The organism is Nocardia albiluteola (assembly GCF_018860155.1).
Taxonomy (GTDB): Bacteria; Actinomycetota; Actinomycetes; order Mycobacteriales; family Mycobacteriaceae; genus Nocardia; species Nocardia albiluteola.
Genome location: NZ_JAHKNI010000014.1, coordinates 112,235 through 225,365, shown reverse-complemented (window position 1 = coordinate 225,365; position 113,131 = coordinate 112,235). Strand labels below are relative to the sequence as shown.

Below are 113,131 nucleotides of genomic sequence, written 5' to 3'. Positions count from 1 at the left end.
CGCCGGTGAACGTCGGCCAGGACTCTGACGGCAAGGATGTCTCGCTGAGCCCGAACCAGCGCCTGATCGTGTCGCTGCGAGCCAATCCGAGCACCGGATTCGGTTGGCAGCTCCAGCAACTCGACCAGAACATCGTGAAGCAGACCGGCGATGCGGACTACCGCGGCGACGCGAACGAGGGGCAGCTCGTCGGCGTGGGCGGAGCGTCGGTGTGGACGTTCACCGCCGCCGCCCCTGGCACGACCACTCTGATGCTGACCTACCAGCGTTCCTGGGAGCCGGGTATCCAACCGGCCCAGCGTTTCTCGCTGACGGTGCACGTCGTGTAGGCCTCGCTCGTCGCCTAACCCGGTAGCAGGGTGTTCGCCGGACGCGCGGATAGGCTGGAGCGCGAGTGGCGGCGATGAGTTGGAGGGTGCCTTGTCCAGACCTGTAGGCGACGCGCACGAAACCGGGCCGGCGCCGGTCGGCATCGTGTCCGGGGGCCTCGACGCCGGATTCGTTGCGCGGCACGCGGAGCTGGCGCTCGGGTACGGCGGCGGCGGTGATCCGGACGATCCGGCGCTGGTACAGGCGATGCAGCTGGTGCTGCACATTCCGAAAAACGATCCGCCCCGGCGCAGCGCCCTGCTGGCCGCGGCGGCCGCCGCGGCGGTCGCGCTGTGCCTGGATCCGCGGGTCGGTGCGGACGGGGAGTGGGAGCAGCGGTACTTGACGTGGAAGCGCTCGCGCATCCGGAAGGTGGCGCGGCGGGCACGGGGCGCGCAGTGGCTGGCGGCGAACGAGGTGGACGGCGTGACGATCGAGGTCGACGGAGCCCAGGCGCGGGCACTGGTTCCCGGACCGGTCGGCGACATCGACCCACGCGTCCGCAAACTGCAGATCGGCGGCACCGACATCGAGCCGGACGAGCCGGGCCCGATCGATCCGGAACTTCCTGTGCTGTGGGTGGATTCGGAACTGGGCATGACCGTCGGCAAGGCCGCGGCACAGGTCGGTCATGCGAGCATGCTGCTGGCCGGCGCGCTGCCGGTGGAACAGGCATTCGCGTGGAGCGCCCACGGATACCGCTGCGCGGTGCGCGAGGCCGGGCCGCGCTGGCCCGAGCTGTCCCGCCTGGTCGGCCGGGGCGCGGCGACCGCGGTCCGCGACGCCGGATTCACCGAGGTGGCGCCCGGGTCGATGACGGTGATCGGGGTACCGCCCGCCGGCTGGGGTGATCCGGCCTGAGCGTGCGTTTTCCGGCTCGGCGGGGCGGCAGATCGGCGGTCGTCCGATCAGGGGGGCACTCGCCCATCTGAGCCGGGCGCTCGTCGCGGCGGTCGCTGTGCGGCACTATCGGTGCACGAGTCCGCGGGAGGTGCCACGGATATGACCACGCTGTGGATAGTGCTCGGCGTCTGGGTGGTGTGCTCGGTGCCCATTGCGCTGATACTGGCCCGGCTGTTCCGCAGGCCGCGCCCCGGGCGTCGGGGGCGTGTCGGGTCGTCGGGGCCGGGCTTGCCGGGCGGGGGTGCCCATCCGGTCGGACCACCGGATTCCGAACCCGGAAGTGTCGAATCTCACCAGCTGGATGACGAATTCCCGCCCCGCAGAAAGCGCGGCGGGATATGACACTAACCGTGCATTCGGACCATGTTGGGAAGGATCCGGGCGCGTGGTCCAAGATGGAGCCCGTGCCGCAACCGGATCCCGATTTACTCATCGACTTCAACCAGGTGACCGTCCGGCGTTCGGGCCATACTCTGGTAGGTCCGCTCACCTGGCAGGTGGAGCTCGACGAACGCTGGGTCGTGCTCGGCCCCAACGGAGCCGGGAAGACTTCCCTGCTTCGCATGGCCGCCGCCGACCTGCATCCGACCTCGGGCACCGCCCACCTGCTGGGCGAAAGGCTGGGCCGGACCGATATCAACGAACTGCGCCCCCGCATCGGCATGTCCTCGGCCGCGGTGGCCGCCCGGGTGCCGCTCGATGAGAAGGTCAGCGATCTGGTCGTGTCCGCGGGCTACGCCGTAATAGGCCGCTGGCGCGAGGAATACGACGACATCGACACCGACCGGGCCATCGACATGCTCGAAACCCTGGGTGCGGAACACCTCTCGGACCGCGCCTACGGCACGCTGTCCGAGGGGGAGCGCAAGCGGGTGCTTATCGCGCGGGCGTTGATGACCGATCCGGAGCTGCTGCTGCTCGACGAGCCGGGCGCCGGCCTGGATCTGGGCGGTCGCGAGGAACTGGTGGAAAAGCTCGGTGATCTCGCGTCGGATCCCGATGCACCGGCGACGGTGCTGGTCACCCATCACGTCGAGGAGATCCCGCCAGGCTTCACGCACGGCCTGCTGCTGAACGAGGGCACCGTCATCGCGCAGGGCCTGCTCGAAGAGGTACTCACCTCGGAGAATCTGAGCAAGGCGTTCCGCCAGTCGATAACGCTGGACCGCATCGAGGGCCGCTACTTCGCCCGCCGCAGCCGCCGCCTCGGCCGCCACCGGAGCAAGTAGGAACCGCGCGACGCGGCGTGCGTCCCCCGAACCGCGGCCGCTGAGTGGATGCCCGGCGGATGCGCCGAGCGGGCCCGCGTTAGGGTGCGAAGAGTGAGGGAGTCGCCGAGGTGCACTCCGTGCCACGCCCCTCGCGCGGAGCGTTGCGAGGTGGAGCCGTGAGTGAGGCCGTGGTGGAGTCCGATACCGAACCCGTGCCGCTCAAGGATGCCTCGACGGTGATGCTGGTGCGCGACGGCGCCTCGGGGCCGGAGGTGTTCCTGCAGCGACGGGTCAAGGCGATGGCGTTCGCGGCGGGGATGACCGTCTTCCCGGGCGGCGGCGTAGACGCCAGCGATGCGGAGGCCCGAATCGCCTGGGCCGGACCGGATCCCGCCTGGTGGGGGGAGAAGTTCCGGATCGATGCCGCGCGGGCGCAGGCGCTGGTGTGCGCCGCGGTGCGCGAGACGTTCGAGGAATGCGGGGTGCTGCTGGCGGGCCCGACGGCCGATTCGGTCGTCTCCGACACCGCCGTCTACGGCCGGGCGCGGGCGCAGCTCGAGCGCCGCGAGCTGTCCCTCGGTCGGTTCCTGGCCCGCGAGAACCTGGTGCTGCGTGCGGATCTGCTGCGGCCCTGGGCCAATTGGATCACCCCGACCGTGGAGACGCGCCGCTACGACACCCGCTTCTTCGTCGCGGTGCTCCCGCAGGGGCAGCGCGCGGACGGCGCCACCTCCGAGGCCCATCAGGTCCTCTGGAGCACCCCGGCCGCGGCCATCGAGCGCTGGAAGGCCGGAACCGACGTCCTGCTCCCGCCTACCTGGTCGCAGCTGGTCGCCCTCGGCGAATTCGCCTCCACCGCGGACATTCTGGCCGCCACCCCGGAATTCGAGCCGATCGAGCCGGTGCTGGAGACCGTCGGGGACAAGCCGCGCCTGCGGTTCCCCGGCAACGACCGCTACTTCGCGGACTTCCCGGCGGGTTCGCGCATGCGCGGCTCGCAGCGACCGGAGTAGGCGGCGGGAACGGCCCGTCCCATGGCACCCATCCGGACCTGAACCGTGCGCCCAGTAGGCTCGTGCCCCGTGGCCGAATTCGTGACCGTGGACCGACCCGAGCCGGGGATTGCCGTCTTGCGCTTCGCGCGCCCGCCGATGAATCTGATCGATCTGCAGGTGGCGCGGGAGCTGGCGGCCGCGGCCGAGGAGATCGGCGCGGAGGCCGGGGTGCGGGCGGTGGTCCTGTACGGCGACGAACGGGTGTTCTCGGCCGGTGACGAGATGGCGGAGCTGGCCCGGCTCGCGCCGGAACAGGCCGCGGCGATGGCGGCCGATCTGCAAGCCGCACTGGGCTGCCTGTCCAGGCTGCCGCAGCCGACGGTCGCGGCCATCGCCGGGTATGCGCTCGGAGCCGGGCTGGAGCTGGCGCTGGGTGCGGATCGGCGCATCATCGGCGACAACGTCAAGCTCGGGCTGCCGCAGATCCGGGCGGGCCTGATCCCGCTGTCCGGCGTCCGCCGCCTGAGCCTGCTGATCGGTCCGGGAAATGCCAAGGACCTGGTGTACACCGGGCGGTTCGTGGAGGCGAAGGAGGCCGCGGCCCTGCGCCTGGTCGACGAGGTGGTCCCGCCCGACGACGTGTACGTGGCCGCGCTGGCCTGGGCCCGGCAGTTCACCGCCGGCCCGGCCCGCGCGCTGGCCGCCGCGAAGCGCGTTTTCGAGGCCGGGACGCACGGCCACGACCGGGCCCGCGGCGAGTGGGCGGAGCTGTTCGAGACCGAAGATCGCAGCATAGGAACAGGTTCTTATTTGGCGGCCGGTCCGGGGTCCGCGGAATTCGTGGGCCGCTGATGGGGCCGGTTCGGACTCTCGAGTAACCTCTTCCACCATGACCGCAAGTCCACAGGACCCAGCGCCGAACCCGCACGCCACCGAGGCGCAGGTCCAGGCCGCGCTCTCCGACAACAAGCTCGCCCAGGTGCTCTATCACGACTGGGAAGCCGAGACCTACGACGACAAGTGGTCGATCTCGTACGACGAACGTTGCATCGCCTACGCCCGCGGCCGCTTCGACGCCGTGGTGCCCGACGCGCCGCTGCCCTACGATCGCGCGCTCGAGCTCGGCTGCGGCACCGGATTCTTCCTGCTGAACCTGATGCAGTCCGGGATCGCGAAGTCCGGTTCGGTGACGGATCTGTCGCCGGGCATGGTCAAGGTCGCCACCCGCAACGGCCTGAACCTCGGCCTGGATGTCGACGGCCGCGTCGCCGACGCCGAGACCATCCCGTACGACGACGACACGTTCGATCTGGTCGTGGGTCACGCGGTGCTGCACCACATTCCCGATGTGGAGCTGGCCCTGAAGGAATGCCTGCGGGTGCTCAAGCCGGGCGGGCGTTTCGTCTTCGCCGGTGAGCCGACCACCGTCGGCAACTTCTACGCCCGCAAGCTGGGCCAGATCACCTGGAAGGTGACGACCGAGGTCACGAAGCTGCCGTTCCTGTCCGGCTGGCGGCGCCCGCAGGAGGAGCTGGACGAGTCCTCGCGTGCGGCGGCCCTCGAGGCCGTGGTGGACCTGCACACCTTCGATCCCACGGACCTGGAGGCCATCGCGAGCCGCGCGGGCGCGGTCGAGGTGCACGCGGAGACCGAGGAGTTCGCCGCGGCGCTGTGGGGCTGGCCGGTGCGGACCTTCGAGGCCGCGGTCCCGGCCGAGAAGCTCACCTGGCGCTACCGCACGGCCCAGTACAAGGCCTGGCTGGGCCTGAGCAAGCTGGACGAGAAGGTGCTGCGCCACATCGTGCCGCGGCAGTTCTTCTACAACGCCATGATCACCGGCGTGAAGCCCGGCGCCTCGGGCAAGTAGGCGCGGCGGGCGATATCCCTTGGGCTACACCTTCACTCGCGAGGATGTCGCCTACCTCGGCAGCGCGGCCGGTCGGGCCGCGCTGATCGAGACCGGTGCCCTCGCCCTCACCCCATCCTCGCTCCTCGAGGATCTGACGCGCCTGCGCCGCAACCGATACGCGGATCGTGCCGCGGCGCTGGTGGAGACGGTGCGCCTGCGGCGGCGGGCGGCGGCGAAGCTGGACGACGCCGGGGAATGGCTGTTCACCGACGACGCATTGCAGCAGGCGACGCCGAGTGTCGTTGCGCGGCACCGGGCTCGGCGGCTCGCCGGGCGCACGGTGCACGACGTAACCTGCTCGATCGGCGCGGAACTCGCCGCGCTCGGGCGCGTCTGTCCCGCCGTCGTCGGGAGCGATCTGGACGGAATCCGGCTCGCCATGGCCGCGCACAATCTCGGCTCTCGCACGCGAAATGTGGTGTTGGTCAAGGCGGATGCCCTGGTGCCGTGCAGCACCGCGGAGGTGGTGATCGCCGATCCGGCCCGTCGTGCGGACGGTCGCCGCACTCACGATCCCGCGAAACTGCAACCGCCGTTGCCGGATCTGCTGGCGGCGTATCGTGGCCGCGATCTCGCCGTGAAGTGCGCTCCCGGACTGGATTTCGATCGTCTCGGTGATATGGGCTGGGACGGTGAGGCCGAGGTGGTCTCGCTGGACGGGTCCGTGCGCGAGGCGTGCCTGTGGTCGCGGGGGCTGGCCGAGCCGGGCGTGACCCGGCGTGCCACGGTGCTGCGGTCGGATGGGGGTTCGCTGTCCTTGACGGACGCCGAGCCGGATGACATCCCGGACCGGGCACCCGGCGCATGGATCATCGACCCGGACGGCGCGATCGTGCGCGCGGGTCTGGTGCGGCACTACGCCGCGAAATACGGCCTGTGGCAACTGGATCCCCGCATCGCATACCTGACGGGCGATGCCGTGCCCGAGGGGGTACGGGGATTCCGCGTGCTGGATCGCATGGACTTCAAGGAGAAGCCGTTGCGCGCCGAACTCCACCGGCGCGATTGCGGCCCGCTGGAAATCCTCACCCGCGGAGTCGATCTCGACCCGGACGCCTTGCGCAGCCGCCTCAAACCCCGGGGCACGATCCCGCACACCCTGGTGGTCACTCGAATCGGATCGGCCCCCACCGTATTTCTCTGCGCAACTCCGCCGGTTCGGTGATCTCCGGGACGCGCTACTTGTCCGGCTTGAAGACGTAGATCTCGCCGACGCGGGTGGTGATCACCACCTGGCCCTTTGCGCCGACGGAGGTGCCGGTCGTCGTGCCCTGCGCGCCGGGCAGTACCGCCGAGGCGATGGTGCTGCCGGTGGTGGTGTCGAAGGTGACCAGGTGCAGCGCGCCGCCGATCGGGGACACCGTGTAACCGGTCCCGCCCGCGGTCTGCACCGGCTGCCCGCTCAACTGCAGGTCCTTACGCTCCCAGGCGATCTCGGCACCCGTGCCCTTGTCGCGCAGGGCCATCAGGTGGCCGCCGTTGCCGCCGGGGATCAGCAGGCCGTCCTGCTCGGAGATCGCCCCCTGCGGCGAGAAGCCCAGGGGCTGGACCCATTTCGTATGGCCGTTCGACGCATCGACAGCAAGCAGGCGTCCGCTGTTGTCGCCCACATAAACGGTCTTGCCGTCCGAGGAGAGCGCGGGGCTGGTGGCGCTGCCGTTGGTCAGCATGTCGGCGCTCCACAGCTGCCGAATCTGCTTGTCCGCGTAGCGCAGTGCCACCAGCGAGGCGACGGGGGAGCCGGGCCGCCACGCGGTGGCGTAGAAGTTGCCGCTCGGATCGATGGCCGAGACGTTGGCGACCGCGCACTGCGGCCCGCCGGTCGCGCAGTCCTGCAGGCCCTGGCCGTCCGCGGGGCGCGGGAGGTCCGGGTGCGCAAGGGGATCGGGCCAGCCCAGCAGCTGGAACGTCGCGGCCATGCGGTCGCCGGTCTGCCGGTTCAGCACGTCGATCTGACCGGACTGGGTCACCGTCAGCACGTGGCTGTCACCGGTGAACTGCACCGAGATCGGCACGCCGGCAACGGGTGTGCGCCAGCGCGGCTGGCCGAGTGCATTGATCGAGTTCATGCTGCCGTCGTCGCCGACGTAGACGTTGGTGGCGCCGTCGATCGCCGAGGCGGAGTAGATCGCGCTGGGACCCATCGGATCACAGAACCGCTTACGCCCGGTCGGCATCTGGAAGCTGAACAGGGCTCCGCCCGCGGGAGTGGGGGCGATGCAGTCGGTGTCGAGGTCCGTGGTCACGAACATTTGCCCGTCGGGGCCGACGGTGGTGGCCGTGGCGGCGGGCCCGCCGATCGGCCGCGTCCAGTTCAACGTCAGGTGCCGGGATCCGGTGACCGGACTGGCTGCGCTGTTGCGGGCGTCGTGGTAGGTGGTCGGCCAGCCCTTGCCGGGGCCCACCGTAATATTGTCGAGCGTGGTGCCGCCGCATCCGCTCAGCGTCAGCACACCCACCACCCCCAGGGCCGCGGCGGCACGAATCGCCGGGCGACGCACCGCGGACCGCGGCGACGCCTGCGTGTTCCGGAGGTCGTGCGCGGGTCGCCGGATGCTGGTACGCACCTGACCGTTCTCCCCTCTGCTCGTACGGGCCTGCACGAGACTAGCCGCCCGGACCGACCGACGGCGTGCCGCCTCACTGTCTCGTCTCCAATCGGGCCGATTTCCGCGCGCGCAACTACGCCTCGCTGGCGCTCGGCTCCGTCGCGCGTAAGGCGGCTGTGCCTATGGTTCGCTTCGCTCACGGCCTCGCTGGCGCTCGGCTCCGTCGCGCGTAAGGCGGCTGTGCCTATGGTTCGCTTCGCTCACGGCCTCGCTGGCGCTCGGCTCCGTCGCGCGTAAGGCGGCTGTGCCTATGGTTCGCTCCGCTCACGTCGAGGGCAGGGGAGGTGGCGGGATCGGGCGAAAGTACCCTGGTACCTCGACGACGACACCGCGGGCCGAGACGGACGCCTGATGGACGCGAGGAGCACTTCGTGACGAGCATGTGGGGCGCACCGTTGCGCGCGCGATGGCGGGGTGCGCGGCGCCGGGATCCGGAGCAGGCGCGCTTCCTGACGGTCGCCTCGCTGCGCTGGGTGCTCGCCAACCGGGCCTACACGCCGTGGTACCTGGTGCGGTACTACCGGCTGCTCAAGTTCCGCCTGGCCAATCCGCATATCGTGCTGCGCGGCATGGTCTTTCTGGGCCGTCGCGTCGAGGTCCACGCCACCCCCGAGCTGGGCCGCATGGAGATCGGGCGCTGGGTGCACATCGGCGACGGCAATGCGATCCGCTGCCACGAGGGTTCGCTGCGCATCGGCGACAAGGTGGTCTTCGGCAAGGACAACGTCGTCAACACGTACCTCGACATCGAGATCGGCGCCTCGACGCTGGTCGCGGACTGGTGCTACATCTGCGACTTCGATCACAAGATGGACGACGTCACCATGCCGATCAAGGATCAGGGCATCGTGAAGAGCCCGGTCCGCATCGGCCCGGACACCTGGATCGCGGCCAAGGTCACCGTGCTGCGCGGCACCCGGGTCGGACGCGGATGCGTGCTCGGTGCCCACGCCGTCGTCAAGGGCGACGTTCCCGACTACGGCATTGCCGTCGGCGCCCCGGCGAAGGTTGTCAAGAACCGCAAGGACGCGTGGGAGGCGGCCGCGGAGGCGCGGGAGGCGCGGGCCGCGGCCCTGGCGGATATCGAACGCAAGAAGTCCAACGGGGTCGGGGCGTCCCACGGCGGATAGGCGTACCTCCGCATTCGCTCCGGCCATGCGCGGTGTCGGACGGCTTCGCCGACGGCGCCCATTAGGCGGCGTCGCCGCGGGGCCGGGTGCGCGCTCGGCCGATCTGTCGGTAGGGCGGAGTACCTTCGACCGCATGAGCCCGCGGAGTGGGAAGCCCAGAGGAGATAGCGGCAGCGCGTCCCGTGTCGATGGGGAGCATCGATATGTGGCACTGTTGCGCGGGATCATGCCGAGCAACCCGAACATGCGTGGTGAGAAGCTGCGGGGCGTGTTCAGCGGGCTCGGGTTCAGCGATGTCGGGTCGGCGCTGGCCAGCGGCAATATCGTGTTCGGCAGTGCGGAAACCGACTGTGCCGCACTGGAGTCGGAGATCCAGCAGGCGTTGAATGCCGAACTGGGTATCGCGGGCGGCACCATCATTCGCAGCAAGCAGCAGCTGCAGGCACTGGTCGATTCGGATCCGTTCCCGGGGCTTACGCACTCCCGTGAGACGTATTTGATGGTCAGCTTTCTCAAGAGCGCCGACAATGTCGGCCGCAAGCAACCGCCACCCGAGCTGGCCGAACTGGTGCGAATCGTCCGGTACGACCAGCCCGCGCGCGCCGTGCTCGCGATCATGGACAACAGTTCGCCGAGTACTCCGGCCCACATGGCATGGCTGGAGAAGGCGTACAGCAAGGACATCACCACCCGCACCTGGTTGACGGTGCACAAGATCCTCGCCAAGCTGTAGCGTTGGCGGTGCCCTCCGGCGATCCGCGGATCGAGGGGCTCACATCGGGAATGCCGGATCATCCGATGGGTAGCAGTAACCCAGCCATAGCGTCGACATGCACACCGAGAGAGTTCGTCTCGGGGGACCGCAATCGAAATAGATTGCAGCACACGAATTTTCGATAGACGTCTCACTCGGTATGTCCTCGTCGAGCCGTCTCGCGATCGGTGCGCCGTGCGCCGGATCGCCGAGGCGGGCTCGTTCGCTCGGGCGATGCTGTAGTGGGCCGTCGTTCATCGGCGAGCTAGGGGGAAAGTATGAGGACATTCAGAACACGGCTGGCCGTGGTCGTTGCGCTCGCGACTGTCGTGGTCGCGGGGCCGGCGGTGACCAGTCCGGGCGTGCTCGGCCGGGCAGCCGGGCAACCGCAGCCGGATTCGCCGTCACTTGTGGCTGCGCCCAAGAAGATTCATCGTGATGCGCACGGATCGGTCCGGCAGGTGGTCCCCGATCGCCCGGTGCCTCGGCCCGGTGGGGCGGGTGGTTCCGGCCGACCTGGTGGATCAGGGCACTCCGGCGATTCCGCTGGTTCCGGCAATCCGGATGGTTCGGGCGGTCCCGGCGGTCAGGCTAGCCCGGGTGGTGCGAATCGCCGGGGAGGTCCGGATGGTTCGGGCGTTGCGAATGGTCCGGGGGGTGCGAATCGCCCGGGAGGTGCGAATGGTCCAGGGGGCGCGAATGATTCGGGAGGCGCTGGCGGTCCGGCAAGGGTAGGGGGTGCGGGCGGCCCGGGAGACCTCGACGGCGTGGAAGATGCGGCTGGCCCGGGCGGTCTGAGTGGTGCTGCCGCAGCGCACGCGGCGGATATCAAACGAATCTTCGGCGCCGCGGATCGCGCGGATCTGGTGGTGCAGAAGACGTCTCGGCGCGGCCGAGGGGCGACCGTCCGGCTCGCGCAATCGATCGATTCGGTCCCCGTCTACGGTGCGGGGGTCGCACTGGCGTTGCGGGCCGACGGCTCGCTACTCTCCGCAACCGGCGCCTTGGCGGAGCGGACCGCCGGTAGATATCCCTCCGGGGCGACGACTCCCACCGCGCCCGCCCGCACGACAGCGGTAACCAAGGCTGCCGAACTCGCTGGAGTCGCCGCGGAGGCGGTACGGGTGCGGGCGGCTTCAGCGGCCTGGTACGACCCTGAACTGTCCGGCAGCGGTGCGGACAAGGCCGCGGTGGCGGCGTTCCGATTCGATATCGCGGCGGGTGCCGGCGGCTGGCGAGTGTTCGTCGCGGCGGGTTCACCCGGTGTCGTGCTGGACGCATGGCAGTCCGAGGAGAACCTGGCCCGAGTCATCTGCGACGCGAACCGTCAGCGGGGCGAGGACCGGATCGAAATTCCCTGTGGCGCAGAGGGATCGTATCCGGTCGTCCGTGCCGAAGGTGCACCCCGCGTTGCCCGGAACGACGATGCGAACAAGGTCTACGACTGGATCGGCGACACCGAGAACTTCTACTCCCACAACACCGACCTGGGCAGCCTCACCGATCTGATCGGCATCGACGCCCACGACGGCCACGGCAAGGCGCTGCGTGCCACCGTGCGGGTCTGCCTGGACTCCTGCCCGTACGCCAACGCCTTCTGGTCCGACACCGAGGGTTTCGTGATGGGCACCGAGGTGTTGAGCCCCGACGTCGTGGCCCACGAGCTCACCCACGGCGTCACGGCGAAGACCAGCAACCTGGACTACGTCAACGAGTCCGGCGCCATCAACGAATCCCTGTCCGACATCTTCGGCGAATTCACCGAACTGTCCTCCCACACCAAGCATGCCGCGAAGGACCGCTGGAAGATCGGCAACGGCACCCGCCTCGGCGTCATCCGCGACATGAAGTCCCCCACGAAAACCGCCGACCCGCAACCGGATACCTACCAGGGCCCGGGCTGGTCCCCGGCTACCTACTCCGACCGCAACCGCGTCCCCGACCGCGGCGGCGTCCACATCAACAGTGGCGTAGGCAACAAACTCGCCTACCTGATCACCGACGGCGACACCTTCAACGGCCAGACGATGAAGGGCCTCGGCCTGCAGAAGGCGGCAGCCCTCTACTGGACGGTCGAAACCGAGCTGTATACCAGCGCCGACTACCCCGCCCTGGCCACCACCCTCCTCACGGCCTGCCATGAGGCCGTGGACGACAAGTCCGCCGGTTTCGCCGATTCCGACTGCGACCAGGTCCGCAAGGCCATCACCGCCGTCCACATCCCGATCTCGCAGGACCGGGCCTGAGCGCCAACCAGCTTGTTATCGTTCCTCACTATTGAAAGGACCCATCAGTGGCAACCGCATCGCTCGAGAGCAGGGTGACCCACTTGGAGCGCAGTCAGATCGACACCGCCGACCGAATCGACAAGCTTGCGAAAACGGTCGAAGACAACCACGTCAAGCTGATGGACCACATCGGTGCGGTGGTGCACGGAAGTATCAACAAACTGTCGAGCGACGTCGCGGAGGTCAAGGGCGACCTGGCGCAGGTCAAGGTCGACGTGGCGCAGGTCAAGGTCGACGTGGCGCAGGTCAAGGGCGACCTGGCGCAGGTCAAGGACGACGTGGCGCAGGTCAAGGTCGACCTGGCGGAGGTCAAGGTCGACGTGGCGCAGTTCAAGGACGACGTGGCGCAGGAGTTCCGTGCGGTGCATGAGAGGTTCACCGCGGTCGACGAAAGGTTCACCGCGGTCGACGAGAGGTTCACTGCGGTTGATCAGAGGTTCGATGCAGTCGACGAGAGGTTCGCTGCGGTTGATCAGAGGTTCGATGCGGTCGACAAGAGGTTCGACGCGGTCGACAAGAGGTTCGCTGCGGTTGATCAGAGGTTCGATGCAGTCGACAAGAAGTTCGACACGGTCAACTCCATACTCCAGGGGCAAGACGCGATCCTGAAGTCTCAGACGCAGATGCTGACGGCGATCCTCGAGCGGCTCCCGTTGAAGGGGTAAGGCGCAGGTGAGCCCCCGTGGATGCCGGGGGCTCACGCTCGCCCGGCGTCCCACCCGGACAAGCACCCGGCCCCTGTCCGGGTTCAGTGGCCGAGGCCCGTACCGCGCCACGCCGGACATCCAGCTAGGCGTATCCCCACTCGACGCGGTAGCATCGCCCACGCCCGCGTGTACTGCGGTCGGGGGCGGTAGCTCAGTCGGTTAGAGCCGCGGACTCATAATCCGCTGGTCGTGGGTTCGAGCCCCACCCGCCCCACCCAGGTCAGAGAGTCGTGATCCGGCGCAGTCCGGCCCGCCGCCGCAGGCGTTGAAACTCGTCGCTGTACCACTCCGGCCGGACCGGAGTCCCGTCCTCGTGTACCGCGATCAGCCGATCGTCCGACCACGGGATCCCGAGTGCCAGGCATTCGGACATCTGCCGTGCCTTCAAGGCGCGCAACGCCTCCGCGAGGTCAGGTGGGGCTGCCAACCCCGACAGCAAAAGTCGTTGCGGCCACTATCAGTTCGATGCCGAGGTACTCAGCGTGCGCCGTTGATCAGTGTCCTCACGATCATGAAGATGGCGGCTATGGCGAAGCAGGCGAGTCCGACGACCCATACCGTGAACATCTGCCGCATCGGTATCAGCTTGCCTACCCACCCTGCGTCCAGGTCCGCAATGTCCTGCTGCTTCGCGAAGGCGTGGCCATGTGCGCCCAGGGTTCCCGCACCGAGTTCGTCCTGTTCGAAACGCTCCAGCCAGAGTGCATCCTTGCGTCCGGCGAGGCGATGGCTTGCCATGAGCATGATCGAGATGGTCGAAACGATCAGCGCGAGAAGCGATGAAGCGATCCGCGCAACGGGGTCGTTGCCCGCTCCCATCGCGATGCTGAACAAGAAGGCCTGCGCGGTCAAGCTGAGGGCAGGCACCTGCCAGAGCAGATTTTCGTATTGGAGGTGTCGGTTCGCCACGGCCTCGTAGAGCATCGTCAATTCGAGCGAACGCCACGAAGATGACTCGTCCACGCCAGGTACTGTTGCACAGCCGTGCAGGCCCCGTGGAGGTTTGTCGCTTCCGACACGCCTTCGCGTTTTCGCACGGATCGCGGCTGCCCAGGATCAATCGGGCTCCGCACGCCGTTTGCCGATCAGCCCGGCGCGGGTCAGGAGGAGGCCGCTGACCACGAGCACCCAAGCCGGAAAGGCCAACGTCACCCATCGGCTCAGGTCACTGATGATCAGCAGTGCCAAAGCCGTCAAATAGCTGAGGCCGACGAGCCAGCGGGGCATCAACCTGGTCTTCAGCCAGATCGTGGCGAGCGAGATCATGAACACCGCGGCCATGCGCAGCGCATAGGTCTGGCTCGCCGAAATCAGCACCATCCTGCCGAAGCGGATCACCTCGGCGCGGGCGGCCGGGTCGGCGGCGCCGGTGTTGCCGGCCACCAGACCGGCGGCAACAGCGGTGGCGACGAACATCATCGCCAGGAACAGCAGCCCGCTGCCCAAGAATACCGACAGGAAGAACCGGTCTTCGTAGCGCCCGAATCCGTCGCGCACAACGCCGATGAACCACAGGAAGCTGATGCCGGCGAAGGGCATCAGCACCGTCGCCGTGGTGATCGCGCCGTGCCGGCTCTGCAGCCACTGCGTCGAATCCTCAACGTGTTCAGGCATTGTGATTCGGATCAAGACCAGCGTGGTACCGAGCAAAACCGCAAAGAGCACTCCGGCCAGTGCCGCGGCGCGCGGCGTTGACAATTCACGCAGGGGCGGCGCAGTCTTGATGTGTTCTGACGGAGTCGGCATGCGGCCATCCTTCCAAAGTCGGGTGCCTGCCGCCGGAATTTCCGTGCATATCGCGATTCGTACAGTGCGGCCGGGCAGCGTCACAAATCGACAACAAGTTCTCGACGATGTCCTCACTCGACGGACGGAATCGGATTCTGGCGCCACAGGCCGTGTCCGAGACGGTTCGATAGTTGACTTACTGCAATGGCGAAAGCAGGTGATCACAACATGTCGACCGCCGATCAAGACTGGAGCAAACCAGCGGCGATGGCGATTCCCCAGGAGGGCTACTTCGAGCTGCAGCGGGGCAGATACGGCCCGATCTATCCACGAACTCCGGCCTGCTATGGGTTCTCGATCATCGCCAAGGTGAAACCGGGCCGGGAGGAGGCCGTCCGTGCATACGGCAAGCAGATCGAAGACGCGGTAGCGGCCAGCCCGGATGTGCTGGCGCCGCTGCGGTTGCATTATCTGCGGTGGGTCTTGTTCGACGTCGGTTCGGGCCTGCATTTCCAATATCAAGGCATCTTCGACACGGATTTCGACAAGTATACCGAGGATGCCGTCATGCTGTTCACGCAGACCGGAATAACCACCGTTTTCACGAATCTCGAGGGATTCCCCGAGGACTGGAAGGAAAACCCGGAAGCCTTCGTGAAATTCGTTCGCGAACACCAGTTCCCGAGTTTCCTCGAGTATGGCGAGTACCCGTACGTCACAGCTGACGAGATCAAGAAGGCGCTACGGTTGAAGGCCGCGTTCTCCGACATGCTCGATCAGATGCAGTGACCGTCGGCATGCTCGAGCTCGACGATATTCAGCACATCCTGCTGACCCGCACGCCGGCGCTGACCGGCCGCTACGAGTTCCTGTCCTTCGACGACCCCGCCGGGGGCCGGGCCTGGTTGACTCCGCTGCTGGATCGGGTGCAGTCGGTCGCGGACGTGCGCACGACGATCGATAGCTCTACACGTTGGGTCACACTGGCCTTCACCTGGAACGGACTGCGGGCGCTCGGCGTGCCGGAGCCGGCGCTTGCCACCTTCCCCGACGAGTTCCGGGAGGGCATGGCCGCCCGGGCAGACATCCTGGGCGACACCGGCGCCAATCATCCCGACAACTGGGTGGGCGGGCTGGCCGGTGACGATCTGCACGCCATCGCAATCCTGTTCGCGCGCACCGAGGCCGACCGACAGCGAAGCACGGCCGAACACGAAAAACTGGTGTCCGGCTGTACCGGTGTGCGCGTGTTGTCGTTCCTGGATTTGAACGCAACACCGCCGTTCAATTACGCCCACGACCACTTCGGGTTCCGAGACCGGTTGTCCCAGCCCGTGATCGAAGGATCCGGGGAAGAGCCGACCCCAGGCTCGGGCGCGCCGCTGCAACCCGGGGAATTCATCCTGGGCTACCCCGACGAGCACGGGCCGCCTCACGGGCTGCCGCAGCCGGAGGCCCTGTCCCGCAACGGCAGTTACATGGCCTACCGGCGACTGCAGGAACATGTCGGCGCATTCCGGAACTTCCTGCGCGAAAACGCCGACACCCCGCAAGGGCAGGAACTACTCGCCGCCAAACTCATGGGCCGGTGGCGCAGCGGCGCGCCGCTGGTGCTGTCCCCGGACCATGACGATCCCGAACTGGGCGCAGACCCCTTACGCAACAACGACTTCAACTACAAACAAATGGATCCGCACGGTTATGCGGTACCGCTGGGCGCGCATGCGCGGCGACTCAATCCGCGCGACACCGCGGTGAACATGAACCGGCGCAGGATGATTCGCCGTGGCGCCACCTATGGGCCGGCGCTGGCGCCGGAAGCATCCGACGACGGCGCGGACCGGGGAATAGCCGCGTTCATCATCTGTGCCGACCTGGTCCGCCAGTTCGAGTTCGCCCAGAACGTCTGGATCAACGACAAGACCTTTCACGAACTCGGCAACGAGCACGACCCCATCTGCGGCACCCAGGACGGCGCCCTGGAGTTCACGGTCCCGAAACGGCCGATCCGCAAGGTATATAAGGGCCTGCCCGCCTTCACCAGCCTCAAAGGCGGCGCGTACTTCTTCCTGCCCGGTATCCGCGCCCTGCGCTACCTGACCACGCTCGACAGCGAGAGGTGACCTCATGAGCAGCCTGTCAGCGGCACGCACCTACAACCAGAGCCACATCCCGCGCACCGCCGACGGACGGCGGCGGATCAGCATCTACTGGGCGTGGAGTTACCCGTGGGAAGCCCAACGCGATCCCGCCGAAATCTACAACCGCTTCTCCACGATGACCGAAGTTCGCAACGTCGCATGGCCGGGCTACGAAACCACCGAATACGACGCCGCGCATTTCCTGCAGGGCATCGCCGGCACGCTCGAACTGTTCCACCGCTCGACACTCGGTTTCCAACAGTTGGCCGGAGAGGTCACCGGTCATCCCGTCGCGGTATTCCAGCGCATCGACCAGGCCGGCTACACCTTGCCCATCGACGAGCGGATTCTGGCCGACACCGACACGCTGATGGTGTTCGGGCTCGACCACCTCGTCTCCGAACAAGAGGCCGCACCCGAGGAAATCGACGCCCTCCGCGAGTGGCTGCACCGCGAGGGCACCTGCCTGCTGCTCGCGCCTCACCACGACGTCGGCTTCACCGACGACAATGCGCAGCGACAAATCGAATACCTGCATCACGGCGACCCGCTGGTGCCCCGGCAGCAACGATTCGGCCAGTACACCCGCTCGCTGATGAACGCGCTCGACGTGCCGGTGCACAACACCTGGGGCCTACGCCCGGCGGTCGTCGACGGCACCACCGAGATCGCCCCCGTCACCGCATACCGCGACCTGGACAGCCCCCGGCTCCTGGACAGCGTCACCACATTCAACTTCCACCCCCACCTGCCGCACTACGAACTCACCGCACCGGAAAGCGACTCGCTGCGGGTGCTGGCCCGCCAGCGCGTCGACCCCGCCCGCCCCCACCCCTTCACCGCGGCCGGGAATACCGAATTCAACGCGCTGATCTGGATGCCACCCACCGGCCCCCGTGCCGGCGACATCCTGCTCATCGACTCGACGAACTTCACCACACTCTTCGGCGGAACCGACAGCCTGAAAAATCTCTGGCACAACCTCGCCACCATGAAATGAAAAGCGAAGCCGCGGAACACTAGCTGTACTTCGACCACCAGGCGGGCCAGCAGTACCTGCCTGCACTGCCTGCACTCGGAAAAACGGGACTGTCGGAAGGACGGCTCTGTCTCACTTTCGGTGGTTCGGTGGTGTTGAGTGGCACGATGTCCGTGTGTGTGTGAGGTGAATGTGCCTGCTGCCGTGGTGTTTTCGGGGTTGCTGCCGCTGGTGATGGAGGACGTGGTCGACGAGGGTAGGCAGGTTGTGGTGTGGGCGCGGACGCCCGACGATCCAGCCCCGTGTCCGGGCTGCGGCGCCGAGTTCGCGCGAGTGCACAGCTATCACTGGCGGACGGTAGCTGACGTTCCACTCGACGAGCGTCCGGTAACGGTGAACGTAAAGTGCTGCGGCAGCCTGTCGTTGGGCAGCAGCTCTTCCGCGAGATCAAGGCGCTCGGCTACACCGGCGGGCCGAGTCTGCTCTACCGCTACGTCAACGAAGGCCGGAGAGAACGTGATTGCTGCACAGGCGGTGGTTTGGGGTGGCGAATAGTCACTTCCCGTTGGACGCGAAGCGTTCGAGGCAGTGGGCGGGTTCGATGCGCGCTACTTCCTGCTACTTCGAGGAAACCAAGATGGCGCTCGACGTGCACCGTGCTGGATGGCAGCGGTTCTACTGTGACTACCACAAGGGATCACCGTGGATCGTGTTCGCGCCGCTGGTGGCGGCCGGACTGAAAGTTCGTGGTTTGCCGGCGTTGACGCTCTTGCGTTGAATGTGGTTGCGGCTCAGGCCAACAGCTCGATGCTCATGCGTCGGCGGTGACGGCTCCGAATGCTGAGCGGTGTTGCCGCACGAAGTTTCGGAAGGTCAGCGGGGGGCGGCCGCTGGCCGCTGCGAGGGCCGAGGGGTCGATGTCCTTGCGCAAGATCGTGGTGTTGTCCTCGCACATCTTTGCCTGGGTGGTGATGTGCTGGATCATGGCTTGGTTGGGCAGGCCCCCGGAGTGGGCCAGCAGCTGGCGGCGCCAATCGTTCGCGGTGATGTACTGATAGCGGACTTCGCGCCCGGTTTCCTCGCTGATGATGTCGGCGATCTGATGCTGGGAGAGCAGCTCATGGCCCGGCGGGTAGATGATTGGGCTGTTGGCGTGGTGTTGCGGGTCGAGCAGGGCGGTCGCGCACAGATCGCCGGCGTCGGCGGCGCTGATCCAGGCCGGGCGGGCATCGCCGAAGCAGTTGGCGAATACGCCGGTCTCTCTGATCGCGTCGGAGTGCAACAGCAGGACATTCTCGTAGAAAAACGCGCAACCTCGCACCGAGGTGAAATTCACCCCGAGCTGGAGCAACAGCTCATCGGCGAGGGCATGTTCTCGGGCGATTCCGCTCGCGGCGTTATGGTCGGCCGCGCCGTTCCCCATCATCACGACATGCGGCGAGGAGCCTAGCTCGCGGATCACCGACGCCACATTCGCCAGCGCGTCCACGATGCCAGCCGCTACCGGATACGCGACATACACCGAACCGGCTCCATCCAGCGCGGGGAGCAAAGTCCGGCGGTCGTGCAGGTCGCCGACCAAGGTTTGCGCCCCGGATTCGCGCAGCCGCTGGGCGCGGTCGTCGTCGGAGCGCACCAACGCCCGCACTAGCCGCCTCGCCGTTTGCAGCCGCTCGACTACCCGGGCTCCGGTGCCGCCATGGCGGCCCGTCGCTCCGATGACCAGCACCGTTTCCTGATCGCTTGTCGACGCAGTCACGCTGGCACCCTCCTCCCTGAATCTGATTTCAAGACTCAGGGTACTGCGGCTGGGTAGCATTGTCAAACTCTGCTACTATTGGCTCATGACCAGGAGTTCTGTTGATCTCGACGAGGCCGGGCCGGCCAGCTTTGAGGAGCTGCGGGTGCGGGACTGCTCGATCAAGCGCACCCTGGACATCATCGGGGAGAAGTGGACGCTGCTGGTGCTCCGCGAGGCGTTTTACGGCGCGCGCCGCTTCGAGCAGTTCCTCGCCAACGTCGGTTGCGCGCGGACCCTGCTGAGCGAACGACTCGCCACGCTCGTCGAGCACGGCGTGCTGCAACGCGAGCCATATCGCGAAGCCGGACAGCGTGAACGCCATCAATACCTGCTCACCGAGAAAGGTCATGACTTGTTCGCGGCCTTGGTCGTATTGATGCAGTGGGGGGACCGATGGGAAGCCGGTCCGCAGGGAGGGCCCGTAGTGGTCAGGCACCGCGAGTGCGGCCAGCCGGTGCACGTGGAGCTGCGCTGCGCGCACGACCATCGCGTGTTCGAGGTCGAGGAAACCGAATCCGGGCCCAGGCCCGGCTTGACTGATCTGCCCAACAGCCAACCGTCCGAGCGATAATGAAGATCAGCGGCGCCTGCGCTGTGCGATGACATTGCTCATCGGCCCGCGCTGACAACTCGGGACTGTTCCCCTGGTTGTTCCCAGCCGTGGCACCCCGGGACGAGCAGTTAAGCTCGCCGAATGTCGTTGAACCCGATCATGTTGGGCCTGCGGTTTCTGCTCGAGCTCGCTGCAGTCGCCTCGTTCGGGATCCTCGGGTGGCGGGAGTTCGATGCGCCATGGCGGTATCTGCTGGTACTGATCTTGCCGATTGTGGTGGCTACGGTGTGGGGGACGTTCGCGGTGCCGGGGGACCCGAGCCGGAACGGGCAAGCAACGATCGCAGTACCCGGTGCAGTGCGACTCATGATCGAGATCGCTGTGCTGGGGGGCGGAGTGGTGGCTTTGTGGGCTGCCGGACTGTCGACGGCGGCGCTGCTGTCCGCCGTCTCGCTCGTGATTTACCAGGCCCTCGCCTACGACCGGGTGGGCTGGCTGCTCGGCCGCTGAACCACCAAAATCGATGATGATCGCCGCCGCACCCGTTCGGGCTGCCGATTGACCTTCACCGCCGCAGCGCCGAGTGGGAAAATTCCATGCCGTCTACCGCACCATTTACGCCATCGCAGTTGGCACACCCATGCCCTGCCGGCCAACCTCAGAACTTGACTGTCAGCGGGTACCGTCGACCTCCTGCTACCGGGGCGAGCGCAGCGTGCGCACGAATTGCGCGACGGCAGTGCCGATTTCGTCGGGGGTGTCCTCCTGGACGAAGTGCAGTCCGCTGACGGTGGTCTCGGTGAGGTTCGGCCACGAGCGGATGAGGTCGCGGATGCGGCCCTGGACGATGGCCCCTGGTTCGGCGTTGACGAAGAGTTTGGGCACATCGCTTTCGGCCAACCAGTTGCGGTAGTCGTTGACCACCGATGTGACGTCGGCGGGCTCGCCGTCGATGGGGATGTTGCGCGGCCAGGACAATGTCGGCCGGCGCGACTCACCCGGGTTGACGAACGGCTGCCGGTAGTGGTCCATTTCTTCGTCGCTGAGCCGGCGCGCCATCCCTGCGGGCAGAACTTCTTCGATGAAGATGTTCTGCTCCAGCACCATGGTCTCGCCCTTCGGTGATCGAAAGCGCCTGAACATGCCGCGGAGATCCGATGGGAACTCCGACCAGCTGATTGGGGTGACGCTGGCTTCCATGAACGCGATGCCCTGTATGCGGTCACGATGCTGGTTGGCCCAATCGAAGCCGAGCACTGAACCCCAATCGTGCAGCACGAGTGTCACGTTGTCGCCGAGATCCAGTGCATCCCAGAGCGCGAACAGGTAGTCGCGCTGTTCGGCATAGTTGTAGCGGTCCGGACCCGACGGGTGTAGTTTGTCCGACTTGCCCATACCGATCATGTCGGCGGCGACGAGACGGCCCAGTCCTTCCAAGTGTGGCATCACGTTGCGCCACAGGTAGGACGACGTGGGGTTGCCGTGCGCAAAGACGATGGCATCGCCGTCGCCCTCGTCGACGTAGGCCATCCGGTTTCCGTTGACCTCGCGATAATGCAGTTGCCCGTAAGGTTTTGCCCCGACCATGGGTATCTCCTCATTTGCTTTTTGTGGACGTGGGGCGGCTCATTACGTTCGTCGTGACGGCAACGAGCTACTTCATCAGCTCGCGTGTCTGGTCAGATGGCGGTAAAGCCGCCGTCCACCGTCACGGTCGCACCGGTGAGGTAGCTCGCTTGCGGCGACGCCAGGAAAACAATCGCTTCGGCGATCTCGGCTGGGTCCGCGGTCCGGCCCAACGGCGTCGCGGAGCCCAGCTGTTCCAGCCCGTCGCCGAACGTGCCGGCGGCGCCGTCGGTGCGGGTGGGCCCGGGCGCGACGGTGTTGACGCGAATCCCGTTGGCGCCGAACGCCGCCGCCCAGGACCGGGTGAAGGATTCGAGTGCCGCCTTGGCGGCCGCGGTGACCGGCGCGAAGGGGACGCCGACTGACGCGCCCATCGAGGAGATGTTGACGATGGCACCCGATCCCCGGGCGATCATCCCTGGCAGTAGCGCCGCGGTCAGAAAGAACGGTGCACGCACGTCGACGTCGAACATCGTGTCGAACGAGTCGACATCCTGCTCCAGTGTCGGAGCGGCCGTGAGCGAGGCCGCGTTGTTGACCAGCACGTCCACGTCACCGGCCTGTTCGGCCAGGCGTCGAACGGATCTGATGTCCTTCAGGTCGGCGGCGATGAACTCGGCACGTCCACCCTCTGCCTCGATCGCCGCGACGGTCTGCGCGCCTCGTTCGGTGTCGCGCCCGGTGATGACCACGCTGGCGCCGCGGCGGGCGAACAGTTTGGCGGCTTCCTGTCCTATTCCGGCGGTCGCGCCGGTCACCAGCACCCGTTGGTCCGGTAGTTCCATTACGCGCTCCTCGGTTGAGTCCGCTTTCCAGACTCAGGGTAGTGCGAGCTGAGTAGTATTGTCAAACTCTGCTAGTGGGCCGGGCCAGTGGGGAGACCGATGGGAAGCTCGCCCCCAGGGAGGCCCGGTGGCGGTCAGCCGCCGCGACTGCGGCGAGCCGGTGCACGTGGAGGTGCGGTGCGCGCGCGGGTATCGCGTCGACCGCAAGTCGTGGACGATCGTGTCGAATCCGGTCGGCGACAGCTGGGCTGTCTTCGCCACCCACGGCGGCAGCCCGCACCATCCGGCGCGGTATCGCAATCTGATGGCGAACCCGCGGACCACCGTTGAGGCGGGCGCGGAAACGGTACCGGCCGTAGCCCGGCTCGCCGAAGGCGCGGAGCGCGAACGGATCTGGGCGCAACAGATAGCGCTCGTCCCGAAGTTCGCCGAGTTCGAGGCGGCCGCGGGCAGGCGCATCCCGGTCGTTGTGCTGCAACGAGTTCAGGGGAACGAAGCGCACACATAGCCGGGAGTCAGCAGTGGCGGGCACGGCCTCGAGCCTGTGCCCGCTCATCGGCATCAGCGCGCGTTCTGGAAAGTTGCGGTGGCTCCGCGTGGACTTGGGCCAACGCATGAGCTACCTGTCAAACCCGCCTACTCGCCCACGGCGAACTCGTGCAGCGCGGCCTGGGTGATGGTGCGGGCGGTGCGTTGGAGGCTGGCGATTGCCTGGTCGGTATTCAGGCCGCACAGGTCGGTAAGGGAGAACAGGGCGTCGGCGCTGACGACGGCCGCCAGGTCCTGTTTGAGCTGGATCAGACGCGCTGCGGCCGCCGGGGTGTCGGCGGGGAGCACCGGGTCGAGGGCCTCGTCGATGAGCCCGAAGCGGAAGCCCGGACGTTCGCGCGCCCGGGGCGGATTGACGACGGTGGCGGCGATGACGGCGCGGACCGAGCCCTGGTAGGCGACGACGCGCCGAAGGAGGAATTCCGTGGCGAACTCGAGGCGCGCCAGCGGATCGGTGTTCCCGACGACCGGCTCGAGGGCCTCGGCGGGTGTGGGCCAGGTCCCGGTGAGGGCGGTGTTGATCAGTTCCACGAGTTCGGAGAAGTGGCGGTAGGCGGTCGCGTCGGAAACCCCGGCCTTCTCGGCCACTTCCGGCATCGTCACCGCCGAGCCCGAGGCCATCAGCTCGCGGCAGGCATCGATGAGCGCCGCACGCGTGCGGCGCTTCTGTTCGGTGCGGGTCACCCTCTCGCCCTTGGTCATCGCGGGCCGTCCTCCTCGTCGGTGGTGCTGGTCGCTCGATTCTGCACCAGCCCGAATGTGCGAGTGTCAGCGCAACCCATCTTACGCGACTTCACTTGCGTGAGTGAACTCGCGCGAGTAGGTTCTTGCTTACCGCAACACGAGGAGTGACACATGGCAGAGGTATCGGTCGTCGGACCCGACGGTGGCGAATCGATCGGCATCGGGACCACCCGGGTGCGGATCCTCGAGGACGGCAGCAACACCGAGCACCGGCTCGGGATGGCGGAGATCATCGTGGCGCCGCACACCGACGGGCCGCCGCAGCACCGCCACGCGCGGCACGACGAAGGCTTCTACGTCGTGTCCGGAACGGTCACGTTCACCGTCGGCACGGAAAAGCACGAGGCGCCGCCCGGGACGCTGATCATGGTCCCGCCGGGCGCGCCGCACACCTTCGCCAACCTGACCGACGGCACCGCAGTCATGTTGAACACCTTCACTCCGGATCTGTACGTGCAGTACTTCCGCGACCTGCGGGACATGATCGCGGCCGGCGGTCAGCCCACCCCGGAGGCGATCGTCGGGGTGATGCGCAACTACGCGACCGAACCCGCCACCGAACACGCCTGATTCCCACAATCGACCGGAGTGCCTTCATGACGACCACCCATTCCGTCCGCCTCGACGACGGCGATTCCGTAGAACTCACCGTGATCACCTACGGCTCGGGCCGGCCAGTGCTGCTGCTGCACGGCGGCGCGGGCCCGCAGTCGGTCACCACCTTCGCCGAGAAGCTGGCCGCCGCAGCGCAAGTCGAGGTCCTGGTGCCGGTCCACCCAGGCTTCGACGGCACCGCCCGCCCGGAGGGGCTCACCACGATCGCCGGGCTGGCCCGTCTCTACGCGGCCCTGCTGGACAAGCTGGAGCTCCACGGCGTCACGGTCGTCGGCAACTCGATCGGCGGCTGGATCGCGGCCGAACTCGCCCTGCTCGCCGCTCCCGGCGTCGCGGGCGTCGTCCTGGTCGACGCCGCGGGCCTCGACCTCCCGCAGGCCCCGATCGCCAACTTCTTCGGTCTCACCCTGGATCAGGTCGCCGACCTGAGCTACGCGAACCCGGACGCTTTCCGCATCGACCCCGCGCAACTGCCGCCCGAGCGCCAGGCGATGATGGCCGCCAACCGCGAAACGCTGCGCGTCTACGGCGGCACGACGATGACCGACCCGTCGTTGCTGGGACGCCTGCCCGATGCGACCACCCGGGCCCTGGTGGTGTGGGGTGCGGCGGACCGCATCGTGCCGCCCGAGCACGGCGTCGCCTACGACGAGGCACTGCCGAACTCGCGCTATGTGCTCATCGAGACCGCGGGTCACCTGCCGCAGCTCGAGACCCCGCAGCAGCTGCAGGATCTCCTCGTAGAGTTCACAACGTCCGTGAACGCCGAAAACGCTTAATTAGCACCACTTTTCAGAAAGTGCATCGCTGGCATCTAGGTACCTCGACCGCCGCGATCACGGTGCCTCATCCGCCCACCACAAAAGCCGTCGAACCGACGGCTGGTAGTCGTGGCCAAGTATCCGGGGCCGAACGAGCCCGAGTGATTCGAATTGCTGCTCGACCCGGACGTGCGGGATCGGATGGATAGCGCAGGCTCATCGTGTTCGCCGGTACTGCGCCGTGATGTCGTGCGAAGATGTGAATCGCCGCCCCGATGCATACGCATCGGGGCGGCGAATTCCGGTGTGCGACTGTGCAATCAGGCGATCAGGGGTGCACCGACCGGGAGCTGTATCTTGCCGCCGATACCCTTGGCTACTCCGGCGGCCGAGGCGTACCAGGCGGTCAGGGCGGTGATCACCCCGATGTAGCCGCCGAGCTTGACCCAACCGGAGCTGGTCGCGAAATTCCCTGCGAACAGCACGATCTCGGTCAGTTCCAGGGTGAGGAAGACCGCGAAGACCGCCATGTTCACCTGCAGGGCCAGGACCATCATGTAGGTGTTGAAGATCGCGAAGGCCAGCAGGATCCAGCCGAGGTCGTGCGAGGCCTGCGCCGCGGTGGCGTGCGGCGCGACGAGCCGCGCCCACAGGCCCAAGCCGATCCAGAAGCCGCCGTAGGTGGAGAACGCGGTCGCGCCGAAGACGTTCTTGTTCTTGAATTCCCACATGCCCGCGAGTAGCTGGCACAGGCCGCCGTAGGCGAAGGCGTAGCCCACCCAGGCGTCGCCCGACGCGGCCGTGGCCCAGCCGGCGTTGACCGCCGATAGCAGGAATGTGGTCAGGGCAAAGGCGCCCAGACCCAGCGGTCCTGGATCGGCGATCGAGGGAGTGGACGGAGCAGTGCGATCATCAACGCTCATGATGCATCCTCTGGAAAGGTGGCTCGCTTGGCCGGCGCCACGCCGGGCGCAAACAATCCGCGGTGCAACGCCCCTGTCAGGGTAACGCCGCCCCGTTCCCGAAGAGACCGGTTTGCCCGTTCCGGATCGGTCCGTCAGGCGGGTCCGGAAGTGGTTGGCGGGGAGGGGAATGCATAGGCCTCGACCTCGGCCAGGTAGCGCGCCCGGCGCGGCTCGTCGTGCTCCAGGAAGGCGGCGTTGAAGGAGTTGCGCGCGAGATCGCGCAGCTGTTCCTCGTTCAGCGCGAGCACCTTTCGCACCGCGTCGAAATTGTCCCCGGCGTATCCGCCGAAGTAGGCGGGGTCGTCGGAGTTGACGGTGCACATCAGACCCGCATCCAGCATCGCCGGGAGCGGATGGCGGTCCAGGGTGTCCACGGTACGCAGCCGCACGTTCGACAGCGGGCACAGCGTCAGCGGAATTCGCTCGCGCACAAGGCGTTCGACCAGCGCGGGATCCTCCATGCAGCGCAGCCCGTGGTCGATGCGCTGCACGCCCAGCACGTCCAGCGCCTCGGTGATGTAGGCGGGCGGGCCCTCCTCGCCCGCGTGCGCGACGCGGTGCAGCCCGAGCTCGGCGGCGGCCGCGTAGACCTCGCGGAACTTCGCCGGGGGATGCCCGACCTCCGCCGAATCAAGGCCCACCCCGGCGATCCGGTCCAGGTACGGCTCGGCGCTGCGCAGCGTCTGCATCGCCGACTCGGCGGATTCATCGCGCAGGAAACACAGAATGAGCTGAGTGGACACCCCGTGGGTGCGTTCGCTGTCGCCCAGCACCCGCCACAGGCCCTCGACCACCGTGCCCAGTGCCACTCCGCGCGAGGTGTGGGCCTGCGGATCGAAGAAGATCTCCGCGTGCCGCACTCCCTGCGCCGCGGCCCGGGTGAGATATGCCGCGGCCAGATCGGCGAAGTCCTGTTCGGTGCGCAGCACCGCCATCAGCTCGTAGTACAGGTTCAGGAACGACTGCAGATCCTCGAACGCATACGCCGCGCGCAGTTCCGCGGCGTTCGCATACGGCAGGTCGATGCCGTTGCGGGCGGCCAGGGCGAAGGCCAGCTCCGGTTCGAGGGTGCCTTCGATGTGGAGGTGGAGTTCGGCTTTGGGGACGGGCATCGGCGTATTCTACGTTCCACATATCCGCAGGTCCGCGTTACCCCACAGCCGAATCCGCGGCGGGCATCGGCGGGAGGATGAAGCGCAGTTCGCCGCGCCGGGCGACCGAGAGCTTGCGATACACCCGGGTCAGGTGCTGCTCGACCGTGCTGGGGGTGATGTGCAGGGCATCGGCGATCTCCCGATTGCGTCGCCCGAGCGCGGCCAGGTCGGCGACGCGGCGTTCGGCCGGGCTCAGGGTTTCCACGCCGCTGGGCGTCAGGCGGACCTGCGGTTCGGTCGGCGGACCGTCCGTCGTCGCGGGCGGTTGCACCGGTCGTATCAGCGCACCGTGGCTTTTCGTCGGCGCGCTCGTGGGCGTGCCCGGCGCAGTGGCGGGGTCCGGTGTGGTGCGGAGTGCGACCCGGCCGGGTGCGTCCGATCCGCAGGCCACGGCCAGTCGCGTGGCCTCCCGCAGCAGCGGCCTGGCCTTCTCCGCATCGCCGACCGAGCGATGCGCACGGCCCAATTCGGCCAGGGCGGTGGCCAATTCGAGTCGATCGTGGCCGGACCGGGCCACCGCCACCGCATGCCGCAGCAGCGACAACCGGCGGTGCGGGTCGCCGGTGGCGGCGAGCAGCCGCAGCGACGCCGCGCCGCTGTGATGCCGATCGGGCCCGCCGATCAGCTTCAGATGCATGGTCGCGAAGGCCTGCGCGCGCCGCGGCTCCCCGGCCTCGACGTAGGCCGCGGCCATGTCGTTGCGCCAGGGCATCAGCCACGCGAAGTCCATGTCCCACTGGTGCGTCAGCTCGCCGCAGCGGCGGAAATAGCGCAGCGCCACCTGCGGCTGTCCGGTCGCCAGGCAGTGGTGGCCGTAGGACTGCAGATACGGTAGGGCGAAACGGGATTCGAACATCGCCCGCGGCACCGGGCGGCAGAGCTGCGCGCTCGCCTCGGTATGCCTGCCCTGCGCGGTGAGCGCCCGCACCAGCACCGCGATCGGCCGCCCGGCCCAGACCCCGAGATGCTCGGCCGGAACGAGATTCAATGCCTGCACCGCGCTGTCGATCGCGCCGGTGAGATTTCCCTTGCGCAGCAGGGTCTCCGCCCGGACCGCCGCGAAGATCGAGCGCCAGGTGGGCGCGCGCCGGGCCTGCGCCTCGGCCAGCAGCGAGGCACACCAGGCCTCCGCGGTATCGAGCCGATCCAGGTGGATGAGACAGTCCACCGCCGCCACCAGCGCCTCGACCGTGGCCGAATCGAGGCGGTGGGCGGTCAGGATGCGCTGTGCCAGCGCGCCGATTTCGGCGGGCGGATGCTGCACCGACAGCGCGGTCAGCAGCCCGGCGACGGACAGCTCGGGAGTCGCCGGGGTCTGTTCGCCGGGCTGCTCGAGGGCGTGCGGGCCGGATCGGAGATGCCGCGCGAACAGCGCCCGGTGCCGGTCGACGTGCGCGGGATGGGTGTATCGCAGCCAGGTGCAGAGGAATTCGACCCGCGCGGTCGCCGCGGGCGGCCCGGGTGGCTCCTGGGCCAGGCGCGCCAGCGCGTGGTCGGCATGCTGGACGTGCCCGTGCCACAGCATCTGCAGGGTCGTCGCGGGGAGTTCGGCGTGCGGTAGCCGCCCGCTGTAGAGGGCCGCCCGGAGTCTGGCGAAACTCCTGGTCCGGGTGGAGGGGGCGATCCGCCATTCGACCGCGACCTGCCTGGAGGCGATCGCCGCGCGGTCGTCCGCGCGGCGGCTGGCGCGATAGGCGAGCTCGAGCCGCTCTGCCGCGCAGTCGAGTTCGTCCCGTGTCAGCGCCTCCGCCGCGGCATCCAGCAGCACCTGCGTGGCCCACGCGCCGCGTGCCTCCCCCGCCCGGGCGAGGTGCGCGGCCACCGTCGAGGCCGGAAATCCGTTCCGGTGCAGCAGTTCCGCCGCGCGGGCGTGGAGCTCGCGCAGCTCGGCGGCGGACAGGTCGCGCAGCACGTGGGCCGCGAGCGCGGGATGGGTGAATCGTTCCTGCTCGATCAGCCCGGCCGCGCTGAGCTGCCCCAGCGCGCCGCGCATTTCGTCGGGATCCGCCCCGGACAGCTGCGCCGCCAGGTCGACGGTGCTGGCGGCATCCAGCACCGCGACCGCGCGCGCCGCACGCAGCCGCGCGGGATCGGTGCCGCGGAGCAGGGTGGCCAGGCTCGCCGCGTGCTGGTCGGACTCGTCGGATCGTCGGGTCCGCACGGGACGGGGTCCGCGCGGATCGGCGACGATCGGTGTCCGGTCTCGGTCCCGAGCGACCGATCGCTGCATATTCGGTATCCCTTCGTCGAACTGGCGTGCCCGACTGAGGGGACGACGCGCCCAGCGGCGCGTGGGTGGGGGAGCGGCATCGTTGCAGCGGGGCGCGACCAGGACGCCCGGGAATTCAGCCGGTGCACTACGGTATCGGCGGTCAGAAGGCGGCAATGCCGAGCCCGCGTGTGAATTATGCTACACGTCAACGTGTTTGGTATGCATATCGGCGCCCACGCCGACCAGGTCGGCCGATTGCCGCCAATACGCCAGGCACGCCGCGGAGCTGTCGTCGGCGGCCAGGAACACGATGCTGCGGGCCGTGTCGAGCCGGCCGGCGGCCGATGCGCCGAGGTAGGCGTGGATCGGCGCGGCGGTGTGGGGATCCCCGGCGGCCGGATCGATCCCGGACACCGCGGTTGCGGGCAGGCCGAGCCGCCGCGCCAGCTGTTCGGGGAAACCGGGCAGCGGTGCGGGCGCGAGCAGCAGGGCCCGTCCGGTGCTGAAATCGCAGGGGCTCAGGCCCTCCTCGGCGAGACAGGCCCGTACGACGCGTACCGCGGACGCTAGCGGATCGCCGTGGCCGGTGCGCACCGTCAGCGCCGAGCGGCCCGCCGCACCCGCCGCGTCCAGGTCGGCCCAGGCGGTCGGCTGCACCGGTCCGAGCTCCTCGGTGGTGTGCAGGCGGCCGAATCCGCCCGCATCGGAGGAATACCGCACCAGCAGCGCGGCCCCGCCGGTGCTGTAGGGGAAGCCCGCGACGGCCCGCTCGGTGGAGGGGTGGGTATCGCCCGCGACGACCAGCGCGTACTCGAATTCGCCGGGGCCCAGGAAGGTCTGCGCGACCATGAGCGCGTGCACGCATCCGGTGGCACCGTTCATGAGATCGAAGGAGAACGCGGGAATCCGCCCGGTGCTGTACTCCAGCCCGATCCCGAGCCGCTTCTGAATCAGCGCGGCGACGGCCGGTTCGGAGATGTTGCTGTCCCGGAAGACCCCGGCGTTGATCACCAGCCCGACCTGGTTCGGCGACACCCCGGCGCGCTCCAGGCAGGCGCTGCCCGCGCGCGCGGCCAGCTCGAAGTAGCTGCCCGTGTCGGCGTCGGTGCAGACCGCCGCGGAAACGATGGCCGTTTGTCCGGCAGTGCTCATCTCAGGCCTCCAGACGGGAGATGGTGGCGGCGAGGTGCCCGGACACGATTCCGGAGGCCTCCGGAATGAGCAGCACCTTCGATCCGCGCGGAATCCGTTGCTGGGCAAGGTGTTCGTGCAGCACGAGAAAGTGCGAGGTGGAGGCGGTATTGCCGAATTCGTGCATGACGTTGAGCGCCTGCGGCATCGGGGTACCGAAGTGCTGTTCGGACAGGCGGCTGATGTGCTCGATGGCCGGGCCGCTGAACTGGTGGTGGATCCAGTAGTCGTATTTCTCGCTCTCCCAGGTGCGTCCGGTCTCGGCGAAGAAGTCCGACATCCGCGTCAGGCCCTGGGAGTAGCGCTTCTCGCTGGCCAGTTCACGGTTGTCGGTGTACATCGCGATGCCCTTGGACTTGTCGCTGGGCATGCCGAGGCAGAATTCGGCGCCGTAGGCGGTCGTGGTCAGCTCGATGTAGTGGATCTCGTCGTTGTCGTCGCCGCGATCGTCGACCACCACCGCGACGGCCGCGTCGCCCACGGTCAGGGCGGCGAACTGTGGATCGTAGGGCTGGCTGATCTCGCGCATCGCGGTGTCGGAGATGGGGGTGATCTGCTCGCCGCTGACCACCAGGCCGTTGCGCACCACCCCCGCCTTGATCATGCGGTCCAGCACCAGCACTCCGGTCATCATGCCGGCGCAGGCGTTGGACAGGTCGAAGGCCAGGGCCCGGGTGGCGCCGATCGCGTTGCGCAGCATGAGGGCGAATGCCGGTGCGTAACAGAACAGATCGGGTCCGCGGAAGCGGGTGATGGATACCGAGATCACCACGTCGATGTCGTCCGCGGAGTAGTCGGAATGCTCCAGGCAGTCCTGCATCGCCCGCACCGCCAGCTCGAACGACGATTCGTAATCGTCGGGGTCGGAATTGTGCACGCGCCGGTTCTTGATTCCGGTGATTCGCTCCAGATCCAGGGATCTGGGCACCGCCAGACCGGCGATCAATTCGTCGGTGGAGCGGACGGTGCTGGGTGTGTACGCACCGAGTGATTCGAAACGTGTACGCATGGCCCCCTACTCTCTGGATCGTTTTCGGAGTGTGGTCGAATTCTGGTGCGGCGAGTAAATTCGGCAGAAAGATATATTCGATGCCGGCGCCGTCGTTATCCAGTAGCCCCAGTGCCGACTCGGACAATACCAGGCGCCCGGCGGTTGCGCGTCGCTGCGGACGACGCTCCGCGGCCGGTCAATCGTCCTCGAGGCGGCCGGATTTCGCGGCCGCAGGGCCTTGATCAGCTGGGACTACCCCCTTTCGGGTATCGCTCGAACAAATGAATAGGGGGGTGGATAGGGGGTGATCGCCGACATTGTTTGGTACCGCTCGACACGTATATATATCTGCCGAATGGAGGCGTTTCGCGCTATCGGTGGCGGAGGCTTCGGACGGGTGGTACCGTCGCCTTCAACCGATTCTCATGTATTCGCACCCATCCGCAGGGGGAAGCGTGTGCAGTATTTCGTCTCGATCTCTCTCGTGTTCATGAAATCCACTTCCCGGGCCGGGGTGAAAAAGGCCGGAGAGGCATTATGACTGCCACCGTTTACTGGCGAGCGCTCGATCGGTTTCGCGGAATTGTTGCCGAATATCCCGATCGGGAGGCGGTGATCTTTCCCGCCGGCGGCGGGACCGGGCCCGTGCCGGAGTACGACCAGCTCACCTACGCCGAACTCGACGACTGGTCCGATGCCATCGCCGAAAGACTCACCGCCGCAGGGGTTGCGCGCGGGACGCGGACCATCGTGCTGGTGACCCCGGGGCCCGAGCTGTACGCCGTGCTGTACGGATTGTTCAAAATCGGGGCGGTACCGGTCCTGATCGATCCGGGCATGGGATTGCGGAAGATGTTGCGCTGCCTGGCCGCCGCCGATGCGGAGGCGTTCATCGGAGTGCCCGAGGCGCAGGCGGTGCGGATCATATTCGCCCCCTACTTCCGTCGCGTCCGTCTGTCCGTGACGGTCGGCAGCCGCTGGTTCTGGCGGGGGCCCACGCTCGCGAGCTGGGGCCGCAAACCCGTTGCCGCGGTACCGGTTCGCGATCCCGCGCCCGACGCGGACCCGCTGCTCATCGCCTACACCACCGGCAGTACCGGCCCGGCCAAGGCCGTGGTGCTCACCCACGGCAACATCAGCGCGATGATCGACCAGGTGGATGCGGCGCGCGAGCGCATCGCGCCGGGTACCTCGCTGATCACCGCGCCCGTCGCGGGAATCCTGGAGCTGCTGCTCGGATCCCGGTGCGTGCTGCCGCCGCTGATTCCCTCGCGGGTCGGCGCCACCGATCCGGCGCATGTGGTGGACGCGGTCGATCGATTCGAGGTCCGCACTCTGTTCGCCTCACCCGCGGTACTGATACCGCTGCTCGAGCATCTGCGCGAGCGCGGCACATCGCTGCCGACCCTGCGGAGCATCTATTCCGGCGGTGCGCCCGTACCGGATTGGTGCATCGTGGGCCTGCGGCAGGTGCTGCGCGAGGACGTGCGCGTGTATGCCGGATACGGTGCGACGGAGGCGTTGCCGATGTCGACAATCGAATCGCGCGAACTGCTCGGCGGACTGGTCGAGCGCGCGCAGGGCGGTGCGGGGGTCTGCGTGGGGCGTCCGGCGCAGGACGTCCGGGCGCGCATCGTCCCGATCACCGACGGTCCGCTGCCCACCTGGGCCGATGTGCAAGCGCACGAGGATGTTCCGGGCGCGGCGGATCCCGCCGGCGATCCCGGCATCGGGGAGTTGGTCGTCGCGGGGCCGAACGTCAGCGTGCGGTACTTCTGGCCGGAATCGGCCAATGCGGTGGGCAAGATCGTCGACGGCGATACGGTCTGGCATCGCACCGGCGACCTGGCGTGGATCGACGAGCAGGACCGGATCTGGTTCTGCGGCCGCAAGAGCCAGCGCGTGATCACCGGTGACGGAACGATCTTCACGGTTCGGGTCGAGCAGGTGTTCAACGTCGTGCCCGGGGTGAAGCGCACCGCGCTGGTCGGTGTCGGCCCGCGCGGCCGGCAGCGGCCGGTACTGTGCGTGGAACTCGCCCCGGACGCCGACCGGGCGGCGGTAAACACCGCCCTACGCCTGCGCAGGGCCGAATTCGCAGTCGCCGCACCGGTTTCGGAGTTCCTCTACCACCCCGGCTTCCCGGTCGACATCCGGCACAACGCCAAGATCGGCCGCGAGAAGCTGGCGGTCTGGGCCGAAAGGCGGACACGGTGAAAACCACGGCTCTGCGGGCAGTTCCGATCCTGGGCTGGCTCTACCTGCTGGCCGGACTCGTCGCCGCGCTGCTGGGCCGGGCCCCGGCCAGCCGGGCGTTGCGCGCGGTCTGGTGGGCCGACGCCCTGCTCAGCACCGTCGGACACGCCGCCCAGATACCCATCGCGCTGGCCGCGGACGAACTTGCCAGCCGCTCAACACCTCCTCGCTGGCGCTCGTCGGCGTTGCGCGGGCGCGCCGTGCCGATGGTTCGCTCGCAAGCTCGCTCACGCGTCCGTACCGCGGTCATGACCCAGATCTTCGGATTGACCTGGTGGCGAACCGGTTCCGGTAGCGAGCCGGAATTCGGGAGCACCGCGCACCTGGACGGAGCGCTGTGATGCGCGCGCTGGTCACCGGGGCCTCCGGTTTCCTGGGCGGTGCGCTGGTGCGCCGGTTGGTCCGCGAGCAACGCGGTGAGGTCGCGATTCTGGTGCGGCGCAACAGCAATCTCGCCGATCTGCGCGAGGTGATCGACGACGTGCGGGTGGTCACCGGGGACCTCGCCGACGCGGCATCGCTGGAGCGGGCCGCGGCGGGGGTGGACGTCGTATTCCACAGTGCCGCACGGGTCGACGAGCGCGGGAGCCGGAATCGGTTCTGGGCCGAGAACGTCTCGGCCACCGAGCGGCTGCTGAACGCGGCCCGCAGTAGTGGGGCATCGCGTTTCGTGTTCATCTCGAGCCCCAGCGCGCTGATGGACCGCGACGGCGGCGATCAGGTCGACATCGACGAGTCGACGCCCTTCCCGCGGCGCTACCTCAACCACTACTGCGAGACCAAGGCCGCCGCCGAGCGCCTCGTGCTGGCGGCGAATGCGCCCGGATTCACCACCTGCGCGCTGCGGCCGCGGGCGATCTGGGGTGTGGGGGATCGGTCCGGGCCCATCGTGCGGCTGCTGGGCCGGGCGGCCGCGGGATCGCTCCCGGACCTGTCGCTCGGCCGCGACGTGTACGCCTCGCTGTGCCACGTCGAGAACATCGTGCAGGCCTGCATCCTGGCCGCCGACTCGCCGAACGTGGGCGGGCGGCCGTATTTCATCGCCGACGCAGAGCGGACGAGCGTCTGGGAATTCCTCGGGCAGGTCATCGCCGAGCTGGGCTACGCGCCGCCGGGCCCCGCCCTCGATCGGCGGCTGGTGGAGGCGCTCGTCGCCGTCATCGAAACCCTCCGGCGCATACCGTATCTCGCCGAACACTGGTCGCCCCCGCTGTCGCGCTACACCGTCGCGGTGATGACCCTCACCGGGACCTACGACACGGGGGCGGCCACAAGAGATTTCGGCTACGCACCGATCGTGGACCGCCAAACCGGAATGACTGCGCTGCTCGACTGGATGCGTGCCCGCAGCGCGCGTCCGGAGACGCGGCACTGAGCTCTGGGAACCGTTCGCCGAGCCTCCGCGGGATGAGTGTCGGGTGCGCGCTGCGCGCCGGACGGCGTTCCGAGGCCGGACAGGGGGCGCCCGGCGGTGGGAACCGCTCGCTGAGGTCTCCGGAAACGGCGCACCGACCGGCGTAAAGGCGACGATACCGCGACTTGTGTTACGCGGAGTACCGATTACCATGGACGGCAACCCCTCCCGAGGAGGGCAGCTGAATTCGCGTTGCCCTCCTTCGGGACGGCGGTGCAGCCGTAATGGCATGCAGAACGCACTCAACGAGGAGAGCGCCCGATGCCGGTATTCGATTTCCATGGTGTGCCTGTCGCATACGACCAGGCCGGGTCGGGCGACCCGATTCTGTTCCTGCACAACATCGGCGGAGATCGAACCATCTGGTCGGCACAGTTCCGGGCGCTGCGGTCCACCCACAGCGTCTTCGCGATGGATCTGTTCGGCTTCGGGGAGTCCGGCATCCCGGATTCGGGGTACACCGTCGCCAACTATCTGCGGCTGGTCTCCGAATTCGTCGCCGATCGCGGGCTGCGCGATATCACCCTGGTGGGGCACTGTTTCGGCAGCGCGCTGTCGCTGCTGTACGCGCGGGAGAATCCGCAGCGGGTCCGTTCGCTGGTGCTGAGCAGCCCGCTGACCGCGGCGACCCTGCGCCCGACCTCGACCGGCTGGGCCGCCCGCGCGGCGGGCCGGCTGCCGATGGACGCCCTGGCCGGCGCCGTCCGGTTGCCCGGTGTGGCCGCCGGGCTGGTGGTGCGCCAGCAGCTCGGCCCGCGCGGTCGCGAGATGGGCGCCGAGCCGTTCTCCGGGCTCGCGCGCCGGTGGTCGGATCGGCGCCGGCTGCTTCCGGCCGCGGCCCTGGCCCGTGACCTGCCACGCCTGGCCGAGCTGGACGACTTCCGTCCCGGGCCCGCATTCCCGCCGATCGTGACCATCTGGGGCGCGGACAACCGGATCCTGTCCCCGCGGGCCGGCGCTCGCCTCAACGCCACCCTCGCGCCCGTACGAGCCATCACCCTGCCCGGCTGCGGGCATCTGGTGATGCTGGAGGCTCCCGAAACCGTCACCGCGGCAATATCTTCTGCCACCAGTTCCGCGTTGGCGGGTTGAGTCGGCCCGCTCCGTCCGGCCGCCTCGAAATCGTCGACATCACCTCCGGATGGCGATGCCCTGTGTCACAGTATGGATTCGATCGATTGTCAAGATCAACATCCGGCACTACCGTGGCTAACGTCTAGCATTCGCCCCGGTAGGCTGATCGAGGAGGCGGAGATGCGCGCTCGCGCGGCGGTGGCAGGAATGTTCGCGGTGGGCGCATGCCTCCTGGCGACGCCCGCGTGGGCGGATCCGGTGCCGAACGCGGCGCCCATCGGCAACGTGCTCCCCGGTGTTCCGGACCGGACGTCGATCTCCTTCCGGGCGGACGCGCTCGGCTTGGAGTGGGGAACACCGAACGAGAACGAATCGCGCACCGGCCTGTCGATGGTGAAGCTGTACATCGTCGACTACGCGCTGCGGCACGGCGACGGCTCCGGCCAGGACCGGCAGCTGGCCGAGCGGATGATCCGGTACTCGGACGACTCCGCGGCGAGCGCCCTGGCGGCCAGGTATCCCAACGCGATCGACGCCGCCGCCGGCGAATACGGCCTGCCCGCAACCCATTCCGGCGAGTCCTGGGGTAGCTCCTACACCAGTGTCGCGGACATCACCAAGTTCCTCGACGCGAAGGTCCGGACCGATCCGAACTCGCCCATCCTGGCCTGGATGCGCGAGGCCGCTCCGGTCGCCGCGGACGGCACCCAGCAGAACTGGGGCACCTCGCGCCTGCCCGGGGTGAACGGAAGTAAATGGGGCTGGTCGGATTTCGGCCCGCAGGACGTCGCCTCGGCCTCCATCGGCCCCGGCTTCACGGTCGCGGCCCACACCCACGGCAGCCCGGACGACCAGACCGCCGACGTGCTCGGCGCGCTGACCGGAACGATCCTCGGTGTGCATCCGCCGTTCCCTGTGCCATCGACGGGATCCGCCCGCCGCTGAACGCCTTTCGGCCCAACGGCCCTCTTGCGGAAACCCTTCTCGTACATAGGTTCTCGCATCGACGCAGCCGCCCCGCGAGATCAGATGCGCGCACCTTTGGCCCGGTTACAGGACCGGCACAGCACCTGGAGGTTTCCCGGGCTCGTTGCCCCGCCGCGGCTGAGCGGGATGATGTGATCGAATTCCAGGTAGTGGGTGGCGCCGCATTCGATGCAGGCGCCGCCGTCCCGCCGCCACACCTGCGCCTTGATCTCCGGCGGAATCGCGCGGCTGTCGCGGCGGCCCGGGGCCAGGGTGAGCCGCTTCGCCACGCGCAGCGCGCCCTCCAGCGCGGCCGCCGCCAGATCCGGATCGTCGACCTCGAATTCGGCGCCGCCGCGCGCCGAGGTGGCCGCGATCGCGACCGAGTGGTCCGTCGCGGACACCGAAACGATGCGCGACCAAGGCATTTCCACACCGGCCTCGGGACCTACGAAGCGCAGCTTCTTGTTCGAGCAGATCAGCCGCCCGTCGGTGCGTCGCTCGCCACGTGCCAGGACTCGGATGCGGGTCGCGGCGATGTCGAGGTGCACCCGCTCCTCGGGATCCAGATGGAGTCCCTCGATGCGGACGGTGGGTAGCTCGCCCGCACGCAGCCGGGACAGGACGCGGCCGCGTTGCATGCGCCGCCGCAGCTCCTCCACCAGGGGACCGGACAGCGCCAGCGCCGCGACCCCCGCCTCGAAGTCCGCGACATCGTCGCCGGTGATCTCGCCATCGGCGAAGGCCGCGAGCCGTTCGATGTACGCCAGCCCCGGCCCGCGCAGGGCCGCTCGACCATCCTCGGCCCGAATGTGCCGGTGGCGCAGCGTGGTCCACAGCTCGTCCCAGTCCTCGCCGCGCGGCCCGGTGCCGGTCAGCACGCGCCACGCTCGGGCGCGCCAATCGCTCAGGTACTCCTGGATCTCGGCCGCGCAGGCCCGGCACGGCGCGGGTGCGCCCAGCACCCGCCACCCGCGCCTGCGCCCGCATCGGGGGCACACGCGCGGATCCTGTGGCGGCAGCGGTGCGGTTTGGGCGGTCCACTGTGTTCCGTCCCACCAGCGAAGCACACCATCCTCGGGGTGCCAATCTGCCGTACCGGGATTCGGCGGTGGGGGAGTGGGGCTTTCGGTTATCCGATCGCCAAATCCGTTTCGGCGCAGCGAGAGCCGGTCCGCCGCTCGAATGCCCTCACCTGAGATTCCGAAATCCGCGAGCATATCGGCCAATTCGTCCCACGAGCCGTCGACCGGCCGGAACCACCACCGATCCCCGCTGCGGAAGAACTCCGCCAGCAGCGCCGCCCGTATCGGCCCGGCATCCGCCGGGAACGACGACGGGCCGATCTGCTCCGCCGCACCGAGCCGACCGCGATCCCCCGGTGCGACAGCGTCTCCTGGCGAGGGGGCGACGGCTCGCTGTGACAGGTGAGGTGCCGCATCGGCAGAGGCCGCATCGCAGCGGGCGACCAGACCCGCGGCATCCAAGACCTCGACCGTCAGCCCCGATACCTCGGTGACGGCTCCCTCGGGCGCGGAGACGCCCAGGACGATGCGCGCCACCTCGGTTTCGGTGCGCGGCAGGGAAACCGAGAGCCTGGCGGTGCGTGGCTGTGGCTCCTGGTCCAGCGTGACCGCCTGGGACGGATGGCGGGGTGCGTTGAAATACACCGCATCGCGCGGGGTGCGCAGCACGCCCTGCTCGGAGAGCAGCAGCGCGTGCGCGTCGAGTGCGTGCGCCGACCGCCACGACAGCGATACGGTCAGCAGCGAGGTCGGAACCGGCGTCGCGGCGTCGTCGGGGGATGTCATCGTCAGCGAACTATGCCAGGCGGCACCGACACGGACCGGCGTGGACGATGAGCGCGCGGCCGGTGCGGCACGATGGCACCATGACCGATCCGAAGCGCAAGCCCGCCACGCCCCGCGTGCCCGGTGCCGGCGACCTGATCGCCGCGGCCCAGACCGCCGCCGAGGCGGCGCAGCGGGCCGCCGGGCAGGCCCTGGACGCCGCCCAGGCGACCGCCGGGCAGGCCTTCGATACCGCGATCCGGCTGCCACCCGCCTCGGTGCAGCTGGCCGCGCAACTGCCGGACCTGATCGCGAATCTGTCGACGGCCATCGATCGCCTCAACCGCACCATCGATCGCCTCGACCGCACCCTGGCCCTGACCGACCCGGCCTTCGCCGCCTACGACCGCCTGCTGCCCCGCCTCGAGGCGATGATCTCGATGGGTGAGGACCTCTTCGGCCGCCTCGGCCGCCTGCCGGGCGTCTCCATGCTGGGTCGCCTCACCGGCGGGCGCGAGGCCCCCGTGGAACCCGACCCACCGAAGCGCGGGCGCGGGCGCGGAAAGTAGTCCATTCGCCGGGCACGCGTGTCGTGACCGCGTGGTGGTCTGTTCGTCGGGGTGCGTCACGGCCGTCCGGCGAGGGCCCGCTTTCGCGCGACCAGCGTGACGGCGCGCAGGGCCGCGGCCGCCTTCAGCACCATCTCGTGGAACTCCTGCTCGGGGTCGGAGTCCAGGACTATCGCGCCGCCCGCCCCGATCCGCCAGCGGCCGTCGTGCCGGACCGCCGTGCGGATGACGATATTGAGGTCGGCCGCGCCGCCCAGGGCTAGGAATCCGATAGTGCCGGAATAGATTCCGCGCGCCTCGGTCTCGAGGCGGTCGATGATCTCCATGGTGCGCAGCTTCGGGGCGCCGGTCATCGACCCGCCCGGGAAGCAGGCCCGCAGGCAGGCCACCGCGTCCACGTCGGGGCGCAGGCGCCCGCGGATGGTGGTCACCAGTTGATGCATCGTGGTGTAGGTCTCCGCGCGCATGAGCGCGGGCACGCGTACCGTGCCCAATTCGCAGACCCGGCCCAGGTCGTTGCGCAGCAGGTCCACGATCATCAGATTCTCCGCGCGCGTCTTGGGATCCGATTCCAGTGTGCGGCGCAGGATTTCGTCCAGCTCCGGGGTGGCGCCGCGGGGCGCGGTCCCCTTGATCGGCCGCGACTCGACCGTCCGGTCGCGATCCACCTTCAGGAAGCGCTCGGGGGAGGAGCAGGCGATCTCGGTCTCGCCCAGGCGCAGGAACGCGGCATAAGGGGCGGGATTGGAGCGGCGCAGCACGCGGTAGACGTCGAGGCCGTCGCAATCCTGCTCGACGTGGACGTTGTCGGTGAGGTTGACCTCGTACGTCTCGCCTGCCCGCAGCTGGGTCAGGACGTCCTCGATATCGGCCAGATAGCGCTCGCGGCCGCGAACGAGCCCCGCGTGCACCTCCCGTTCGTCGGTGGGCAGCTCCAGGCCGGCGAGCGTCGACCGCTCGGGTAGCTCCGCCAGCACAGCGCGGGTGGCGGTGAGCCAATCCCGGCCTCCTGCAACGTCTTTCGGCGTCGCGAGCGCGATCAGGTGGGTGCGCTCGGCGACGTGGTCGACGACGATCAGGCGGTCCGCGAAGATCCACTGCGCATCCGGCGCGGGCGCGCGGTGGTGTGCGGCGCCGCCGCAGTCCGCCTTCATCTCGTAGCCGAGATAGCCGACGTAACCGCCCGCGAAATCGAAAGGCACATCCGGGAATTCGATCTTCCGATCGCGCAGTTGTATTGCCAGGTAGTCGAATACGGTGCCCGGAACAATGTGACGGCCGTCGTGCCGGTCGACCTCGACCCTTCCCGAACCGACGCGGTACCGCACCACCTCGGCCAGCGGCCCGCGAGCGTCCCCCAGATAGGAGAAGCGATCAAGTCCCGGCTCGGCGTGCGTGCTGTCCAGCCAGAACGCGTGCTCGGCGTTGCGGTACAACGCCAGGAAGATCGCCTCGGTGTCGATCGCGCGCCCGATCGTCTCGTGCAGCACGCTCAGCGCGATCGTCTCGTCCGCGGCACGCGGCGGCGCCACGGGCGATCCGCCCGGCCGGGTCCGTGCGGTGCGGGGGGCAACGGGCGTGGTCGTATCGCCGGGCCCGGAGGCGCGGACCATGGGGGCGCCGGGCGTGCGGTGCGGGGCGGCGTACGCCGGGCGTGCATGTCCGGCGGCCTCGTGGCCGTCCGGCCCCGTATGTCCCCCGGGGAGGGGTGTGCTCATGGGGTTCACCGTAGTCGGCGACCCAGTCGTCGCACGCATCGGATATTGAGGGCACATGCCCGCAGTTTCTCGCGGCGCGTGGGGCACAATGTGGGACATGTCTGTGGTGCAACCGGCCGAAGTGGATCGCGACGTCGTGGATTTCGCGGTCATCGGGAAATGGATGGACGAGCAGGGGCTGCCCGGCGGATCGTTCGAGGGGGTGATCCCGCTCGGGGGTGGCACCCAGAACATCATGCTGCGCTTCGCCCGCGGCGGGCGGGAGTACGTGCTGCGGCGTGGGCCCCGGCATCTGCGCGCCAAGAGCAACGAGGTGATCCGCCGCGAGGCGCGCCTGCTCGGCGCCCTCGCCGGCACCGGGGTCCGCGCGCCCGAGGTGATCGCGGCCTGCCCCGACGAGTCGGTGCTCGGCGCGGTGTTCTACCTGATGAAGCCGATCACGGGGTTCAATCCGCAGAACGAACTGCCCGAGCTGCACGCCGGCGATCCGGAGATCCGCCGCCAGATGGGTCTGTCCGCGGTGGAGGCCATCGCGCGACTGGGCGCGGTCGACTACGAGGCCATCGGGCTGGCCGATTACGGCAAGCCCGACGGCTTCCTGGAGCGGCAGGTGCCGCGCTGGCTCGGTGAGCTCGAGTCCTATTCCGCGAACGACGGCTACCCGGGCCCGCAGCTGCCGGGCCTGGATCACATCGGTGACTGGCTCGAACGCCATCGCCCCGCGGCGTGGACGCCGGGAATTCTGCACGGCGACTGCCATCTGGCGAACATGATGTTCCGGTTCGACGGCCCGCAGGTGGCCGCGATGGTCGACTGGGAGATGTCGACGATCGGCGATCCGCTGCTGGACCTGGGCTGGCAGATCGCGACCCGCCCGGAACCCGGCACCACCGGCGCGGCCTTGGTCGGCAAGCTCGGCGAGGCGGGCGGGCTGCCCACGCCGGAGGAGATGATCGCCCACTACGGCCGGTTCTCCGACCGGGATCTCGGCCACGTCACCTGGTACACCGTGCTGGCCTGCTTCAAGCTGGGGATCGTGCTCGAGGGCACCTATGCGCGGGCGTTCGCGGGGAAGGCGCCCAAGCAGGTCGGCGACTTCCTGCACGCCATCACCCTGGAGCTGTTCGAGAAGGCCGGGCGTCTGGCCGAGTAGCGGCCGAGGCGTCTGGATCTCGGCGGTCGATGGCAGTATATCTATGGTGCATAACTTGCTGCCAACTTAGAGTGCTGGCATGCCGATCGTTCCCGAAGACAAAGACTGGACCTGGGTGCTCGACAAGGCCTGCCCGGATTGCGGATTCGACGGCCCGGGCACCGATTACGACTCGGTGCCCGGGCTGACCCGCAAGGCGGCGGTGCGGTTCGCCGCGGTCCTCGAGCGCCCCGGCGTGGCCGTGCGCCCCGACGATTCCACCTGGGCGCCAGTGGAATACGTCGCCCACGTACGCGACGTCTGCCGAATCTTCGCGCACCGCCTCGGCGTCGCCCTGCACGGCAGTGCCGAACCGCCCGCCATCGCCGCCTTCGCGGCGAAGGTCGGATTCGCCGACGGCCTGCCGGTCTTCGAGAACTGGGATCAGGACCGCACCGCCGAGGCGGACAACTACCTCGCGCAGGCGCCCGCAATGGTCGCCGCCCAGCTCACCGAGGCCGCCGAAACCGTTTCCCGCGCCTTCGAATCCGTCCCTGCGGCCGACCGCACCCGCGCCGCCCGCCGCAGCAACGGCTCACTGTTCACCGTGGACGAGATGGCCACCTACTTCGTCCACGATCTGATCCACCACCTCCACGACGTCCGCGCCTGAGGGGGTCGTAGGCTCGTCGCCGTGCGAGCATTGGAGCAGATTCGGGATTGGCCGGTGGGGCATGCCGCTGCGGGGGTGGTGACCGCAACCGGTGACAGGGCGATCGAGGGGGATGTCGACCGCGAATTCGCGTTGGCCTCGGTGACCAAACCGCTTGTGGCGTACGCGGTTCTGGTCGCTGTGGAGGAGGGGGCGATCGAGCTGGACCAGCCCGCGGGACCGCCCGGCTCGACCGTGCGGCACCTACTGGCGCACACCTCCGGACTGGCCTTCGACACCACCGTGATCATGGCCGAGCCCGGCACGCGCCGCATCTATTCCAGCGCCGGATTCGAGGTGCTGGCGCGGTTCGTGGCCGATCAGACCGGGATCGAGTTCGAGAATTATCTGCACGAGGCGGTATTCGAGCCACTCGGAATGAAATCCTCGGCGCTGCACGGTTCCGCGGGGCACGCGGCGTCGTCCACGGTCGCCGACCTCATGCTTTTTGCGGGTGAGTTGCTGGAACCGGCATTGGTTACTCCGCAAACCCTGGCCGATGCCACCGCCGTGCAATTCCCGGGTACCAACGGCGTGCTGCCCGGATATGGTTCCCAGCGGCCGAACGACTGGGGACTGGGATTCGAGATCCGCGACACCAAGACGCCGCACTGGACCGGTGCGGCGAACTCGCCGCGAACCTACGGGCACTTCGGTCAGTCGGGCACGTTCCTGTGGGTGGATCCCGTGCTGGGGGCGGCGTGCGTGGCGCTGAGCGACGAGAATTTCGGTGATTGGGCGCGCGCGGCATGGCCACCGCTCAGCGACGCGGTGATCGGGGAAATCGCAGCACATCGCGACGCGGCCGAAAAGTAACACCCGTAACACCGGGCACTCCAGTACACTCGGGCAACGCCGGCTCGACCGATCGTCGGGGAAGACGTTCCAGGTCGAGGTCGGAGGTGTGCTGGTGCGCGGATCCATGCAATTCGCGGACGCGACGTCGGGGGTGGTGTACATCCACGCGTCGCCGGCCGCGCTGTGCCCGCACATCGAATGGACCCTCTCCTCGACGCTGAAAGCACCGGCACAATTGCGTTGGACCGCCCAGCCCGCCGCCTCGGGACAGCTGCGCGCGATCACCGATTGGGTCGGCCCGGTGGGCACCGGATCGAAGTTAGCCAACGCGTTGCGGTCCTGGCCGGTATTACGCTTCGAGATCACCGAGGATCCCAGCGAGGGCGTCGACGGTGAACGATATTGTTTCGTCCCCGGGCTGGGTCTGTGGTGCGGTGCGATGAGTGCGAACGGCGATGTGATGGTCGGCGAGATGCGGCTGCGGGAAATCGTGCGCTCCGCGCGCGAGCGCGGCCGCCATACATCCACCGAGATCGCCGCCGAGATCGATCGCGTCCTCGGTACCGCCTGGGACGACGACCTCGAACCCTTCCGCACCGGCGGCGAGGGTGCGGAGGTGACCTGGCTGCGCCGCGACGTCGGCTGAGCGGCTCAGCCCTCCGGCGGTGCGTCCCATCCGCGCAGCAGCCGCAGCTCCTCCTCCTGGGCCGCGAGCCGGACCGTCACCGCGTGTTCGACCTCGATGAGGTCGTGGCGCATCTCGATCTGCTCGTACTGCATTCGGATGTAGTCGTTCTGGATTCGGACGTAGTCCTCGCGCAGCAGCGTCATATCGGTGTACGCGGTATCGAGTTCGGTTCTCGTGGAATGCAATTCGGCGACCAGGGCGCTGCGCTGGGCGTCCGCGGCGGCCAAGTCGGCCCGCAGGGCGGCCTGCCGGGAGCGAGCCACATCCAGCTCGTCCAGCGCCGCCCTCAGCTGACTTCGCAAGTCGTCCACGAATGTCCCCCCTCGATGCAGTTGTATGCCAAGCGCGAGACGCGACAATGAGACTCGCAGGTTGAGGGAAGACTACGCTGTGACGGTGTTGCACACGGCCACTGGACTATTCCCATCGCCGGATCGGCGGGAAGGTGCCCTGTGGCAGACGCGGTAGAACCTTCGCCCTACAGCGGAATGTTCTTGGTGTGCGAGGCCCGGGCCGGCGCCGCCGCCAGGGCCGCGGCGAGGATGGAGCGGGTTTTGGCCGGATCGATGATGTCGTCGACCACTCCGATCGACATCGCGCGGCTCAGCCCGCCCGCGATCTGCTCGTGCTCGACGGTCAGGCGCTCGATCAGCGCCTCGCGCTCTTCCTCGGGCGCGGCCGCGATCGCCTTCTTGTGCAGGATGCCCACCGCGGCCTTGGCGCCCATCACGGCGACCTCGCTGCCGGGCCACGCGTAGACCGCCGTCGCGCCGAGGGCGCGGGCGTTCATTGCGATGTAGGCGCCGCCGTAGATCTTCCGGGTCACCAGGGTGACGCGCGGGACGCGGGCCTCGGCGAACGCGTGCAGCAGCTTGGCGCCGCGGCGCACCACGCCCTCCCACTCCATGCCGACGCCGGGCAGATAGCCGGGCACGTCGGTGACGACCACCAGCGGAATGCCGAACGAATTGCACAGCCGCACGAAACGCGCTGCCTTCTCGGCACTTTCGGAGGTGAGGCAGCCGCCCATGCGCAGCGGATTGTTGGCCAGCACGCCGACCGTGCGCCCGGCCAGCCGGCCCAGGCCGGTGACGATGCTGCGCGCGTAGCCACCCTGGAACTCCTCGAACGAGGACTCCCCGTCGACGTTGTCCAGGAGTTCGTGCACGAGGGGCTTGACGTCGTAGGCGCGCCGGGCGGATTCGGGCAGCAGGGCCCGCAGGTCGACATCGCCGTGCTCGGCGGCGACCATATCGAATTCGCCCTGCTCGGCGAACATCGAGACCAGGCGCCGCCCGCGATGCAGCGCGTCGGACTCGTCGTCGGCGACGATGTGGCAGACGCCGGACTTCTTGTAGTGCGTGTCGGGACCGCCGAGCGTGGCCATGTCGACGTTCTCGCCGGTCACGCTGCGCACCACGTCCGGTCCGGTCACGAAGACCCGGCCCTCGGGCGCCATGATGACCACGTCGGTCAGCGCGGGACCGTAGGCGGCGCCGCCGGCGGCGAAGCCGAGCACCACGGAAATCTGCGGAACCAGGCCGGACGCGCGGACCATGGCCTCGAAGACCAGGCCGACCGCGTGCAGGGCCTCCACACCCTCGGCGAGGCGGGCGCCACCGGAATGCCAGATGCCCACGACCGGGATCCCGGAGTCGATGGCGGTGTCGATCGCGTCGACGATGTGCTTGCAGCCCTCGACGCCCATGGCCCCGCCCATGACGGTGGCGTCGGAGCAGTAGGCGACGGTCCGCACGCCGTCGACCTCGCCGAGGGCGGCCAGCACGCCGGACTTGTCGCGGGGGTGGAGCGGCAGGACGGTGCCGGGGTCGAAGAATCGCTGCAGACGGCCCAGCGGATCTCGGGGATCGGTCGCGGTATCCGCCGAAGCGGGGGCCAGAATGGTCATCGCGTTCTCCTGAAAGTCGAAATCCCGGTGGGGCTTTCGCAACGGCGTTCACCGTTGACGAAGCGCCCCACCGGGATTGCGGTTGTGACCGGTGTACCCCGGGGGATGGCTAGCTGGCGGAGCCTGCGGAGCCGGCGGGGTGGGTGAACTCAGTACCGGCCGAACGTGAGCGCAACGTTGTGCCCACCGAAGCCGAACGAGTTGTTGATCGCGTACTTGATGTCCTGGCGGCGAGCCTCGCCGTGCACGACATCGAGATCGATCTCCGGATCCTGGTTGTCCAGGTTCAGCGTGGGCGGCACGATGCCGTCGCGAATGCTGAGCACGGTGAGCACCGACTCGAGCGCGCCGACGGCGCCGATCGAGTGGCCCAGGGCGGACTTGGGCGCGTAGACCGAGGCATGGTTGCCGACGGCCAGATTGATCGCGTTCGCCTCGGCGGTATCGCCGATGGGCGTCGCGGTCGCGTGCGCGTTGACGTGGGTGATGTCATTCTTGGTCAGACCTGCGGTCTGCATCGCCCTGGTCATCGCGCGTGCCGCGCCCTGCCCGTCCGGGGCGGGAGCGACCAGATGGAAACCGTCGGAGGTGATCCCGGCGCCCAGCAGGCGGGCGTGGATCGTAGCTCCGCGCGCCTTGGCGTGCTCCTCGGTCTCGACGACCATGAGCGCGCCCGCCTCGCCGAAGACGAAGCCGTCGCGATCCTTGTCGAAGGGCCGCGAGGCCGACTTCGGACTGTCGTTACGGGTGCTCATCGCGCGCATCATGGAGAATGCCGCGATCGGCACGGCGTCGATATAACCCTCGACGCCACCGGTGACGACCATATCGGCGTCGCCCATGACGATCATCCGCCACGCATTCGCGATGGCCTCCGACCCCGATGAGCACGCCGAGACCGGGGTGACCACTCCCGCCCTGGCTTTCAGTTCCAGCCCGACGACGGCGGACGGCCCGTTCGGCATGACCATCTGCACCGCCAGCGGCGAAATCTTGCGATAGCCACCGTTCTTCAGCTTGTCGACCGAGTCGATCAGCGCGTCGCCGCCACCGAGTCCGGTGCCGATCGCCACGCCGAGCCGCTCCGGGTCGACCTCTGGAGTTCCGGCGTTCTTCCACACCTCGCGACCGAGGACGGTCGCGAGCTGCTCGACATACGCCATGCGACGGCATTCGACCCGGGACAGCAGGGTCTCGGGCCGAACCTTCAGGTGGCCGCCGATGCGGACCGGAAGGTCGTATTCCTCGACGAAGGAATCCTCGAGAGTGTCGATGCCGCTCTCGCCGTTGAGGAGTCCCTTCCACGTCGCATCGACGTCACCCGCGATCGACGTGGTCGCCGCCAGGCTTGTTACGACGACGTTGGGAAAGTTCCCGTTCAGAGTGGAAGGAGTGGTCACGGTATCGGTCCTACTCGGCGTCCGACGCGAACTTGGCCTTCATCGCCTCGGCGGCCTCGGAGTTCTCGGCCTCGAGCTTCTGGATGTACGCCACGGCGTCACCGACGGTCTTCAGGCTGGCCAGATCCTCGTCCGGGATCTTGACGCCGTACTTGTCCTCGGTCTGCACGGCGATCTCGACCATCGACAGCGAGTCGATGTCCAGGTCATCGACGAAGGACTTCTCGATCGTCACCTCGGAGGGCTCGATACCGGTCACCTCTTCGATGATCTTGCCGAGCTCTTCGACGATCTGTTCCTGGGTCAGAGCGGCCACTGCGTGGCTCCCTTCTTCATCTCTCATAGGGGGTTGCACTATTTCTTCGGTGCCGAGCAGGAGATTGTTTCTACCAGCCCGGTTGCGATTGCGTCACTGCAAACCGCAAGGAAAAGCTAGCCGGTTGCTGAAATGTCGGCCAAATCGACCAACTTGATCAGCTGGGCGATGTCCTCGGGGGCCTTCATTGCCAAATTCGGGGTGCCCTTGAGCTCCCGCTTGGCAATGCCGACCAGGGTACCCGCCGGTGGCAATTCGACCACCGCGGAAACCCCTGCCGCGCGAACGGTTTCGGTGCACAGATCCCACCGGACGGGCCGGGTCACCTGTGCCGCGAGCTTATCGATGGCATCCCTGCCGGAGGAGACCGGCTGCCCGTCGAAGTTCGACAGGAGTACCCGAGTCGGGTTGCCGGGCGTTATCTGGGAGATGGCCTCGGTCACGGCGTCCTGAGCGGGAGCCATGAACGACGTGTGGAACGCCCCGGCGACCGCCAGTGCGCGCACCCGCGCGCCCTCCGGCGGGGTCGCCGCGAGCTCGGCCAGCGCGTCGAGCCGGCCGGCGGCCACGATCTGACCGACCGCGTTGCGGTTGGCCGGAATGAGGTCGAGCTCGGCGAGGCGGGCGAGCACGGTGGCTTCGTCGCCGCCGAGCACCGCGGACATGCCGGACGGCTCGAGCGCGCACGCCTTGGCCATCTCCGAGCCGCGGATCGCGGCCAGGCGCACCGCGTCATCGGGGGAGATGACGCCGGCGATGGCGGCGGCGGCGAGCTCGCCGACCGAATGTCCGGCGACGATGGTATCGGCCGGGAGCGCATGCTGCGGCACTTCGGTGAAGGCCAGCAGCGCCGCGGCGACCACCAGCGGCTGCGTGACAGCCGTATCGGTGATTTCCTCCGCGGTGGCCGTGGTGCCCAAACGCAGCAGATCCATGCCCGACGCGATGGACCACAGTTCGAGACGGTCACGCGCGCCGGGAAGGTCGAGCCAAGGCGCGAGCATGCCGGGTTTCTGGGAGCCCTGTCCTGGGGCGAACAACGCGATCACTCCCTAAGACAACACCGTCCCGGGCCTCTGTGGAGATGTCGACGCGAATGATGTTTCTGGATCTGTTTTGTGTGGACCCCACAAAACAGCTAGTGGACCACCGAGATCGAACGGCGCCCGTCCGGCGTTACACCCGATCTTCGTGAGGAGTGCCGGAAGGGGCTTCTGAGGCTGAAGTTGGCGATTCGTTACGAGTTCGTGTCAGACGACCTATGGTCGCGGCGATCCGGAGCACGTACGCGTCGCGCGGATTCATCGGATCCCGGCCCGTAACCTCCGCGATTCGCTTGAGGCGATAGCGGACCGTATTTGGATGAACGAACAGCTGCCGGGCGCAAGTCTCGACAGCTCCACCACAGTCCAGATAGGCGTCGAGGGTGTCCGACAGGGCCGACCCGGCGGCGGCCAACGGTAGCACAAGATACTCGTTCAGAGCCTCGACCGCAGCCCGATCGCCGAGCAATGCTCGCTCGGGCAGCAATTCCGATGCGTGCACCGGTCGCGGCGCCGCGCGCCAGCCCACCACGGCCTCCATTCCCGCCATCGCCTCCACCGCGCTGACGTGCGCCGCGGACAGGGTGCGGGTGGTCGGGCCGATCACCACCGGGCCGTCGGAGAAGGCCTCGGCCAGCAGATCGATGAGGAAGGGGGAGGGATAGGAGGGATCACCCAGATTGCCGCTGACCACCATGACCAGCCGCGAGCCCTGCACCACGGCCAGGGCCGCGCGACCGTGCCGGGCGGCGGTGGTGTGCACCGAACCGACCACGGCCACCTGATCCCGCGGGGGCGTACCGACCAGCACCGTCGCCGGGGCGGTGGCATCCCAGTTCAGCGTCGCCGCACGCGAGAGCATCTCCGGGCCGGTGTCGCCGCGCACTACCGCGTCCACCACCAGGGCCTCGAGGCGGGTGTCCCAGGCGCCGCGGGATTCGGCGGCGCTGGCGTACACCGAGGCCGCCGCGAAACCCAGCTCCCGCCCGTACCGCAGCACCGCCTCGGTCAGGGCCACCAGCTGGCGGTCGTTGCGTGCGAGCGCGGGCAGCCACTGCTCGAAGAACTCCATGGCCACCCGGACCATGTCGACGGTCTGGCGCAGCGTCAGGCGCCGGGCCAGATCCTGCGGGATCACCTGGAACGCGTCCAGGCTGAACCGGATGTCGCTCTCGGGATCCTGCAGCCACTCCAGGAAGTTGACCACCGCGGTCTGCACCAGCATCTGCACCCCGGCGCGCTGGGCGGCATCCAGGCTGCCGAAGAACGGCAGCCGGTCCTCCATCGACGCCACGGCCTCGGTGGAGAGCCGGCCGGAGAACTGCTTCACCCGCTTGAGCAGTGTGTCCGGCAGCGGGTCGCGGGTCTGCCGGTTGGGGGAGAGCGCGCCGGTCGGCAGGTACACCTCGTGCGAGGTGCTGGTGCCGGAGTCGGAGATCCGGCGCGGTCTCGGCGGTTTACGATCCACGGCTCCATATTCCCCCGTGCGCGCCCGGCTCATGCACGGCCCCGGGGTTTCCCCGGTCCGTGTCGCGGCCGGAATCGCCCGGCGATCGGGCGAAACGGGGCCCCGTGCCGGAGGAATCTCCGTGCACGGGGCCCCGTGTCGGTTACTCGGACGGCCTACTCGTCGGTGACGGTGGCCTGCTCGGCGGCGTTGACGTCGTCGATGCGGTACTTCGCCGCGGCCTCGACCGCCTTGGACGCATCGATCGCCCCGGTGCGGCCCAGGGCGGCCAGCGCAGCGACCGTGATCGAGTGGGCGTCGACGTTGAACACCCGCCGTGCGGCCGGACGGGTATCGGAGAAGCCGAAGCCGTCGGTGCCGAGGGTGGTGTAATCACCCGGTACCCACTTGCGGATCTGGTCCTGAACCGCGCGCATCCAGTCCGAGGCGGCCACGACCGGGCCCTGGGCCTGCGACAGCGCCTGGGTCACATACGGGACACCCGGATCGGCGCCCGGATGGTGCAGCGCCGCAATCTCCTTGGCCAGGGCCTCGCGGCGCAGCTCGCTCCAGGAGGTCACCGACCAGACATCGGCCTGCACACCCCAGTCCGCGGCCAGCAGCTCCTGTGCGCGCAGACCGTCGGGCACCGTGACGCCCGAGACGAGGATCTGCGCGCGGACCGCTCCCGCACCGCCACGCTTGTACAGGTACAGACCCTTGAGCAGACCCTCGATATCGATGTCGTCCGGCTCCGCGGGCTGCGGGTAGGGCTCGTTGTACAGGGTGATGTAGTAGCTGACGTTCTCGCCGCCGAACTCGTCGTGCTGTCGCTGCAGATGCGTGCCCGGCAGCACCGTCGTCTCCGGTGCGGGCTGCCCGCCGCCGTACATGCGGCGCAGGCCGTCGCGCACGATGTGGGCGATCTCGAACGCGAACGCCGGATCGTAGGCCACTATCGCCGGATTCGTGGAGGCCAGCAGCAGCGAATGACCGTCGTTGTGCTGCAGGCCCTCACCGGTCAGCGTGGTGCGCCCGGCGGTGGCACCGAGGATGAAACCGCGCGCCAGCTGATCGGCCGCGGCCCACAGGCCGTCGCCGGTGCGCTGGAAGCCGAACATCGAATAGAAGATGTACAGCGGGATCATCGGCTCGCCGTGGGTGGCGTACGAGGTGCCCGCCGCGGTGTACGACGCGGTCGAACCGGCCTCGTTGATGCCCTCGTGCAAAATCTGACCGATCGAGCTCTCCTTGTAGGCGAGCATCAGTTCCGCGTCGACCGAGGTGTACAGCTGCCCGTTGCGGTTGTAGATCTTCAGCGAGGGGAACCACGAATCCATGCCGAACGTGCGGGCCTCGTCGGGAATGATCGGCACGATCCGCTTGCCGATCTCCTTGTCCCGCAACAACTCCTTCATCAGGCGCACGAACGCCATCGTGGTGGCGACGTTCTGCTTGCCCGAGCCCTTGCGCACCCCGCGATAGGGTTCGTCGCCGGGTAGTTGCAGCGGCTTGGCCGCGGTGCGCCGCTCGGGCAGGAAGCCGCCCAGGGCCTGGCGCCGCCCCAGCATGTACTGGATCTCCGGGGAGTCCATGCCGGGGTGGTAGTACGGCGGCAGGTAGGGGTTCGCCTCGAGTTCGGCATCGGTGATCGGGATGCGCTGGAGGTCGCGGAAGGCCTTGAGGTCGTCCAGCGTCATCTTCTTCATCTGATGCGTGGCGTTGCGCGCCTCGAAGTGCTTGCCCAGGCCGTAGCCCTTGATGGTCTTGGCCAGGATCACCGTCGGCTGGCCCTTGTGCGCCAGCGCCGCCGCGTACGCCGCGTAGATCTTGCGGTAGTCGTGGCCGCCGCGCTTGAGGTTCCAGATCTCGTCGTCGGTCAGGCCATTCACCAATTCCTTGGTGCGCGGGTCACGGCCGAAGAAGTGCTCGCGGACGTAGGCACCGTCGTTGGCCTTGTAGGTCTGGTAGTCGCCGTCGGGGGTGGAGTTCATCAGGTTCACCAGCGCGCCGTCGCGGTCCGCGCCCAGCAGCGCGTCCCACTCGCGGCCCCAGACGACCTTGATGACGTTCCAGCCGGCACCGCGGAAGAACGACTCCAGCTCCTGGATGATCTTGCCGTTGCCGCGCACCGGTCCGTCCAGGCGCTGCAGGTTGCAGTTGATCACGAAGGTGAGATTGTCCAGGCCCTCGTTGGCGGCGACCTGGATCAGGCCGCGCGATTCGGGCTCGTCCATCTCGCCGTCGCCCAGGAACGCCCACACGTGCTGATCGGAGGTGTCCTTGATGCCGCGATCCTGCAGGTAGTGGTTGAACCGGGCCTGGTAGATGGCGTTCATCGGGCCCAGACCCATGGACACCGTGGGGAATTCCCAGAAGTCCGGCATCAGGCGTGGGTGCGGATACGAGGACAGGCCGCGGCCAGGGCCACCGTGGCTGTACTCCTGCCGGAAGCCGTCGAGCTGATCGGTGCTCAGGCGGCCCTCGAGGAACGCGCGCGCATACATACCGGGGGAGGCGTGGCCCTGCATGTAGACCTGGTCACCGCCGCCGGGATGATTCTTGCCACGGAAGAAGTGGTTGAAGCCGACCTCGTACAGCGCCGAGGACGACGCGTAGGTCGAAATATGGCCGCCCACACCGATACCCGGGCGCTGCGCGCGATGCACCATGATCGCGGCGTTCCAGCGGATCCAGGCGCGGTAGCGGCGCTCGACCTCCTCGTCGCCGGGGAACCACGGCTCGTTCTCGGTGGGGATCGTGTTGACGTAGTCGGTCGAGGTCAGCGCGGGAATCGCGACATGACGCTCACCGGCGCGCTCGAGTAGCCGCAGCACCAGGTAGCGCGCGCGGCCCGGGCCCTCCCGGTCGAGCATCTCATCGAAGGATTCGAGCCATTCGCTGGTCTCGTCCGGGTCGATATCGGGTAGGTACGATGCCACCCCCTCGCGGATCACGCGCACGCGCGCGGCGGGGGCCGCGGCGGGGCCGTCGGCACTCGACTGCGATGCGGAATTCGACGACGACATCGGGTGCAGCAGGTCTGTCAAAATCAATGCTCCTCGTACAGGGGTGGACAAGCTGATGGCTCTGAACCCTGGGTAGCCGTGCCGATGGGCGCGGCTACCCGACGCGAACGGGTGGGGCGCATCTCACATCCTTGTCGATGATGCGTCCCAGGTCATCATGTCAGTCACAAATCCAGTACCGTGCACGAGGCAACAGATGGAACCGAAACGTGCCATCGGACACAATGAATCGGACATAGTCGAGGTCGAGAAGCGGGGAAGACGACGATGAAGCTGCTGAACCCACACGGGTTCGGAATGGTGTGCGCGATCGTGGCGGTCGGCACGGGACTGGTCGTAGCCGGCTGTTCCAGCTCCATCCACGGTACCGCTACCGTGAACCAGGCCGATGCCGCCGCGTACCGCACGGAGATGTCCTCCTCCTCCGCGGCGGCCACCTCCTCGCGGAAGGCGGCCGCGGAGGCGAAGGCCGTGAGCGACAACTGCACTCCGTTCCGCGGGACGACCAGCGTCGCGGTCACCAAGTACAACGAGTTCGTCGACGCGCACGACGCGAACGCGCCGGATCAGGACGCCAAGCGCGATCTGGCCGTGCAGACCCTGACCGACGCCGCCAACGCGGTGCAGGGCCGGGTGAACAGCGCCGGCAGCGACCTGCCGCCGGATCTGGCGCACAAGTTCGGCGACTACATCACCGCGGCGCGCGCCCTGGCGGACGAATCGCGGAAGATGAATTACACCGCGCCGGTCGGGCCGCTCAACGACGCCAGCAAACGGGTAAACGACGCGCTCAACGCCGCGCGGCTGGCCTGTCCGTCGCACTAGTTCTCGAGTGCGACTGGGACATTTCGTGGAGAATTTGGCCCGATCGGCTTGCGTTGTGGCGCTGGACCATGTTCGCTTGCAACTACCTATTGTCTGGAGTTGAGGAGGACACCACCGTGGTCGCCGCGGCGGACGCGCAAAACTACGCTCAGAAGCTTGGCATCTCGCACGACATGGTGGTTCAGGAGCTGGGTTGGGATGATGACACGGACGATGCCCTGCGGGCCGAGGTCGAGGAGGCCATCGGGTCCGAGCTGCTCGACGAGGACACCGACGAGGTGGTCGACGTCGTGCTGCTGTGGTGGCGGGACGGCGACGGCGACCTGGTCGATGAGCTGCTGAACGTCATTACCCCGCTCGCCGACGACGGTGTGGTCTGGGTGCTCACACCCAAGACCGGGCAGTCGGGGCATGTCGACCCCAGCGAGATCACAGAGTCCGCGACGCCGGCGGGGTTGACCTCGACGACGCCGGTCAGCTTGGGGACCTGGACCGGAACCAAACTGACGCAGCCCAAAACTCCGTCCAAACAGCGCTGAGCGATCATGGTTTCGCCGCAGCGCCCGCTGCCGGCGAAACCGTCGCCGCCGGATCGCGGTGGGACCGATGGCCACACGGACCATCGCCTCCCGGCGACCGCGGCGGAGTATGCATCAGATTCAGCGGAGGTCGGTGTGCGGCGCGAACCTGTCGCGCCGCACACCGACACGGACAGGAGGTTCGCGCATGCCGCTCGAAGTGGGTACGGTCGCACCGGATTTCACGCTCAAGGATCAGAACAACCAGGAAGTGCGCCTGTCCGACTACCGCGGGCACAAGAACGTCCTGGTCGTGTTCTACCCGCTCGCCTTCACCGGCATCTGCCAGGGCGAGCTGTGCAAGGTACGTGACGAGCTGCCCAAGTTCCAGAACGACAACGCCGAGATCCTCGCGGTCTCGGTCGGCCCGCCCCCCACCCACAAGATCTGGGCCTCCGAACAGGGCTACACCTTCCCGCTCCTGTCCGACTTCTGGCCCCACGGCGCCATCGCCCAAACCTACGGCGTCTTCAACGACAAAACCGGCTTCGCCAACCGCGGAACCTTCGTCGTGGACAAGGACGGAATCATCCGTTTCGCCGAGATGAACGGCCCCGGCGAACCCCGTGACCAGGCGGCTTGGGAGAAAGCGCTCGCTGCGTTAGATTCTTAGACCGCGCCTCGTGACGAGGCCGCACCACCCGCTCCGCCTCCCGGCGGGGCCCCGGGCGTATAGCTCAGCGGTAGAGCTCTGGTTTTACACACCAGCGGTCGGGGGTTCGAACCCCTCTGCGCCCACTTTGTTCATGCAGGTCAGATGGCCTGTAGGTTGCCCCACGATCGAATGCGTGGGGCATTCATGGGGCACACGGTTCAACCGAGGATGCTCCGGACGTTCTCCCACTGGCTGTCTGCGAGGCTCGCGTAGCGCTGTGTCGTCCGGATCGAGGCATGTCCGAGGAGCTTCTGAACCTGCTGCAGCGGGACACCGGCGCGGACGAGGCGGCCCGCGTAGGTGTGGCGCAGATCGTGGGGGCGAACCTTGCCCAGCCGCCGCCGGTCTTCGCCTTCGCCGACCCATGCGACCCGAAGTGCGGCCTGGAACCGTTTCGCGAAGTTGTCCTGATCGAATGGCCGTCCGTCGGTATGGGCCAGCAGTAGTCCGCTCCGGACAGATCGGCCGGCCACGTACCGAACCGGCGCAGGTTCGCCGAGACCGTTGCGTTTGATCACTGCCGCGAGGGCGGCGGTCAACGTCTCGCCGATGGGTATGCTTCGCCGCTCGGTGTCTTTCGGCGCCTTCAACCGCCGGGCCTCTTTGTCCCAGGCCCACTCGACGCTGATCACCTTGCGCTTCAGGTCGATATGTTCCTTGTGGAGGCCCTGCGCCTCACCCATTCGCATACCTGTGCCGACGAGTACGTCGACCACCAACTGATCGAAGGTGTCGAGGGGGTCGCGCAGCGCGGCGAACTCCTCGTCCTCGAGGTGCCGTTCCGGGCTGGGGCCGGGCTTCGGCAGCTTGATGTCGACGCAGGGGTTCTCGTGGATCAGATTGGCCTTCCGTGCCGCCTTCATCGAACCGCTGAGCAGTCGATAGCACTTATCCACGGTCGTGGGCGCCATCGGCAAACTGGCAACCCACTCCTGCACGTCGGGCTGGGTGATGTCGGTGAGAAGCACTGAGCCCCAGCGGGGTACCAGATGCTTGTTGATGCGTCGTGTGTCGATCGAGAGGGTTCCTTCTTCGACAGTGCGCTGTTTCGTCCATCGTGGTAGCCACTCGCCCCACGTCATAACAGGCGTGGGGCGGGCCGGGTTCTCGCGCTCCGAGTCTTCCCTGGCGGTGGCTTTGCGCCGGGCAATCTCCTTTGTGGTGAAGATGCCGGCACTCCGCTTGCGGCCGTCCGCATCGCGGTACACCGCTCGATACCGGCCGCTCGGCAGCTTCTCTGCCCACCCCATGTCTCGACTCCTCTGCGGTTGTCGGCGCTCGATCGGCGTCGGTGGCGGTTCGAGATAGGCGAAGACGGCCACTGCCGAGAGCGTGCCCGACGAACTCGGGGCACGTGCACATCGTATGCGCCGACAATGAGCACTCAGCGAGCTTGCGCGGACAAACACGGTGACCGGTCGTCCGGCTTCCGGGAAGTTGGATACCGTTGACGGTATGAACGAGGAGCTTCGTCGGTGGGCCGAAGGCGTCGCTCATGACCAGCTGCGGCGCCTGCCGAAACGCTGGAAGCACGTACAAGGCGTCGCCGAACAAGCCGCCGCGGCGGCGGGATTCGTCGACGACGGGGACATGCTTGTAGCCGCGGCCTGGCTCCACGATGTCGGCTACGCACCCGACTTGGTGAAGACTGGCTTCCATCCGGTCGACGGCGCGACCTTCCTGCGCGATATAGGTGTGGTCGAACGGCTTTGCGCGCTCGTTGCGAACCACTCGTGCGCACATGTAGAGGCCCGCCATCGTGAAATCCCCTTGGAATGGACGGACGAGCGGACGCCATTGCGTGATGCCCTGTGGTGGGCTGACATGACGACGACTGCGACAGGGGAGCGCACAGATCTGGAGTCGCGGATCGTGGACGTCGAACGCCGATACGGCCGGGACCATGTTGTGACGCAGTCTGTTCGAGAAGCAGAGCCGGAGTTGGCCGAAGCTATCCGCCGGACGGAATCACTGGTTGTCTTCAGGTGAAGTAGGGCTCACCGTCGTTTGACAAGCCGCGCCGGATCCGCAGCCAGACCGATGGATGTATATCCAACTCGTTCAGGTCGTCGGGCGCGACCCATTTGACTTCTTTCGACTCTGCACTGGTCCGCAGTTCGCCGCCGCGCGGATCTGCGAGGAAGCAGATCGAGAACTCTTGCCGAACCTCCCCGTCGTCGTACGCGATGACGTGATCGGGATTGGAGAAGACACCGACCAGCTTCGTCACCTCGACATCGATCCCCGTTTCCTCCTTGACTTCGCGGACGACGGCGTCGGCTACAGATTCGCCGATTTCCAAGCCACCGCCCGGAATTGAATACTTGCCGTTGTCGGTTCGGTGGATCATCAGGATGCGCCCGAGCGAGTCTCGGACCACCGCGCTCACCGCCACCTTGATGCTGTTGGCGTCGGGTGCTTTCGGATCGTTGTAGTAGTCGGTCCGGCCCATGTCGCCAAGTTTAGAGTTCGTGCGGCGTCGATTCGCTCCATACGTGTTCGAAGCTGGTCATATAGGTCTCGAAGAGGTCCCCGGATGGGAGCTGGCGGAGATGCATAGCGGGTGCGTGCGCGCCGGGGAGTCCGTAGGCGTGCATATTCACAACCATCTGGTTGTCGAACCGGAAAATCGAGTTGTAGAGCGTCGTCTTATGGAGCCGCAGCTCGACGCCGTCCAGCTCTGTGATCGGGCGGATCAAGGCCAGGGCATTGCTGATCCGTGCAGATACCGTTCCCTCGGCCAGGCGTTCCTCGCTTGCGCGTTTTCCGGCCTCGTCAGCGTTCGGGTTCCCGAACAGCAGGCGAATCTTGACGCCGTCCTGGGTCTTCCGCTGGATCGTCTTCTTCAACGCGGGATCCTCGGCGAAGAACAGGCCGGCCAGCACCAGGATGTCGATTTGTTCTGTCGTGTCGGTAAGCAACTTTGTCCAGAGGTCGCCCGGGATGACGTTCCGGTGTGGATACACCTTGATCACCTCTGAGTCCGCAATCTCGATCTTCCGATCCATCGAGACCGCGTCGGGCCACAAATACGACTCGCTCTCGCGAACCAGCGTCGCGATCTTGTGGCGGTGGCGCGGGTAGGGGATTCGGTCCTGGGTGACCCAACGCTCGACGGTCTTCGCGTTGACCTCGAGAGCTTCAGCGGCGCTTTCCGGCGTCAGGTCACAACGCATCAGAGCTTCGCGGAGTCGATCGTTTGGCATCTGGGCTCCTCCGGGGACGTCTAGGGACATCTTACTTGTTCGGAAGACGTCTGCGCAAGAGCTGATATCGGGTGATGTAGTCCCCTAAGTTGGCGCGAATCTTGCTGTGTCCCAATCAGTTCCGATATGGAGAGACACAGGAGGGTACATGCGTAGGAACGGAAGTCCCGGCGCTACGGATCAGCTCCCGAGCGACCTCATCACGCTCCGCGCAGCAGCCCAGTTGGCTGGTGGCGTTCATCCCAAGACCATTCGCCGCTGGATCGACCGCGAGCTGCTGGAGGGCTATCGGCAGGGGCCGCGGCTGCTGTTCGTGAGCCGCAGTGAGCTGCAGGCGCTGGCGCGTCCGCTCGGTGCCGATGCACGCGGGGTGGCGTGATGGATAGCTGGGATATCCGGAGCCGTCTCGAGCGGCTGGTGTTCACGCAACTGCGTGATGAGCATGGCGATGCTGCGATCACACGAGAGCCGTTGATCTCGCAGTTCACGGGTCACAACTTCGGTGACCATGACGTGCCGGTCGATTACCTGCAGGCGGTGGAGGTCGCGGAGAACTTCATCGACATCGCTCGTGGATTGGTGACCGAGTACGTCAATAAGGCTCGCGGGCACGGCTGTTCATGGGTGGAGATCGCCGCCACGTTGAAGATCGACCCGGACGAGGTCGATGACTCGGCCATCGAAGCGTTCGAACGCGTTGCGCTTCTGAACGGGTACAGCTGGCGTGCGGACGCCTACACGCGATGGACGTGCACCTCGTGCGGGCAGCGGGTGAATGACCGGGGTCCATGGAATGGGCATCCGGCCGACAACGAGTCCGGTCACGCCGAGGACTGCGAACGGCATCAGCGCGAGATTCGTGCCTACATGCTCGACGCCACCGACGTCGAGGACTACGAGCCCGGGGACAACGACACGACCGACTACGGCCGGGGTGGTGGTTGGGAATGAGGCTCGCGACGGAGATTCTGGCTATCCCGCTGATTCTGGCGATTCTGCTGTTCCTGTGGTCGCCGAGCACCGCGCTGGCCGTGGTGTTCCTGATGGTGCTGTGGGCCGCGTGGCGGCGTCGTCCGCGAGGGGGTGCGCGGCGATGAACCACGAACCTGACCGCTACGAGCTGGTGTACAACCCGGTGACCGAGCAGCCGCTAGGGATTACCGACCTGTGGCAGCCGGGCGCGACTTCGATTGTCGGGGCCGCATTCCGGGCCGATCAGCGGCCGGAGGAGGGGCTGGTCTATCAGCCAGTCTTCGCGCCGATGCCGGTCCAGATGCCGGTTCACGGGCGGCGGGTGATCCGGTCGAGGACGCCAGGCGAGATCCGGGCGCGGCTGTACCTGTGGGCCGCGGCGGGGATATTCGCTGCTGGGCTGGCGATGGGCTGCATGTTGTTCGGCGGCCGTGAGGCGCCGGCGCCGGTGGTGATGGTGTGCACTCCGGCCTCGTCGTACCCGTTCACCCCGGCCGCGAACGCCGCGGCACCTGCGCAGTGTGCCACGCAGTCGCCGGGGGTGGCCCGATGACGCGGCGAATCGACCGGACCGTGGTCGTGATCGACGAGGTTTGCGCGGTCGTGGCTTGGCCGGATCTCGACGAGATCGTTGCCAGGTCGCGCGCCGAGATCGGGCGGTCGTTCGCGGCTACCGACGGCGGGTTGGGGCAGATGTCGGGGGTGGCTGGTGAGTGAGGGCATCCCGACCTACAGGTGGCGTATGGCGCCGCCGCACCTGCGGACTCGTCGCCAGCTGGCCGAGGAGGGTTTGCGCCCGAACGGGCAGGACATCGCGGGCAAGGTGCCGTTTCGGCGGCACGGCCGCGAGCAGGTTGCGTACCTGTACGACATCGACAAGAGCGCGCCCAAACGGCCCCCGACCGAGGCCCAGCTGACCGCGCTGGCGAAAGCGACTCGGGAACACCAGTTTCGGGCCGCTGAGCGGCACGGCTTCGACCGCAGCGAGTTCGAGCAGACCACGGGCAGCGATGGCGAGCAGGTCGTCGAGCCGGATTCGGCATGGGGCTCATCTACCAGCGCGCTGGCGGGCTACGCGAGCACGGGCAATGCCCTGGCCGATGCGATGACCCGCAGCGCCGAACGCGAAGGGATGGAGCGATGACCATTCAGTTTTCCGCCCGCGACATGGTGGTGCTGACGATCCTGGCCGAGATGTACGGCGCGCCACTGGATTTGGTGGCATCCATGCTGGGCGTGAGCCGGTCGCGGGCCTATCGGATCGTGGCGCGGTGGCAGAAAGCGCACATGATCAGCGCCAACCGTGTGCGGCCAGTACCTGGCGCGATGTGGGTGTATCCGACGAGGTCGGCGTGTGAGGCGCTGCTCGACAGGTCGGTGCGGTATTGGGTGCCGACGCCGAAGATGGCCGCGCACACCAGGGCTGTGCTGGAGCTGCGGCTCAAACTCACCGGACTGGATCTGGACCGTTGGATTCCCGAACGGTTGTTGCACGCCGAGATCGGCGTGACCCCGGCCGGACAGTCTCGCCCGCACGTTCACGACGGCCGGTATTTCACCAGTGAGGGTGATTTGCGGGCGGTGGAGGTGGAGCTGACCGCGAAGAACGCTGCGGCGGCGCGGTCGGCGGTGGTGCAAGCGTTGGCGGTCGCCAAGCAGGCCGGGTGTGCCCGGTTGACGTACTACTGCCGCGGGGAGGCGGTGAAGAACGTGATCCGCGCTGCCTCAGCGGATTTGGGCGGCCCGGGCGAGCCGCAGATGCGTCTGCTGGACCTGGACGACACGTTGGCGCCGCAACAAGCCGAATCGTCTTCTCCTGCTTCGCGTCCCGGGCTCCGGGTGATCGCGGGCGGAGCCGCTGATCACGAAATCTCCCAGGACTCGAACACGAACGACGACGATGGAAAGGCGGTCGGATCATGACCTGCATCGATTTGGTTACCCCAGCCGACTGCGCATCGGACGGATCCGCGACCGTCCCACCAGCGATGCCGACACCGGCAGCGACGGGGGCGGTGGAGCAGCCGGGTATTCATGTTCATCCGACGATGCCGCCGATCGGTCTCAAGCACGACCCGCTGGGGTGGTTGCCGGATTTCTCGAAATGGCATTGGGACAGCGTCGGGCACGACGCGCTGTTGGGTGCGGTGTGCCTGGTCGCGGTCCTGATCGGCGTGCTGGCGATCCTGGCCCCGGCCACGCTGCTGGGCTGGAAACCGGTCCGGCTACGGAACTGGATGTTCGCGTCGCTGCTGGTGATGCCGGGCACCGCCGCGCTGTGGGCGTGGGACGTTTTCGCCCCGGTCCACGACTTCACCCGGGCCGCGCACGAGTTCCTGGCAGGCCAGTTCGTGGGCGGAATGGCCGGTATGGCCTCGCTGCTGATCCCGGCCGCGTGGATGGTCGCGACCCTGGTACACGCCCATTTCCGGACCCGGCTGGCCACGGTCGGGCTGCAGAACACCGCGCGCACCGAGCGGGCACTGTGGGCGCAGACGCAGCGTGAGCAGCGCGCCGCGGCACGCCTGTCGCGCCGGCGCCTGCCCGGCACCACGGGCGGGTTGAACCCACAGTTGGTGATCGGGCGGTTGTCGAGCGAGACCGATCAGGCCCCGCCAAAGAGCATGCTGCGCTCGCTGTGGGGTGGCACCGAGACCCGTCTGATCCTGCCGTGGATCAACGTGGCCGAGCACATGACCTCGGTCGCGTCGTCCGGGTCGGGCAAGACGACGTTGATGCTGCGGGTGTTGTGGTCGTGGTTCATCACCACGTGGATGAGGCATCGGCAGTGGTGGCGGCGGGATCGACCCGGCCGACCGCTTGTGATCGTGGTCGACTGCAACGGCGGACCGGAGTCCCGCAAGGTCGCCGCGCGGGTGCGGAAATGGTTTACGGCGTTGGGTGTTCGGCCCGAACGGATCGGGACCTTCCCGCAGGATGTGTCGCTTGCGATGTGGCCCGGCGCGGATTTCGACACGAAGGCGCCGAAGGTGCAGCAGGGGATCGTGGATGATCTGCGCTCGATCCTGTCGGCGATGATCTCCGGCGGCAGCACGCCGACCACGGACACCGAACGGTATTTCCACGAGATCCGCGAGAACCTGATCCACCTGATCGTCGACGTTCCGGCGCGGGTGGAGCGGATCGGCGGGGTCCCGACACCGATAGGGCACAACCCGCCCCGCAGCTGGCTGGAGTTCCTGTCCCGATTCGATTTCGGGAAACTGTGCAAGCTGTGGGGCGGTGACGCCGGAGTCACTCCGTGGACCGGTGTGGTGGGCGTGGACATGGAGATCGCATCCACGATCGACGGCAAGCAGCCGGTGATGAACTCCGCGCGTTCGGAATTCGCGAACCTGTACCGGTCACTCGGCACGGCGTTCGACGGCGACAAGCAGCTGACCGACTTCGACGTCCTGTACATCGTGCTGGAGGGCGTGAAGACCCCCGACCGGGCCCGCGCCCAGTTCGGCGCCCTGGGAACGATGTTCGAGCAGCTCGCCGACAAGCAGCACGGCCGCACCTCCCTGATGGTCGTCGACGAATTCAGTGCCGTGTCCGATGGCAAGACCCGCGCGGTGAAGTGGGTCGAGCGGCTGCGCAAGGCCGGGATCGGGTCGTGGTGGATCGCGCAGTCCTGGCAGGGCCTGGGCCACGACGACGACAACCGCACCGCCCTGGTCGCCGCGGCGTCGGGTGGCAGCCTGCTGGGCCGTTCCACCGACCCGGAAGTGATCAGCAAGATCTACGGCACCCGCCCCAAGTTCGAGCTGTCCCGCAAGCTGATCGGCGGCACCGCCCACGGCGACGAGGGCAACGTGCAGGCCAGCGACCAATTCCTCGTCCCGCCGAACCGGCTGCGCGCCATGGCCAAAGGCGACGTCGTCCAGGTCGCCGGCGGACGCGCCCGCTGGGGCCGAGTGTCCCCGCTCGACGACGCCGAACTGACCCGGATCCGGCCACTGCCGGGCCTGGGCGACTTCATCGGACCCGCCGAATCCGGCGACGGCGACGGCTTGGCGCCGGTGATCGAACTGCCCCACCGTCCCGCCTGAAACCACCTGTACGACAAGGAGTTACCGATCATGTCTACACCGAACCCGATCGATCCCGAGGACCGCGGCGAGGAGCTGGGCGCCCGCAACGCCGCCGAGCAGGCCCGCGAACAGCAGATCCTGGACGCGCTGAGCGCGGACATGGCCGGATCCGCCGCCGCGCAGCTGGCTACCCAGCTGGTACCCGTCGTGCCCGACGGTGGGACGGTGGGTCGCACCGTGGCCCCGCATGTCTCCCGGATCACGAAAACCCGTGACAGCCTGCGGATCTGGGGTCCGGCCGTCGCGGCGACCGGCGCGGGAGCCACGGCGGTAGCGGTGCTGCCGCTGCCGGGCCCGCTGGCCCTGTACGTGCTCGCGCTGGCGGCTTTCGCCTGGTGGCACTGCGCCGGACGCCCCGGACCCATCGACACCACCCGCATGCTCACCGGCTCCACCGCCGAGAACTACGGGCGGCTGCGTGAACGGGTGACTCGCCTGGCCGAGCGGCGCGGCGCCTACGAGGCTCGCCGTACGGCCTCTGGGGAGGTGGGGGAGTGATGGGCGGTTATGCGCGTACCTCCCGACATCGTCCGCCGGCGTCGACGCTGGCGTTCGGGTTCGACGATGATGTCCCGATCGAGCACGATCCGCTCGATCCGCATCCGGAGTATCCGACACCGCTGGAGCTGGTGGTGCGGTTGACCCGCTCGGAGCGAGAGGCCCGCGTCCGCGCGCTGATCGTATTGTCGCGGAACAAATTTCAGCGGGCAATCGAGGAACACACCTCCGGCAAGGAGATCGCCGGGATTTGCTCGCTGGTCTCGGGCGGGAACGACTCGTACACCGTCGCGAACCTGTTCCGGGACGTGACGACCCATCACGTGCACGCCAACACCGGCACCGGTATCGAGGCCACCCGCGAATTCGTGCGCACCACCGCTACTGCGTGGGGAGTGCCGTTGATCGAGCACTCCCCGGAGCCGGGCAAGGGTTACTTCGATCTGGTCCGTGGGACGGTGATGGCGCGCAGCCGCAAGACCGGGGAGCTGGTGCAGGCGTGGCCGGGAGGATTCCCGGGCCCGGCCGCGCACGCGGTCATGTATCAGCGGCTCAAGGAACGCGCCCTGGCGAGGGTGCCACACGACTTGGGCATCAGCGGATCCAAGACCCAGCGGGTGATATTCATCGCGGGTCGGCGCCGACCGGAGTCGAAGGTCAGATCGACGATCCCGTACGCGGACCCGCGCGGCACGGTGGTGTGGGTGTCGCCGTTGGCGGTGTGGCACAAAGCGGACCTGCGTGCGTATCGACTCCTGGTGCCGGATGTGCCACAAAACCCGGTCGCTCAGGTGCTCGGCATGTCCGGCGAGTGTGGCTGCCTGTCCAACGCCACTGCGGGGGAGCCCGACCGGTGGCGTGCCGCGTACCCGGACGACCCGTTCATCCAGCAGATCAACGAGGTCGAAGCCGAGATCGCCGACCGGACCGATATTCCGGATCACCGCAAGAAGTGGGGGTGGGGCGGGGCGGTCGATGACCCCGACACCGTCGAGGCGATGGCTCGGACCTCGCTGTGCTCAGTCAATTGCGGCATCGACCCGCTGTTCGACTCCATGGATCCACTATTCGACCTGAACGACGCCGCATAACCGATATCGGAACACCTCGTTGAAAGGAATCACTATGAAACGCAACGATATACGACCCATCGCCCTCGGCGGTGCCGCCGGATTGACTGCGTTCGCAGCCATGCTGGCGGGCTCGTTCGTGCTGATCGAGTTCGACCTGTGGGACACGGTCGCCGAGCAGTGGGCGCGGCATCGGCTGACGCCCGCAGAGCGCGCTGAATCCGACCGGATCCGTGCCGAGCGTGCCGAGCGGGACCGCCGGAACTTGGCCATTGTCGACCAGGCTGAGCGCGACCGTGAAACCCATGATGCGGAGGTACGCAACGGGTTCCGGCCCGAACTGCTGAACACCGCGAGGGCGGTTACCACCATGGGTGAGCTGACCGTGCCCGAGCTGGTCGCCGAGATCCACTTCGCCGACATGCAGCTGTACCGCCGACCCGTCAGTCCCTGGCTCCACGACTGGCACGGGCACCGCGAGGCGCTGCTGCACGAGTTCATCGAGTCCCGCAACAGTTGGCTGGCCCGCGCCCGCGTGTCGCGTACCGAGCGGCTGCGCCTGGATATCGCGGCCGAGCAGATCGAGCAGGCCCCGTTCCGTCCGACGTCCGGACCAAGGTACCGGCTCGCCCCCGAACTGCTCACCGGTACCACAGACGCCGGCGCGCTATCGGCGGGTCCGGCCACCAACGGCCACACCTACCCGATATTCGAAGGCCCCAACGGCGAGACCTTCGGCAATCCCACCACTACGAAGGAGTAAAACATCATGTCCGACAACGAAATCGATCAAATTGCCCGCGAGGTCGGTGGGGTGTTCCGGCAGGCGATGAATGTCGCGCGCAGCTACATCCACCGCCGTCGTGAACAGGGCCGTCATGCTGGGGTGCCGCGGTTGACCGGTGCTGAGCGGCGTGAGCTGGCCGAGCAGATACGCACACAGGTCGGTGAGCAGCGCGTGACTCAGGCGTGGTTCACCAAGCGGGTCGAGGACTACCGCCGCGAAACGATCGCGGAGCGCCGGCGCATGGCCCGGACACCGGGCCTGGACCCGAGCGCCGGGAATGCGCGGCTGGAGGCAATGCGGTTCGGCATCGAGTCGAGTCTGCCGGGCGCGGTGCTGTCGCTGCAGCAGCGCGGGCAGATCGTGCAGGCGATGGACCGATTCGATACCGGTCAGACCGATCGGCCGTTCTACCGGCCCGAACTGTCCCAGCAGACGGTCGGACGGGTCGCGGTGGAGCAGCGGGAGGCCGCGCTCCGCTCGCAGCGGTGGGTGAGCGGGCGTCGTGCCGCGATCGAGACAGCGCTGCCCGCTCCCGACGTGCGGGCCGCCGGTGAGGCCGCGTTCCGTCAGGTCGATCCGCGGCAGGCGATCCAGCAGGCGGTCGCGGTGCAGGATCTGCGGCACGTGCAGGCCGTGGCCCGCGAGTACGGCGAGTCCCGGAACGTGCGGTCGGGACGGCGTATCGCGACCGATCGTGCGCGCGCGGCGGGCCTTACCCCGGAGCAGGTCCGGTGGGAACTCGATAACGCGGAGGCGAATTCCCGGGTGCAGGTGACGCTCGACGCCCACCAGTCGGGCACGATGCTGCAGCGGGATTGGAGCTGGCACGCGTATTTCCCGGACGAGGCCCAGGCCGCGGCATGGACCCATGATGCGGTGAACGAGACCGACTGGCGCACCGGCACGACCTTGACGGTCAAGGCCCGCGAGGCCGGACACGCGAAGGCGTTCTACGCCGCCGAAGGCAACCAGGTCAGCGTCGGACGGGATGTGGAGTTGTGGCACACCGCGGCCCGCAACGGGTTCACGAACTCCCCGCAGCCTGCCCGCGAGCAGACCGCCGGTACGGCGGTGGTGCGCACCGATCCTGTCACTGCTGCACAGCAGGCCGAGCAGACGAGCGGTCGGGATCCGTTGGATCTGGTCGCCGAGAACGACGCGCTGCGTCAGCGGCTTGAGGTGTTGGAGGCCGAGAAATTCGGGCCCGAACCCGAGGACTGGAACGGTGAGCGTGGCGTGGCGCGGCGTGAATCAGAGCCGCACACGGTGTTTGAGCGGTTGCCCCGGGCGCAATACAACGCGCTGCAGCGGATCCGGCATGCGCAGGCGCAGTTGCGCACCGCGGTCGCTGAGGGCCGCACAACCCCTGGCGACTACTTCACTGCCCGCGAGGCCACGAAGGGCGCCGCGGAGGTGCTGGGGGAGCAGCGTGCGGCGCGGGAGGAGGTGCACGCCGAAGCCAATTCCCGCACGGTCGTGACGATCTCGGCGACAACACCCGAGGGCGCCTCGTCGCAGTACCTGACCTACCACCCTGACGAGGCCGCCGCGGCGCTGGTCGTGCAGCAGGAGGTGAGCGCGGCCCCGGCCGGCACCACCTTCACCGTGCGGGCCCGCCAGGCCGACGATCCGGTGCCGTTCTACGTCGCCGAAGGCAACCAATCCGAAGTCGCCCGCGACACCAGCCTGTGGGCCAGCGAAATCCGCGACGGTTTCGGCCGCACCCAGCAGTCCTCACGCGAGCAGCAGGCCAGTACCGCGGCCGCGCACAACGATCTGGTGATCGAGCACGGCAAGGCCGCAGGGGAGCGTGACAGGCTGCGCGGGCAGGTGGATTCGGTGCAAGCCCGGCTGAATCTGTCGATCGAGCACAACGGCAAGCTGACCAACCAGAACGCCCGCCTGACCCGGCAACTGACCGCGCTGACAACCGAGCGTGACCAGCTCCGCGGCGAGCGGGACGCGGCGGTGCAGAAACTCGTCGCCCGCACCTCGGCCGCCGAACGGTACGGCAGCCCCGAACGCCAAGCCGAACAGGCCAAGACCGCCGCGCAAGCGCCGGCGGACGGTCGCAACGTGCTGTCGCAGTACCTCGGCAGAGAGGTCCCCGACTGCGGCGCATACACGTTCGGCGACGAGTTCCGGGACAAGTTGCGCCAGGACCCGGCCGCGTACGCGGGATGGGTCCAGCAACACGTGCCCGAAGGGCAGCAGGATCGATGGCTCACGGACCGGGATAACGTCCTTGACGCCCACGCCGAGATCGAACACAACCTGTTTGCCGCGGCCCAAGATCTCAATTCGCCGTTGATGAGGAACAAAGCGCAGGAGCTGTTCCCGAACGGACCCGATGTTCGCGCTGGGGAAGAAATGGCGAAGTGGTGGTTGGGCGGCGGGGCCACGGAGTACCGGGCCGAGCGTGCCGCCCGGGAAGAGGCCGCGCAGTCTGCGACATCCGCGCAAGCCTCGGCGGGTCGATCCGCTCTGGCGGATCACCAGCCCGGCCACGCCTTGGCCGACGCAGTCGCCCGCTGCGAGCACGAGCGCGACGGAATCGAGCGGTGAACGACCACGACACGGACATGCCGGGCGGGCCAACGCCCGGCATGCACCGAAGGCCCGACACCACCACAACATTCGATCGAGAAGGAGCCGAACCAATGAACGACACTACCCACCGCGAGACCATCCCGACTGACGATGAGGTCCTGACAGCGCTACCCAGAAGCATCGCGGCCGGCGCCTTCGAGGTCTTCGATCCTGAAAAGGCGGCACGCGAGCTGACCGCCGAATCCGAGACCGAGTCCTGGACCGAGCAGAAGATGCGCGCGGACTTCATGCACGCCCAGTCGTTCGTCTCGCGGGATCCGGAGGACTACGACCCGGCCGATGCGCTCGATTACGCCGAGTACGCGAATCCGTGGATCAGCGGCGATGAGAAGTGGATGAACGAGTGGATCTACCTGCAGTCCGCGACGCAGCGCTGGCGCGAGGATCCCGAATTCGCCGCCGGGCTGAATATCGAAGGTGGCGGCGATGATGCGCCGACACCGATCCAGCTGCGCAGCGAACTGCAGGCCCGATACATCGCCGAGCACGGCATCGAGCGCGCCGAGAACGGGTTGCTGACCTCGCACTATGTGACCCGCATCGAGGACCGCGACCACGGGCCGTCGCCGCTGGCGAACTACCTGCCCGGTAACGCTCTGGCCGCGCACGCGGCGAACTTCGAGCGGGACGGAGTCGAGCGGTGAGCGCGGCGGCGATCGAGACGACGATGCCCTCTAAGCCCGCAGCCGGCACCGGCCCGGTGACCGCCCGCCCGCCGTCGGCGCGGCCGGTGGCGCGCGCGGTCTGCACCGCGGCGCCGGTGCAGACCGCGACGGTGCGGTCGACGCCGGACGGGCTGAGCCCTGCCGATCTGGCGGAGCGGTTGATCGCGGCGAATCAGCGCACCGCCGAATTGGAGGAGCAACTGGCCGCAGTCGTTGCCGCCCGCGATGCGGCCGAGCATCAGGCTGCGCAGCTGGAAGACCTTAACCGGGAGTTGGCCTGCGACCTGGACAACGCCCTGGACGAACTCGCCGGGCACGCCGGGCACGCCGAGCAGGAGCGCCTCGTCCGCGCTCCGGTGTGGAGCCCGTGGTCCGCATCAGCCGATCGAGAGGGGCACGACCGATGAACTCGTCAACCACCGCCCATGCGGTGTCCAGTCCTGTCAACCGGGTGTCAAGCGGGCGTCTGGATGTCGCGGAGTTGACCGCGCTGGCGATGACGATCGTGATCGGCGGGTGCGCGTTCGCGTGGTCGTTCGCGGCGTTGAGCGGACTGTCGACGATGGCCGGGATTACACCGCGTCTAGCGTGGGCGGGCCCGATTTTCGTGGACGGCGCGATTGTCCAGTCCGTTGTCGCGCTGGTGTCGCTGCAGCGCCGCGCCCGCCAGGGGATCGAGATCCCGAAGGCAACTGGCCGGTTCTTCTGGGCTGAGCTGTTCTCGGCAGAACTGATCAGCGTGGTCGGAAACGGCCTGCACGCTGCGGAATCCGGGCAGCGAGTGCTGCCCGCGACGATCGCGGCCTGCGTCGCCGGGGCCGCACCGCTGTTCGGCCTGGCCGCCACGCACGGCCTGACCGCGCTGATCGAGGTTCCCCGCACCGCGGAGCCCAAGCCAGAGCCCGAGTTGACACCGGTTTACGCCGACTCGACACGACTGGACAACGGCTTGACAGGGCTGGACAGCGACTTGACGGGACTGGACAGCGGGCAGACAGTCACCGCCGAGACCGTTGACAGCGACCCGCTGGCCGACCGTGACGCGGAGATCCTTCGCCGCCGCGCGGCGGGTGAATCGACGCGCGCGATCGGTGCCGCGGTCGGGCTGTCACACACCCGGGTCGCGCAGATCATCGCCGCCGCCGGCACCGTCGACGACGCCGACGAGGGCGAGGGGGAGGTGCTGAGCTTGGTTCGCTGACCGATTGCCCGGTGGTGCGGGAGGGTGTGCGGCGGTCCCTCCCGCGTCCAGGGCACACAGTGTCGCCGGGCGGCGATGACCGTTCCGGCCACCCTGGACCCGCGAGCCTCTACCGCCACACGGGCTACGGCCCTTATCGGGGCAGGCAGTGAGCCTGCCCCCTATTTCCCTTCACCACCTCGAAACCCTTTGGAGGACATCATGACCAGCACCATGACCGACCTGGACCTGATCAACGCCGAGCTGATGGGCGCCGGCGCCCGGAACCCGTTCGGCAAGGACGTGCAGCCCGGCGACGGCGTGACCGGTGAGATCGTCGCGGTCATCCGGCGTCACCGCCACAACAGCCAGGGCCAGCCCCTGTTCTGGGTCAACCGCAAACCCACCGTCGCCGAGGGCGGTGACCCGGTCATCGATTCCCAGCTCATCGTCGAGACCGACGCCCGCGACGACGAGCAGGACGATGGCCTGCGCGCGATCACGATGGACCGCGACATCATGCGCGCCATCAGCGCCAAGGTGCGCCGCGCCCGCGCCAACGGAGTCGCCCTCGGCGGCCGGATCGACGGCCTGCTGTACGTCGGGCCCGCTGAGAGCGGCTACGGCCGTGTCTACGACCTCGGCGCCTACATCCCGCCCACCACATAGCCTTTCAGCCTCTACCGAAGCCCTCGACCCGCGAACGGGTCGGGGGCTTCTTCATGTTCACGGCCGTTCGGCTCCTCGAGGAACGGCGCCGGTCGATCCCTGACTGTCCCCCCGGCCCCTTCCTCCGAAGGCTTTCCGTGCCCGGACGGCGGGTTGCTCAAGGGTGGCCGCAGGCCATCGCCGCAGGCGACGCGACGCAGGAGTGCCCTTGAACAACCCGATGGCCGAGCACACACTATCCGGCCGAGGAAGGGCCCTGCTCGTGTCACGGCATCGGCGGTCAGCAGTCGATCTTGCTATGGTCGGACGGCGCGAAAACACGGACAAAAAGTAGCGAATAGGTAGCACACGCGTGTGCTACCTATTCGCGCTCTCGCTCACCACATCAACCCGCGTCTGAGCTGGGGTTACGGGCATGATTTCTGCTCACTCCCCACCCCCACCCAGTTCGACATCTTATCGCCCACTGCGTGTTCAATAAGATGTCGAACTGGGTGGGGGTGGGGAGCAATCAGAAATCAAAAGATCAAGTAGGGGTGGGTTGGTGTGGTGGTCGAGAGAAAAAGAAGTGGTTGCGTTGGGTGGGCCTCGGAAAGTTTGCGAGTGGGTCGCTTTGGGAGACGGTGACGGTGGTGGCGTCGTCTGCCGTGGTGGCGGTCTACTGCACGCGGCTGTGCGTGATAGTCGGGTGACGCAGCGCGTGTGCCGTGGGGCGCTGGCTCGTGCAGCTGCCTGGTGATGCACTGCGCGGCGAGATCCGGTGCGGGGTTCCGCGAGCTGCGCTCGCGCCTGCGTTCCGCTCGGCCTGTCGTGGTGGGGTTCCTCTCCGCTCGGCCTGATCTGGGGCTATCACACGGGCACCGGCTATCAAGGGCGCCTGCGGCGTCGGCTGCGCCGATGGCTACGCCACCCTTGACAACCGATACCCGCGTGATCGAGACGCCCCAGGCCAAGCGGAGAGGAACCCCACCACGACACACACGTGCTCCACTGCCGGGAATCCGCAGCCTGACGGCTGCGCGCGGGGGCTCTGCCCACCGGACCCCCGCCCTCGCCGGGAGCAGGCCTGCACAGAGAGGGGGCAGCGCGCAGGTGCCAGTTGTGTTGGTCTACCGCGGCATTCAAGCACCACGACTCAGCGGCGTGCTCGCGAACGCGAATCCATCAGCAACTCAACAGCAATGAACTAGTGACTCTTCAGCGATCAATGTGTTCAGGTTCCCGATTGCTGGAGGCGTGGCCGCCGATTCGCGGCGAATAACCCGCACCTCCGACCGGTCGAACACGCTGGTGGACACGTGAACTCGACCGTACTGGTTGCGAATCGGCAATGCGCGGGTGTGCGGCGTTACCGCTTACGGAGGGAATCGTCCCGGTCGCTGCCGCCACGTCGGCTGCGCCGCGGTCTGCTTCTCCGCTGTATTGCGCCCTCTGTCCAATCTCCGTACTTCAAATAGAAGGCGAAAAGCGGATCTTCTATGTAAGCGACTTCCTCGCGGTAGCTAAAGATGGGATCAGCATCTCTCTTATTTTTATCGGCCTCAGAGGACATGCCATTGAGGGCTGCCGTGATCCGCTGCTTCGAGATAGCTTCCTTGGTGAGATCGTGAACTGACTTCCGTATATCGGTGAATTTTAAGACAGAAGGCGGAATTAGTTTGGCCAACGCAAACATGACGATTCCGTATATGTCGGTCTCGTCGCCATTGTTGAGTACAACTGGATTTCTGGGTACACCCTTTGTGTTCTTACCAGAAAGCACGGAGTGAAATGCAAAAGGCTCGGACGCGGTCGCTGCAGTTCGGAGTATTCGATCGAATTTCTGTGGAACTTCCACTTGCTGTGGTGTCGCAACTGTCTCGTGCACTTTAAGGCCTTGCGAAAGCATTTCATAGCAAAGCTCTTGCATGACATGGGGCGAGCCGAAACTGCACTGCGCGAGACGGCCTGAAAACACATCCCCGCGGTCAATAAGGTTAAGCTCGCTGAATCCTCGCTGTGCAATTGATATCAATTCGGGCATAGTCCACTCCGGAATCTTGAAATGGACCATTCGACCTCCGATATCCACCACGGTCTTCGCGGGGTCGAACGAGTATGACGGAATCGCCACTAAGACAATGAACGTATTTCTGAGGAGCGGCTTTATTGCGCGAGCTATTGCGGCGCGAACATCGCTAGAGATATGGTGGAAATCGTCAACTACAATGGGGCGATGTGATTCCGACAAGGCCTGTTCAACTGAGTGTGCCGGAACGGAAGAGTAGGACCATGTATCCACTCTACCAGTTTTAGATCCATCAGAAGAATCGGCTGAGGCCATCATAACTGAACGAAAACCCGCCTCGAATTTGAGGCCTTCCGATTCTGACTCTTCGGTTGAGATCTGGCTCGTGTTCTTGTCGCTGACTGAAAGTTGCTGAGCTAAGGTCAGCCAAAAATCATCAATTGAATTAATTCGGGTGCCTTGAAGCCAACACGCCTGGTCTTCTGGCAAAACCCGCTCGACAAGCGAGGTCTTTCCCGACTTGCTGACGCCGGAGAGCATGACACCGCCATTGCGACGACGAGCCTTACCCCTAAGCTGATCGTCGAACGTACCGTCTTCGGGGTCTTCTCCGAATCTCGGAGTGTATGTCGCTTCTGGCGTCTTGCCAGTCGAAAACACATCTTCGAGCAAGCGAACGACGATCATATCGGCGTCGCCTGACGCGTCCGATTTTCTCACCTGGCTATCCTAGCCTCAGCACTTCAGGGTAGTAGTGGGAAGAGCCTTGTTGCGTAACTCGCGCCCAGAGCAGGTAGGAAGCTCATGAGCGTGGTTGATACACCGTTCGACCTGGCGGACTACTTCTTCGCAGAGGTTAATCCGCTACGGAACTCGACCTGGCTCATAAGGTGCCCGCCAGTCGTCCTGATGGGAACGACTATCCGCCCGGGTCGAGCACCTTCCGGCCCGGATCGGTCAGCGACCGCCATACGGTCGCCGCGCCGATCTCTCGAAGCCACGACTGCCGGCCGCGGACCAGGCCGCGCTTCTCCAGACGCTTCAAGCATCCGTAGACCGACTTCTTCTCCGACTCCGACGGGGCATCCTCGGCACCGAACACCTCCTGCGCGATCTCCCACACCGACAACATGTAGCTGTCAGCTTCGAGGCAATCGAGAACCCGACGTTGGAGAGGAGTCACCCCACGGGGATAGTCAGCCGGCACCGGGTGCGGGAAGCTCACGCTAGCTGTCTCCCTTGCGGTGCGTGGTCCAGTGCAGCTCGAACCAGGTCCGCTGTTCCGGTGTGACCGGGATGGTCAGTGGCTTGCCGTGCAACTCGCCATAGGTCGCGAACTCGCGGTAGCGCTCGGACACGTCGATCACGTCGTTACCGTCGACCGCGATCTCGCCGAGGTCGAACAAGGTGTGCAAGTCCCGGCGCAACAGGATCCCGCCGTGCTCATGATGCTTGCCGACCTTCGCGTAACTGTAGAGGTGGCAGGCGTCCAACACCGTCTCAGGAAGGTCCCCGGTGAACGCGCACCGCGTCTTATACTTGGCCAGCAGGGTTTTGCGGAACTCTTTCTGCCCCAGCCGCACCCGCGTCGGCCGCGTCGTGTGACCACCCTGGATCTGCTTGCTCGCGGCATCGAGCGGTCCGAACAAGTCCGTTCCGGTCACTCGCATCGCCGCGGCTCGGAAAGCATCCCAGTCCAGTGTCCGGAAACTGTTCTGCGACTTCGGCTTGTCACAGAACGCGCGAAGTTCCTCGGCGCTAAACGCCCCAACCAACTCCACCCATGCTTGCCCGTGGTCGGAACGGAAGGTCTCGACATCGACGTCCTCGAAGACCGGATCATCGAACGTCGTTCCGCACTCCGAACAGCGGAAGATAGGGCGCATCGTCTTCCGCGCCTCATAGTTCGTCGTACGACAGGTCACGTTCGTGCACCGGCCACGGCGCTTCACCGCCCGACCGGTCCTGATCCGCTCGATCACCGAGGCGCCCAGTGATTCGACCTCGTCCCACAACACAACGAAGTCGCCCGGACGGACATTGAGATGGTTCGGAACCGTACTGTCCCAGCTGTAGCGGCGAGAAGGATCGTCATCGTATTTCTCACCACCCCCCAGCCGGCGATACGCCGCCTTCGACATCACCAGCCACGCCTGACGATCCTTCGCATCAGGTCGCGAAGCCACACTGTTCTTCGCCACAACTCCCCGCTAACAGCTCAGAAGCCGCGCACCCACGCGACTACACAGCACCCAGTATGCGTACCCCCGCTGACACATTCAGGCAGCACCTATTCGGATGTCGCCGACACCGTGCTACCAGAGGTGGCGGTGTGCCTGCGACGCAAGTCCGGTGTCGTGGGGCAGCATCCAGCATGAGTGGGGCAGAACGTGGGGCAGACGGCTGTCCAGTTGTGCGGCTTAGTGTTCCCTTGAGCCCCTGGCCCTTCGCGTCAAATACGCTGTCCTGCTGATATAGACCGCCGCAAAGCGGCTGTGCCAGTGGGGTTTCGGCAAGATGCAGCCTCTCTGGTTTTACACACCAGCGGTCGGGGGTTCGAACCCCTCTGCGCCCACCCAGGTCAACGGCCATTTCGGCCCTGCCGAGAACGCCAACGGCGCGGTCAGTGGGGCCAACGGCCGGGGAACACAGATCTCGTTATTCGAAGAGAGCCGCACCGGCTGCCCGCAGATCCTCGGGCCGCGGATCGTTGTAGATCCGCAGGGATACCGCGGGGTCGTGTCCGTGCCAGGCCGCGACCGCAGGATGCCACGCGACAACATGAGCGAGACCGATGCGGTGCGGCTCCGCGCCGACTTGGGCAGGTTCTCGTCGACCTCGGTGCCGATCGCCACCCGGCCGCGGCGAACCCGGATCGTCGAGTCGGCGAACCGCGTCCATCGTGCACCCAGTACCTCGCTGCGCCTCATTCCGTAGCAGGACAGCAGCCAGCAGGCATACAGGTGTTGGTTACGCACGAACTTCCGGAACGTCTCGACCTCGGCCAGCGGTCGTGGCCTGCGCCGGAGCGTTGACGACACTGTCATTAAGCCCAGTTGAGACGGGTGGCGGGTGGCTTCTTCCCGGATGGGGGCGCGGACGAATATGACGGTCGCCTATTGGATTGTTTCCAGGGTCAGCTGTTTGCGGTGGTGGTTGTAGTGCTGGCCGGGGTAGGCGAAGAGATCGGCCAGGGTCATGTAGTTATGGAAGTAGGGGTCCCAGCGGTCCGGGTAGGGCATGCCGCGCTGAAGGTCGCTGTCGCGGAGGCGGTTGAGCGAGCGTTGCAGCGAGTCGATGACTCGGTCGAGTTTGGCGCCCATGCGATTTCGGTTGAATACGCGGGCGGCCAGGCAGGAGCCGTGGTAGTTGATGGCGTCGAATGGGCCGGTGGCTGCGTTGAGCAGGCTCATGTAGCGGTGGGTGATCGGTTTGGGCAGGTGGCCGGAAACGCGGGCCAGGATCAACAGTTTCTGGACGATCATGTAGCCGAACACCATGTGGAACAGCAACTGTTCGTTGGTCCAGCGGGTGCCTTGTGTCGGTTTCCGCCACTCGTCTGGCTTGGTGTGGTCCAACAGTTGATGGAAGTCGCGGCGGACCCGGTCCAAGTCCGCGGAAAGGGCTTCGCGTTCGGTGTTCGGCTCGGCCATCGGTGGCGCCTCGATCGACAGGTTTCGGCTGGTGTCTTGATGGTGCCACCATGGAGCCGCCGGGTGCGGGTCAGTTGAAGTGGGGGCTGCGTCGTTCGATGAGGATGACGTCGCGCCAGCGTCCGTGGTGGCGGCCGATGCGTTCGCGGGTGCCGATCACGCGGAATCCGGCTCGTGTGTGCAGGGCCAGGCTGGCGGCGTTTTCGGGGAAGATGCCGGATTGGACGGTCCAGATCCCGGCGTTGCCGGTGGATTCGAGCAGGGCGGACAGCAGCGCCATTCCGATGCCTCGGCCGCGGGCGTCGGGGTGGACGTAGACGGAATGTTCGACGACGCCCGCGTAGGCGCAGCGGTCGGAGACGGCCACGACCGCGACCCAGCCCAGTACGCGGTTGTGGGGATCGAGTGCGACGAGTCGATGCGACGGCAGTCTCGTGTTGTCGAATTTCTCCCAGGTCGGCGCGTGGGTTTCGAAGGTGGCGTCCCCGTCGTCGATGCCGCGCTGGTAGATGTCGAGCACCTGCGCGGCGTGCTCGGTCCGCATTGCCGCGATGTGGACCCCGGTTGTCGTGATGGTCACGCCGCTGACGATATGCCGAGTTCGTCGAGCAGGCCGCGGATGCGTTGTTCGATTTCATCGCGGATCGGTCGGATGGCGTCGATGCCCTGCCCGGCGGGGTCGTCGAGTTTCCAGTCCAAGTAACGCTTTCCGGGGAAGATCGGGCAGGCGTCGCCGCAGCCCATGGTGATCACCACATCGGATGCCTCCACGGCTTCGATGGTGAGCATCTTGGGCACTTCGGTGGACATGTCGATGCCGATTTCGGTCATTGCCTCGACAGCCACGGGGTTGACCTCGTCGGCGGGGGCGGAGCCTGCGGAGCGGACCTGGATGCGGTCTCCCCCGAGGTGGGTGAGGAAGGCGGCGGCCATTTGGGATCGTCCGGCGTTGTGGACGCAGACGAACAGGACGGTGGGCGTGGAAGCCATTGGTGGACTGTGTCTTTCGGAGAGGGGTGGTCAGGGGTTGGCGACGTCGAGCGGGTTTTCGGTCATCGGGGGCGCCCCGGGCTCAGCGTGTGGTGGGTATCGGGTTGCCGGTGGTGGTGGCGGGATCGGTGTGGTGTGGGACGACGACGTTGTCGGCCGCCGCAGCAGGGGTGGTCGGGTAGAGCAGGGCGATCAGTCCTAGTCCGAGCAGGGCTCCGGCGATCTGGGCGGCGATGAATCCTGGTGTCGAGGACGGTGCGATCCCGGCGAAGGTGTCGGAGAAGATCCGCCCGATCGTGACGGCCGGGTTGGCGAACGAGGTCGAGCTGGTGAACCAGTAGGCCGCACCGATGTATCCGCCCACGGCGGCGGCCGACAACCCCGCGCGACCGGTGCGGGCCAGGGCGAAGATGACCGCGATCAACCCGGCAGTGGCAACAACCTCGCCGACGAGGTGGCCGCCGGTGATGCGGTGATGGGTGGATATTTGCATGGCGCGTTGGTCGAACATGACGTTGGCCAGGATCGCCCCGGCGATCCCGCCCGCGGTTTGGGCGAGGATGTAGCCGCCGAGGTCGGCGGCGGGCAGGCCGGTGCCGTGACGACGGCCCGCGAGCCAGTCCACGGCGGACACGACCGGGTTGAAGTGGGCGCCGGAGACCGGTCCGAACACGAGGATCAACACAGCCAACCCGAACACGGTCGCGGTGGAGTTCTCCAGCAACTGCAACCCGGTGTCGCCGGGCGAGAGCTGCTGCGCGGTGATACCGGAGCCCACGACGACGGTGACCAGCAGAGCGGTGCCAGTGAATTCGGCGAGCAGCCGCCGCGCGAGATCGTTCACCGCGCCACCGCCGCAGCGGGGTCGGTGATGTCGAGCAGCTGGGAGAGCTGTCGCAGCGCGGCGGGTTCGATGCGGTAGTAGACCCACGATCCGCGCCGTTCGCTGGCCAGCAGTCCGGCCTCCCGCAGCACCTTCAGGTGATGCGAGATGGTGGGTTGGCTGACCTCGAATCCGTCGGAGATGTCGCAGACACACGCTTCCTGCCCGGCATGGCTGGCCACCAGCGACAACAAGCGCAACCGCACCGGATCCGACAACGCTTTGAACACCCCGGCCAACTCGGCGGCGGCCTCGCCGGTGAGTGGTTCGCGGACCAGGGTTGTGACCTCACACGACGGCGAGGTCACGACCGTCAACGGCAACTCGGACTTAGACACACGTTGATATTGATGTGGATCGAATCCATGAGCAAGCGAACTCTCGGTGAACAGGGTTCGTTCGATCGCGGTCAGCAGCAGGTTGCGCCGGAGGCGACCGCGTCCTTCTTGGTCTGTGTCGAGCAGCATGCGCCTTCGGCGGCGGCGTCCTCGGGGGTGCCGCAGCAGACCGCGACCGCTTCGGCGTCGCTTGATGCGAGTTGGGGTGCGGTGCCGAAGGTGTCGCTGTCGGCGAGCACGGTGTAAACCTCCCACCGCTCGGCGTCCGGCGCGGTGACCCACACCTTGTCCTGGGTCGCGAAGCAACACGTGGTCGCGATCTGCTCCTCGGTGAACAGGCCCGCCTCCGACAGGCGCGCGATCTCACCGTGAACCTGCTCGGAGGTCTCGACCTCGACGCCGAGATGATTGAGACTGCCGCCGTGGCCGGGGTTCTCGATCAGCACCAGCTTCAGCGGAGGCTCGGCGACGGCGAAGTTGGCGTAGCCCGGCTTGCGCTTGGCCGGCTCGGTGCCGAACAGGGTCGAGTAGAACGTCACGGCCTGGTCGAGGTCGTCGACGTTGAGGGCGAGCTGGACGCGGGACATGGCAACCTCCGGTTGTTTCATATATGTCGAAGAACTTGCGTGGTCGAGTGTGCCATCTTTTCGACATATGTCAATTTCCCCAGTAGGGTGGGTGTCATGCCCAAGGCGTTGCCCGTGATCGACATGTCCGCGCCGGTGTGCTGCACGCCGGTGGCCGCGGCGGCGATGGACGAGGCGGCGGCGTTGGAGGTGGCGCTGCGCTTGAAGGCGCTGGCCGACCCGGCCCGGGTGCGGTTGATGTCGCTGCTGTTGACCAGTCCGTCCGGTGAACCGAACAGCGGCGAGTTGGCGGCGGCGGTGGGGTTGTCGGAGTCCACGGTCAGCCATCATCTCGCCCAGCTGCGCAACGCCGGCATGGTCGAATCGGAGCGTCGCGGGATGAACACGGTCCACCGTGCTCGCCGGGATGCGCTCGGCGCGATGTGTCGGATCCTGGACCCCGACTGCTGCACCTGACGCACCCGGCAGACTCCAGGGCATCAGTCGGCCCGACCGGAGGTGAAGAACTCGTCCCAGCTTTCCAGCGGCCAGTCCAGCAGGGAACCGACGTCGGCGGCGGCCACGAAGGCGATCACGGCGCGGCCGGTGTCAGCGGCGGTCTTGACCTTGCGTTCGTCGTGGCGGCATTGCAGCGCGTACTGCATCTTCAACTCGAGCTGTCGCCGGTCGCCGAAGGCTCGGAAGTCGAAGCGGTCGTTGCCGTAGGACTTGACCAAGATGATGAATTCCTCGATCGGCGGCCGACCGGCCTGACGCCAGCTGTGATCGTGGATACAGCGGTGACAATCCCACAGGTGCCGCTGAAAGCGGTCCGGCGGCCGCAGCCGCCTGTAATCTCGTTCGGGTGGGTAGTGATCCGGGGGCCTCTGTCCCGGTGCAGGATGTTCTCGCCGCGGCACGGTGGATCGAGGACTCGGCCAAGGAATTCGACGAGGAGATTCAAACCTTCTTCAAGCGGGTACGGGCGGTGGTCGGCGGGGATTGGTCCGGCAAGGCCGCGGACTCACACGACCAACCCTGGATTGATTGGTATACCTCGGCCAACGACGTAGTGGAGGCTCTTCGAGGGGATGCATCGACGCTGCGTGAGGCTGCAGGCGCGTTCGTGGAGACGGACACCGCGTGGTCTGATTCGGTGCGTCACAAGACCAGCAGCCTCGATCTGCCGGAGATCCCGTGAACGACAATCCGTATCGGGTCGATCTGGCCGAACTGCAGAGCCTGATCGACGACGCCAAACGCCTGGACGCCCAGATCGAAGCCCGGGCGGATGCCATTCGCCGACAGGTCGATCAACTGCATGTGCAGTGGACCGGAGCGGCGGCAACAGCTCACCAGCACTTCGTGGACCGCTGGACGGCGGACACCGCGGCCATGCGGGAGGCGTTAACGACGTTGCAGGCCGCGCTGACTCGCGCGCACGGAAACTATTCCGGCGCAGTCGATGTCAACAAGGGGATGTGGCCCCTATCTTGAATGGTGCTCGGGCCGTTGGGGTTCGGGTGTCTCGAACGGGCATCGGAAATCTGCATCGTCCTCGGCGGTACCACCGTGGCCTGTTACGAGTGTTCTACCTTTCGGCCGAGATCAGCACCCGCAGCAACGCCGAATCCAAACGGTTCTACGATCGAAAACGCTTGCAAGGCAAAACACACCGACACGCGGTGATCGCCCTGGCTCGGCGCCGAGTGAACGTGCTGTGGGCACTGATGCGCGAGCGCCGCTGCTACGAGATACGTCCAGCACCGGCTGACGCTGCCTGAACGCATCGACCAGCGACACCTGCATACTGGCCACAGAACCGTGGAACCAACACTGAGACAGCGGATTGCTGACATCATTACCTTGATTTGGAGTCGACAGTCGCGACGAAAATGCCCGGGGGGACACCTAGTGCTGGGGAGTTCACCGGGTGTTCAGCGGCATCATGACCGGGCAGGAGTCGTGGGGTGTACGCACGTATCGAGATCGACGGCGGGGACGGCGAGGACCTGGCGGCGCTCAATGAGTGGTTGAGCGGTGAGGAGGATCTGCGGGGCCGGGTCAGGGGCATCCGGCACCCTATCGGGGAGACCGAGTTGGGTTCGGCGATCGATGTGTTGACTGTGGCTCTGGGGGCCGGTGGCGCGGGCTCGGTGTTGGCGGCCTCCTTGATCACCTGGTTGAAGACCCGCCGGACATCGGCGAAGATCACGGTGACGTGCGCTCGTCGTTCGGTGACCTTGGATATCCGAACTGTCGAGGATGTCGCACCGCTGCTGGAACAGATTCTCCGCGATGAAGATCGCGAGCCCGGCGATGGGTGCTGAACCGAAAGTACCTGCCGGCTCCCGTGCAGTGCTGGTCGGTGTATCCGCCTACGAGCACGCGGAATTTTCCCCGATCCTCGCCGCGCGAAACAGCTTGACTGCGATGCGGGAGTTGCTGACCGATCCGCAGCTGTGTGGCTGGCAGCCAGAGCAGGTGACCGTAATCCCCGATCCGTCGTCCACCGTGAATCTGGCTGAGCAAGTGAGTGATCTGGCTGAGGCATGCACCGGTGTACTGCTGCTGTACTACGTCGGTCATGGGGTGCTCACACCACGCGGTGAGTTGTGTCTGACCCTGTCTACTACTCGCCCGGATCGGCCGAAAATTACTGGCATCTGGTGGGAACTGCTTGCCGAGGTGCTGCAAAACAGCCCAGCACGTGCGCGGATCGCGATCCTGGACTGTTGTTTCGCCGGCCAGGCCATCGAAGCGCTCGCCGGGCCGGACAGTGCAGGGCTGGCTGACCTCGCGCACATCCAGGGCGTGTACACCCTGACCGCCACCACCCGCAATCGCACCGCCCACGTGCCACCGCTCGACGTGCAGGACACCGCCTGCACGTCATTCACCAGCGAATTGCGCGCTTTGATCCGCACCGGCATCCCCAGCGGCCCCGATCTGCTGACACTCGCCGATATCTACCCGATATTGCGTGCTCAGTTGCGCGCCAAGGGATTACCCTCGCCCAACCAGCGCGGCACCGACACCGCCGGCCACTTCCCCTTTGCGGTCAACCTCGCAACCAGCACCGCCACCCATATGGATCTCTCCGAGATGACCTCAACGTGGAGCCATCTGATGGGGCTCGGCGACATCGGAACCTTCGATCCCGAACGCGCGTGGCAGCCACGCTACGCCCGCGAACGCCTGCGGGTACCGTTCGGTGTCGGCGCCGACGGTCTTCCGGTATACCTCGACATCAAGGAGGCCGCCGAGGGCGGCATGGGCCCACACGGCCTGTGCATCGGCGCCACCGGCTCGGGCAAGTCGGAATTCCTTCGCACCCTAGTGCTTTCGCTGGTGGCCACGCACACACCGGACCAGCTGAACCTGGTTCTCATCGACTTCAAGGGCGGCGCAACATTTCTCGGGTTCGAGGGGCTTCCGCACGTTGCTGCGATCATCACCAACCTGGAGGAGGAGGCCGCGCTCGTCGATCGTATGCACGACGCGCTGGCCGGGGAGATCCATCGCCGCCAGCAGGTGCTGCGGGCTGGTGGCAAGTTCGCGAACGTCTCCGAGTACGAGAAGGCCCGCGCCGCCGGCGCCGATCTGGATCCGTTGCCGGCATTGTTCGTGGTGCTCGACGAGTTCTCCGAGCTGCTCGGTCAACGCCCGGATTTCGCAAACCTGTTCAGGAGGATCGGACGCATCGGCCGGGCACTGCACGTACATCTGCTGCTGGCCTCACAGCGCCTGGAAGAGGCCTGGCTCAAGGGCCTGGCAAGCAACCTGTCCTACCGGATCTGTCTGAAGACCTTCTCCGCCAACGAGTCTCACCAGGTCCTCGGAATCCCTGACGCCGCCAACCTGCCGAACAATCCCGGTGGAGGATATTTCAGGTCCAGCTCCGGTGAGATCGGACGCTTCCAGGCATCGTACGTATCGGGCCCGTATGTCGCCGAGGCCTCACCAGAGGACGACAGCGGTCAGGACCGTCCTCGGCCCGACGAAGGTGACCAGGTCTCCATCCTTCAAATGCTGGTATCGCGCATCCTCGGGCACGGGCATCCAGCGCGCGAAATCTGGCTGCCGCCGCTCGAGGAGCCCCCCACGCTGGACGAGCTCATGCCGCATTCGATCCTCACCGGCGAATTCAACACCGTCTCGACCTTGCGTGCCGCTGTCGGCATTGTGGACCGTCCATACGATCAGCGCCGTGACGCGCTCGTGGTCGATTTGTCCGGCGCGGGTGGCAATCTCGCGGTGGTCGGTGGCCCGCAATCGGGTAAGTCGACCTTGCTGCGATCACTGATCCTGGCACTGGCGCTGACCCACACCACCGAGCAGGTGCAGTTCTACTGCCTCGACTTCGGTGGCGGTACCCTCGCCGGCCTCGGGGACCTACCGCACGTCGGCTCGGTCGCCAGCCACCTGCAAGAGGACAGAATCCGGCGCACCGTCGTCAAGATGACCACCATCGTCCGCGATCGCGACGCACAATTCCATCGACTCGGTATCGAGTCGATGTCCGAATTCCGGAGACTGCGTGCCATGGACCGCTCCAGCAACCCAACCGCTGCAGGCGCGCACGAGGACCCCCACGGTGATGTTTTCCTGGTGATCGACGGTTACGGCTCGATCCATCAAGACTTCGCTGCCCTGAAGCAGACGATCGCGAATCTTGCGGTACGTGGTCTGTCGTACGGTGTGCACATCATCATCGCGTCGGCGCGGTGGACCGAGCTGGAACCAGCGCTCAAAGATTCGATTGGCACACGCATCGAACTGCGCCTAGGAGATCCGGCGGAATCCCAGTCGGGCCCGGGGTCCGCCTCGCTAGTCCCTATGGGACGACCGGGACGCGGTATGACCCCAGAAGGCCTGCACTTGCTCACGGCGCTACCGCGAGTCGATGGCAACCCGGATCCCGAAACGTTGGGTACCGGTGTGGCCGAGGCCGTTTCGAAGCTGCGACAGATGACGCCGGGGCACCCAGCACCCCGAATACCGGTACTGCCCGACCGGCTCGAGCACACCGAGCTGCTGCAGATGGCTGGGGATTGGCCGGGCGATCCAGCACAGAAATGCCTGCGATTCCCGATCGGGCTCAACGAATCCGAGCTGACGCCGGTGTACATCGACTTCAACGTAAGCCCACATTTCATCATCATCGGTGACCGGAAGTCGGGTAAGACGACGCTGCTTCAATCGATCATCGACAGCATCATTGCGTCGAACACCACGGACCAGGCCCGCATCATTCTCGTCGACTTCCGCCGCACCATGCTGGGCCTCGTACGACAGGAATATCTCGCCGGATACGGCTCTACCACACCGCAAGTCACCGACCAGATGGACGCCCTCGCCTCCTACGTCAAGAAACGAACACCCGGGCCGGATGTGACACCGCAGCAGCTCCGGGACCGCTCCTGGTGGGCCGGCCCGGAGCTGTTCGTCATCGTCGACGACTACGAACTGGTCATGCCCCGCGGCAGCGGGCCGGTGCGTGCACTGCTCGAACACCTACCACACGCCCGCGATCTCGGGTTCCACATGATCATCGCGCGCCGCTCCGGCGGCGCACGCCAGGCCATGAAGTCCGATGCTGTGATTGCTGAGATGCGAGACCTCGGCTCGGCCGGAATGATCCTGAGCTGCGGACGCGAGGAAGGCATCCTCATGGGCGGCACCGAGCCGACCCCGATGCCACCTGGCCGAGGCACCCTCATCACCCTCGACATCGAGGACCGGATTCAACTCGCACAAACACGTTCGATGTAATGCTTGCCGCACCAAACCGATCAATGACGAGGTCGCGGCGTCGGTATCGAGGAAATCGGCTGCACGCAAGGATTACTGCGCGTCAGCTACGCGCGTCAGACCATGCGCGTCAAGCTATCCTGGTTCGGTGCTCACTCGGCTCTCAGTCAGCGAATCTGTTCGGAGGCAATGCCGGGTTGACAAGGGGGATTGAGAGCCTTGACCGGTTCGGCGATCAGTGTCCTGCCGGGCGCGTTCGCTGCGGCGGGCAAACTCTACGGGCAGAACCATGATGCGGCGAAGTCGGTGGTGACCTCGCTGGCGAAAGTGCTGGATTCCCAATGGGCTTGCGGCGGCACCGACAATTCCGGGCACGCATGGTGCAACAAATATGATCCCGCGGCGTTCAACGCGGTCGCCACGGCCACCGCGGTGGTCAACTCGCTGGGCAAGCTGAACGACCTGCTCCAGGCCGACAGCGTCAACCACGCCAACGCCGACAACGGATCGCACTACGAACCGAACGCCGCCAACCAGATCCAGCCACCCCCACCGACCGCGCATTTCGACGCCCCGGCATTCAAGGGCGCCTACGGTGGTGACACCGACGCACCGTTCGGGTGGGGCCTGATCAGCCGCTGGCTGCAGGGCCGCATGTGGCCCAACGGCAATCCCGACAAACTGCGTACCGTCTCCTCGGCGTGGACCGCCGCCAAGGAAGGCATGAACGGGATCAAGACCGCCGTGGCCGGTGCCCGCCGGATCGTCAACGAGCAGGTCTCCGGCGAGGTCGCCCAGATCCTGACCCAGATCGATATCGTCGATGCCGCGATCGACAACGTGATCGGCCAATGCGACGAACTCAGCCTCGCCACAGTCGATTTCGCCCAAGCCATCGATGAGGCACACACGAAGATCTTTCAGGAGCTCGGCGAGTTCATCGCCATCGCGGCCGCGGTCGAGGGCATCGGCTGGCTTGCCGGCGGTCCGCTCGGTGGCGCGGGCGGCACCGTGATCACCGGTGCGCGTGGCGCCGCTACCGCGGGCCGGGTCATTACCATCGTCGATGAACTCTCCGCGTTCGTCGCCGCGGCGATGCCGGTGGCACGGTTGGTCGCCGTCGGTGCCGCGCCGGTGATTATCAAGAGTGTCCAGCCGCTGCTGGACGCGCAGTCGAATACGTTCTACTCCAACACGCGGCCCGGTGGCGTGAGTAAGCCGGTGCATCCGACCAAGCCGTTCCGCGACAAGGACAATGCGGCCGATTTCGATGGTGAGCAGGCCGCACAGGATGTGCGGGACCGGTTGTCGAACTCGGGTAACACGATCAAACAGGGTAAGAACGTCGCCGTGGCCCAAGGCGAGATAGATGGGCAGTTCATACCGTCCCGGGAGCTCGAAGCTGTTAGTGGAAAGGAGTCACCCCCGGGTACCGTAGAAACACCGCAACAACCGGGGAAGTTCGTACCGCGCGATGAGCTCGGGCTAGCCGATCGCCCGACGGACTCGGAGTACAAGATCCTCGAGAAGTTGTCGACCCGGCTGACGCCCGATTCGAAGGGCGTAATAGATCTGTACACCGAGAATCAACCATGCCCCGCCTGCACAGAGGTCATCAAACAATTTGAGAACACCTACCCGGGAGTGAGACTCAATGTCACCTACACCAACCCCTGAGCCGGACGCTGGAAGTCTGTACGAGATGAGCCGACTCGGCACGGTCATGGTCGACTCGGGATTCTGCACACCGGCTGACATCGAAGGCTGCACCCCCGACGAGATCGCCCAGATAGTGGCACCAGCAGAGTTCCCGCTGCCTACCGAATACCTGGCATTCCTGCAGGTGTTCGGCCGGAAACCCGGCACCCTGTTCCAAGGGCGAGAGATTCACTTCCCCGCCTGCCTCTTAGCTCCAACCGTAGCCGAAGAAATATCCGAGGACCCGGAGGAGAGTCTCACGACTGAGGACCGCTTCTTCTTCGGTCATCACCAGGGGTACATCGTATTCTTCTTTCAGCGGGGGATGCGCGAAGTCTTCGCCTACCAAGAGGGGCACCCGAACGTTCAGACACTGGGCGAGAACTTCACGTCCTGGCTGTGGCATGTCTTGGAACGAACGCGAGATATTCGTGCGGACGGTGAGCGTCTCGAACGCGAGACTGAACGGAAACGCGCCCAGATGCGAGCCGAAGGCAAACTGTAGCGATGGCCGATCTCGAAGCCTGGGAAACAGAACAACGCGCCGCGCTGGCCGGCGTGCAGCAAAAGGTCGACGTTGTGCGAGCAGCCCTGTGCCGCATCAAAGTCCGTGCGTCCTCACGCAACGGCGAACTCGGTGTCACCGTCAACGCGCAGGGCCACGTACGGGACATCCACCTCACCGCGCAGGCTCTGCGTCTGGGCGAAACCCGTTTGGCTCAGGTGTTGTTGGAAACGATCCAGCGCGCGGAAGCCGACGCGGCACGCCAGGCCGCGGACGCTGCCCGGCCGCTGACGGACGACCGCCTGATCTCGGAGACCATGGAGGAGGCCCGGCGGATGACCACTGGAAAGTCGTCGGCGGAGCCGCCAACTCGCCGACCGATGAGCGAGCAGGAGATCCAGGCGGCGGATGATGCGTACTTCGAACGCCTGAACCGCGGCTGGGCCCAACCGTAGGTTTCCACGACAATCGGCATTACGGTGCGTTCGGCCGGCTCCGGATCGGCACGGCCGGATGATCTTTGGCTGTCCCGCGCTGTCCTGTTCGCTCAGCGCGGGAAGCGGCTACTTACAGGATGTTCGTCAGCAGTAGTGGCGTGTTGATTCAAGAACGCAACTAAAATCTTTCGGACCGGTCTGCTGGTCGGGCCCCAAGGTGAGCAGTTAAGGAGCCAAAGAGATTGATGCGCGCGATCCTGTAGCGCGGGAATCACAGCAGCGCTGGTGCGTGGAAGCGGCCGAGGCCCGAGGTTCGGTCACGGTCCAGCCAGTAGCGGCGCGGTTCGGCAAGCGCGACGTCGACGTTGACGGCGAGGATGCCGGGGATCTTGGCGATGTCGTCGTCGATGAACGCGGCCAGGGCGGCGCGGTCGGTGACCAGGCCGTTGCACAGGACGGAGACGTCGCTGGCGACGTGGACGGTGAGGCGGGTCTGGGGGAGTTCGTCGAGGCGGCGCATGACGTCGGGGGTCTCGCCGGGGGCGACCCGCAAGCGCAGCTGGAACGGGGTGTGGAAGCCGAGCCATTCCGAGACGATCTCCAGCCGGGGTTTGACCCATTGCTCGTCGAGGACCCGGCGGACGACCCGGTGGGCGGTGGAGGTGGCGAGTCCCGCGGCGCGGGCGATGCCGGCGGCGGAGGCCCGGCCGTTCTGCATCAGCTGGATGACGATGGTGCGTTCGGTCTCGCTGAGGGGATTGGTGGGGGGTGTCGCGGTTGCCGGGCCCTCGGGGCGGGCCGCGGTGAGTGCCAACAGGTCCGCCCGTTCGGTGCCGGTCAGGAACCCCGGGTCCCAGGTGATGCCTCGGCGCAGCGTACTGAGCGCGGGTAAGGCGTTGACGCGGCGGACGCCGGGGATGGCGAACATCCGGTCGACCGCCTCGCTGGTGGCGGCTTCGGAGGGGGCGTGGGCGACCGCGTAGAGCGGGTAGTTGCCGGAGATCTGTGCCAGGAACTGCAGATGGGGCAGGTCACGGAGCCGGTCCAGGACGGCGAGCGGGGTTTCGCCGGTGACGTCCAGGTAGACGTGCACCGGCATCGCGGTGGAGTGCATGCCCCAGTCGGCCTGCCCGATCACGCGGAGCATCCGGGCTTCCACCAGGCGGTCGAAGCGACGCTTGAGGGTGCTCGCATCGGCGGACAGGACCGCACCGATATCGTCCCAGGTGGCCCGGGGCGCCAGGTGCAGGGCTCCGATGAGACGCCGGTCGAGCCCGTCGAGCTGGGGAGGGGTCATGGCACTCCACCTTAGACCGCTGGCCAATCCCATTTTTACATGCTAAGACTAGATAATCTCTCATTCTTTCGGCATTATCTGTCGGAACATCCCCCGGAGACGCTGAAGAGGTAGTGATGAGTGCCACCGAGACCGAGCCCCAGGCGATCACGCCCCCGTCGAGACTCGCCCGGGCCGCGTTCCGCAGCCTGGCGCTGATCGAGCAGGCCGGAAACAAGCTGCCCGACCCGTTCTGGCTGTTCTGGCTGCTGGCCGGGCTCGTCGTCGTGCTCAGCGCCATCCTGGCGGCGGCGGACGTCAGCGCCGTGCTCCCCGCGTCACACTCGGTCATCAAGGTGCACAGCCTGCTGAGCAAGGCCGGTCTCGCGCTGATCATCCAGGGCGGCGACAAGAACTTCACCAGCTTCCCGCCCATCGCCACGATTCTGGTCGTCGGGTTCGGCATCGCCATCGCCGAGCAGAGCGGCATGTTCGCGGCCCTGCTGCACCGCATGGTCGCGCGGGTGCCGGGCAGGTATCTGACCTTCGTCCTGGCGCTGACGGCGATGGTCAGCCACATCGCGGGCGACGCCGCGTACGTCATGCTGATCCCGCTGGGGGCCCTGGTCTACCGCGCCGCGGGCCGCAGCCCCATGCTCGGCTGCATCGTCGCCTACGTCTCGATCTCCGCCGGCTTCAACGCGTCACCCGCCCTCACCCCGACCGACATCCTGCTGTCGAACCTGTCGACCGCCGCGGCCCGCACCATCGACCCGCACTACGTCGTCACCCCGGTGGCGAACTACTTCTTCGGGGTCGCCTCATCGCTGCTCATGGCCGTCGTGATCACGGTCGTCGCCGACAAGTTCCTCGCCCGCCGCCCGGACCTGGCCGCCGACGCACCGGACACCGAACCGGACACCGCCGAACGGGCACAGATCGAGCCGACCCAGGAACAGCGCCGCGCGCTGCGGGTGACGGGCCTGGTCGCGCTGGGCTTCCTCGCACTCCTGGTGGCGGTGATGATCCCGCAGGTCTCGCCGCTGCGCGGCAAGGGCGGCGGCATCCTCGACTCGCCGCTGTTCAGCGGCATGTCGCTGGTGTTGTTCGTGTTCTTCGCCCTGCTCGGCACCGTCTACGGCCGCATGACGCGGACCTTCACCGCCCCCCGGGACGTCGTCGACTCGATGATCACCGGCACCAAGGCGATGGCGTCGACCCTCGTGCTGTTCTTCGCGATCTCCCAGTTCCTCGCCTGCTTCAAGTGGACGAACATCAGCGACATCCTCGCCGTCCGGGGCGCGGACGCACTGCGCGCCCTGCACCTGAACGGCTGGCTCCTCCTGCTCGGCATCGCCGTGCTGGTCTCGCTGATAAACCTCCTCATCACCAGCGGGTCCGCGCTGTGGGCGCTGATCGCCCCGATACTCGTGCCCCTGCTGATGCTCCTCGGCATCCACCCCGAGACCACCCAGGCCATCTACCGGGTCGCCGACTCGGTCACCAAGTGCATCACTCCGATGAGCCCCTTCTTCGTGATGGCCGTGGGCTTCATCAGGCAGTACCGCCAGGACGCCGGCCTCGGCACCCTCGCCGCCTTCACCCTCCCGATCGCCGTCGTCGCCTGGGTCGTCTGGGTCGGTTTCTTCCTGGCCTGGTACCTGCTCGGCATCCCCTTCGGCCTCGGCTGACCCGCCGCCCGACCCGCAAACCCTTCCGCCACCCGAGAAAGCCACTCATGACCGCGTCGCCCGCTGTTGCCCTGACCGCCCACGCCCAGGATGTCTCGTCGCAAATCGTCACCGACATCCTGACGCTCGTCCGCCAGGAGACCAGCAGCTACGACCTGCCCGCCCTGTCGGCGGGCCGGGACCTGCTGCGCGAACTGGTCGTCCACCGGCTCGGGCGGCCCGACCACGAACACCGCCACCCCGGCGGAGCGTGCGCAGACACCCTCACCCTGACCTACACCGGCACCGGCCCCGGGCACGTCGCCCTCTTCGGCCACTACGACACCGTGTGGCCGACCGGCACGCTCGCCGGATGGAACCAGGCACCTACCGCGTCCGACGGGCGGGACAAGCTCAGCGGACCGGGCATCTTCGACATGAAGACCGGCCTGGCACAAGGGATCTGGGCCCTGAAGCTCGCCCGCGAGAGCGGCGCCCCCGTGCCCACCGTCACCTTCCTGTTCAACGGCGACGAGGAGATCGGCTCGCACTCCTCCCGTCCGGTGATCGAGCAGGTCGCCCAGCAGGCCGACGTCACCCTGGTGCTGGAGCCCACCGCGCACGGCGCCGTCAAGACCGCCCGCAAGGGCACCGGGATGTTCCAGGTCATTGCCTCCGGCGTCGAGTCCCACGCCGGGCTCGCGCCGCAGGACGGGGCGAGCGCCATCACCGCGCTGTCCGAGTTCGTGGTCGCCGCCGCAGCCATCGCCGACCCCGACCGGGGCACCACGATCAACCCCGGACTCATCGAAGGCGGCAGCGCCACCAACGTCGTCGCGGGCCACGCCACCGCGAACATCGACGTCCGGGTCACCACCGAGTCCGAACAGGACCGCGTGGACGCCGAGTTCGACGCCATCCAGGTCAGCGACCCCCGCGTGGACATCACGATCGTCCACGGCTGGAACCGGCCGCCGATGGTCATGAATACCGTCTCCGCCCCACTCCTCGACCTCGCCCGCGAGGTCGCCGGCGAACAGGGCCGCCAGTTGCCCGACACCGCGGTCGGCGGCGCCAGCGACGCCAACTTCGTCGCCGCCCTCGGCCTGCCCGTGCTCTGCGGCATGGGCGCGGTCGGCGACGGCGCCCATGCCCAGGGCGAGTTCATCTACCCCGACACCGTGCCCGCTCAGACCGCACTCATCGCAGGGCTCCTGGGCAGACTGGCCAAGCCACTGCGGAACCGAGCGACGGCAGCCTGACCCACAGCACACAAGCCCACCGTGCGCACGACACACCAGGCGCACCGAGTACTGGCCGCCAACCCCCGAAGACGAACCGATACGGCTCAGCCAATCCGCACCGAGTTCGGCAGCATCTGGCAGTCCCGGATCGTGCGCGCCGACGCCCCCGGGATCAGTTCTCCGGCGGTCCTTCGTGGCGTTCGACGAGTTTGCCGGCCAGGTAATGACTCAGGAAGCTGGGGATATCGGGTGCGAAGATCTCGAGATACGGTTCGACCCATTCGGGCCGGGTCTCGAGGAATGCGAAGTCTGTTGGCGCCATGTGGCGCACGGCGAGCAGGGGCAGCGGAGAGTCGAGCGCGGGAAAGTGTGGGTTGTGCAGTCCGGCCACGGTGCATCCCGGGTAGAACTGGCCGAGCATCAGTCCTTGTCGGACGAACTTGGTCTTCTGGCTGTGTTGTACGGCCTCGAGGTCGTCGTAGCGGGTCAGGTCGGGAAAGACCGACAAGACGGCCTTGAGCCCGGACTCGGGTTGGTGCTCGGGTGGTAACTGGGGAAACAGGTCGTTCATATCGTCGACCACCGCGGTGATGAAAGTCCTGTCGATCTCGTCGCCGTCGATGAACGCGGCCCAGAGGTATCGGCCTGCCACCGCGCGTCCGGTGTAGGGGCAGACCGGGCCGGGGCGGCCGAGGTCAGGATGGGGTTGACACAGGTATTCCACAGTCCACCTGCGCAATTCCTCGGCGCGGGGGTGCTCGTCCGCGCGTGTGCCGGGTTCGACGGCGAAGAGTCTGGTCGGTATCACGCTGGAGCGTGACCCGATGAATTCCTCGGTGGTGTTCACGATCGAGTCCTGTGTACCGTGGTGCGGTCGAGATGGGCTGACGCAGAATGGAATTGCCTTGTCAGGACCAGTCCGATCACGCGCGATGCCGCCCGGTCGTTCTGGTCTCGTCCGGGACGGTCGTTCTCGGTGTGCCGGCCGGCGGCCGCGGTGCCGGGTCGACGAGGACTCGTTGCACCGGCACGATGTGGCCGGTTCGCTCGCACAGCCGGGCCGCAAGTGTGGCGGCGGTCAGCGAATCGCCGACGTGGAAATTGCGGCGGGTGCAGGGAAACCATTGTGGTCGAGCTTGCCAGTGAGGGCGGGGGTGCCCGTGAAAGGCGCGGGCGTCAGCCGGTTGTCGACAGTTCCGAATCCTCTGCATACTCTGCGCGCCGTCGCAGCCGATCGCCGATCGAGACGACGCGAGGTTCGTTCCAGACCTGACGCACTGAACGGTCGTATTCCCTTCATGACGCACTCTCCAGAGGCGAGTAGATGAGGCAGCCAGTTGACCAGCGCCTACCCGGTTAAACGTAATGCACGACCGGCCGGTTCAAGACTGCATGTGTTTTTGGCGTGGAATCACCACATCCGTACGAGGGCGCGACGGTGTCGGGACCACGTGAAGTCGCGTCCGGTTGACAGGCGCAGCTCACCCTCGGGCGGACAGGGGAGCCGTAAGCGTCGATGGCCGGCTCGGGAACAGGTTCGGCAGACTCGGGCAGGGTATATCCGCACCGGGCAGGATCGGCTCCAGCACCACAGCAGTACCATCAACATGTACTGGACGTTGAACCAGCGGCAAGAATGCGGGGCCGTGCGCTACCTTACCGTCGAGGTGGAACTGACTGCCGTGGCACGGGCAATTGATGGTGCCGTTGGTCACCGACCCGAGATGGCAGCCGAGATGAGTGCAGGTTGCACAGAATGCCCGAAATTCGCCGGCCATAGGCTGCGTCACGACCACATCGCCGAGAATTACGCCGCCGCCGACCGGGATATCGGCGGTCTTGGCGATCACCTTCGCGACCGCAGAGCACTCGGCCTGTCCGGCGGGCGCGGCGGTTGCGCTCGGCGCGCCGATCTGATCGACCGACGTCAGTGCCGTGGCTGCGGCGGCCGCCCCGACACCGGCAAACATCACGGTGCGCCGATTGATACCGGAATCTGCTGAGTTCAGTTCTTGCCCGCACATATCCACTCCTTACAGTAGGGCCGCTACATTTCCAGTACCGCACCAAGGCGCCAGTGATACAAGAGGCTGACTACGAGTGGCGCACTCGTCGGTCTCGGTCACGGGGCAGCGATGTGCTTTCGGGCTGCCGTCGGTGATTTCGTTGCGACGGCCTATGTAACGGCCGAGGTTTCGGTGACGGGGGTGCGGCGGGTGGCGATCAGGCATAGGGCGGATGCTGCGGTCAGGACAGGGGCGATGGCGAAGCCTGCGATCAGGCCGGTGTGGTCGGCGATGATGCCGAGCAGGAACGGGGAGGCGAGCACGACGACACCGCCGAGTAGTTGGGCGTGGGCGTTTGCAGCGTCGGTGCGGTGGGGTGCGGCGGTCAGTGCCAATGCCAGTACCAGCGGGAATTGGTTAGCGATGCCCAGCCCGGTGGCGAACAGCCCGATCACGGCCAATGCGGCGGTTGTGCTGAGCAGCAGCGTGAGCAGTCCCGCCAGGGTGATCGCCAGCGACCAGACGACCAGGACGGTGGTGCGGCCCGGACGGCGGGTGAGCCGGGCGCCGGCGATGCGGCCAACCAGGATCCCGGCGTAGAACGCCGTCATGGCGGTCGCTGCGACCGAAGTCGCCAGGTGTGTTGTTGCGGAGAGCAATTCGGCACCGAAGTAGACCACGCAGAATTCGACGCCGATACCGACGGCCACCAGCACACACAACAGCCGGCACCTCCAAGGCAGGGCAGACTGGCGGTTGCGGCCCGCGCGGACGACCGCGGGTGGTGCGACGGCCGGGAAGGATTCTCGGCGGTAGAGCAGATACAGCACGACCATGCCCACAGCGGGTACGGCCATACCGGTACGCCAGGTGGCCGGGGTGGACTGCAGGATCCCCAGCGCCAATGGTGCCAGCACCGCCGCGGCGCCGGCTCCGATATTGGACTCCACGAATGCGGTGTCCCGGCGGGGGCCGTGCCGGTCGGCGAGCACTGATTGGGTCGTGGTCTGCACGGTGGTGCCGGCCCATCCCATGACCAGCGCCGCGATGAGCGTGGGTGTGGTGCCGTGGTAGAGGGTGAACAGTGCCGCGCCACAGGTGGTGACCAGGACCGAGGACCACAGCAGCGCGCGCCGCTCGACCCGGGCGGCCAGAGCTGGAAAGACCAGCCCGGCCACGATCGACCCAGCCGCCCACAGTGCTGAGTAGACGCTGATCATCGTGTAGGAGAAGCCGAACTCGGCGCGCAGCAGCGACAGCGCGGGCCCGAAGGCATACAACCAGAACGTGTATGCGCCGAGCACGCTGTAGGACAGCACGGTCATCCGGTCGCGAATGAAGAGCTGGGTGTCGGCACTCACCGTGAGATTGTCCGGTCGCACGTACCCGTGAACGTTCACCGGATATGGGAAGTCGATAACGACTCCACCCTTCGGTTCCGGACGCCCTCGGGGCGGTCCTCGGTAGGCTCGATCCGGTGGAAAAACTTGTGCTCGAGACAACTCGCCCGGACGACTACCTGCGTCGGCTCGCCGATTCCGATATCGGACGGCGGTACAAGGCGATTGCGGTGGAGCAGTTGGGGGTTCGGGGTGGGGATACCGTGGTGGATCTCGGGTGTGGTCCGGGGGCCGATCTGGTCGCGCTGGCGGAGGCCGTCGGGGTGAATGGGCGTGTCATCGGGGTCGACGTCGATGCCGCGGCCATCGAGCAGGCGCGGGCCGAGCATGCTCTCGATTCGCGGATCGAGGTGCGCCACTGTGATATCCACGAGCTTTCGCTCGCCGACGGCAGCGCCGATCGGGCACGCACGGATCGTGTTCTGCAGCACGTGAATCGGCCGGATGTCGTCCTCGACGAGATCCGTCGAATTCTCCGGCCCGGGGGCAGGGCGGTTTTCGCCGAACCGGACTGGGAGACCCTGGTCGTCGACAGCCGGGATCGTGAATTGTCGCGCGCTTACACCCGTTTCGTCGCCGACGTGGCGGTCCGCAACGGTGCGATCGGCCGACAGCTCCCGGCCCTTGCCCTGCGATCCGGGCTGGAGGTCGGGGACGTGCTACCGATCACGACCGTCTTTCGCGACCTCGAGCCGGCGGATCGAGTGCTCGGGTTCGCGCGAGTCTGTCAGCGCGCCGTCGATGCCGAGTACCTGACGCGCGAGCAAGCGGACCGCTGGCTCGAAGGCCTTGCCGCCGAACCGTTTTTCGCATCCGTGACCCTGTTCATCGTGAGCGCGACCCGGACCGCGTAAGCCGGGGGAGCATGACGATTATCCGGTCCAGCACGGCGAAGGTGCCACAGCAGTGTCGCAAGCATTGGCTCGGCGTTGGCTGAGCACCTCGCGGAATTTCGTCGCCTACGCTCCCTGCGATGATCTGACCGCGGTCGAGATGGGGGTCCGGTTACGTGGTGCGGGACCGGCGGGTTAGGGGGGTGAAGTCGGTGTGGATCATCGGCCGGCCGGTGAGCCAGAGGCTGCCGGGGATGCGGCGGAGGACTTCGGTTCCCGCGAGGGACATCGCCAGGACGGAGATGAAGATGATCGTCGTGCACAGCAGGGAGCCGACCTGCTGCTGCAGCGGGACGATGTAGGGGGCCAGGAGTTGCAGGGCCAGCGGGTGCAGCAGGAAGACGCCGAAGGAGCGGTCGGCGCCCCAGCTCACCGTGCGGGCGATGAACGTGCCGTCGCGCCGGGATCCGGCCCACCAGCAGCAGACCGTGTACTGGCCCAGGACGATCAGCGCGAAGACCGGGAGCAGGTGCGGCATGAAGACGTTGCTGGCCGTCCAGGGGGGCATGCCGAGGTCGACCGAGCGCAGGTAGTACCACTCCGCGAAGACGGCCGCGGTGATCCCGCCCGCGACGAGCAGCGGCCCGAACCGGCGCACGACCCTGATGACCGTGTCCATGTGCCAGGCCGCGACCGCGCCGAAGATCACGTAGAACGGGTAGGCGATCACCAGCGCGTAGACGTGGTTCCAGATCGAGGCGACGAGGCCCGTGAACTCCGGCGGATGGACGAAGTACCACAGGAAGACCAGCTGCAGGGCCGCGCCGGCGGCCACCAGCCACCGGTGATACCCCTGCGTCGCATCCAGCAGCTTCAGGATCAGCGGGAACAGCAGATACACCTGCATGGTCACCAGCAGGAAGTACATCTGATACCAGGCATTGCCGGTGGCGAGTTCGACGAGCAACTGCTGCAGCGCCTGCGGCACCGTCTCGTGCCACATGCCGGTGATCAGCGGATACGCCCAGTAGACCACCGACCATGCCACGTACGGGATTCCGACCAGGGCGAACCGGCGCCGCCAGAAGCCCCGCGCCGAGAACGGCCGCCGGGCGTACTGGTACACCAGCACGAATGCGGTGAGCGTGAAGAACGCCTGGCGCGTGTAGTGCAGCAGCACCTCCGCGCCCTGGGCGGTCACGTTCCCGGGATTCATGGAGTTGGCACCGTCGACGACGTGTCCGCCGATGACGCACAGGAACGTGATGATCCGGAACAGGTCGGCCTGATACAGGTAGGGCCGCTTGATCTTTGGCGGGCTCGCCGCCTCGGCGGGCGCGGTCCGGACACCGCCCGGGGCCGCGTCGGCCGGATCGGCGGCCCTGATCGGGCTGGCTGCTTCGGTCATACCGTACCCTCCACAATCCTGTCACCTGTGCTGGTGATCAGGTGCTCCCCAACCGGAATCGGCGGTGTGGCCGATTCCGATCGGCTCGAGTAGAGGCCCGTCTGAACCACAGATGTACTGACTCTGTCGGCGACCAGTATGCCCACTATGGTCGGAACCGAATCGAACCGGGTGATCTTTTGTACCGCCGGCCGCGAATCATCCAGTCGCAGCGGGGAGTTGCGGCCGATCAACGGCCGGTGCGCGCCGCGCCGCGGTGCGCCGTTATGGGCTGGACAGCGCCATGCGCGTCGGCGGTGTGGGCGAAGTCTTCCCGATCCATGTCGGGCAGGATAGTCGGCGTTCTCCTGCGGCGCGATCAGAACTGCGGGGGCAACTCCAGCAGTCGCGTGCCGACGGCCGACACGCGTGCCCCGGTCCCGCCCGCCGCGCGCAGCCGCGGGGACAGCGCCACATCATTGGCGATGTGTATGGCCGATTGCACCCGTACTCGCGCGGTGGTGGCATCCATGTCGGGCCGCACCCGGCGCAGCAACCGCACCCATTCGCTGACGTACTGATGCTGTATCGCCCGCACCCGATGACCGCGTGGCTCAGGCAGCTCGACGGTCTCGGTGAGCAGCAGCCGGACCTCGGCGGGACGTTCGAGCGCGAAATCGGTGTAGCCGGTCAGCAGGCGGCGCAGCCCGTCCGCCTCGTCGCCGGCCTCGGCCAGCGCGCGCTGCAGGTCCCGCTGCAACCATTCGTTGGCCCGTAGGAACGCCGCCTCGAGAATCTCGGTCTTGCCCTCGAAATGGTGGTAGAGGCTGGGGCCCGCCATGCCCACCGCCCGCCCGATGTCCTCCATGCCGACACTCGAATAGCCCTGCCCGGCAAACAGTTCCGTGGCGGTATCGAGGATGACGTTGCGGCGACCGGTGGCGGCGATGCCGGTTCGGGAGGGTGTCCCGGCGGCGGTCGGCGCGGGCGCGGGCAGCTCACAGTCGAGTGCGGCGAGCATCAACCGCTCCATCAGACGGGTCAGGCGATCATCGGGCATCTGGATGCGCTGGAACGAGAGGCCGGTCATGATGCCCAGCACGCAGGCGGCCAGGAACTCCGCGTCCGCGGGGCTCGATCCAGGACGTCGCACCCGGATCAGCGCGGCGAGGTCGGCCAGTACCCGGCCGATCCGCTGCGCGGCGGCCCGGCGATCCTCGGGGGTGAGGTAGCGGGCCTCGCGATGCCAGATCACCCCCAGGTTGCGGTCGCGCACGGTGGCGCGCGCCGCGGCGGCGGCCAGGTCGGCGCCCGTCGCGGTGGCCAGCTGCTCGTGCACCCGGTCGATGGAGCCGAGCACGACGGCGTCGAGCACCTTCTGCTTGGACCGGAAGTGCCGGTACAGCGCGGACGGGCCCATGGCGACGGCCTCGGCGATGCCGCTCATGCTGGTGCCCGCGTAGCCGTCCCGGTAGAACAGCGGGCCCGCCGCCGCGACGATCAGCTCGCGCCGGTTGGCCGGGCGCGTCCCGCGCGCCGGGCGCTCACTGGTCGCCGTCATCCACCCGTCCCTCCATGCTCGGAAACTAGTGTCGATTCACATCTGGGGAGCAAACGGCGGATTCCTCAGGACACCTGGGAGTCCGCGTCACCCCAGAACTGCTCGCGCAGTTCGCGTTTGAGGATCTTGCCCGCCCCGGACAGCGGTAGCGCATCCACGATCGCGAGGCTGCGGGGGATCTTGTAGTTCGCGATCAGGGCCTTGCAGTGCGCTTGCATCTGCTCCGTGGTCAGGGTCGCGTCCGGATGCAGGACCACCACCGCGTGCACCCGTTCGCCCCAGGCGGGATCCGGAATTCCGATCACCGCGCAGGACGCCACCGCCGGATGCTGGGCCAGCGCGTTCTCCACCTCCGCGGAGTAGACGTTCTCGCCGCCGGTGATGATCATGTCCTTGAGCCGGTCGACGATGAACACGTAGCCGTTCTCGTCCATGCGGCCGCCGTCGCCGGTGTGCATCCAGCCGTCGCGCAGGGCCGCCGCCGTCTCCTGCGGGCGATTCCAGTAGCCGAGCATCACCCCGTCCCCGCGCACCACGACCTCGCCGACGGTCCCGCGTGGCACCTCGGCGTCCTCCGGGTCGACGATCCGGACCTCGGCGTGGGCGGCCGCGCGTCCGGCCGATCGCCGCAGCGCCGGGTCCTCGTGGTCGGCGGCATCGAGCACCGTCGCCACGGGCGCCACCTCCGTCATGCCGTAGAGCTGGGTGAAAGCCGCTGCCGGGAAGGCCTTTCGGGCGCGTTCCAGCACCGCGGTGGAGATCGGTGACGCGCCGTAGAGGATGTGCCGGACCGAGCCGAGATCGGCTGCGGCGGTGGCGGGATCGTCGACGAGCATCTGAATCATGGTGGGCACCAGCAGCGCATCGGTGACCGTGTGCCGCTCGACGGCCTCGCGTACCCCGGCGGGGGTGAAGGCGGGCACGATGACGTGCGTCGAGCCGATCATGTTCCCGCACACCCACTGTGCGAAGTCGGCCAGGTGGAACATGGGCGCGGCGTGCAGCATTCGCCCGCCCCGCGTGAGCAGCTCGGTGGTCACCATCGAACCGGCTGCCGAGGCGCAGACGTTGTCGTGACTCAGCATGACGCCCTTGGGATTTCCGGTGGTCCCGCCGGTGTAGAAGATGCCGAGCAGCTCGTCGCCGCCGGTCCGGGTGTCAGGTATCGGGTCGGCGGACGCGATCAGTTCTTCGTAGCCGGTGGTGCCGGCGGGCAACTCGCCCTCGCCGACGAACACGATGCGGTGCACGTCCGGGCAGCGGTATGGCAATTCCGGTACGAGCTCGGCGAAGGCGTCGTCGACCAGCAGGGTGCCGGTGCCGGAATCGAGCAGCGAGTAGGCGATCTCGCCGGGGCTCCAGCGGGTGTTGACGGGGGTCGCCACGGCCCCCAGCCAGGCGGTGGCCAGGAAGTACTCGTGATATCGGTCGGAGTTGAGAGCCAGCATCGCCACCCGGTCGCCCCGCTCGACGCCCAGCCTGGCCAGTCCGCCCGCGAGCCGCGCGATCCGGTCCGCGGACTCCGAGACGGTCCGGACCCGATCGCCGAACATCGTCGCGATCGCGTCCGGATGCTGTTGCACCGCTCGGTGCAGGAACTGGGTCAGGTGCATCGCGTTCTCTCCAACCTAATGATGATTCTCTTGAGAGAGTAAGAGTGACGTGGGTCACGGCGCAATGGTCGGTTTGTGTGCTCGGGCAGTGTGGGGCCGACCCCGGTCGCGGGCGGTGGCGAAACCAGTCAGCGGTGGCCGGGTATGAGCAGCGGCTCTACCATCCCGACCGTGAGCCGGCCGAGATACCGGGCGAACCGATGCGGTGCCTCAACCCGGTGGGGTGAATGCCTGTGCACTCGATTGCGGCCCGAGACCGGTTACTTCCAGATCCGACGCCGCCTGTGCTGCGTGCGCTCTGCCGATCGGGCCCGGAGCGCGCCTCGGGTCAGGGCCGCGATCTCCGCGACCAGGCCGCGGAGCTCGACGTCCGTGTCCTGCATCGCCTCCCGCATCGAGCGATGCGCCCGGCGGGTGTGGTCGGCGGAGGTGGCGCGCACCTCCCGGGCGAGTTCCTCCACCCATGCGGCCTCGGCCTCCAGGGTCCGGGAGTAGCGGCGAATCACGTCCGAAGCGGTACGCGGCTCCGCGGTCTGCCGTTTGCGCATGATCGTCCACACCTCGATCGACTCGGAGAAGCTCGGTGCACAGTCGTTCACTGTCGAAGTGAGAATAGCGTGACGGGCTGTTGCGGGCAATGTCGCCGAGTCGTCCGGTGGGCAAGGCTCGGTCAGGGTTTCGTGGCCTCGATCTCATGACCTGGCTCGGCGGATTACTCGAATTCCGAGGCGAGTTCGTGCGCGCCGAGGAGTGGTACACCCTTGCTGCCGAACTCGGCCACGTCGAGGGGATGCACGCTCTACGTTGTCTAGTTGGCGGGTCCGCAGACCAGGTCCACCACTCGCTCCGGAAACGTCCCATCGATCGGTTCGTGCGTGAGCAGGATCCGCAGATACAGCGGCGCCACAACGGTTTCCAGCAATAGGCCCGCATCGGTGTCCGGGGGTAGTTCTCCCCGCTCGATTCCCCGTTCGACGATGGCCGTGGCGAGGTGCAGGCGCGATTGCCAGAACGTGCGCCGGGCCTCGGCGACGTCGGAGTCGTCGACCGTCATCGCCGCCGCGCGCACGAAGGTCTCCCCGGCCGGCTGCGCCAGGAATGCCGCGAGGGCGCGGACCAGCGCGGTGAGATCGCCACGGACCGAACCGGTGTCGGGCGTCGGGATCATCTCGCCGGTGTTCGCGAGCATGGCGTCGACGATCAGGTTCTCCCGGGTGCGCCAGCGGCGGTAGATCGACGTCTCGTGGACGCCGGCGCGCGCGGCCACCTCCGCGACGGTGAACTGGTCCGGGCCCAGCTCGAACAGCACGTGCAACGCGGACTCGACGACCGCGCCGCGGACTCGCGCGCTGCGGCCGCCGGTACGGCGCACGGGGGGTGATGGCTCGGGCATCGATCCAATCTAACGCAAGTGCTCTTGCGTTTACATCTCGACCGTGCGATTCTGCTTATCGCAAGTCTCCCTGCGTTAAGGAGTGGGCATGGTCAACTGGGATGCACCGATCACCGACATCGATCCGGCCGCGGTGGCGGTCGGCTATCACCGCATGCATCCGGATCGGGGGATGGAGTTCCAGCTCAACCGATTCCTGCAATGGATCGGCCCGGCGGCGCTGCCCGAGATCCGGACCGCCGCGGGCCGGATCGGGACCTACGCGGAGTGGGTGACGGTATTTCTCGAACTGGCCGAGCAGGCAAGGGATTCCGGGCGTGCGATGGCCGGCGCCTACTACGATCGCGCCGCGGAATTCTTCATGGTGGCCGGCGACCCGCGTCGCGGCCCGGCGCGCGGCCGCTTCGTGCACGCCATGCGCGAGCTCTATCAGCTGCAGCCGGTGGATGTGCCCTACGGCGCGGCGGCCCTGCCCGCCTACGACGTCGCGCCGCCGGATGCGCCGCCGCGCGGGGTCATCGTGGTCTGCGGCGGATTCGACGAATACCCCGAGGAGGTCTTCCCGCTCCTGCTCGCCGGCGCCCGCGCCGGATACCGCCTCATCGCCTTCGACGGCCCCGGCCAGGGCGGCGCGCTCGAGGACCATGCCCTGTCCCTCACCGCGGCCTGGGAACGTCCGGTGGCTGCCGTGCTGGACCATTTCGGACTTGACGAGGTCACCCTCATCGGCGTCTCGCTCGGCGGCGGGCTTGTGATCCGCGCCGCCGCCCACGAACCCAGGATTCGCCGGGTCGTCGCGCTCGACGTGCTCGACGACTTCCTCGAATGCCTTACCCGCCAGGCCTTTCCCGCCGCCGGGCCACTCCTGCGCATCGCCCTCGCGTGCCACGCCCGCCGCCTGATCAACCGCGCCGCCGGTCTCGCCGCGGCACGGAAACCGATCGCGGCATGGGGCCTGCGCCACGGCATGCACGTCACCGGAACCCGCGACGCCTACGGATTTTTCCGTGCCGCCCAAAGCCTGTCGACCCACGCCGATTCCGCCCGCGTGACCGCCGATGTCCTGCTACTGGCCGGTGCCGACGACCACTACGTGCCCGCTCACCAGCTCCGCCGCCAGGCCGCCGCGCTCACGAACGCCAATTCGATCACGACCCGCGTGTTCACCCCCGCCGAACAGGCCCAAAACCATTGCCAGATAGGCAATATCGGCCTCTGCCTACAGGTCATCCTGACCTGGCTGCATACCTGCGAATCCGGAAAGCCGTCGGCTGCAACGTCATCGACCGTCGGCCAGGGCTGACGGAGTCGCGAGCTTTCGCCCTGCCCCTGGCGATGCCTGCACCTCCTCGTCGATGCGACCGCCCATCGGGCCGGGTAGAGGTGGCCTGCAGGCGATGCGCACCCGGCGATACCCCGGCCCGGCCGCCCTCGCTAACCGGTGTGCGACACGAGGGGCGCGAGGATGCGGGGAGCGCTGTCGATGGCTGGGAGCAGGGTTTCGTTGGACGGCGCGAAGGTGGCCAGGCGGTCGGCGACGGCCTGCATGCCGGCCTGGTTCGGGTGGTAGGACGTGCCGATCGAGTTGCTGTCGCCGGACAGCGGGTTGTGGAATCCGTTGACCCAGGGGGTCGAGCTGCAGGCGGTGTGTGAGTCGGCGTCGGGCATGTCGACGACCGTCGCGCCCGATGCGGTGGCGGCGGCGCGGGTGGCGGTGACGAGTTCGTCGTAGGTGCGCCGCGTGGCGCTCGCGTCGGCCGGTGACATGACGACGCCGGGGCACGTGGTGGCGTGGGCGTCGAGAACGGGAAGATACTGCACGAGCAGCACTTTGGCGTGGGGCGCCTTCGCACGGACCGCGCGGACGACATCGGTCAGGTCACGCCCGAGCGTAGCCACCTCCGCTGCCGACGGTTCGGCGGTGGAGGCGAATGAGGTGCACGTGCGCAGCGCGCGCACAGCCGCGGCGGGGACGGTGGCCACGGACGGGGCCGCGGCGGTGAGGGCCGAGCGGCAGCTGCGGCCGATCATGCCGCCGATCAGGTTCAGATCGTTGCCGCCGATGCTGACGGTGACCAGCTTGGTATCGGGAGTGACCGCGTCGATCTGCGGGGGGACGGTGCCGCCGCTGCGGATGCGCTGGCCGCGGCTGAGAATGTCGGCGGTAACCGCGCCGCTGCAGGTGACGTCGGTCAGATCGGCGCCGATCCGCTGCGCCAGCAGATGGGGATAGTCGACGCCCGAGCGCGCACACTTCGTATCGATCTGCGGGGCGATCCCGGGGCCCGAGGCATACGAACTGCCCAGGGCGACATAGCGATCCCCGTGCTGGGGCTGCGCTTGGGCAGATACCGTGCTCACGAGGGCCGACAGTCCGGCCGCAAGGGCCGTCACCGTCGCACTTCGCGCTAACCTCATCGAGGAAATCTCCCTGGCCGTCGGTGCGGGACCACGGTGGTCCGGCTCTATTTGATCAGCCCGAGCCGCAATGCGCCTAGCCGAACGAAAAACTTGGCGCGAAGCGGCCACGCACGACCGGGCCTCAGTACTCGGGCAGCATGTCCGCCAGGCGGTCGGCGATCGCCTGCATGCCGGCGAGGTTCGGATGGTACGAGCTGGTGATCGAGGCGATGTTCCCGGTGGCGAGCGGATTGTGGAACCCGTTGACCCAGGGCGTCGCGCTGCACGCGGTGTGCTGCTCGGCATCGGGGACCGCGATGCTCATCGCGCCGGTGGCCGCCGCGGCGGCGCGGGTGGCGCTGATCAGGGAGTTGTAGGTGCGCCGCATGGTCGCCGCGTCGGCGGGGGACATGACCACGACGCCCGGGCACGTGGCGGCGCGGCCGTCGATCGCGGGGAGGTACTGCACGAGCAGCACCGTGGCCTGCGGCGCCCGCACCCGCACGGCGCGCACGACGTCGGACAGGGCGTGCTCGACCGCGGTCACCTTGGCCGCGGTCGGCGCGGCGGCGGAACCGAACACCGCGCACATCCGTGAGGTGGTCGCGGCCGCGGTGGGGGCGGCGGCGATGAGGGCCGAGTGGCAGCTGCGGCCGATCATGCCGCCGATCAGGTTCAGATCGTTGCCGCCGACGCTGACGGTCACCAGCGTCGTGTCGGCGGTGACGGCGTCGATCTGCGGGGGAACGGTCACGCCGCTGCGGGTGTGCTGACCGCGGGTGAGAATGTTGGTCGTGGTGGCTCCGGCGCAGGTGACGTCCGTGAGGGTCGCGCCGATTCGCTGCGCGAGGAGATGGGGATAGTCGGCGGCCGAACGCGCGCACCGCGTGTCGATCTGCGGGGCGATCCCGGGGCCCGAGGCGTAGGAGCTGCCCAGGGCCACGTAGCGGTAGGAGGAGTGCTGGGTCTCCGTGTGGGCGGACACGGTGCCGCCCGCCAGGGCCGACAGTCCAGCCGTAAGGGCTACCACCGCGGCGCAGCGCGCAAACCTCATTGCGGAGCCTTCCTGGTCTTCGGAGCGGATCATCGCGATATTCGAATCCATGATCGCCGGGACCACCGTGGCCCACCACTATTGGATCAGGCCGCGCAATGTGACCCAGCACCCGGTGCCGGGTGGACCCACGGCCGCAGCGGATCGGCGCGCGGTCAGTAGTCGAGGGCGTGCTCCGGCTGGCAGACGTCCAGGGGGGACGGCAGGTATCGGACGATCGCGTCCAGGAGCGGGGTGAGGTCCGTGCCGCACAGGACGGGCACGACATCGCCGAGACGCGTGAGGTCGCGGATGCGGCGCCGCAGGTGTGCCGGGGGGACCTCGTGCGGGCGCTCGGTGGCGGGATGGTGGTCGTCGCGTTCCAGTACGGCCGCCGCGAGGGCGTGGTATCGCTGCTGTGCGAGTTGCCAATGGGGACCGTAGATTTCGGCGGCCAGTGGGCCGAGCGCCCCGGTCGCGAGCAGATCGGCGACGCCCTCTCCGGCGGCGCCGAGGCCGAGCGGAATCTGCAGTGTCAGCGGCGCCGCCCCGCGGGTGTCGGCGATGGTGCGGACCGCGCGGTCGAAGTCGGCGCCGGGCCGATCCAGTCCGGTGACCAGGCACAGGCGGGCGACCTGGTGGTCGTCGGCGACCCGCAGCACCGTCTCGAGTCGCGGGGTGCTGGGGGCGGCGGCGGGCACGACCGCGATCAGGCCGTCGGCCAACCGGATGGATCGCTCCAGGTCCGGGCCGGGGGCGCGGCTCGACAGCTCCGCGATGCGGATCGTGTGCGGTTCCCGGCCCGTCAGCCAGGAGATCGCCGGGTAACCGGCGATACCGAAACGGCGGCGCAGGCGGCCCAGAACTCCGGCCGTCTCGCCGGGCTCCCCGACGATGGTGACGTTGCGGATCGACTGCGGTTCAATGACTTCGGCGCCCATCGTGCTGCGGTACTCCAGGTCGGCTCGGGTGTCGTGGCTTCCCGATTCGCTCACCGTACTCCCGGCCGCGGGCCGCTGTGCGGGATTTCCGCCCCAAAGTAGAACGTGTTCCTATAACGTCGGGTTGTGCAGAAAGAACAACGCCCCGCCGTGGCCGACTGGTTCACCGCGGAAGACGGCGCGGTGCGTCTGCAGGGCACCCGCTGTAAGTCCTGCGGCACACCGTATTTCCCGCGCAACACACTGGCCTGCCGCAATCCGCGCTGTGCGGGTCCGCACGACGGCTCCGAGCTGATCGAGTACCTGTTCTCGACGCGTGGGCGGATCTGGTCGTATGCCGATGCCCGGTACAAGCCACCCGCCCCCTATGTCTCCGCCGATCCGTTCGAGCCGTACGTCGTCGCGGCGGTCGAGCTCGAGGTCGAGCAGATGGTGATCCTCGGGCAGGTCGTGCGCGGGTTCACGGTGGACGATCTGGCCGTCGGGATGCCGGTCGAATTGGCGCTGGGCACGCTGTACGAGGACGACGAGGCGGAGCACACGGTGTGGATGTGGAGGCCGGTCAATGACTGACACGAACGATCGCGACATCGCCGTCCTCGGTGCGGGCATGCACCAGTGGGGCAAGTGGGGCCGCAACTTCGTCGAATACGGGCTGGTCGCCGCCCGGGCGGCGCTGGCGGATGCCGGGGTGAACCTGCTCGACGTCGGGTACATCGCGGGCGCGGACACCATTCGCAACGGGTACCCCGGATTCGTATCCGGCGCCACGTTCGCCCAGGCGCTGGGGTGGTCGGGCGCGCGGATCTCGAGCAGCTATGCCGCCTGCGCCTCCGGCGCGCAGGCCATCGCCAACGCGCGCGCCCAGATTCTGGCCGGGCTGACCGATGTGGCGCTGGTGGTCGGCGCGGACGCGGCCCCGAAGGGCTTCTTCCAGCCGGTCGGCGGCGAGCGCCGCGACGATCCGGACTGGCTGCGTTTTCACCTGATCGGCGCCACCAACCCCATCTATTTCGCGCTGTACGCCCGCCGCCGGATGGCGATGCACGGCGCGACGCTCGACGATTTCGCCGCGGTCAAGGTGAAGAACGCCCGGCACGGGCTGAACAACCCGTATGCCCGCTATCGCAAGGAGGTTTCGGTCGAGGAGATCGCGGCCTCGGCGGTCGTCTCGGATCCGCTGCGGCTGCTGGACATCTGCGCGACCAGCGACGGCGGCGCGGCGCTGGTGCTGACATCGATGGAATACGCACGCCGCCACGGGATTTCCGATCCGGTCCGGATTCGCGCGCTGTCCACGGTGACGCCGACCTTCCCTAAGACCGTGCTCGATCTGCCGGACTTCGCGACCGATTCCGCCGTGGCCGTGCCGGCCCCGCCGCGCGCATTCCGTTCCGCCATCGCGGATGCCGCGTACGAGGAGGCCGGGCTCGGGCCCGCCGACCTGTCCTTCGCGGAGGTCTACGACCTGTCCACCGCGCTGGAGCTGGACTGGTACGAGGACATCGGGCTCTGCGAGACCGGCGGCGCCGAGGAGTTACTGCGCAGCGGCGCAACGACATTGGGCGGACGGGTGCCGGTGAACCCCAGCGGCGGGCTGGCCTGTTTCGGCGAGGCGATACCCGCGCAGGCCATCGCGCAGATCTGCGAGCTCACCTGGCAGCTGCGCGGCCAGGCCGACGGTCGTCAGGTGGAGGACGCGCGTGCGGGAATCGCGGTGAACCAGGGCCTGTTCGGCCACGGCTCGGCAATCATCGCCACACGTTGAACGAGGAACCTACTCACGACTCCACCTCGCTGGCGCTCGGCTCCGTCGTGCGCACGGCACGCTGGCCCATCGGTTCACTCCGCTTCGCTCCGCTCACTTGGCGAGGGTGAACTGCATGACGTCGATGTGACCGCTGCGGAAGTGGTCGGCGGATCCGGTGAGGTATCGCAGGTAGCGCTCGTAGTTCTCCGGTGAGGTGATTCGCTCTGCCTCGGAACGGTTTTCCCGCAGCGCGCTCGCCCACAGGTCGAGGGTGCGGGCGTAGTGCGATTGCAGGGATTGGATCTGTTCGGTGCCGAATCCGGCCTGCCCGGCGAGCCGGGTGATCACGGCCGGTTGGGGTAGCTGCCCGCCGGGGAATATCTCGCGCCGGATGAAGATGTGGAACCGGGCATCCTCGCGGGTGACCGGGATTCCGAGGCGGTGCAGATCGGCGAGGGTGTGGCCGATGATGGTGTGCAGCAGCATCCGTCCGTCCTCGGGCAGGTTCCGGTAGCAGCTGTCGAAGAACTCCTCGTACCGTTCGCGGCGGAAATGCTCGAACGCGCCGATGCTGACGATGCGGTCCACCGGCTCGTGGAATTCCTCCCAGCCCTGCAATCGCACCTCGACGCCGGTCAGCCCCCGGCGCTCGATCTCGCTCCGGACATGGTCGAACTGGTTGCGGCTCAAGGTGAGTCCGGTGACATGTACGTCGTATCGGGCGGCCGCCCGGAACATCGTTGCGCCCCAGCCGCAGCCGACGTCGAGCAGGGTCTGCCCCGCGTGCAGGTCGAGTTTGCCGAGTGACAGGTCGATCTTGGCCAGTTGTGCCTGCTCCAGCGACATGTCCGGGCGTTCGAAATACGCGCAGCTATAAGTCATCGATGGATCGAGGAACAGGCGGTAGAAGTCGTCGGACACGTCGTAGTGCGACTGTACGTTCCGATAGAACGGAGCCAGCCGGGTCATGGCGGCCTCCCTCGTTACGTGGCAGGGCTGCACTTGTCATTACGTTCGGGACCGGCTCGGGGTTCACGGGCGTCGTCTGCCGGGATGAAGCTGGTGAAAGGTGCCCGTCGACGCTGGCGGTCACCACCCGGGGGTGTTCGTCACCGTTACGGCGATGTGCCGTTCACGCCGGGGATCACGCAGTGTCCCTGGTGGTCGACCCGTCCGATGACCATCATGTCGTAACCGGTGCAGGGTGCGTTGAACGCCTCGCACGTGTGGTTGTCGGTGACCACCTTGTTCGTGTCGCAGGAGGATCCCGGCGGGCCGAGCGGGTCGGCCTGGGCAATCGCGCCGGCCAGGACGATGCCGACGGCGGCCCCGGTCGCTATGAGAGAAGCGGACATTAACGACATCGCTGAGCCTCCTTGGTCCCGTAGGCGGTCAGTTTACTCCGGTTTCGCCGCATAATCGCAGGTCCATCCGTTTCGGGGACCTTGGTTAGTCGTGACCGGCCGTGCGTGCGGCCCCCCGCTCAGGGGCACCGGCGAGCGAGACCGCACCTGGTGTCGGCGACGAAGCGCCGCTGCGCGCGCGGTCGTTCGCCTCGTCTCTCACAGTGCGGCGGCAAGCTCCCGCAGCACCGGCAGGCTGATCGATCCGGATCCCAGCACGGTGTCGTGGAATGCCTTGATGTCGAAAGCATTTCCGAGTCGTTCGGTGGCTTGCGCACGCAGGCGGCGGATTTCGAGCTGGCCGACCTTGTAGGCTACGGCCTGGCCGGGCATCGCGATGTAGCGGTCGATCTCGGAGGCGATCTCGGTCAGGCCGATCGGAACCGTGGCGATCATATAGTCCAGGGCCTGCTGCCGGGACCAGCCCTTGGCGTGCAGGCCGGTGTCCACGACCAGGCGGCAGGACCGGAAGGAATCGGCGGCCAGCATGCCGATGCGGGCCAGATCGTCCGCGTACAAACCCATTTCGTCGGCGAGGCGTTCGGTATAGAGCGCCCACCCCTCGACGAAGGCGGTGTTGGTCAGCGATTGCCGTTGGAAGCGCGGCACATTCTCGAGTTCGCCGGCGATGGTGAGCTGCAGGTGGTGGCCGGGAATCGCCTCGTGATACGCGATAGCGGCGGTCTTGTAGCGCGGTTGATCGGCCGGATCGTGCTGATTCACGAAGTACGTGCCGGGGCGCGAGCCGTCGGCCGCGGGCGGGAAGTAGTACGCCCCGGGCGCATCGGCGGCCAGGAACTCCGGGACCGGCATGATGTCGCAGGACTGGCGGGGCAGCCGGCCGAACCAGTTCGGCATCTCGGTCTCGGCCGCCGCCAAGGCCTTCCGCGCGTCGGCCATCATCTGATCGCCGTCGGTGTAGTGCAGGCCCGGATCGTTGCGCAGCCGTTCGAAGATCTCCGCCTGCTCGGTGCGGCCGAACAGGCGCGCACCCAGTTCGGCGTATTCCGCACGCAGCCGGTCGATTTCGGCCAGTCCGAGCTCGTGGATCTCGTCCGCGCCCAGGTCGGGCAGGGTGGTGTGGTGACGCAGCAGGCGCCGATAGATATCCTCACCGTCGGACCCGAGCCAGCACAGCCCGGCCCGCTCGTCCGGGCGGGCGGCGGGCAGCAGTTCCTCGGCGAGCACCCGGCGGTAGGACGCGAATGCCGGACGGACGACATCGCGCGCGACCTCGGCCAGCGTTGCGCGCCATTGCTTTTCGCCGTCCCAGCCGGACGGCCCGGAGAAGGTGACGAACGGGTCCGACTCGGGATCACCGGCCAGGTATCCGTCCAGCTGGTTGAGCGAGCGTTCCATGGCGACCCGGGCGGGGGTACGCCCGGCGGCCAGGCCCGCCCGGAACCGGTCCGTCGCACTCTTCAGCGAAGTACCGATCTGCTCGAAACGGCGCACCAGCGCCTCGGCGTTCTCCGGACGCGGAGCATTCAGCTGTGGTGCGGCGGTCAGCAGTCGCGCGTGCACGCCGTCCATCTGATCCGACGCCAGCTCCACCGGCCGCCACCCCACATGATCTATCGCCGAATCCAATTCGGCGCGCAGCAGGCTGTGCGTGGTGCGGTCGGCATCGGACAGGCCGGCGGGATCCAGCTGCCGCACCTCGGCGAGCAGGCCCCGCCAGGTGGCCAGCAGCCGGTCCTCGGCTGCCTGGGAGTAGTCCTCGATGCGGTCGTCGAAGCGGCGGTCGCCCAGCAGGGTCGCCTCGCTGGGCGCGGCCTCCAGCACGCTGTCCCAGTACCGTTCGGCCAGGTCGATAAGTTCGTCGTGGCTGTCCATCGCATCATCATCGCATCGTCACCGTGTCGTCAGCTCCCGGATCAGCCCCGCGATGTCCGCCGGCGCCTCCTCGGCCATGAAATGGCCTGCGCGGGTGGTGAAGTGCCGCAGGTCGGTGGTCCACGGCCGCCAGATCGCGGTGGCGTCGAACCCCAGCGCGCTGCCCCAATCCTGCTGCACGACCGTCACCGGCATCGTGAGCCGGGTGCCGGCGTCCAGGTCGGCCCGGTCGTGCTCGATGTCGATCGTCGCGGTGGCCCGATAGTCCGCGACGATCGAGGGCACCGCAGTGCGGCAGGCGCGCAGGTACTCGGCGCGCACGTCGGCGGGGATCGCGTCGGGGGTCGCGGACCAGGCGTCGAGGAAGTGGCCGAAGAACGCGTCGGCGCTGTGCGCGATCATCTGCTCGGGCAGGCCGGGCGGCTGGGCCATCAGGTACAGATGGAAGGCGACCGCGGCATCGACGCCGTGCAGGACGTTCCAGGTGTCCAGGGTCGGGACGATGTCCAGGATGCCCAGGTGGCTGATCCGGTCGGGGTGATCCAGGCCCGCCCGGAAAGCGACGTGTGCGCCGCGGTCGTGCCCGACCAGCGCGAACCGGTCGAATCCGAGCGCATCGGCCAGCGCGACGATGTCCGCGGCCATGGTTCGCTTGGAGTAGGTGTCCGGGGTGGTCGCGCCCGGCTTGCTGCTGGCGCCGTAGCCGCGCAGGTCGGGGCAGATCACGGTGTGGCGCTCGGCGAGGAGGGGAGCGACGTGCCGCCACATCAGGTGGGTCTGGGGGAATCCGTGCAGCAGCACGAGGGCCGG

At 67.4% G+C, this 113,131-nt stretch carries 116 protein-coding genes and 2 tRNA genes (2 of these 118 cut by a window edge); 67 read left to right on the top strand and 51 right to left on the bottom strand.

Annotation, left to right across the window (positions count from 1 at the left end; genetic code table 11):
• From KO481_RS33830 to KO481_RS33800, 7 genes are all read left to right on the top strand, one after another.
• Positions 1-329, top strand: partial view of a protease inhibitor I42 family protein gene (locus KO481_RS33830; RefSeq protein ID WP_215922556.1) — the final stretch only. The gene continues 487 nt to the left of window position 1, outside the view; the window shows 329 of its 816 coding nt (coding positions 488-816); its start codon lies off the left edge, out of view; the stop codon is at positions 327-329.
• A 91-nt stretch (positions 330-420) separates the two neighbouring features.
• Positions 421-1,230 (top strand): aminoacyl-tRNA hydrolase, encoded by an 810-nt coding sequence (locus tag KO481_RS33825; RefSeq protein ID WP_245401857.1) that lies wholly within the window; start codon positions 421-423, stop codon positions 1,228-1,230.
• Positions 1,231-1,667: 437 nt separating this feature from the next.
• Complete coding sequence (locus tag KO481_RS33820) at positions 1,668-2,501, top strand: ABC transporter ATP-binding protein (protein ID WP_215922596.1); 834 nt, start codon at positions 1,668-1,670, stop codon at positions 2,499-2,501.
• Between the two features lie 221 nt (positions 2,502-2,722).
• The gene (locus KO481_RS33815; RefSeq protein ID WP_245401906.1) at positions 2,723-3,496 is read left to right on the top strand and encodes an NUDIX hydrolase; all 774 of its coding nucleotides are present in this window, start codon (positions 2,723-2,725) and stop codon (positions 3,494-3,496) included.
• Between the two features lie 69 nt (positions 3,497-3,565).
• On the top strand, positions 3,566-4,330 hold the full coding sequence (locus KO481_RS33810) for an enoyl-CoA hydratase-related protein (protein ID WP_215922554.1): 765 nt from the start codon (positions 3,566-3,568) through the stop codon (positions 4,328-4,330).
• A 37-nt stretch (positions 4,331-4,367) separates the two neighbouring features.
• Entirely contained in the window at positions 4,368-5,345 is a 978-nt protein-coding gene (locus KO481_RS33805; protein WP_215922553.1) for a class I SAM-dependent methyltransferase, read from the top strand.
• Between the two features lie 19 nt (positions 5,346-5,364).
• Positions 5,365-6,552 (top strand): class I SAM-dependent methyltransferase, encoded by a 1,188-nt coding sequence (locus tag KO481_RS33800; protein ID WP_215922552.1) that lies wholly within the window; start codon positions 5,365-5,367, stop codon positions 6,550-6,552.
• Between the two features lie 13 nt (positions 6,553-6,565).
• Here KO481_RS33800 and KO481_RS33795 read toward each other — a convergent pair whose 3' ends face one another.
• Positions 6,566-7,954 (bottom strand): outer membrane protein assembly factor BamB family protein, encoded by a 1,389-nt coding sequence (locus tag KO481_RS33795; RefSeq protein ID WP_308166870.1) that lies wholly within the window; start codon positions 7,952-7,954, stop codon positions 6,566-6,568.
• A gap of 422 nt (positions 7,955-8,376) precedes the next feature.
• Here KO481_RS33795 and KO481_RS33790 point away from each other — a divergent pair, with 422 nt between their 5' ends.
• From KO481_RS33790 to KO481_RS33770, 5 genes are all read left to right on the top strand, one after another.
• On the top strand, positions 8,377-9,126 hold the full coding sequence (locus tag KO481_RS33790; protein WP_215922594.1) for an acyltransferase: 750 nt from the start codon (positions 8,377-8,379) through the stop codon (positions 9,124-9,126).
• A gap of 205 nt (positions 9,127-9,331) precedes the next feature.
• On the top strand, positions 9,332-9,859 hold the full coding sequence (locus tag KO481_RS33785) for a DUF1697 domain-containing protein (protein ID WP_308166869.1): 528 nt from the start codon (positions 9,332-9,334) through the stop codon (positions 9,857-9,859).
• Positions 9,860-10,647: 788 nt separating this feature from the next.
• A complete protein-coding gene (locus tag KO481_RS33780; RefSeq protein ID WP_215922550.1) occupies positions 10,648-12,126 on the top strand; it encodes a M4 family metallopeptidase in 1,479 nt (492 codons plus the stop codon).
• A gap of 47 nt (positions 12,127-12,173) precedes the next feature.
• The gene (locus tag KO481_RS33775) at positions 12,174-12,833 is read left to right on the top strand and encodes a hypothetical protein (protein ID WP_215922549.1); all 660 of its coding nucleotides are present in this window, start codon (positions 12,174-12,176) and stop codon (positions 12,831-12,833) included.
• Positions 12,834-13,015: 182 nt separating this feature from the next.
• A tRNA-Ile gene (locus KO481_RS33770) sits at positions 13,016-13,089 on the top strand.
• 6 nt (positions 13,090-13,095) lie between these two features.
• Here the strand turns inward: KO481_RS33770 and KO481_RS33765 are convergent.
• The 3 genes from KO481_RS33765 to KO481_RS33755 all read right to left on the bottom strand — a co-directional run bounded on the left by KO481_RS33765 (position 13,096) and on the right by KO481_RS33755 (position 14,621).
• Complete coding sequence (locus KO481_RS33765; protein WP_215922548.1) at positions 13,096-13,302, bottom strand: hypothetical protein; 207 nt, start codon at positions 13,300-13,302, stop codon at positions 13,096-13,098.
• Between the two features lie 50 nt (positions 13,303-13,352).
• Positions 13,353-13,838 carry a hypothetical protein gene (locus tag KO481_RS33760; protein ID WP_308166868.1) on the bottom strand — a complete coding sequence of 162 codons (486 nt, stop codon included), beginning with the start codon at positions 13,836-13,838 and terminating at the stop codon, positions 13,353-13,355.
• A gap of 93 nt (positions 13,839-13,931) precedes the next feature.
• Positions 13,932-14,621 carry a hypothetical protein gene (locus KO481_RS33755; RefSeq protein WP_215922547.1) on the bottom strand — a complete coding sequence of 230 codons (690 nt, stop codon included), beginning with the start codon at positions 14,619-14,621 and terminating at the stop codon, positions 13,932-13,934.
• A gap of 210 nt (positions 14,622-14,831) precedes the next feature.
• Here KO481_RS33755 and KO481_RS33750 point away from each other — a divergent pair, with 210 nt between their 5' ends.
• The 5 genes from KO481_RS33750 to KO481_RS33735 all read left to right on the top strand — a co-directional run bounded on the left by KO481_RS33750 (position 14,832) and on the right by KO481_RS33735 (position 18,501).
• Positions 14,832-15,392 (top strand): hypothetical protein, encoded by a 561-nt coding sequence (locus KO481_RS33750; protein WP_215922546.1) that lies wholly within the window; start codon positions 14,832-14,834, stop codon positions 15,390-15,392.
• Between the two features lie 8 nt (positions 15,393-15,400).
• Complete coding sequence (locus KO481_RS33745) at positions 15,401-16,726, top strand: Dyp-type peroxidase (protein ID WP_215922592.1); 1,326 nt, start codon at positions 15,401-15,403, stop codon at positions 16,724-16,726.
• Between the two features lie 4 nt (positions 16,727-16,730).
• On the top strand, positions 16,731-17,744 hold the full coding sequence (locus tag KO481_RS33740) for a hypothetical protein (RefSeq protein WP_215922545.1): 1,014 nt from the start codon (positions 16,731-16,733) through the stop codon (positions 17,742-17,744).
• Positions 17,745-17,957: 213 nt separating this feature from the next.
• Complete coding sequence (locus tag KO481_RS44935) at positions 17,958-18,278, top strand: transposase family protein (RefSeq protein ID WP_372452167.1); 321 nt, start codon at positions 17,958-17,960, stop codon at positions 18,276-18,278.
• A gap of 82 nt (positions 18,279-18,360) precedes the next feature.
• Positions 18,361-18,501, top strand: coding sequence for a hypothetical protein (locus tag KO481_RS33735; RefSeq protein WP_215922544.1), 141 nt, complete (start codon positions 18,361-18,363; stop codon positions 18,499-18,501).
• A 33-nt stretch (positions 18,502-18,534) separates the two neighbouring features.
• Here the strand turns inward: KO481_RS33735 and KO481_RS33730 are convergent, their stop codons facing one another.
• Positions 18,535-19,542: an NmrA family NAD(P)-binding protein gene (locus tag KO481_RS33730; protein ID WP_215922543.1), complete on the bottom strand. Its 1,008-nt coding sequence runs from the start codon at positions 19,540-19,542 to the stop codon at positions 18,535-18,537.
• Between the two features lie 25 nt (positions 19,543-19,567).
• Between KO481_RS33730 and KO481_RS33725 the strand changes: the two genes are divergently transcribed.
• Positions 19,568-20,095 (top strand): winged helix-turn-helix transcriptional regulator, encoded by a 528-nt coding sequence (locus tag KO481_RS33725; protein WP_215922542.1) that lies wholly within the window; start codon positions 19,568-19,570, stop codon positions 20,093-20,095.
• A 123-nt stretch (positions 20,096-20,218) separates the two neighbouring features.
• The gene (locus KO481_RS33720) at positions 20,219-20,587 is read left to right on the top strand and encodes a YrdB family protein (protein WP_215922541.1); all 369 of its coding nucleotides are present in this window, start codon (positions 20,219-20,221) and stop codon (positions 20,585-20,587) included.
• A 186-nt stretch (positions 20,588-20,773) separates the two neighbouring features.
• On the opposite strand, the gene KO481_RS33715 is transcribed toward KO481_RS33720, so the two are convergent.
• Together KO481_RS33715 and KO481_RS33710 are read right to left on the bottom strand one after the other, a co-directional pair.
• Positions 20,774-21,664: a haloalkane dehalogenase gene (locus KO481_RS33715; protein ID WP_215922540.1), complete on the bottom strand. Its 891-nt coding sequence runs from the start codon at positions 21,662-21,664 to the stop codon at positions 20,774-20,776.
• Positions 21,665-21,756: 92 nt separating this feature from the next.
• Positions 21,757-22,488 (bottom strand): SDR family NAD(P)-dependent oxidoreductase, encoded by a 732-nt coding sequence (locus tag KO481_RS33710; RefSeq protein ID WP_215922539.1) that lies wholly within the window; start codon positions 22,486-22,488, stop codon positions 21,757-21,759.
• A gap of 127 nt (positions 22,489-22,615) precedes the next feature.
• Between KO481_RS33710 and KO481_RS33705 the strand changes: the two genes are divergently transcribed.
• Positions 22,616-22,996, top strand: coding sequence for a nitroreductase/quinone reductase family protein (locus KO481_RS33705; protein WP_308166867.1), 381 nt, complete (start codon positions 22,616-22,618; stop codon positions 22,994-22,996).
• 128 nt (positions 22,997-23,124) lie between these two features.
• Here the strand turns inward: KO481_RS33705 and KO481_RS33700 are convergent, their stop codons facing one another.
• Positions 23,125-23,739: a TetR/AcrR family transcriptional regulator gene (locus KO481_RS33700; RefSeq protein WP_215922537.1), complete on the bottom strand. Its 615-nt coding sequence runs from the start codon at positions 23,737-23,739 to the stop codon at positions 23,125-23,127.
• Positions 23,740-23,892: 153 nt separating this feature from the next.
• On the opposite strand from KO481_RS33700, the gene KO481_RS33695 reads away from it, so the two are divergent.
• Entirely contained in the window at positions 23,893-24,351 is a 459-nt protein-coding gene (locus KO481_RS33695) for a cupin domain-containing protein (protein ID WP_215922536.1), read from the top strand.
• A gap of 26 nt (positions 24,352-24,377) precedes the next feature.
• On the top strand, positions 24,378-25,175 hold the full coding sequence (locus tag KO481_RS33690) for an alpha/beta fold hydrolase (RefSeq protein ID WP_215922535.1): 798 nt from the start codon (positions 24,378-24,380) through the stop codon (positions 25,173-25,175).
• 302 nt (positions 25,176-25,477) lie between these two features.
• Here the strand turns inward: KO481_RS33690 and KO481_RS33685 are convergent, their stop codons facing one another.
• From KO481_RS33685 to KO481_RS33665, 5 genes are all read right to left on the bottom strand, one after another.
• Entirely contained in the window at positions 25,478-26,080 is a 603-nt protein-coding gene (locus KO481_RS33685) for an acetate uptake transporter (RefSeq protein ID WP_215922534.1), read from the bottom strand.
• A 134-nt stretch (positions 26,081-26,214) separates the two neighbouring features.
• Entirely contained in the window at positions 26,215-27,234 is a 1,020-nt protein-coding gene (locus KO481_RS33680; RefSeq protein WP_215922533.1) for an adenosine deaminase, read from the bottom strand.
• Between the two features lie 37 nt (positions 27,235-27,271).
• Positions 27,272-29,437, bottom strand: a complete 2,166-nt coding sequence (locus tag KO481_RS44535) for a helix-turn-helix transcriptional regulator (protein ID WP_215922532.1) — start codon at positions 29,435-29,437, stop codon at positions 27,272-27,274.
• 249 nt (positions 29,438-29,686) lie between these two features.
• Positions 29,687-30,640 (bottom strand): beta-ketoacyl-[acyl-carrier-protein] synthase family protein, encoded by a 954-nt coding sequence (locus KO481_RS33670; RefSeq protein ID WP_215922531.1) that lies wholly within the window; start codon positions 30,638-30,640, stop codon positions 29,687-29,689.
• A 1-nt stretch (position 30,641) separates the two neighbouring features.
• Positions 30,642-31,688: a 3-oxoacyl-ACP synthase III family protein gene (locus tag KO481_RS33665; protein ID WP_215922530.1), complete on the bottom strand. Its 1,047-nt coding sequence runs from the start codon at positions 31,686-31,688 to the stop codon at positions 30,642-30,644.
• 519 nt (positions 31,689-32,207) lie between these two features.
• On the opposite strand from KO481_RS33665, the gene KO481_RS33660 reads away from it, so the two are divergent.
• The 5 genes from KO481_RS33660 to KO481_RS33640 all read left to right on the top strand — a co-directional run bounded on the left by KO481_RS33660 (position 32,208) and on the right by KO481_RS33640 (position 37,359).
• Positions 32,208-33,887, top strand: coding sequence for a fatty acid CoA ligase family protein (locus KO481_RS33660; RefSeq protein WP_215922529.1), 1,680 nt, complete (start codon positions 32,208-32,210; stop codon positions 33,885-33,887).
• Positions 33,884-34,267, top strand: a complete 384-nt coding sequence (locus KO481_RS33655; RefSeq protein ID WP_308166866.1) for a hypothetical protein — start codon at positions 33,884-33,886, stop codon at positions 34,265-34,267. The genes KO481_RS33660 and KO481_RS33655 overlap by 4 nt, the downstream gene beginning before the upstream one ends.
• On the top strand, positions 34,267-35,301 hold the full coding sequence (locus tag KO481_RS33650) for an NAD-dependent epimerase/dehydratase family protein (RefSeq protein WP_215922528.1): 1,035 nt from the start codon (positions 34,267-34,269) through the stop codon (positions 35,299-35,301). Before KO481_RS33655 ends, KO481_RS33650 begins: the two co-directional genes overlap by 1 nt.
• A gap of 300 nt (positions 35,302-35,601) precedes the next feature.
• Complete coding sequence (locus KO481_RS33645) at positions 35,602-36,432, top strand: alpha/beta fold hydrolase (protein ID WP_215922527.1); 831 nt, start codon at positions 35,602-35,604, stop codon at positions 36,430-36,432.
• Between the two features lie 162 nt (positions 36,433-36,594).
• A complete protein-coding gene (locus KO481_RS33640; RefSeq protein ID WP_215922526.1) occupies positions 36,595-37,359 on the top strand; it encodes a serine hydrolase in 765 nt (254 codons plus the stop codon).
• An 80-nt stretch (positions 37,360-37,439) separates the two neighbouring features.
• Here the strand turns inward: KO481_RS33640 and KO481_RS33635 are convergent, their stop codons facing one another.
• Entirely contained in the window at positions 37,440-39,191 is a 1,752-nt protein-coding gene (locus tag KO481_RS33635; RefSeq protein ID WP_215922525.1) for an HNH endonuclease, read from the bottom strand.
• 80 nt (positions 39,192-39,271) lie between these two features.
• Here KO481_RS33635 and KO481_RS33630 point away from each other — a divergent pair, with 80 nt between their 5' ends.
• On the top strand, positions 39,272-39,739 hold the full coding sequence (locus KO481_RS33630) for a hypothetical protein (protein ID WP_215922524.1): 468 nt from the start codon (positions 39,272-39,274) through the stop codon (positions 39,737-39,739).
• 56 nt (positions 39,740-39,795) lie between these two features.
• Here the strand turns inward: KO481_RS33630 and pabB are convergent, their stop codons facing one another.
• Positions 39,796-41,457 carry an aminodeoxychorismate synthase component I gene (gene pabB / locus KO481_RS33625; protein WP_245401855.1) on the bottom strand — a complete coding sequence of 554 codons (1,662 nt, stop codon included), beginning with the start codon at positions 41,455-41,457 and terminating at the stop codon, positions 39,796-39,798.
• Between the two features lie 97 nt (positions 41,458-41,554).
• Here pabB and KO481_RS33620 point away from each other — a divergent pair, with 97 nt between their 5' ends.
• The 4 genes from KO481_RS33620 (at position 41,555) to KO481_RS33605 (ending at position 44,745) form a co-directional block, all read left to right on the top strand.
• Complete coding sequence (locus KO481_RS33620) at positions 41,555-42,610, top strand: phosphotransferase family protein (protein ID WP_372452164.1); 1,056 nt, start codon at positions 41,555-41,557, stop codon at positions 42,608-42,610.
• Positions 42,611-42,689: 79 nt separating this feature from the next.
• A complete protein-coding gene (locus KO481_RS33615) occupies positions 42,690-43,262 on the top strand; it encodes a DinB family protein (protein ID WP_215922521.1) in 573 nt (190 codons plus the stop codon).
• Between the two features lie 21 nt (positions 43,263-43,283).
• Positions 43,284-44,117: a serine hydrolase domain-containing protein gene (locus KO481_RS33610; RefSeq protein ID WP_215922520.1), complete on the top strand. Its 834-nt coding sequence runs from the start codon at positions 43,284-43,286 to the stop codon at positions 44,115-44,117.
• A 94-nt stretch (positions 44,118-44,211) separates the two neighbouring features.
• Positions 44,212-44,745, top strand: coding sequence for a DUF3145 domain-containing protein (locus KO481_RS33605; RefSeq protein WP_215922519.1), 534 nt, complete (start codon positions 44,212-44,214; stop codon positions 44,743-44,745).
• A 5-nt stretch (positions 44,746-44,750) separates the two neighbouring features.
• Here KO481_RS33605 and KO481_RS33600 read toward each other — a convergent pair whose 3' ends face one another.
• The 7 genes from KO481_RS33600 to aceE form a co-directional block, all read right to left on the bottom strand.
• Complete coding sequence (locus KO481_RS33600; protein ID WP_215922518.1) at positions 44,751-45,098, bottom strand: hypothetical protein; 348 nt, start codon at positions 45,096-45,098, stop codon at positions 44,751-44,753.
• Between the two features lie 167 nt (positions 45,099-45,265).
• A complete protein-coding gene (locus KO481_RS33595) occupies positions 45,266-46,696 on the bottom strand; it encodes an acyl-CoA carboxylase subunit beta (RefSeq protein ID WP_215922517.1) in 1,431 nt (476 codons plus the stop codon).
• Between the two features lie 149 nt (positions 46,697-46,845).
• Entirely contained in the window at positions 46,846-48,096 is a 1,251-nt protein-coding gene (locus KO481_RS33590) for a KasA/KasB family beta-ketoacyl-ACP synthase (RefSeq protein WP_215922516.1), read from the bottom strand.
• A 10-nt stretch (positions 48,097-48,106) separates the two neighbouring features.
• Positions 48,107-48,412 (bottom strand): meromycolate extension acyl carrier protein AcpM, encoded by a 306-nt coding sequence (gene acpM / locus KO481_RS33585; RefSeq protein ID WP_372452163.1) that lies wholly within the window; start codon positions 48,410-48,412, stop codon positions 48,107-48,109.
• A gap of 116 nt (positions 48,413-48,528) precedes the next feature.
• The gene (locus tag KO481_RS33580) at positions 48,529-49,461 is read right to left on the bottom strand and encodes an ACP S-malonyltransferase (RefSeq protein ID WP_215922514.1); all 933 of its coding nucleotides are present in this window, start codon (positions 49,459-49,461) and stop codon (positions 48,529-48,531) included.
• A 127-nt stretch (positions 49,462-49,588) separates the two neighbouring features.
• Positions 49,589-50,923 (bottom strand): PucR family transcriptional regulator, encoded by a 1,335-nt coding sequence (locus KO481_RS33575; protein ID WP_308166865.1) that lies wholly within the window; start codon positions 50,921-50,923, stop codon positions 49,589-49,591.
• Between the two features lie 155 nt (positions 50,924-51,078).
• Positions 51,079-53,931: a pyruvate dehydrogenase (acetyl-transferring), homodimeric type gene (aceE, locus tag KO481_RS33570; protein ID WP_372452165.1), complete on the bottom strand. Its 2,853-nt coding sequence runs from the start codon at positions 53,929-53,931 to the stop codon at positions 51,079-51,081.
• Between the two features lie 267 nt (positions 53,932-54,198).
• Between aceE and KO481_RS33565 the strand changes: the two genes are divergently transcribed.
• The 4 genes from KO481_RS33565 (at position 54,199) to KO481_RS33550 (ending at position 56,072) form a co-directional block, all read left to right on the top strand.
• Positions 54,199-54,756 carry an Rv2240c family protein gene (locus tag KO481_RS33565; RefSeq protein ID WP_245401853.1) on the top strand — a complete coding sequence of 186 codons (558 nt, stop codon included), beginning with the start codon at positions 54,199-54,201 and terminating at the stop codon, positions 54,754-54,756.
• Positions 54,757-54,872: 116 nt separating this feature from the next.
• Complete coding sequence (locus KO481_RS33560) at positions 54,873-55,295, top strand: DUF3052 domain-containing protein (RefSeq protein ID WP_215922512.1); 423 nt, start codon at positions 54,873-54,875, stop codon at positions 55,293-55,295.
• Between the two features lie 187 nt (positions 55,296-55,482).
• Positions 55,483-55,947: a peroxiredoxin gene (locus KO481_RS33555; RefSeq protein WP_215922511.1), complete on the top strand. Its 465-nt coding sequence runs from the start codon at positions 55,483-55,485 to the stop codon at positions 55,945-55,947.
• A gap of 53 nt (positions 55,948-56,000) precedes the next feature.
• A tRNA-Val gene (locus tag KO481_RS33550) sits at positions 56,001-56,072 on the top strand.
• 75 nt (positions 56,073-56,147) lie between these two features.
• Here KO481_RS33550 and KO481_RS33545 read toward each other — a convergent pair.
• Positions 56,148-57,311: a tyrosine-type recombinase/integrase gene (locus tag KO481_RS33545; RefSeq protein WP_215922510.1), complete on the bottom strand. Its 1,164-nt coding sequence runs from the start codon at positions 57,309-57,311 to the stop codon at positions 56,148-56,150.
• A 133-nt stretch (positions 57,312-57,444) separates the two neighbouring features.
• Between KO481_RS33545 and KO481_RS33540 the strand changes: the two genes are divergently transcribed.
• Positions 57,445-57,978 (top strand): HD domain-containing protein, encoded by a 534-nt coding sequence (locus KO481_RS33540; RefSeq protein WP_215922509.1) that lies wholly within the window; start codon positions 57,445-57,447, stop codon positions 57,976-57,978.
• Here the strand turns inward: KO481_RS33540 and KO481_RS33535 are convergent.
• Together KO481_RS33535 and KO481_RS33530 are read right to left on the bottom strand one after the other, a co-directional pair.
• Entirely contained in the window at positions 57,971-58,441 is a 471-nt protein-coding gene (locus KO481_RS33535) for an NUDIX hydrolase (protein ID WP_215922508.1), read from the bottom strand. The two genes, KO481_RS33540 and KO481_RS33535, sit on opposite strands and share 8 nt — an antisense overlap.
• A 10-nt stretch (positions 58,442-58,451) precedes the next feature.
• Positions 58,452-59,195, bottom strand: coding sequence for a DUF5919 domain-containing protein (locus tag KO481_RS33530; protein WP_215922507.1), 744 nt, complete (start codon positions 59,193-59,195; stop codon positions 58,452-58,454).
• Between the two features lie 148 nt (positions 59,196-59,343).
• Between KO481_RS33530 and KO481_RS33525 the strand changes: the two genes are divergently transcribed.
• The 16 genes from KO481_RS33525 (at position 59,344) to KO481_RS33450 (ending at position 71,743) form a co-directional block, all read left to right on the top strand.
• A complete protein-coding gene (locus KO481_RS33525; RefSeq protein ID WP_215922506.1) occupies positions 59,344-59,574 on the top strand; it encodes a helix-turn-helix domain-containing protein in 231 nt (76 codons plus the stop codon).
• On the top strand, positions 59,574-60,146 hold the full coding sequence (locus tag KO481_RS33520) for a hypothetical protein (protein WP_215922505.1): 573 nt from the start codon (positions 59,574-59,576) through the stop codon (positions 60,144-60,146). Before KO481_RS33525 ends, KO481_RS33520 begins: the two co-directional genes overlap by 1 nt.
• Positions 60,143-60,292 (top strand): hypothetical protein, encoded by a 150-nt coding sequence (locus KO481_RS33515; protein ID WP_215922504.1) that lies wholly within the window; start codon positions 60,143-60,145, stop codon positions 60,290-60,292. The genes KO481_RS33520 and KO481_RS33515 overlap by 4 nt, the downstream gene beginning before the upstream one ends.
• A complete protein-coding gene (locus KO481_RS33510; RefSeq protein WP_215922503.1) occupies positions 60,289-60,720 on the top strand; it encodes a hypothetical protein in 432 nt (143 codons plus the stop codon). The genes KO481_RS33515 and KO481_RS33510 overlap by 4 nt, the downstream gene beginning before the upstream one ends.
• Entirely contained in the window at positions 60,717-60,884 is a 168-nt protein-coding gene (locus KO481_RS33505) for a hypothetical protein (RefSeq protein ID WP_215922502.1), read from the top strand. The genes KO481_RS33510 and KO481_RS33505 overlap by 4 nt, the downstream gene beginning before the upstream one ends.
• Positions 60,877-61,311, top strand: coding sequence for an RRQRL motif-containing zinc-binding protein (locus tag KO481_RS33500; RefSeq protein ID WP_215922501.1), 435 nt, complete (start codon positions 60,877-60,879; stop codon positions 61,309-61,311). The genes KO481_RS33505 and KO481_RS33500 overlap by 8 nt, the downstream gene beginning before the upstream one ends.
• A complete protein-coding gene (locus KO481_RS33495; protein ID WP_215922500.1) occupies positions 61,308-62,090 on the top strand; it encodes a hypothetical protein in 783 nt (260 codons plus the stop codon). Before KO481_RS33500 ends, KO481_RS33495 begins: the two co-directional genes overlap by 4 nt.
• 65 nt (positions 62,091-62,155) lie before the next feature.
• A complete protein-coding gene (locus KO481_RS33490) occupies positions 62,156-64,222 on the top strand; it encodes a type IV secretory system conjugative DNA transfer family protein (RefSeq protein WP_215922499.1) in 2,067 nt (688 codons plus the stop codon).
• A 30-nt stretch (positions 64,223-64,252) separates the two neighbouring features.
• Positions 64,253-64,762, top strand: a complete 510-nt coding sequence (locus KO481_RS33485) for a hypothetical protein (RefSeq protein ID WP_215922498.1) — start codon at positions 64,253-64,255, stop codon at positions 64,760-64,762.
• Positions 64,762-65,853, top strand: coding sequence for a phosphoadenosine phosphosulfate reductase domain-containing protein (locus KO481_RS33480; RefSeq protein ID WP_215922497.1), 1,092 nt, complete (start codon positions 64,762-64,764; stop codon positions 65,851-65,853). The genes KO481_RS33485 and KO481_RS33480 overlap by 1 nt, the downstream gene beginning before the upstream one ends.
• Positions 65,854-65,887: 34 nt before the next feature.
• Positions 65,888-66,595: a hypothetical protein gene (locus KO481_RS33475; RefSeq protein WP_215922496.1), complete on the top strand. Its 708-nt coding sequence runs from the start codon at positions 65,888-65,890 to the stop codon at positions 66,593-66,595.
• 6 nt (positions 66,596-66,601) lie between these two features.
• A complete protein-coding gene (locus tag KO481_RS33470; protein ID WP_215922495.1) occupies positions 66,602-69,184 on the top strand; it encodes a hypothetical protein in 2,583 nt (860 codons plus the stop codon).
• A gap of 95 nt (positions 69,185-69,279) precedes the next feature.
• Positions 69,280-69,873: a hypothetical protein gene (locus KO481_RS33465; protein ID WP_215922494.1), complete on the top strand. Its 594-nt coding sequence runs from the start codon at positions 69,280-69,282 to the stop codon at positions 69,871-69,873.
• Positions 69,870-70,301, top strand: a complete 432-nt coding sequence (locus tag KO481_RS33460) for a hypothetical protein (RefSeq protein WP_215922493.1) — start codon at positions 69,870-69,872, stop codon at positions 70,299-70,301. Before KO481_RS33465 ends, KO481_RS33460 begins: the two co-directional genes overlap by 4 nt.
• A gap of 44 nt (positions 70,302-70,345) precedes the next feature.
• Positions 70,346-71,095, top strand: coding sequence for a DUF2637 domain-containing protein (locus KO481_RS33455; RefSeq protein WP_215922492.1), 750 nt, complete (start codon positions 70,346-70,348; stop codon positions 71,093-71,095).
• A 201-nt stretch (positions 71,096-71,296) separates the two neighbouring features.
• Positions 71,297-71,743 (top strand): hypothetical protein, encoded by a 447-nt coding sequence (locus KO481_RS33450; protein ID WP_215922491.1) that lies wholly within the window; start codon positions 71,297-71,299, stop codon positions 71,741-71,743.
• Positions 71,744-73,091: 1,348 nt separating this feature from the next.
• Here the strand turns inward: KO481_RS33450 and KO481_RS33445 are convergent.
• The 9 genes from KO481_RS33445 to KO481_RS33405 form a co-directional block, all read right to left on the bottom strand.
• Entirely contained in the window at positions 73,092-74,471 is a 1,380-nt protein-coding gene (locus KO481_RS33445) for an ATP-binding protein (protein ID WP_215922490.1), read from the bottom strand.
• A 199-nt stretch (positions 74,472-74,670) separates the two neighbouring features.
• Complete coding sequence (locus KO481_RS33440) at positions 74,671-74,883, bottom strand: helix-turn-helix domain-containing protein (protein ID WP_215922489.1); 213 nt, start codon at positions 74,881-74,883, stop codon at positions 74,671-74,673.
• A 94-nt stretch (positions 74,884-74,977) separates the two neighbouring features.
• Entirely contained in the window at positions 74,978-75,952 is a 975-nt protein-coding gene (locus KO481_RS44530; RefSeq protein ID WP_215922488.1) for an HNH endonuclease, read from the bottom strand.
• Positions 75,953-76,867: 915 nt separating this feature from the next.
• A complete protein-coding gene (locus KO481_RS33430; RefSeq protein ID WP_215922487.1) occupies positions 76,868-77,404 on the bottom strand; it encodes a DinB family protein in 537 nt (178 codons plus the stop codon).
• A gap of 70 nt (positions 77,405-77,474) precedes the next feature.
• Complete coding sequence (locus tag KO481_RS33425; RefSeq protein ID WP_308166864.1) at positions 77,475-77,984, bottom strand: GNAT family N-acetyltransferase; 510 nt, start codon at positions 77,982-77,984, stop codon at positions 77,475-77,477.
• The gene (locus tag KO481_RS33420; RefSeq protein WP_215922486.1) at positions 77,981-78,394 is read right to left on the bottom strand and encodes an arsenate reductase ArsC; all 414 of its coding nucleotides are present in this window, start codon (positions 78,392-78,394) and stop codon (positions 77,981-77,983) included. The genes KO481_RS33425 and KO481_RS33420 overlap by 4 nt, the downstream gene beginning before the upstream one ends.
• A gap of 82 nt (positions 78,395-78,476) precedes the next feature.
• Positions 78,477-79,238 carry an aquaporin gene (locus tag KO481_RS33415; protein ID WP_215922485.1) on the bottom strand — a complete coding sequence of 254 codons (762 nt, stop codon included), beginning with the start codon at positions 79,236-79,238 and terminating at the stop codon, positions 78,477-78,479.
• Positions 79,235-79,615 carry an ArsR/SmtB family transcription factor gene (locus KO481_RS33410; protein WP_215922484.1) on the bottom strand — a complete coding sequence of 127 codons (381 nt, stop codon included), beginning with the start codon at positions 79,613-79,615 and terminating at the stop codon, positions 79,235-79,237. The genes KO481_RS33415 and KO481_RS33410 overlap by 4 nt, the downstream gene beginning before the upstream one ends.
• 71 nt (positions 79,616-79,686) lie before the next feature.
• Positions 79,687-80,202, bottom strand: a complete 516-nt coding sequence (locus KO481_RS33405) for an ArsI/CadI family heavy metal resistance metalloenzyme (RefSeq protein ID WP_215922483.1) — start codon at positions 80,200-80,202, stop codon at positions 79,687-79,689.
• Between the two features lie 96 nt (positions 80,203-80,298).
• Here KO481_RS33405 and KO481_RS33400 point away from each other — a divergent pair, with 96 nt between their 5' ends.
• Positions 80,299-80,658 carry an Rv2640c family ArsR-like transcriptional regulator gene (locus KO481_RS33400; RefSeq protein WP_215922482.1) on the top strand — a complete coding sequence of 120 codons (360 nt, stop codon included), beginning with the start codon at positions 80,299-80,301 and terminating at the stop codon, positions 80,656-80,658.
• A gap of 23 nt (positions 80,659-80,681) precedes the next feature.
• Here the strand turns inward: KO481_RS33400 and KO481_RS33395 are convergent, their stop codons facing one another.
• A complete protein-coding gene (locus KO481_RS33395; protein ID WP_215922481.1) occupies positions 80,682-80,918 on the bottom strand; it encodes a hypothetical protein in 237 nt (78 codons plus the stop codon).
• A 128-nt stretch (positions 80,919-81,046) separates the two neighbouring features.
• Here KO481_RS33395 and KO481_RS33390 point away from each other — a divergent pair, with 128 nt between their 5' ends.
• The 7 genes from KO481_RS33390 to KO481_RS33360 all read left to right on the top strand — a co-directional run bounded on the left by KO481_RS33390 (position 81,047) and on the right by KO481_RS33360 (position 88,593).
• On the top strand, positions 81,047-81,382 hold the full coding sequence (locus KO481_RS33390) for a WXG100 family type VII secretion target (protein WP_215922480.1): 336 nt from the start codon (positions 81,047-81,049) through the stop codon (positions 81,380-81,382).
• A complete protein-coding gene (locus tag KO481_RS33385; protein ID WP_215922479.1) occupies positions 81,379-81,678 on the top strand; it encodes a WXG100 family type VII secretion target in 300 nt (99 codons plus the stop codon). Before KO481_RS33390 ends, KO481_RS33385 begins: the two co-directional genes overlap by 4 nt.
• 473 nt (positions 81,679-82,151) lie before the next feature.
• Positions 82,152-82,511 carry an effector-associated constant component EACC1 gene (locus KO481_RS33380; RefSeq protein ID WP_215922478.1) on the top strand — a complete coding sequence of 120 codons (360 nt, stop codon included), beginning with the start codon at positions 82,152-82,154 and terminating at the stop codon, positions 82,509-82,511.
• Positions 82,447-85,956 carry a type VII secretion protein EccCb gene (gene eccCb / locus KO481_RS33375; RefSeq protein WP_308166863.1) on the top strand — a complete coding sequence of 1,170 codons (3,510 nt, stop codon included), beginning with the start codon at positions 82,447-82,449 and terminating at the stop codon, positions 85,954-85,956. The genes KO481_RS33380 and eccCb overlap by 65 nt, the downstream gene beginning before the upstream one ends.
• Before the next feature lie 198 nt (positions 85,957-86,154).
• On the top strand, positions 86,155-87,612 hold the full coding sequence (locus tag KO481_RS33370) for a deaminase domain-containing protein (protein WP_215922476.1): 1,458 nt from the start codon (positions 86,155-86,157) through the stop codon (positions 87,610-87,612).
• A 25-nt stretch (positions 87,613-87,637) separates the two neighbouring features.
• A complete protein-coding gene (locus KO481_RS33365; RefSeq protein WP_215922475.1) occupies positions 87,638-88,138 on the top strand; it encodes an SMI1/KNR4 family protein in 501 nt (166 codons plus the stop codon).
• A gap of 2 nt (positions 88,139-88,140) precedes the next feature.
• Positions 88,141-88,593, top strand: a complete 453-nt coding sequence (locus KO481_RS33360) for a YbaB/EbfC family nucleoid-associated protein (protein ID WP_215922474.1) — start codon at positions 88,141-88,143, stop codon at positions 88,591-88,593.
• Positions 88,594-88,846: 253 nt separating this feature from the next.
• Here the strand turns inward: KO481_RS33360 and KO481_RS33355 are convergent, their stop codons facing one another.
• Complete coding sequence (locus tag KO481_RS33355) at positions 88,847-89,872, bottom strand: Lrp/AsnC family transcriptional regulator (protein ID WP_215922473.1); 1,026 nt, start codon at positions 89,870-89,872, stop codon at positions 88,847-88,849.
• 116 nt (positions 89,873-89,988) lie between these two features.
• Between KO481_RS33355 and KO481_RS33350 the strand changes: the two genes are divergently transcribed.
• Positions 89,989-91,542, top strand: a complete 1,554-nt coding sequence (locus tag KO481_RS33350; RefSeq protein ID WP_215922472.1) for an AbgT family transporter — start codon at positions 89,989-89,991, stop codon at positions 91,540-91,542.
• Between the two features lie 47 nt (positions 91,543-91,589).
• Entirely contained in the window at positions 91,590-92,783 is a 1,194-nt protein-coding gene (locus tag KO481_RS33345) for a M20 family metallopeptidase (RefSeq protein WP_215922471.1), read from the top strand.
• A gap of 154 nt (positions 92,784-92,937) precedes the next feature.
• Here the strand turns inward: KO481_RS33345 and KO481_RS33340 are convergent, their stop codons facing one another.
• The 3 genes from KO481_RS33340 to KO481_RS33330 form a co-directional block, all read right to left on the bottom strand.
• Complete coding sequence (locus tag KO481_RS33340) at positions 92,938-93,612, bottom strand: DUF6875 domain-containing protein (protein ID WP_215922470.1); 675 nt, start codon at positions 93,610-93,612, stop codon at positions 92,938-92,940.
• A gap of 634 nt (positions 93,613-94,246) precedes the next feature.
• Complete coding sequence (locus tag KO481_RS33335; protein ID WP_215922469.1) at positions 94,247-94,789, bottom strand: QcrA and Rieske domain-containing protein; 543 nt, start codon at positions 94,787-94,789, stop codon at positions 94,247-94,249.
• Positions 94,790-94,941: 152 nt separating this feature from the next.
• Positions 94,942-96,132, bottom strand: a complete 1,191-nt coding sequence (locus KO481_RS33330; RefSeq protein ID WP_215922468.1) for an MFS transporter — start codon at positions 96,130-96,132, stop codon at positions 94,942-94,944.
• A 116-nt stretch (positions 96,133-96,248) separates the two neighbouring features.
• On the opposite strand from KO481_RS33330, the gene KO481_RS33325 reads away from it, so the two are divergent.
• On the top strand, positions 96,249-97,025 hold the full coding sequence (locus tag KO481_RS33325) for a methyltransferase domain-containing protein (protein WP_215922467.1): 777 nt from the start codon (positions 96,249-96,251) through the stop codon (positions 97,023-97,025).
• A gap of 151 nt (positions 97,026-97,176) precedes the next feature.
• Here KO481_RS33325 and KO481_RS33320 read toward each other — a convergent pair whose 3' ends face one another.
• The 5 genes from KO481_RS33320 to KO481_RS33300 form a co-directional block, all read right to left on the bottom strand.
• On the bottom strand, positions 97,177-98,412 hold the full coding sequence (locus KO481_RS33320; protein WP_215922466.1) for an acyltransferase family protein: 1,236 nt from the start codon (positions 98,410-98,412) through the stop codon (positions 97,177-97,179).
• A 358-nt stretch (positions 98,413-98,770) separates the two neighbouring features.
• A complete protein-coding gene (locus KO481_RS33315) occupies positions 98,771-99,952 on the bottom strand; it encodes a TetR/AcrR family transcriptional regulator (RefSeq protein ID WP_215922465.1) in 1,182 nt (393 codons plus the stop codon).
• 65 nt (positions 99,953-100,017) lie between these two features.
• The gene (locus KO481_RS33310; protein ID WP_215922464.1) at positions 100,018-101,565 is read right to left on the bottom strand and encodes an acyl-CoA synthetase; all 1,548 of its coding nucleotides are present in this window, start codon (positions 101,563-101,565) and stop codon (positions 100,018-100,020) included.
• Positions 101,566-101,825: 260 nt separating this feature from the next.
• Entirely contained in the window at positions 101,826-102,164 is a 339-nt protein-coding gene (locus KO481_RS33305) for a hypothetical protein (protein WP_215922463.1), read from the bottom strand.
• A gap of 209 nt (positions 102,165-102,373) precedes the next feature.
• The gene (locus KO481_RS33300) at positions 102,374-102,958 is read right to left on the bottom strand and encodes a TetR/AcrR family transcriptional regulator (protein ID WP_215922462.1); all 585 of its coding nucleotides are present in this window, start codon (positions 102,956-102,958) and stop codon (positions 102,374-102,376) included.
• Between the two features lie 88 nt (positions 102,959-103,046).
• Between KO481_RS33300 and KO481_RS33295 the strand changes: the two genes are divergently transcribed.
• A complete protein-coding gene (locus tag KO481_RS33295; protein ID WP_215922461.1) occupies positions 103,047-104,261 on the top strand; it encodes an alpha/beta fold hydrolase in 1,215 nt (404 codons plus the stop codon).
• A gap of 131 nt (positions 104,262-104,392) precedes the next feature.
• Here the strand turns inward: KO481_RS33295 and KO481_RS33290 are convergent, their stop codons facing one another.
• From KO481_RS33290 to KO481_RS33280, 3 genes are all read right to left on the bottom strand, one after another.
• Entirely contained in the window at positions 104,393-105,319 is a 927-nt protein-coding gene (locus KO481_RS33290) for an SGNH/GDSL hydrolase family protein (RefSeq protein ID WP_215922460.1), read from the bottom strand.
• Between the two features lie 181 nt (positions 105,320-105,500).
• Positions 105,501-106,412: an SGNH/GDSL hydrolase family protein gene (locus tag KO481_RS33285; RefSeq protein WP_215922459.1), complete on the bottom strand. Its 912-nt coding sequence runs from the start codon at positions 106,410-106,412 to the stop codon at positions 105,501-105,503.
• 155 nt (positions 106,413-106,567) lie between these two features.
• Positions 106,568-107,386 carry a GTP-binding protein gene (locus KO481_RS33280; RefSeq protein WP_308166862.1) on the bottom strand — a complete coding sequence of 273 codons (819 nt, stop codon included), beginning with the start codon at positions 107,384-107,386 and terminating at the stop codon, positions 106,568-106,570.
• A 72-nt stretch (positions 107,387-107,458) separates the two neighbouring features.
• Between KO481_RS33280 and KO481_RS33275 the strand changes: the two genes are divergently transcribed.
• The gene (locus KO481_RS33275; protein WP_308166861.1) at positions 107,459-107,905 is read left to right on the top strand and encodes a Zn-ribbon domain-containing OB-fold protein; all 447 of its coding nucleotides are present in this window, start codon (positions 107,459-107,461) and stop codon (positions 107,903-107,905) included.
• Complete coding sequence (locus tag KO481_RS33270) at positions 107,898-109,100, top strand: lipid-transfer protein (RefSeq protein ID WP_215922458.1); 1,203 nt, start codon at positions 107,898-107,900, stop codon at positions 109,098-109,100. Before KO481_RS33275 ends, KO481_RS33270 begins: the two co-directional genes overlap by 8 nt.
• A 93-nt stretch (positions 109,101-109,193) precedes the next feature.
• Here KO481_RS33270 and KO481_RS33265 read toward each other — a convergent pair whose 3' ends face one another.
• From KO481_RS33265 to KO481_RS33250, 4 genes are all read right to left on the bottom strand, one after another.
• A complete protein-coding gene (locus KO481_RS33265; RefSeq protein ID WP_215922457.1) occupies positions 109,194-110,051 on the bottom strand; it encodes a cyclopropane mycolic acid synthase family methyltransferase in 858 nt (285 codons plus the stop codon).
• Between the two features lie 146 nt (positions 110,052-110,197).
• The gene (locus KO481_RS33260; protein ID WP_215922456.1) at positions 110,198-110,446 is read right to left on the bottom strand and encodes a hypothetical protein; all 249 of its coding nucleotides are present in this window, start codon (positions 110,444-110,446) and stop codon (positions 110,198-110,200) included.
• Positions 110,447-110,644: 198 nt separating this feature from the next.
• Positions 110,645-112,321 carry a DUF885 domain-containing protein gene (locus tag KO481_RS33255; RefSeq protein WP_215922455.1) on the bottom strand — a complete coding sequence of 559 codons (1,677 nt, stop codon included), beginning with the start codon at positions 112,319-112,321 and terminating at the stop codon, positions 110,645-110,647.
• An 18-nt stretch (positions 112,322-112,339) separates the two neighbouring features.
• Positions 112,340-113,131 carry the 3' portion of an alpha/beta hydrolase gene (locus KO481_RS33250; RefSeq protein WP_215922454.1) on the bottom strand. The gene runs 87 nt beyond the window's last position, so only the last 792 of its 879 coding nucleotides appear in the window; the start codon falls outside the window, past its right edge; the stop codon is at positions 112,340-112,342.

Coding starts and splice junctions, on each gene's coding strand:
- KO481_RS33310 (WP_215922464.1), bottom strand. CDS start 101,565: ATGCACCTGACCCAGTTCCTGCACCGAGCGGTGCAACAGCATCCGGAC.
- KO481_RS33300 (WP_215922462.1), bottom strand. CDS start 102,958: ATGCCCGAGCCATCACCCCCCGTGCGCCGTACCGGCGGCCGCAGCGCG.
- KO481_RS33530 (WP_215922507.1), bottom strand. CDS start 59,195: ATGCCAAACGATCGACTCCGCGAAGCTCTGATGCGTTGTGACCTGACG.
- KO481_RS33820 (WP_215922596.1), top strand. CDS start 1,668: ATGGAGCCCGTGCCGCAACCGGATCCCGATTTACTCATCGACTTCAAC.
- KO481_RS33750 (WP_215922546.1), top strand. CDS start 14,832: ATGTCGACCGCCGATCAAGACTGGAGCAAACCAGCGGCGATGGCGATT.
- pabB (WP_245401855.1), bottom strand. CDS start 41,457: ATGAGCACACCCCTCCCCGGGGGACATACGGGGCCGGACGGCCACGAG.
- KO481_RS33480 (WP_215922497.1), top strand. CDS start 64,762: ATGGGCGGTTATGCGCGTACCTCCCGACATCGTCCGCCGGCGTCGACG.
- KO481_RS33430 (WP_215922487.1), bottom strand. CDS start 77,404: ATGGCCGAGCCGAACACCGAACGCGAAGCCCTTTCCGCGGACTTGGAC.
- KO481_RS33715 (WP_215922540.1), bottom strand. CDS start 21,664: ATGGTCGGGGCAAAACCTTACGGGCAACTGCATTATCGCGAGGTCAAC.
- KO481_RS33565 (WP_245401853.1), top strand. CDS start 54,199: ATGAAGCTGCTGAACCCACACGGGTTCGGAATGGTGTGCGCGATCGTG.
- KO481_RS44935 (WP_372452167.1), top strand. CDS start 17,958: ATGGAGGACGTGGTCGACGAGGGTAGGCAGGTTGTGGTGTGGGCGCGG.
- KO481_RS33815 (WP_245401906.1), top strand. CDS start 2,723: ATGCTGGTGCGCGACGGCGCCTCGGGGCCGGAGGTGTTCCTGCAGCGA.
- KO481_RS33680 (WP_215922533.1), bottom strand. CDS start 27,234: ATGCCCGTCCCCAAAGCCGAACTCCACCTCCACATCGAAGGCACCCTC.
- KO481_RS33475 (WP_215922496.1), top strand. CDS start 65,888: ATGAAACGCAACGATATACGACCCATCGCCCTCGGCGGTGCCGCCGGA.
- KO481_RS33470 (WP_215922495.1), top strand. CDS start 66,602: ATGTCCGACAACGAAATCGATCAAATTGCCCGCGAGGTCGGTGGGGTG.
- KO481_RS33295 (WP_215922461.1), top strand. CDS start 103,047: ATGGTCAACTGGGATGCACCGATCACCGACATCGATCCGGCCGCGGTG.
- KO481_RS33645 (WP_215922527.1), top strand. CDS start 35,602: ATGCCGGTATTCGATTTCCATGGTGTGCCTGTCGCATACGACCAGGCC.
- KO481_RS33725 (WP_215922542.1), top strand. CDS start 19,568: ATGACCAGGAGTTCTGTTGATCTCGACGAGGCCGGGCCGGCCAGCTTT.
- KO481_RS33520 (WP_215922505.1), top strand. CDS start 59,574: ATGGATAGCTGGGATATCCGGAGCCGTCTCGAGCGGCTGGTGTTCACG.
- KO481_RS33670 (WP_215922531.1), bottom strand. CDS start 30,640: ATGAGCACTGCCGGACAAACGGCCATCGTTTCCGCGGCGGTCTGCACC.
- KO481_RS33805 (WP_215922553.1), top strand. CDS start 4,368: ATGACCGCAAGTCCACAGGACCCAGCGCCGAACCCGCACGCCACCGAG.
- KO481_RS33260 (WP_215922456.1), bottom strand. CDS start 110,446: ATGTCGTTAATGTCCGCTTCTCTCATAGCGACCGGGGCCGCCGTCGGC.
- KO481_RS33790 (WP_215922594.1), top strand. CDS start 8,377: ATGTGGGGCGCACCGTTGCGCGCGCGATGGCGGGGTGCGCGGCGCCGG.
- KO481_RS33535 (WP_215922508.1), bottom strand. CDS start 58,441: ATGGGCCGGACCGACTACTACAACGATCCGAAAGCACCCGACGCCAAC.
- KO481_RS33405 (WP_215922483.1), bottom strand. CDS start 80,202: ATGTCCCGCGTCCAGCTCGCCCTCAACGTCGACGACCTCGACCAGGCC.
- KO481_RS33660 (WP_215922529.1), top strand. CDS start 32,208: ATGACTGCCACCGTTTACTGGCGAGCGCTCGATCGGTTTCGCGGAATT.
- KO481_RS33360 (WP_215922474.1), top strand. CDS start 88,141: ATGGCCGATCTCGAAGCCTGGGAAACAGAACAACGCGCCGCGCTGGCC.
- KO481_RS33465 (WP_215922494.1), top strand. CDS start 69,280: ATGAACGACACTACCCACCGCGAGACCATCCCGACTGACGATGAGGTC.
- KO481_RS33665 (WP_215922530.1), bottom strand. CDS start 31,688: ATGCGTACACGTTTCGAATCACTCGGTGCGTACACACCCAGCACCGTC.
- KO481_RS33285 (WP_215922459.1), bottom strand. CDS start 106,412: ATGAGGTTTGCGCGCTGCGCCGCGGTGGTAGCCCTTACGGCTGGACTG.
- KO481_RS33595 (WP_215922517.1), bottom strand. CDS start 46,696: ATGACCATTCTGGCCCCCGCTTCGGCGGATACCGCGACCGATCCCCGA.
- KO481_RS33620 (WP_372452164.1), top strand. CDS start 41,555: ATGTCTGTGGTGCAACCGGCCGAAGTGGATCGCGACGTCGTGGATTTC.
- KO481_RS33525 (WP_215922506.1), top strand. CDS start 59,344: ATGCGTAGGAACGGAAGTCCCGGCGCTACGGATCAGCTCCCGAGCGAC.
- KO481_RS33495 (WP_215922500.1), top strand. CDS start 61,308: ATGACCATTCAGTTTTCCGCCCGCGACATGGTGGTGCTGACGATCCTG.
- KO481_RS33730 (WP_215922543.1), bottom strand. CDS start 19,542: ATGCTACCCAGCCGCAGTACCCTGAGTCTTGAAATCAGATTCAGGGAG.
- KO481_RS33315 (WP_215922465.1), bottom strand. CDS start 99,952: ATGACGGCGACCAGTGAGCGCCCGGCGCGCGGGACGCGCCCGGCCAAC.
- KO481_RS33635 (WP_215922525.1), bottom strand. CDS start 39,191: ATGACATCCCCCGACGACGCCGCGACGCCGGTTCCGACCTCGCTGCTG.
- KO481_RS33630 (WP_215922524.1), top strand. CDS start 39,272: ATGACCGATCCGAAGCGCAAGCCCGCCACGCCCCGCGTGCCCGGTGCC.
- KO481_RS33650 (WP_215922528.1), top strand. CDS start 34,267: ATGCGCGCGCTGGTCACCGGGGCCTCCGGTTTCCTGGGCGGTGCGCTG.
- KO481_RS33745 (WP_215922592.1), top strand. CDS start 15,401: ATGCTCGAGCTCGACGATATTCAGCACATCCTGCTGACCCGCACGCCG.
- KO481_RS33685 (WP_215922534.1), bottom strand. CDS start 26,080: ATGAGCGTTGATGATCGCACTGCTCCGTCCACTCCCTCGATCGCCGAT.
- KO481_RS33740 (WP_215922545.1), top strand. CDS start 16,731: ATGAGCAGCCTGTCAGCGGCACGCACCTACAACCAGAGCCACATCCCG.
- KO481_RS33420 (WP_215922486.1), bottom strand. CDS start 78,394: ATGGCTTCCACGCCCACCGTCCTGTTCGTCTGCGTCCACAACGCCGGA.
- KO481_RS33335 (WP_215922469.1), bottom strand. CDS start 94,789: ATGTGCGGGCAAGAACTGAACTCAGCAGATTCCGGTATCAATCGGCGC.
- KO481_RS33450 (WP_215922491.1), top strand. CDS start 71,297: ATGACCAGCACCATGACCGACCTGGACCTGATCAACGCCGAGCTGATG.
- KO481_RS33515 (WP_215922504.1), top strand. CDS start 60,143: ATGAGGCTCGCGACGGAGATTCTGGCTATCCCGCTGATTCTGGCGATT.
- KO481_RS33345 (WP_215922471.1), top strand. CDS start 91,590: ATGACCGCGTCGCCCGCTGTTGCCCTGACCGCCCACGCCCAGGATGTC.
- eccCb (WP_308166863.1), top strand. CDS start 82,447: ATGTCGCACCGCTGCTGGAACAGATTCTCCGCGATGAAGATCGCGAGC.
- KO481_RS33485 (WP_215922498.1), top strand. CDS start 64,253: ATGTCTACACCGAACCCGATCGATCCCGAGGACCGCGGCGAGGAGCTG.
- KO481_RS33510 (WP_215922503.1), top strand. CDS start 60,289: ATGAACCACGAACCTGACCGCTACGAGCTGGTGTACAACCCGGTGACC.
- KO481_RS33490 (WP_215922499.1), top strand. CDS start 62,156: ATGCCGACACCGGCAGCGACGGGGGCGGTGGAGCAGCCGGGTATTCAT.
- KO481_RS33400 (WP_215922482.1), top strand. CDS start 80,299: ATGCCCAAGGCGTTGCCCGTGATCGACATGTCCGCGCCGGTGTGCTGC.
- KO481_RS33735 (WP_215922544.1), top strand. CDS start 18,361: ATGGCGCTCGACGTGCACCGTGCTGGATGGCAGCGGTTCTACTGTGAC.
- KO481_RS33710 (WP_215922539.1), bottom strand. CDS start 22,488: ATGGAACTACCGGACCAACGGGTGCTGGTGACCGGCGCGACCGCCGGA.
- KO481_RS33540 (WP_215922509.1), top strand. CDS start 57,445: ATGAACGAGGAGCTTCGTCGGTGGGCCGAAGGCGTCGCTCATGACCAG.
- KO481_RS33700 (WP_215922537.1), bottom strand. CDS start 23,739: ATGACCAAGGGCGAGAGGGTGACCCGCACCGAACAGAAGCGCCGCACG.
- KO481_RS33350 (WP_215922472.1), top strand. CDS start 89,989: ATGAGTGCCACCGAGACCGAGCCCCAGGCGATCACGCCCCCGTCGAGA.
- KO481_RS33555 (WP_215922511.1), top strand. CDS start 55,483: ATGCCGCTCGAAGTGGGTACGGTCGCACCGGATTTCACGCTCAAGGAT.
- aceE (WP_372452165.1), bottom strand. CDS start 53,931: ATGTCGTCGTCGAATTCCGCATCGCAGTCGAGTGCCGACGGCCCCGCC.
- KO481_RS33640 (WP_215922526.1), top strand. CDS start 36,595: ATGCGCGCTCGCGCGGCGGTGGCAGGAATGTTCGCGGTGGGCGCATGC.
- KO481_RS33690 (WP_215922535.1), top strand. CDS start 24,378: ATGACGACCACCCATTCCGTCCGCCTCGACGACGGCGATTCCGTAGAA.
- KO481_RS33365 (WP_215922475.1), top strand. CDS start 87,638: ATGAGCCGACTCGGCACGGTCATGGTCGACTCGGGATTCTGCACACCG.
- KO481_RS33255 (WP_215922455.1), bottom strand. CDS start 112,321: ATGGACAGCCACGACGAACTTATCGACCTGGCCGAACGGTACTGGGAC.
- KO481_RS33265 (WP_215922457.1), bottom strand. CDS start 110,051: ATGACCCGGCTGGCTCCGTTCTATCGGAACGTACAGTCGCACTACGAC.
- KO481_RS33615 (WP_215922521.1), top strand. CDS start 42,690: ATGCCGATCGTTCCCGAAGACAAAGACTGGACCTGGGTGCTCGACAAG.
- KO481_RS33320 (WP_215922466.1), bottom strand. CDS start 98,412: ATGACCGAAGCAGCCAGCCCGATCAGGGCCGCCGATCCGGCCGACGCG.
- KO481_RS33755 (WP_215922547.1), bottom strand. CDS start 14,621: ATGCCGACTCCGTCAGAACACATCAAGACTGCGCCGCCCCTGCGTGAA.
- KO481_RS33720 (WP_215922541.1), top strand. CDS start 20,219: ATGTCGTTGAACCCGATCATGTTGGGCCTGCGGTTTCTGCTCGAGCTC.
- KO481_RS33440 (WP_215922489.1), bottom strand. CDS start 74,883: ATGTTGTCGGTGTGGGAGATCGCGCAGGAGGTGTTCGGTGCCGAGGAT.
- KO481_RS33355 (WP_215922473.1), bottom strand. CDS start 89,872: ATGACCCCTCCCCAGCTCGACGGGCTCGACCGGCGTCTCATCGGAGCC.
- KO481_RS33505 (WP_215922502.1), top strand. CDS start 60,717: ATGACGCGGCGAATCGACCGGACCGTGGTCGTGATCGACGAGGTTTGC.
- KO481_RS33695 (WP_215922536.1), top strand. CDS start 23,893: ATGGCAGAGGTATCGGTCGTCGGACCCGACGGTGGCGAATCGATCGGC.
- KO481_RS33270 (WP_215922458.1), top strand. CDS start 107,898: ATGACTGACACGAACGATCGCGACATCGCCGTCCTCGGTGCGGGCATG.